The sequence below is a fragment of the Steroidobacter cummioxidans genome, assembly GCF_003104955.1.
The window spans coordinates 57,055-172,397 of record NZ_LSRW01000005.1; the positions used below are offsets into that span (position 1 = coordinate 57,055).

A 115,343-nucleotide genomic window follows, 5' to 3' on the forward strand; every position below is an offset into this window, starting at 1 on the left:
CCCCGCCAGCGAGGCCCGGGTCTCCACATAACGCCCCATCAGCTGCCGCCAGTGATCGCGCATTTTCTCGGGCACTTTGGCGTATCCGTAGCCCGGCAGGTCGGCGAGCCGCTGCTGCTCGTTCAGGGCAAAGAAATTGATCAGCTGCGTGCGCCCCGGCGTCTTACTGGTCCGCGCGAGATCCTTGCGGCCGGTGATGGCGTTCAAGGCGCTGGACTTACCGGCATTGGAACGGCCGGCAAACGCGACTTCCGCGCCCTGGTCGGCGGGGAACTGGCGCGGTTGCCAGGAGCTGGTGAGGAACTCGACGGGCGGGAATTGGGGCATGGTTGGACTGTATACGCGCGAATGGTGTGTAGGTTGGCTGGCAAGCCATACCGCTAGTGTACAATTCCGCGCCTTTTGGCCAGCCGCCGCTACGGAGTTACGAATAATGAAGTTTCAGTCGATGGTCCTGCTCACCGTTCTGTGCGGCCTGCAGGCGGGCGTTAGCTTCGCTGCCGAGCCCGTCGCAGGCTCGGCCGAGAAAGGCCAGGCGAAAGCCGCGCCGTGCGTCGCCTGTCACGGAGTCAATGGCAACAGCGTGAATCCCGAATGGCCGAACCTCGCCGGCCAGCACGAGACCTACATCAAGCGCCAGCTGGCCGCGTTCAAGAACGATCAGCGCCAGAACGTGCTGATGACGCCGATGGCCAAGCCGCTCTCGGACGAGGACATGGCCGATATCGGTGCATTCTTCGCCTCGCAGAAGTCCACCGGCACGCTCGAAGCCGAGCCGTCGAAGGTGGCGCTGGGGCAGAAGCTGTTCCGCGGCGGCGACCCGGCCAAGGGCATCGCGGCCTGCGCGGCCTGCCACGGTCCGGATGGCTCGGGTAACCCGGCCGCCGGCTATGCGGAGATCAAGGGCCAGCACGCCACCTACACGATCAATCAGTTGAAAGCGTACCGTTCGGGAACACGCCAGACTGATCCGAATCAAATGATGCGCAACGTGGCCGCCCAGCTGAGCGACGAACAAATCGACGCCGTGGCCTCTTACATCCAGGGCCTGCGCTGATCGAACTAACAGTCGAAAGCGCGCCTGAAGTCTCACTTGCTCGGAACGACGCATGAACAAACTCGCTGCCCTGCTCTCGACCCTGGTTCTGCTCGCCGCCTGCGGTAAGCAGGAGTCCGCGCCCAGCACACCGGCGCCTGCTGCGGCTCCCGCAGCCGAGCAACCCGCGGCCGCCCCGGCAGCTACGGAAGGTGGAGCAGCGCCGACGGAACAGGCCGCGACCGATCAGGCAATCGCGGCGCCGGCCGAAACCGTCAGCGAGATGGACGACACGCCGACGCCGAACGAGCCGCAGACGGCTTCGACGACTCAGCCCTCGCTGAAGCTCGGCGGCTCGGCCGGCGGGTCGCCGACGTCCTCGAAGTTCAAGGAAGGCCAGAACTATCAGAAGATCGTGCCGGCGCAGCCCACCAATGTCGCGCCCGGCAAGGTCGAAGTGACCGAGGTGTTCTGGTACGGCTGCGGTCACTGCTTCTCGCTGGATCCGGCGATCGAATCCTGGCGCAACAAGGGCAAGGCGGCGTACGTCGAGTTCGATCGTGTGCCGGCCATGTGGAATGAAGGCACCCGCCTGCACGCCCGGATCTTTTACACCGCCGAAGTGCTGGGCAAGCTCGACGAGCTGCACTCGCTGATCTTCCGCGAGCTGCACGTCAACGGCAATCAGCTCAACACCGTCGACAAGATTGCCGCGTTCTTCCAGCAGCATGGCGTGAGCAAGGACAAGTTCACCGAGACGTTCTCGTCGTTCGCAGTGGAATCCAAGCTGCAGCGCGCGGACTTCCTCAACAAGCGTTATCGCATCCAGTCCGTCCCCACCGTGATCGTCAACGGCAAGTACAGCACCGACATCGGCACGGCCGGCGGCGAAAGCCAGCTGTTCGGTCTGATCAACGAGCTGGCGGCTCACGAGCACGGCGGCTGATGCTGAAGCGGCGCCCCCGGCTGCAGTCATGCTGAACATCTTCGTCCCGACAGCGCAGGGCTTGACCAAGGTCGAGCTCGGCACGGGCGACGACGGGCCGCCGATTCCGACGCAGGCGGTGTGGATCGATCTGCTCGACCCCACCGTCGAGGAAGAAAAGCTGGTCGAGGCCTCGTTCGGCGTCGAAGTGCCGACGCGCGAGGAAATGAAGGAGATCGAGACCTCCAACCGGCTGTACGAGGACAACGGCGCGCTCTACATGACCACGACGGTGGCGGCGCAGCTCGACACCGATCGGCCGATCAGCACGGCGGTGACCTTCATCCTCGCCGGCAATCGGCTGATCACCAACCGCTTTCTCGACACCAAGCCGTTTCAGCAGTTCATCAATTACGCGGGCAAGCATCCCGCGGCCTGCTCCAATGCCGTCACCGTGCTCGCGGGCCTGATGGAAGCATTCATCGAGCGCATCGCCGACGTGCTCGAGCGGATCGGCGCCGATCTGGACGGTGTTTCCAGCAACATCTTTGCCCGCAACGGCAATAGCCAACCGACCAGCCGCGACCTGCGCGCGATGATCGAGCGCATCGGCTTCAACGGCGAGCTGAACTCCAAGGGCCGCGAAAGCCTGGTCAGCCTCGGGCGCCTGCTGATGTTCGTGCAGCAGTCGGTGCCCGGCATCAGCACCGAGCAGCGCGACCGGTTTCATTCCATCAGTCGCGACGTGCTGTCGTTGTCCGATCACGCCTCGTTCCTGGGCTCGAAGGTTTCGTTCCTGCTGGAAGCGACGCTCGGCCTGATCAATGTCGAGCAGAACAACATCATCAAGATCTTCTCGGTCGCGGCCGTGCTGTTCCTGCCGCCGACTCTGATTGCCAGCATCTACGGCATGAACTTCGCCCTGCTGCCGGACCTGCCGGGCAAGTACAGTAATTTTTCCTTTTCCATCGGCCTGATGGTGGCCTCGATGGGCGTCACTTTCTGGCTGTTCAAACGCAAAGGTTGGTTGTAGATGGTCGCCCACAGCATCACCAGCATGGCGCTGTTCTGCGATTTCGAGAACATCGCGCTTGGCGTGCGCGATGCGCAGTACGCCAAGTTCGACATCGACCGCGTGCTCGAGCGGCTGCTGCTCAAGGGCAGCATCGTGGTGAAGAAGGCGTACTGCGACTGGGACCGCTACAAGGATTTCAAGAAGCCCATGCACGAGGCGTCGTTCGAGCTGATCGAGATCCCGCACGTGAAGATCTCGGGCAAGAACTCCGCCGATATCCGCCTGGTGGTCGACGCGCTCGACCTTTGCTACACCAAGGCGCACGTCGACACCTTCGTCATCATCAGCGGCGACTCGGATTTCTCGCCGCTGGTCAGCAAGCTGCGCGAGAACAACAAGACCGTGATCGGAGTCGGCGTGAAGAGCTCGACCTCGGACCTGCTGATCGCCAATTGCGACGAGTTCATTTATTACGACGATCTGGTGCGGCAGGAAGAAAAGAAACGTCATCAACGCGCGCGCCGCAAGCAGCCCGCAGCCGCGAAGCCGGCAGCGGTCACCGCTGGAACGGAAGCCCCGAAGGCGGCGAGACCCGAAGCGACCGAGGAAGATCGCAAGCAACAAGCCTTCGATCTGGTGGTCGACACCATCGATGCGCTGGCCGAGGAGCGCGAGGACGAGAAGATCTGGGGCTCCATGGTCAAACAGACCTTGAAGCGCCGCAATCCCGGCTTCAACGAAAGTTATTTCGGCTTCCGCACCTTCAGCGATCTGCTCGAAGAGGCGCAGCAGCGCAAGCTGCTGACGCTAGAGCCGGATCAGAAGTCCGGCGGTTACATCATCCATCGAGCGCCGCGCCCGGAATAACGATTCGACGATCAGGGGCGTTGTAACGACACGTCGGCCACGACGGGCAGGTGGTCCGAGCCGAGCGCCGGCCCGACGCTCGTGGCCATGCTGCGCCAGTGCCGCGACAGCAAACAATGATCGATCCGTATGCCGACCGGCGCGAACTGCGATGGCCAGCTGCGCGCCAGCCCGAAGCCCAGCGCGGCGTCATGCAGCCCCGACTGCTCCAGCGCGTCGCTGAAATATTCCGACCAGGGCGTGAGATTGAAATCGCCAGCGACCAGCAGCGGTCCGCGCTGCGCCTTGCTGAAAGCGACCAGTGCATCCAGCTCCTGATTGCGAAACTGTGAGTTGCGCGGACCGAGTGGCCAGTTCAGGTGCACCCCGAGCACACTCACCGGCGTGCCATGCCAATCCAGCATCATCCGCGCGGCAATCGCACCACCCTGCGCCAGCGCCCGNGGCACCGACTCTGCCGAGATGACCGGCCACTTGGTGAACACCGCGGCGCCCATGCGGCTGGTGTCCATGTGATAGTGAGGATACGTGGGCAACAGCGGCAACAGCGCCTCCGCCTGGGGCGCGGTGAGCTCGAGCAACACGACCGCGTCCGCTCGTGACTTTTCGATGTAATCCGCCACCTGCATCATGTCGGGATTGCGGAACCAGACATTGAAAGACACGAGGCGGAATGTTTGTTCGCGCGCGGCCGCGACTGCCGCAGGCACGGAGTCGCCGGCGATGTAGGGAAGCAACGGCACCACGCTGACGCCGAACCCCGCCGCCGCGACGACGGCAATCCAGAAACGTCGCAACAACATCAGTACGCAGGCAAACAGAAAAAACAGTGCCGCGTACTGCACGCGAAAGTGAGCAAACAAATCCAAAGGCCACGCGAATTGACCGAGCAGTCCGGCCAGCACACACAGCCAGACGCCAACTGTGCCAAGGATCGCGAGCTTGCCAGTGATTCGTAGGAATGCTTGCCGGAACAATTCGATGAACCCGAGACTCGCTGCCAGGCCCGCATTAAAAACAGCGAGCGCGGCGATATCAACGTTTACATCAGAATTTTGGCTGACGCGCGCGGCGCGGCGGCGCGGCCAGTGGCGGTGGCGTAGAACAGATCCATGGTGCGAATGCCTTTGACACGCCGTGTGGAGCGCCGGACTTCACGCAACAGCTTCAACAGCAACTGCTCGTTCGCGCGCCGGCCGCCGCTCGCGAACTCAGAGGTGATACCGATGTGGACGACAGTGACATGTTCGATATCTTGTCGGGCATACACGGCGACGCCGACGGGCCGGCCCGTTTCCGTATCGATGGCGAACAGCGACTGCACTTCCGGCAGACCTTTCATATGAATCCGCAGTCGGTCGCGATCGGCGACGATCTCCGGCGCACCGAATTTTTCGATGGCGTCGGCAATGCAGGCACTGACCCGCTCCTGGCAGGCATTGAAGAACAACAGCGCTTCCAGCGCCGCTTTTTGCGCAACGGGCACGTGCGATTTGAATTCTATTTTGCTCATGACCCTACGACGTTCCTTGAGGCAAGTCGGCGCGCGGCCAACTGAACGGGGGGCGTTGATCCATCGCGAGAGCGCATCATGAGCGGCGGCCACGGGCTTGTCGAGCATCCCAGATTACGTATCGCGGTGCGTAACTGCTTGCAACAGCGTCGAAAACACCTGCTTGTCGCATAAACGCGCCATTGACTTGACCCCACCCCCGCAGGCAAAACTGTCTGCTGCAGCGCCTTCGACAATGTATCGGGGGCGCGCTGTTGCAGTCCTGTCACAGCAACGAAGCAGGCCCTCCTCCGCACGTGAGCGCGGGGGCTAAGACGGGCCCGGCAGCGGGTTTCAGCCTTTCCGGTAACGAGACAAGCGGGTTTCGCGCACCCGACTGCGCGAAACTTTGAACTGGCGCATGTTTTCGCGTTTAAAAAACGGGAACTCAGTCGAGCGACAGTCAAAGTGCTTATTGTCAGATTAGATACTTGTTCATCAGGGAGCGAGCAGCCGCAGTCTGGGAAGACATGGGCGGGCGGTTCGCATATTCCGGCTCGAGGGTAGGTCTGCGTGGCCTGCGGCGCGCGCGATCAAGGGGAAGAGACATGGGAATTCTTGATCTAGGTCGGTACAAAGGAATCGTGTTCGCGATCACCGGCTTTCTGGTGTTCATCGCCATCATCCTGGCGCTGAACCACGGCAAGGCCGGCCAGTTCTCGGACAACGTCGCGGGGGTGCGCTTCCTCGAAAACCAGGCGCAGCAGCCGCACGCGGTGTATGACGCCAGCGTCCAGCTGGTGCAACGCCTGCGAAACGGCGAAAAAATCGACGAGGCGCTGGAAAGCCTGCGTAAGGCGGCCACCACCTTCGATCGTTCCCTGAACAGCCTCGCCAACGGCGGCATGATCACGGACAGCGCCGGCGAGATCATCGTGCTGCCCGCCATGACCGAGCCCGCCGCGGTCGAGCAGCTCAAGAACGGCAGCAAGCTGTGGGACGGCTACAAGGCCAAGCTCGACCCGATCTTGCGCTTCTCCGGCTCTCCCTATGTGACGACGCAGCCAGCCCCCGCTCCAGCTCCGGCCCCAGCTGCGAACGGCAAGAATGCCGCTCCCGTCGTTGCCGCCCCGCCCGCAGCGCCGACGATTCAGCTCAGCCCACGCGGCCGCCGCCTACAGACAGCCCTGGAAGAGCTCACGGCCTACGGCAACACCGCCCATGGCCAGCTTTCCAAGGTGATGGTCACCCTGTCGACTCAGGTCGAAGCGCACAGCCGTAAACAGACCGACACGCTGCGTTACATCCAGATCGGCGGCATGGTCGCGGCCCTGCTGCTGCTCGGCGCGATCTTCCTGTTCTTCGCCCGCAACCTGCGCAAGGAAGAGGCCTCCTCGAACCGGCAGCGCAAGGAAACGCAGGACATTCTGCGCACCGTGAACGAAGGCCTGTTCCTGTTGGACAAGGACCTGAAGCTCGGCAGCGAGCGCTCCATGGCGCTCAACAACATCTTCCGCCGCGAAGAATTCCTGGACCTGACCTTCGACAAGCTGCTCAAGGACATCGTCCCGGAGAAGACCCTCAGGACCGCGATGGACTACGTTGCACTGCTGTGGGGCGAGCGGGTCAACGAGAAGCTGGTGAAGACCATCAACCCGCTGAACGAGGTCGAGGTGCACTTCGACAACCCGGCCGGCGGCTTCGATACCCACTTCCTGGAATTCGACTTCAACCGCGTGAAATCAGAAGGCTCGCTGTCCCACCTGCTGGTGACGGTGAACGATGTGACCAAGCGCGTGATGCTGTCTCGCGAGCTGCAGGAGTCGCAGGAAAAGGCTCAGGCCCAGCTCGACCTGCTGCTGCGCATCCTGCACGTGGAGCCGGACAGCCTGACCAGCTTCCTCACCGACGCCGACGTGTCGCTGAAGATGGTGAACTCCATCCTCAAGGAGCCGGCGCGCGAAGAATCGGCGTTCCGCGCCAAGATCGACGGCATCTACCGTCAGGTACACGCGGTCAAGGGCGAAGCGGCGGCGCTGGGCCTCAAGACCGTCGAGCAGCGCGCCCACGCGTTCGAAGAATCCCTGAACGACCTGAAGGGCCGGCAGTCGCTGTCGGGTAGCGACTTCCTGCCGCTGGTCGTGAAGCTGGACGATCTGTTCAACCACCTCGCCCAGGTGCGCGAGATGTTGAGCCGACTGGTCGATCTGCATCACGCCATTGCCAGCCGCCGCACCGCCGGTGGCGAAGTGCAGGCCGAGAAGGTCGATCAGTGGCTGGCCGGTCAGGATCAGACGCAGATCACCAAAACGCTCACCGCCCCGCCGGATCTGGGCGAGACCACCAGTGCCATTGGCGGCCTGGAGCGCACGCTCGAGGATCTCGCCGCCCGCGTCGCCAGCAGCCAGTCCAAGCAGGTCAATCTGCGTTGCGCCGGCCTGGACGCCGTGCCCGAGACTTATCGTCGCGCGGTCAAGGACATCACCATTCAGTTGGTTCGCAACGCAGTCGTGCACGGCATCGAAGAGCCGGGCGAGCGCACCAAGGCCAATAAGGCTGCGACTGGCGCCCTGGCCGTGGAATTCACGCCGCGCGGCACGGATGGTTTCGAGCTGATCGTGCAGGACGACGGCCGTGGCTTGCAGCTGGAGCGGATCAAGGAAGTCGCCGTGGAACGCGGCCTGATCACTCCGGCCCAGGCGGCACTGCTCGATCCGCGTCAGACCATGGCGCTGATCTTCCGCCCCGGCTTCTCGACGGCGGACCGCGTCACCACCGACGCCGGTCGCGGCGCCGGCATGGATCTGGTGCGCATTCTGGTCGCCGAGCTGGGCGGCCGCGTCGGCCTGGCCTCGGCCGGCGGCAAATTCTCCAAGTTCAAGATCTGGTTGCCCGCGACCCAAAGCGCGGTGGCCGCCTGATCGCCTCTATGTGACGGACCGAATACTTCGCCCTGGAAATACTGAAGACTAAGAGGGACTGTAATGGCGAGTGCCAATGCCAAGGCTGCACCGTTGACGAACGGGAAGCTCAAGCTCATGATTTGTGACGATTCGAACATAATTCGCCGCAAAATCGAGCGGGAACTGCAGATCGAGCGTCTGCAAGTGATCGCCACCGCGGCGAATGGCAAACAGGCCGTCGAGGCCTTCCGCAAGGAGCCGGCGGACGTCGTCACCATGGACATCACGATGCCCGAGATGGACGGCATCGAGTGCGTCGAGAACCTGGTGAAGATCAAGCCGGACGTTCTCATCCTGGTGATTTCGGCGCTCTCCGACAAAGCCACCGCCATCGAAGCTTTGAAAAAGGGCGCCAATGGCTTCCTATGCAAACCATTCACAGATCGCCAGCTTACGGAAGCGCTGGAAGAGCTGTTGAGGGGCGCCGGCAATGATGACTAAAGTTGAATTGGAAACGTTCGTCGAAGGAACGACGCACTACTTCGCGACCGCGGCCAACCAGCCCGCTTCGGTCGGCTCGCCCTATATCGTGCAGGAAGGCAAACCCACGATTCAGGAATTCACCGGCATGATTTCCATCGCCGGCAAACGTCGTGGCATCGTTTATTTCACCGCGTCGCGCCCGATGCTCACGGTGATGCTGATGCGCATGGGCGAAACCGAGCTGACCCAGGAAAACATGTGCGACCTGGTGGGCGAAGTCGCCAATACGATCTCCGGCAACGCACGTCGCGATTTCGGCAAGGACTTCATGATCTCGGTGCCGACCGTGGTAGCCGGCGAGCCCGAGAAAATCGTCACTCCCGACAACATCCGCTCCTTCGTCATTCCGATCAACTGGCGCAGTCATTCGGCGCAACTGGTCGTTTGTCTCGAGTAGGCCCTGTCGATAACGGCCGGCGAAAGGCGTGACTTTCGCCGGACCTGCGAGGATGAAGTGCCCAGTACGCGGCCCGATGACTTTCTCAATACGGTCCGCACCACGGCGGCGCGGCCGGGTCAGGTCATTGATGTCGTCGTACTGACTTCCGATGCTGGCTTGCTCGCGGCCCTGCAGTCCTCTGCAGGGTCCGAGCACGCTCTGTGGGATGTTCCTTCCGCCGATGCCGCCGTCGACCATCTGGTCGGCGGCCGCTGCGACGTGCTCATTGTCGATCTGGGCTCGCTGCGTGGCGATGTGACCACGCTGCTGGGACGGCTGCAGGCACAATTCCCCGACCTGATCTTCATGGCCACCGGCCGGCGTGAACAGGAAGGCGCGATCGCGTCGTTGCTCAGCACCGGTCGAATCTATCGTTTCCTGCACAAGCCCATCTCGCCGGGTCGTGCATTCCAGTTCCTCAACGCGGCGACCCGTCGCTATAACGAGCTGCGTGATGTGCAGCCCATTGCTTTGCAGACGGTGCGCATCATTGCTCGCAAACGTCCGTATCTCGGCAAAGCGATCGCGGCCGGAAGCGGCGTGCTCGCGGCGGTAGTGGCATTCGGCCTCTGGTGGCATTCACGCGACCAGGGCTTGCCCGCGACATTGCAGACCACGCACGTCGGCGACACGCCGATCGAAGATCAAGTGAAATCCAAGCTGGGCAGCGCGCAGATCGCTTATCTGAGCGGTCGTCTCATCGATCCGCGCGGCGACAATGCCCTGCAGTACTATCGAGACGTGTTGACGCTCGACGCGAACAACGCCGATGCCAAGGCGGGCGTACAGAAAGTCGTCGACACGCTCGAACAACGTGTCATCCAAGCATTGAACGATCGAAATGCGCCTCGCGTCGTGACCACGTGGACAGCGCTGCAACGAGCCGCTCCGAATCATCCACGTCTGGATGCTCTGCGTACGCAGTTGTTGGCTCTGTCTCGTACGACGCCAAAGGCGCCGGCGAGCGTTGCGAACAATCCTCGGCCGCCCACCGGTACGAGCACGGCAGCCCCCACGTCGGCTGGATCAGATGATTCCCCCGCCATTCGCGATACAACTGTTGTGTCCGCCGGGAATTCTGAAGCCGAGCGCCTCGCAGCGGCTGCCGCTGAGCGCGAGTTAGCGGAAGCGATAGCTCGCGAACTTGCTGAGCAGGAAGCCGCGGCGGAAAAAGTCGCAGACGAGAACGATGCGGAGACCGCACTCGCCGAAGCTCAAGGGCCGTCGCTGGCCGAGCAGGTCGCTGCTGTTACCAGTCTTCGCGAACGCGGCGCGCTCATCGCGCCCGCTGGAAACAACGCGTTCGACAACGTAATGTCATTACGCGAGCGTTATCCGGATGCTGAAGAAGTGCGCAGCGAACAGCAGCGCCTGGCATTCGTTCTGCTGGATCGCGCGCGCACCGCACTGGCCGCCGAGAACATTGACGAAGCGGCGACATTGATCGATCGCGCCAATACTCTGATTCCCGGCATGCAGGCAGTTCGCACGCTGCAGGAACAACTGTCGGCCGCCCAGGAACAACGCGACTTCGCCAAGAACGTCGCACTCGCCGCCTCGTTGAAACGCGTTCGAGAAGTCCCGCCGGTTTATCCAAGAGATGCCCAGCGCGCCGGTACCGAAGGCTGGGTGCAAGTCGAATTCACTATTGCGCCGGACGGCAGCACTCGCGACTTGCACGTTCGCGACTCCGCGCCCAAGCAAGTATTCGACAAGGCCGCACTGGACTCCGTGAGCAAATGGCGTTTCGAGCCCATTCGCAAAAACGGCGCGCCGGTGGCCCAGCGCGCCGTGTTGCAAGTCAGATTCGTGCTGAATAACTAGCCGGTAACGCGCCGATCATCCGACTGATTGAGCCGCGTCGCCGCGGGTTGCGAGGCGTTGCCCTGCAGCTTCTCTTTATCCTCGAAGCTGCGCCCCAACCAGTAACCCAGTATCGCCCACAGCGCCGCGACCGCCGCTCCGAGCCAGGCCACCGCGGCGATGCCAAAGCCGGCACCGGCAACCCAATTGTTCAACTGAGCGGACAACGCATCGGACCCGCGATACACCGGCACGTCGACGGTGTTCTTGGCCTTGTACTTCGTTTCTTTGTCCAGCGGGCTCCACAACATCTCTCGACCCGGCCGCACGAACGCATACTCCATCGCGCGACGCGCGATCACGACCACCATCAGCACCTGGAAGGCGCCCGACATGGCCAATCCCGCAAACGCGAAAATCATGATCACCGGCACGAAGGTGATCAGCGCCTTGACGCCGAACTTCTCGGCGATGCGTCCGGTCAGGAAGATCTGCGACAGCACCGTCAGTCCCTGCACGATCCAGTCGAAGCGCGCGAAGATCTGCGTGCGATTCTCCAGGCCGGGGAAATGCTCTTCGACCATACGCAGCTGTTCGAAATACAGCAGGGTATTCACGCACGAGATGCCCACGACGAACAGGGCAATACCCAGCACGTAAGGCGAACGAAGGATGATGGTGATGCCCGCAAATGGATTGCCGCCGATGGGCCGGTCCTCCGCCCGATTGGAAACATCGGTGCGCTCCGACCACACACCGAGCAGCACGCGCTGACAGAAGATCGCAGCAACGAACAGCGACGCACCAAAGAACAACACGCCGCTGTTGCCAATGTACGGCACGGCGATATCCGATATGAACGGCCCCATCAGCGCGCCCGCGCTACCGCCCGCGGCGATCACGCCAAACAGGCGCTTGGTCTGCTGACGATCGAACAGCTCCAGCAGGAAGCTCCAGAACACCGACAGCAGGAACAGGTTCACCACGCTGATGAACACGTAGAAGAACTTGCCCGCGGCCAGATTGATCTCTTTGCCGTGCAACGACAGGCCGGTGAACACCAGCACGACCGCGACGATGCCGTACATCCAGGGCAGGAACCGACTGCGGCGAAAGCGCGCCACCACCACGCCATACAACGGAATGATCAGCACCGACACGATGGAGGTGATGATCCAGATATCGGCCAGCTTGTCGCGACCGATGATGGTGCCGATGGTCTCGCGCACCGGCCGCACCGAGAAGTAACCGCTCCACATGAAAAAGAACAGGAAGAACGCGGCCACCACCGCCCCGATCTCCGCGGGTTGGATCGGCGCGAGGCGTGACAACAACCGTGCAAAAGGCGATGGCGGAGCGTGCGTTGGCGTATTCATGTGTTGTTCTTGCTGAGTGTGTTACATCGGAGTCGCCGACTCGACTGTCCCGTACTTTTCCAGGATTTTGCTGACCTGCGCGGCATCGCCGACTGCGATGATCTGCAGCCGGTCGCGGGCGTAATATTTCTTCGCGACGCGCTGGATATCGGCGGGCGTGATGGCTTCCACACGCTGCGGGTAGGTGTCCCAGTAATCCGCCGGCAACTTGTAGATTTTCTGAGTCGCGAGATTTCCCATGAGCGACAGCGGCGAGTCCAGCGATAGCGCGAAGCGGCCGATCAACGCGCGCCGCGCATTTGTCAGCTCCCGTTCCGATACAGGCTCATTGGCAATGCGTTGCAGCTCCACATCGAGCTCTTGCATCGCGCCCTCGGTCACCGCGGTGCGCACGTCAGTGCTCGCAACCACGACGCCCGGGAAGGTCGTGCCGGTGAATGAACTGTAGACCCCGTACGTATAGCCCTTGTCCTCCCTGAGATTCATGAACAATCGGGACGCCGGGCCGCCACCGAGAATGTGATTCATGACCAGCATGGCGAAGTAGTCCTTGCTGTCTCTTTCGATGCCGAGCGAGCCGACCCACAGCGAGGTCTGCACCGACCCCGGCCGATCGACCAGCAGTACCCGCGCCTTCTGCGGCTCCTTGGGCGGCGGCAACGACACTTTGGTGACATCTGCCTTGGCCCAGTTGCCGAAGTGCTGCTCGAGTTTGGCAACCAGATCTTTCAAGCCGATGTCGCCGTGCGCGATCAGGAACGCATTGTTGGGGCGATAGCGGGCGGCGTGGAAGCTCGCGAGATCGGCGCTGGTCAGTCCTTTGATAACTGCTTCACTCGGCACCACCAGCGCGCCGGGATGCTCGCCATAGATGACGCGCATGAATTGCTCCTGGGCCTGAAAGCCAGGATTGCCTCGCTGGATCTGCAGCTGAGCCAGAAAGCGCGCCCGAAACTTATCCAGCTCCGACGCCGGGAACGTGGGATTGCGCATCACATCGGCCGCAATCGCCAGGGTTGCATCGATGTTGTCGCTCAGGCCGGTCACGGAGACGACGCTCTCGCCCGAGGACGGCCCGGAGCTCGAGGACAAGCTGGCTCCGAGTGTCGCGAGTTGCTCGGCGATGTCGCGACTCGATCGTTGCTTGGTTCCTTCGCGCAGCAGACTCGCCGTCACCATCGCGACACCGCGTTTGTCCGCCGGATCGGCCAGGCCACCGCCATTGAAGTACAGCTGCATCGAGAACGTCGGCAGCTTGTGATCTTCCAGTAGCGACACACGCAGGCCGTTCGACAACACGGCTTCCTGCGGCTTCGGCAACTGTACCCGCAGCGTCTGCGGATTGACCGGCACTTTGCCCTTCAACTCGACGCCTTTGGTCGACGCGCCGGCAGGCGCGGGCGGCGTAGGCGCAGGCGCCTGTGCGGATGCTTGCATGATCACCAGCGATGAGAGCAGCGCGAGCACGGAGTTCTTATGAATGACTTTGTTCATGGCGTGCTCGCTTACGGGCCAGGGGTAGCTGGCGCGGGAGCCGGCGCGGCGATCGGCGCAGGCAACGTCGTCAACACGGTGCGGCCGGTCGGAATCAGATATTTCTTGGCGACTCGCTGCACGTCGGCGCGCGTCACCGCATCGATCTTCTGCAGACGCGTGTTGATCAGGTGCGGATCCTTGTACAGGATGGTGTAGCGGCCCAGAATGTTGGCGCGGTTCTGCGCGCTGCGGATACCCTGCAGATAACCGAGGCGAGTCGCATTGCGTGCCTTCTGCAGCTCCCAATCGGCGATGGGCTCTTCGGTGATGCGTGCGATCTCTTCATAGATCGAGGCTTCGACCACTTCCGGCTTCTGATCCGGCCGCACGGTGGCGATGACATAGAAACCGCCGGTGCCGATGCGCTCTTCGACGTAGCCGCCGATGCTGCTGACCAGCTCTTTCTCCTTGCTGATGCTTTGATACAGCCGCGAGCTGTCGCCGCCCTGCAGGACCGATGACAGCACCTGCAACGCGGCCTGATCCGCATCGTTGCCGACGCCGATCTTGTAGCCGATGAGAATCTGCGGCGCGCGCGCCAGAGCGTCGGTCAGCGTCTCGCGCCGTTCGGCGGTCTGCGGAGCCTCGACCAGATCGACCGCCGGGGGCGCGGGCTGACGAGGAATGTCCTCGAAGTACTTCCGGATCATGGCCAGCGTCTGCTCGCGCTTGAAGTCACCGACGACAGTCAGCACCGCGTTATTGGGCGCGTAGTAGATGCGGAAGAACTCCGCCACGTCGTGCACGCTGGCTGCGTTGAGATCTTCCATCGAGCCGATGGTGGAATGCTGGTAGCCGAACTTGTCGTAGAACACTTCATCGAAGCGCTCGTACGAGCGGCCATAAGGCTGGTTGTCGATCCGCATGCGGCGCTCTTCCTGCACCGCCTGGCGCTGGTTGTCGAGCTTGGCCTGGGTGATGTCCAGCGAGCGCATCCGATCGGACTCGAGAAACAGCGCCATTTCCAGCTGATTCGCCGGCAGCGCCTCGAAGTACAGCGTGATGTCGGAGCTGGTGGTGCCGTTCATGGAGCCGCCGTTGGTCAGCACTTGATAGAAGTGCTCGCCGTCGCCGACGTTCTTCGACCCCTTGAACATCATGTGCTCGAACAGGTGGGCGAAGCCGGTGAGCCCGGGACGCTCGTTGCGGGAACCCACGTCGTACGCGACATTCACGGCGATCACGGGCGTAGTGTGATCTTCGACCAACTGCACCCGCAGGCCGTTCTTCAGCGTGTGCTCGGAAAAATCTACACGAACCGCGGCAGGTGTCGCAGCAATTGCTGGCATGGTGGGCAGCAGGGCGAAAGCGAGAGACAGACAGACGCCGTATCGACGGGGTCTCATGGTGACCACTCCGTTATCGCGGCGCGCGCCGCTTTGGGATTGCAGATCCGGCCGAGAATACATCATTAATTCGACCCATCGATCATCCTGACAGACTCGTCAGATCGGGCCGACGACAAGAAAAAGGCCCGCGCGAAGCGGGCCTTGGAAGGATTCTGCGTGCTCGGTACGGTCGCTTACGGGATGGTCTTCGAGCCCGAGTTGGAGACGTCGCTTTCACCGCCACCGCTGTTGTACGCCTTCACGCGGAAGTACCACGTGCCCGACGTGAGCCCGGTGATCGTGTAACTCGCCGTGCCGGCATTTGCGACCTGGACAGTCTGATCGAGGCTGGTCGCGGTGCGTCCATACACGATCCGATAGCCGGCCAGGTTGGTCAGCGACGAGCCGTCGGTGTTCTGGGTCGGCGGTGTCCACGACAACGTCGCGCTGCCGGTCGACGCTTGCACCACAGTGATCGCAAACGACGGCAGCGAGGCGCTGAGTGTTCCGTCACTCACCGAGATCACGATGTTCGAGTAAGTGCCCGCGTTCGAGGCCGTCGGCGTGCCGGACAAACGTCCCGTCGACGTGTTGAACGACGCCCACGATGGGCGGTTCGCGATGCTGTAGGTCAGCGTGTTGCCATCGGGGTCGTTGCCCGTCGGCTGGAAGTTATAGGCGGCACCCGAGGACACGGTCGTCGCCGGCGTGCCACTGATCGTCGGAGCACGATTGCTCGCGCCGGTGACGTTGATGGAGAACGCGGGCAACGTCGCAGTCAGGTTGCCATCGGTCACGCTGATGCGAATGTTCGAGAACGTGCCGGCCGCAGTGGGCGTGCCGTTCAAGCGGCCCGTCGCCGTGCTGAACTGCGCCCAGCTCGGTGCGTTCTGAATGGAGAAGCTGATGGTGTTGCCATCCGGATCGCTGGCGGTCGGCGTGAACGAATACGCCGCCCCGACGCTCGCGCTCGTCGATGGCGAGCCGGAAATCGTCGGCGCGCGATTGGGCGCGGCCGAGACCACGATCGAGAACGCAGGCAGCGACGTCGAAACGCGGCCATCGCTCACGCTGACGATCAGGTTCGAGTAAGTGCCGATGTCGGTCGTCGACGGTGTGCCGGTCAAAACGCCGGTCGCAGCGCTGAACGTCGCCCAGCGCGGCTGATTGCTGATGCGATAGACCAGCGTGTCGCCATCCGCATCGCTGGCTTGCGGGGTAAAGGTGTACGTCTGCATCGCCTGCACGCTAGTGGTCGGCGTGCCGCTGATGGTAGGCGCGCGATTGTCGAGGCCGCGCACCTGGATGGAGAACGCCGGCAGCGTGACGGTGCTCGTGCCGTCGTTGACGCTGATGCGGATGTTCGAATACGTACCGACGTTCGCTGCGCCCGGCGTACCGCTCAACACGCCACTCTGGGTGCTGAAGGTCGCCCACGACGGACGATTGGACACCGTGAAGCGCAGACGATCGTTCTCAGGATCGGAATACGTGGGTTGGAACAGATAGCGCTGATCCACGATCACCGACGTCGCCGGCGTGCCGGAAATGGTCGGCGGATTATTGGGCGGCGGTGGCGGCTGCGTCCGGCCATTCACCTTGATCGTGAAGGGACCGATGGAGCGCGTGTCGCGGCCATCGGTGACACTGATCGTGATTTCCTGGGAGTCGCCCACGTGGGCGTCTTGCGGCGTGCCGCTCAGGATGCCGGTTTCGGAGTCGAAGCTGGCCCACGCCGGCTGATTGGTGATGAAGAACTCGAGGAAGTCGTCGTCCGCATCGATCGCGCTGGGCTCGAACCGATACGGCTGCCCCGCAGTCGCGGTGGCCGCAGGAATGCCATCCACTTCGGGCGGCTGATTCGCCGGCACCGGCAGCGCCGGATCGTCGGCAGTACCGCCTGCCGGCGGCGACTGCTCGCTGACTGGTCCCGTTACAGCGCCATCGTCACTAGAGTCGCCGCATGCTCCCAATGACGCGGCAATCAACGCCAGCAGGGCCCGCTGCAGGAAGGTTTTCCCGAAAATAGTTGGAATCATTGCTCGTACCTTGGCTTCGCGCACGACAACGACGGTCCGAGGACCGGCGCTGAATCGCGCTGCTGTGTTCCGGAAAAAAGGCAGTCGCCGCAACGCATGCGCGGCGCTCGAAGCGCAAAGAAAGATTGGCGCGCACGGGGGCGTGCGCTATCGGCAGCTTGTTGTCGTTGTTCTTCACACGATCGCGCGTGCACGCGCTCGCAAGGGGCCTTGCGAACGTCGCGACGGTGGCGTCGGTGGCAACCCCGCTGTCGTAGGAGCGCTGCGCATCACACGCAGTGTTCCAGTAGACCGGAGGCTTTGCGTCCCCGCCTTTCGACGGGTTTGCCGATATCACTTTCTGCTGCTCCCAGACTTTATTATCTGGTCGAAAGCGACCGAGGTCCCTTTCGACTTAACTGTGGTCAGTCGACCCCAGGGCCGCAAGGCCTGGTCGAACAGCAGCAAAAGAATAGGAAGGATGACGGCAAGCTCGGTGACGCTGAAGAGCTGGCCGGCAACCCCGCTATCCCCAGCATCGCTGTAGGACCGGAGGCTTTGCGTCGCCGTCTTTCGACGGTTATGCCCTGGTGAAGCGTTGTTCGTTCGGTTCGCGTCCCTCACCCACTCTCGCCGCCGTGAAGGCCGCGTCCAGTAGAGCCGGTGCGATTCGACGAAATCGATTGAACAAAACTTCGTGGTCGGAGCGGAGTTAATCGTAGGGATTTTGTTTTTGCAATTGTCGGTAGTGACCGACAGCGCGGCGGTGGAAATGTCACCGCTAATTCACATAACCGCGCCAGAATTCAGACGCGAGTGCAACGTGCTGCGCGCACTGCTGCTGTGCATGCGCGCAAACATTTAACAATGCCGAAAAACAAAGCGGCGGCTGGATCGCTCCAGCCGCCGCTGCACTATCGAGCCAGCAGTGCTTGTTACCGCACGACCTTCGACGAGACGTTCGAGTTCGCGCTCTCCGAGCCGTTGCTGGTGTAAGCACGCACCGAGAAGTAGTAGGTGCCCGGCGAGAGATTGCTGATGGTGTAGCGCGTGATGCCCGCGTTCGCCACCTGGATCGTCTGCGTCATCGCACTGGCGCTGGTGCCGTACGAAATGCGGTAACCGGCCAGGTTGCCCAGCGAGCTGCCGTCGGTGTTGGTGGTCGGCGGAGTCCAGCTCAGCGTCGCGCCGCCATTCGACACATCGACCACGCTGATCGAGAAGGCCGCCAACGAAGTGGTCGCACGACCGTCGCTCACGCTGATCGTGATGTTGTTGTACGTGCCGACCTGCGAGGCGCTCGGCGTGCCGGACAGCTGACCGGTGCTGGTGTTGAACGTGGCCCAGCTCGGACGATTCGCGATCGAGTAGGTCAGCGTGTTGCCATCCGGATCGCTCGCGGTCGGACGGAAGCTATAGGCGCTGCCCGCGTTGACCGAGCGAGCCGGCGTGCCGCTGATGACCGGCGCGCGATTCGTGCTGTTCGTGACGTTGATCGAGAACGCCGGCAGCGAAGTCGTTGCCGTGCCATCGCTCACACGAATCTGGATGTTGCTGAAGGTACCGGTTGCGGTCGGTGTGCCGCTGAGACGACCGGTCGAAGTGTTGAAGGTCGCCCAGCTCGGACGATTGGTGATGGTGTAGCCGAGCGTGTTGCCGTCGGGATCGTTGGCAGAGGGCTGGAAACTATAGGCAGTACCGACCGTCGCGGTCGTCGCCGGCGTGCCGCTGATCGTCGGCGCGCGATTGGCAATCGTGCCGGTGGTGTTCACCGTCACCGAGAAGGCCGGCAGCGATACCGTGTTCACGCCGTCGGTGACGCGCAGGATGATATTGTTATAGACGCCGGGCGACTTCGGGTAACCCATGAGCCGGCCGCTGTTCGGTGCCAGCACCATCCAGCCCGGCTTGTTCACGAGCGTGAACTTCAGCGGGCGGCCTTCCGGATCGGCTGCGCTCGGCAGAAAGTTGTACGAGGTGTTGGCCTTGATGACCGCCGGCGGCGTGCCGCTGATGGTCGGTGGCCGATTGACAGTCTGGGCGGATGCGAGACCCGCAAACGAAGCCAACGCCGCGATCGCGGCGAAAGACGAAGAAACGCGCATGAGCAGCTCCCAGCAAAGCACTGTGTTCCGATGCCAGCTCGCGCCCACGACACGGATTGATAGCGTGTCGTGCACGAGCACCTGTGTCTGGCAAGGGAAGCTGGCTTTGCTGGGCCGGCGCTAAAGTGCGCGGGCGGCAGGCCGAAAAACTTCACGAGACAACCTGATCAGGTCGGGTTGTAACGGCAACCCCGCTATCTTTGGCGCGACTGCTGGAACAGTGGCACCAGAGGACCGGAGGCTTTGCGTCACCGTCTTTCGAACGGCTTTGCCCTTACAGACGGCCCATATTGTGCTGGAAACGGCCAATGTGACATATCGGGGCCCAACCCCCCCAAAAACGCGTTTCAGGAAAAACCTGCAAGCGGCAGCCAGGCACTTTCAGCGACTCTTAATGGCGACGCTTAGTGAAGGCGCATCCAAAACCTGATGCGCAGGCCGCAGCAAACTCTATTTTTTTCGAGATATTTGTTATTCCGGCAGCGTGAAGCCGTGCTGTCGTACCAGCCGCGTGCAGGCGGCCACCAGGTGCTCATCGTAAAGTTTTCCGGCACTCCGGTTGATCTCTTCGATCGCGGCATCCATGCCCGCAGCCGGCCGGTACGGACGCGGCGAGCACATCGCTTCCACCGTATCGGCGATCGCGAGGATGCGGGCTTCGAGCATGATCTCCTCGCCCTTCACGCCGCGCGGATAACCGCTGCCGTCGTACCGCTCGTGCGACTGATAAATGATGTCGGCGACGGGCGCGCCCAGATCGATATCCGCAAGCAGCTGGCAACCTTCTTCGACGTGAGTGCGCATCAGCGCGAGCTCGGCCTCAGTCAGCGGTGCGGGCTTGCTGAGAATGGACGCCGGCACGGCGATGTTGCCGACGTCGTGTAACAGAGCGGCAACTCGCAAGCCGTGCTGGCGCTCGCCATCGAGACCCGCTTCGCGACCGATCGCGACCGCTAACGCAGCCAGGCGACGCGACGAACCCGCGGTGTACGGATCGTGCCGCTCGCTCATGCGCACGAATGAATCGATCATGCCTTGAAGCGCCACATCGGTGCGTTGAAGCGCACTCAGCGTCACCGCATGCGCTCGCTTCGAGTGCAAAACGCGCCAGACGCCATCAGCCAACGCCGCGAGCGCGCGCTGCTCTTCGTCGCCGTAGTTCGTATCCCGATTGCCAACGCCGAGCACCGCGACGACTTCGTCACCGGACAGCATGGGCACGGCCAGAAAGCGCGTGAGGTCCGGCAGGCCATCGCTCTGCGGCTTGCGGGCGATATCGTTGGTCCAGGTCGCATGCTTACCTCGCACGCATTCACTGAGCATCATCGCGCGGCCAATCGGCTGCGGCTCCGCATCGGACATCACCACCTGCGGCCGGCTGGCATCGCGCCAGGCAGCCAGTGTCATGGTCTTCTGCGCGTTATCGACGAAATACAAATAGCCCAGCGGGCTGCGGGCCACTTCCAGTGCCTGCTCGATCACCCGTCGCACGATGGCGGACTCATCGAACGAGTCGGCCTGTTTGAACAGCTCGACCAGGAACTCGGACTGACGCTGCGCCAGGCGGTTCGCGATGAGCTCGCGACGACGCTGCGCGATATCGCGGATCAGCACGATGCTGTCGCCGCGCGTGTTCTCCAGCAGACCGACGCTCACCTCGACGTCGAACAACGTGCCGTCCTTGCGACGATGCTTGGTCTCGTAACGACCACCACCACGGACTCGACCCAGCTGCAGTCGCATCGTGGTCTCGCCGGACGTGGGATCCTCGATGTCGGCGGCATTCATACGCAACAGCTCTTCCTTGCTGTAGCCCGACATGCGGCAGTAGGTCGCGTTGACGTCCTGGATCTGACCGTCGCTCCCCAACAGCCACGAGCCGTCGGCCGCGGCATCGAGTAGCACGTTGCCGGCCTTCGCTTGTTCCTGCAGCGTTCGTTCGTTCTCCACTCGCTGCGTGAGATCGAACGCGGCGACCAGATCGGCATTGCGACCGTCGAACTCGATCTGCTGCGAGGAGATAGATAAGGAGAGCGCGCCGCCATTCTTGCGCTGGTGCGCGCTGATCAGCGGGTCGCGCACATCAGCGCCCGGCATCGTCAAAGCCGACGCTTTCAAGGCCAGGAATTCGGCGCGCGAATAGCCGTACATCGCCAACGCCGCGTCGTTGACGGCGATGAAGCCGCCGGTCGCGTGATCGGCAATCCACAGCGGCTGCGGATTGTTTTCGAACACGCGGCGGAAACGCGCTTCGCCAGCGGCCAGCCGCTGATTGCTCGCTTCGAGCTCACTGATCTGCGAGCGTAACCGCGAATGAGTTTGCACCGCGCGCTCCATGGCCTCGGCCTGAGCCTGCGCTTGTTGTGCATTGTATTGGGCTTCAGCTTGCAAACGCTCGGCGCGTTCGACTGCTTCGGCTTGCGCGCGTTGCGCCTTCTCCAGGGCGTCAGTTTGCGCGGCCTGTGCGCGTTGAGCACGCTCCAGCGCTTCAGCTTGCGCAGTCTGCACGCGTTGCGCCTTCTCGAGCGCTTCCGCTTGAGCGGCTTGCTGACGTTGCGCGGCCTGCGCTTTTTCGAGCGCCTCGGCTTGATTCTTTTCGAGCACGGCGAAGCGCTGCATGGCCGCCGTGTCGAGCATGTTCATCGGACGGGTGTTGCCGCTCGTGCCGTTGCCATGCGCTGCGTTGCCATTACCGTTGGCGCGCGCGCCGTTCGCATGGCCGGGCGGCAGCAACTCATCGAGCGCGGTGAGCAGTTTCTCCGGCGCCGTCGAGCGCGCCAGAAAGCGCTCGGCGCCCAGCTCCAAGGCAAAGCGCTCGTACTTCGGATCGTCGTGGCGACGCGTGTAGAACAGGAACGGGATGCTCTGCAGGCGCTCGTCCTGCTTCCATTTGCGGCATAGAGCGAAGCCGTCCATGCGTGGCAGGACGATGTCGGAAACGATGGCCTGCGGCGGCTCGCGCCGCGCAGCGTCCAGCGCCGCGAGTCCGTTCGAGGATTTCAGAACCCGATGACCGCGACCCGACAGCAATGTCTCGAGCGCGCTTTGCTCTGACTCGCGCTCGAATGCGATCAGGATGACACCCATGCCGAAGTCTCCCGGCGCGAGCGCGCCACCCTAAATAACAGTCCCTGCGGAGCCACCGAAGTATGCCAAGCGCCGGCGGCGCTTGGCACGATTAGGGGGAACTCTGAATAACAAAGGGAGACGCAGAGCACATTCTGCGTCTGCTCGATCCGGTTCAGGGGCCAGCGCGGTTGATGCGCGTCCAGTACTGGCCGAGCAGCGAGACCTGATCGGTGAATTGCTTGAAGTCCACCGGCTTCACGATGTAGCTGTTGGCATGCGCCTTGTAGCTGCGCGCCATGTCCGATTCCTGGTCCGAGGACGACATGATCACGACGGGCGTCGAGCGCGTCTTGGGATCGGCCTTGATCTGTGCCAGCACATCCAGACCGTCGATCTTCGGCATGTGCAGGTCGAGCAGCATCAGTTTTGGATTGCCCGAGGCACGCTGCGCGTACACGCCCTGCCGGAATACATAATGAAGGGCCGCCTCGCCGTCCTGCACCCACACCACCTGTTGGGAGACGCCGCCGATCTCCAGCGCGCGGATCGTCAGCTCCGCATCCGTGGGATTGTCATCCGCGAGCAGAATGTACCCGGTGTGACTCACGACATCTCCCCAATGCTCGCACCTTCAGCCAGTGCGATCACGAATCCGTACTCTCGCGCCACTTCGCGCATGTGCTCATATCTCCCCGACTTGCCGCCGTGGCCAGCCTCCAGATTAACGTGTAACAACAACGGGCGAGCGCCCGTATTGTGCCGTCGCAGCTTGGCGACCCATTTGGCGGGCTCGTAGTACTGCACCTGACTATCCCATAGTCCGGTGGTGACCAGCATGGCTGGATACGGCTGGTGGCGGATGTTGTCGTAAGGCGAATAAGAAAGCATATAGGCGTAGGCAGCGGCTTCGTTCGGATTGCCCCACTCGTCGTATTCGAGCGTGGTCAAGGGAATGCTGGTGTCGAGCATGGTGGTGACGATGTCGACGAACGGCACGTGCGCGACCAGCGCGGCGTAACGATCGGCGGCTACGTTGGCGATCACGCCCATCAGCAGACCGCCGGCACTGCCGCCGGCTGCGAAAACTTTATCGCGAGCACAGTAACCTCGCGCCACCAGATGATCGGTGACATCGACAAAATCGTTGAAGGTGTTCCACTTCTGTTCCAGACGACCGGCGTCGTACCAGCGCCGGCCCAGCTCCTGGCCGCCGCGGATATGCGCCATCGCATAGACAAAGCCGCGATCCAGCAATGATAGCCGCGACGAGCTGAACGCCGGCTCCATGCTCAGTCCGTACGAGCCGTAGCCGTATTGATACAACGGCGCGGTGCCGTTCAGCGGCGTGCCTTTGCGATACACGATCGAGACTGGAATGCGCTCGCCATCGCGCGCGGGCGCCCAGACGAACTCGCTGACGTAGTTGGCTGGATCGAAATCGCCGAGCACCGGCTCACGTTTCAACACGGCGCGCGAGCCGTCGGCAAGATCGTATTCATACGTGGTGCCGGGTGTGGTGAGCGACGTATAAACGTAACGCAGCCGCGTGGTGTCGAGCTCGGGATTGGAGCTGAGCGCCATGGTGTAAGCGGGATCGTCCGCGGTCAGATGAAACGGCGCGTCGCCCCAGCGCTGCACACGAATGTTCATCAAGCCGCGCGAGCGCTCGCTGACCGCGACGAACGTGCGGAACAACTCGAAGTCCTGAATGAATACTTCCGGATCGTGCGCGATCACATCGCGCCACTGCTCGCGATCCTCCGCCTGTGCGACCGGGACCTCGACGATGCGGAAATTCAGCGCGTGCCAGTTGGTACGAATCAGGAAGCGCTCTTCCAGATGATCGAGCTGATATTCGTGATCCTCCTCGCGCGGCACGACCACTTGGAAATCGAAGCTCAGATCGTCGACGCGCGTGTAGCGCCACTCCGATGAAGTGGTGCTCTCCGAAGCGATCAGCAGATAGCGCTCCGACTTGCTGCGCTCGACAGTGAGATCGAAGCTTTCGTCGGGCTCTTCGTAGACGAGCGCGTCCTCGCCGGTGTCGCCGAGACGATGCCGGCGAATGCGCCGGCCGAGCAGCGTCACTGGATCTTTTTCCACATATAACAACGTGCGATTGTCCTCGGCCCAGGCGACGCCGGCGTCGACGTTCTCGATCACGTCCGGCAATAACGTGCCGGTCACCAGATCTTTGACCCGCAGCCGGTACTGCCGGCGCCCGATCGTGTCCTCGGTGTAGGCCAGCAGCCGGTTGTCCGGGCTGATCTCATAACCGCCCAATTGAAAGAACGACTGTCCCGAGGCGAGCGCATTGCCATCGAGCAATACCACCTCTTCTGCGGGCGGTGCGCTCTTGGGCGTGTCGGCCCAACGCACCACGATGGGATATTCCTGACCGGTCGCATAACGGATCGCGTACCAGTAACCGTGATAACGCACCGGCACGGTCGAATCATCCTGTTTCAGGCGAGCGACGATTTCAGCGTAGAGCTGAGCGATGAGCGGCTGCGCCGGGGCCAGCATGGCCTCGGTGTATTGATTCTCCGCCTGCAGATAGCTCAGCACGTCCGGGTCGCTGCGCGTGTCGTCGCGAAGCCAGTAATAAACGTCGTCGCGCGCGCCATTGGGAGAGGCGACGCGATGTGATCGCATCGATGCTAACGGCGGTTTGGACACGAGTGCTGGTACGAAAAAATGGCTGAACAAAAACTCGGTTAACTGAACGGATCGTGCAGCGCCGGAGGCGGCGTGGCAACTGTGGTCCTCATCCAATCCTCATCCAATCCCCTATTCGCGCCCCAACGAGCGCCGCGTAGCCACTTGCCAACAACTTTACCGGTGGCATGCGGCTGACAAAGGGGTAGGATCACGCCCGCCACCCGACCGGCCGGATCAGCGGGCATCGTATCGACATCAAACGGCTGGCGGGCGTCTACAGAGGGCAGGCAGGAGAGGAATTCACGCAGGGACATTTCCTGAACGGCGCGTGCCAATTTTGCGCGGCAGTTCACGCGAGCCAGCCAGAAAAGCCAGATACAGTTCTCAGCTGTTCCATCTTGCATAAGTAGTATTACGCGATAAGCAAAACCCCCGGAGGGGTCTATGGCCAACGCGCAACACGGTCGTTCCTCAGGACACGGAAATACTCAGGACGAGGTCAACTTGGAGATCGACGATTCACAAGCCCTGCGGCAGCTGGAAGAAGGCGCGTCGCCGCCCATTCTGGTCCTGAGCCGTGACGCCAACCTGGTAGAAACGGTCAAAAAGGCCGCGCCCCGCGGCGTTTCCGTCGCGTTTGCGCCGGACCTGGACCATGTTGCGGAGAAACTTTCCAACCTGAAGCCGGGCGTGCTGGTCGCGGATACCGCGAGCACCGCCGACGTGGCCTCCATGGTTGCGCAGTTGACTCAGCATTTCCCTGAGCTGGTCGTGGTGGTTGCGGGCAAGCGCGAGGACAGCTCATCGCTGATGCAGCTTACCGCCGCCGGCCGGATCTTCCGATTCCTGCTCACCCCGTTGTCACATGGCCAGACGCGCCTCGCGCTGGAAGCGGCGGTCAAACAGCATCTGGACCTGTCGGCCGCTGGCCAGCGCCTGAGCACCGGCGGTGCCGCAGGCGAAGGTGGCAGCAAAAATTACGTGATGACCTATGGCGCGCTCGCCGCAGGCCTGCTGGTCGTCATCGGCGGTATCTGGTTCGGTGTCAGCCGCTTTACCGGTGACCCCGAGGTCCCTCCCGCCGTGAAAGCCCCCGCCGCGCCCGGCGCGCAGGAGCCGGGTGGCGTGCCGGAACGCCCGGATCCGGTCAAAGCCGAGCTGGCGCTCGCCAGGGACGCGTTCAATCAGAACAAGTTCATCGAGCCGCAGGGCGAAAGCGCGCTGGATCTGTATCGAAGCGCACTGGCGCTGGATCCGAACAGCCAGGAAGCCAAGGCCGGTATTCGCTCGGTCGTCGACAAGATCCTGGAACGCGCCGAGGCCTCGCTGCTGGCCGAACGTTTGGAAGAAGCCATCCGCACGATCGAAACCGCGCGTGACATCGATTCGACCCATCCGCGTCTGGCGTTCCTGGATACACAGGTCGCGCGCGAGCGCGAACGTTTGAAACTGACGCTGGCTCAGGAAGTCGGCAATCGCGTGCGCTCGCTGCTCAACACAGCGAACGATCGCATGGCCAACGGCCGTTTGCTGACGCCGACCAATGCCAGTGCGAAAGATGCATTGCTCGAAGCGCGCCGACTGGATCCGACCGATCCGACGGTGGTAGCCACGATTCGTGAATTCAGCGCGCAGCTGACTGAAGAGGCTCGCAAGTCACTCTCGGGCGGTAACATCGAAGCGGCCACTACATTTGTGCAAGCCGCGCGTCAGATGGGTTCGGCGGGCAGCGCGCTCGCCGCCGTCGAACGTTCGCTCGCTGAAGCGACTCGCACCGCTGCTACGGGCGCTGCTCCGAACACGGCGACGGGTACTCCGGCGCAAGCGGCTGGTGCTCGCCGCCCGGCAACCAACGCACCGGGTGCCGCAGCGGGCGCAGGCCCGAACGTCGACGCGATGATCGCCGACGTTCGTCAGCGCATCAGCGAAGGCAGGCTGATCGATCCGCCGGGCGACAGCGCTCGCGATCTGCTGGCCGGCCTGCGCACTGCCGCGCCGAATCGTCCGGAAGTGGACGAGCTGTCGCGCACGCTCTCGACCCGTCTGCTCGACTCCGGTCGTCAGGCGATGAATGCGAAAGCGTTCGAGCGCTCGTCACAGCTGATCGCCGCAGCGAAGGACGTTGGTCAGCGCTTCAACGGCCCGGCCATCGCGCAGGCTGAAGCGGATCTCACCTCGGCTCGCGATGCGAACCAGCAGCAGACCAACATCGTGTCCGCCGCTTCGTTGAAGCGCGTGCGCATGGTGTCGCCTTCGTATCCGGATTCGGCTCGCAAGCGCGGTATCGAAGGTTGGGTGGAATTGGCCTTCACGGTGCAGACCAACGGCTCGGTCGATCAGGTCGAAGTGCGCAACGCCAGCCCCGCCGATGTATTCGACGACGCCGCGATCCGCGCCGTGCGTCAGTGGCGCTTCGAGCCGGTCGAGCGCAACGGCACGCGAGTCGAGCAGCGCGCCATGGTGCGCCTGAAGTTCTCGCAGCAGGCTCAGAACTAACGCTGCACGCAACGTAGACGCAACCAAGGCGGCCCGCTCGGGCCGCCTTTTTTATTGGCCGGCCAGACGCTACGCTGCGCGTCCTCTTTTCTGCCGGCCATGGACACTGCCCTCCCCAAACCGACCGCTCCGATGACGTCCTTGCCCGCGCAACGGCTGGACGCGTCGGGTCGTGCACATGTGGATGTGCGGGCCATCATCGCGCTCGCCGTGCCGTTCGCGGCGAATAGCGCCATTCAAGCGATTCTGAATCTCACGGACACGTGGTTCGTCGGACGCATCTCCACCAGCGCGCTCGCCGCCATCGCCGCGATTCACTGGCCGGTGATTGCCTGTATCGCATTGTTTGGTGGCGTCGGGCTCGCCGGACAAACATTGGTGGCACAAGCCTTCGGCGGGCGACGGTTCAAGCGCGCCTCGCAAGCGGGCTGGATTTCGATGTGGGCGGCGCTGCTGGTCACGCCTTTGTTCTGGCTCATCGCGGTGAATGGCAATTCCCTGCTCGATCCGTTCGGCCTGCCGCCCGACGTGCAAGCATTGGCTGTGCAGTTCTGGCAGCCGCGCATGTTTGGCGCGCCATTGGGCGTGGCACTGTGGGGCATCCTCGGGTTCTTCAACGGCATCGGTCGGCCGAAGATCTCTTTCATGGTCGACGCGCTGGTCTGCATCAGCAACGCCTGCTTTGCGCAGTTGTTTATTTTCCAGCTCGGCTGGGGCATCGCCGGCGCGGCCTGGGCCACGAACTGCGCGCAGGCGCTGGGCTTGCTGGTGGGCTTGAGCATTTTCATCGGCCCGCGCATGCACCGCGTGTTTCATTCGCGACTGCTGTGGCGGCCGCGCGTCGATAAGATCGCCTCGCAGTGGAAGCTCGGCCTGCCGATGGGAATGTTGATCGCGGCCGACGTGCTCGGCTTCGCGATGTTTCAGCTCATGCAAGTGCATCTGGGCACGGTGGACGGCGCCGCGACTCAGGTCGTCATGATGCTCACCTCGATTTCATTCATGCCGGCGATCGGCATCGCGATGGCGGGCACCACGCTGGTGGGTCAATCCATCGGCATGGGCGACCGCGGCTGGGCTCGCCGCATCGGCAACAGCATCGTCGTGATGTGCATGACCTATATGGGCACCGTCGGCCTGTTGCTCGGACTCACCGCGCCCTGGCTGATTCCGACGTTCGTCGCCCACAACGATCCGCAGGCGCTGGCGGTGATCCAGCTCGGCACCACATTGATGTGGGTGGCAGCGGCCTATCAGCTGTTCGATGGCCTGAACTTCGCCTGCTCGTTCAGCCTGCGCGGCGCGGGTGACGCGACGGTGCCGGCGCTCTGCGTGCTGGTGCTGTCCTGGCTGGTGTTCGTGCCCCTGGCGCACATGCTGTCGTTCAATCCGGGTGGCGGCTGGATCGATGGCTTGCCGCAGTTCGGCCTGGGCGCGCTCGGCGGCTGGCTGGCGGCGCTCATCTACATCATTCTGATCTCCACGACGCTGCTGGTCCGCTGGCGCTCGAGCGCGTGGGAAAAAATCCGTCTTCGCTGACAGCGCGGTCAGCTGACGGTCACTTAACCCCGCAGAATTTCATGCGATGCTATGGTGCATCCGATCGGGAGCTCTTTGGGTATACGCGGTGAACGAGATTTCCAACGACACAGCCATTCGCGTCTGGGACTGGCCGGTGCGGCTGACGCACTGGTTGTTTGTTTTCTGTATCACCTTGTCGTGGTGGACCGCAGAAAAGAACATGATGGATTGGCATCTCTACAGCGGCTACGCGCTGCTGGGCCTGCTGGTGTTTCGTATCTATTGGGGCTTCGCAGGCAGCTCGAGCGCGCGCTTCTCACACTTCCTGCGCGGCCCGAGTGGCATCATTGCCTACATGCGTGAGTCACGCGAAGCACATCGCGATGCCGGCCACAATCCACTCGGCGGCTGGAGCGTCGCCGTGATGCTCGCGTTGATGCTCACGCAGGTGGCGATCGGTTTGTTTGTAAGCGACGTGGACGGCATCGAATCCGGCCCGCTGTCGCACCTGGTGAGCTTCGCCACCAGCCGCACGCTGTCCGACATTCACGAGGTGGTGTTCAACGTGATCCTCACCTTCGTCGGGCTGCACATCGCCGCCATTTTGTTTTATCTGCTGGTGAAGAAGGACAACCTGATCGTTGCCATGCTCACCGGTCATCGCCGCAACGTGCGCGTGCGCCCGATGCAGCCGGTCCCGGCCTGGCGCATTCTGCCCGGCATCGCGCTGGCTAGCGGCGTGGTGTGGTGGGTCGTCAACTGATTCAGCTGGTGGTTGCAGTTGAATACGGTCGCCGTCACGTCCGTGACGGCTCCTAACATACAAATAATAAGGGCGATCGACTTCCGTCGATCGCCCTTCTGTCCCTGATCTGCGGGTTTTGGTTTTTACTTCACCAGCCGCAGCGCCGGTCTCTCGGTCTTCCCCTGCAGGCGGTCGCGATGGAACCCCGTTTCGGGCCGGTATTGCAACGCATCGATACGGCGCTGCAACTCGGCGGCACGCTCTGGATCGGGGGTCACTCGCGGACGCATCGGCAATGAATCGGGCTTGGTCATTCTAAACATCACATATCCTCCCAGACGGTGTGATCCCTCGCGGGCGGTGTAACGCACCACACGACGAAATGGATCCACCGACAACAGCAAACTTTTCATCCCCTAATACGGATTGACCCGTCGCTGGCCTTATTTCCACTGGTTCGCGGTGTTCGCGAAGTTCTTGTTCTGTGGCCGGACTATACAGAATCGCTGGCCTGTAGGTGCTTCCATGACGAGCCAAGTATGCACCTTCTGGATGCGCTTGGCGCCGAGCGCCTCCAGCCGTTTGGCTTCCGCCTCGATGTCATCGGTCTCGATATCCAGGTGCAGGCGACTGTCGTGCTGCACCGCCTGGAACCTCGACGTGCAAGCCGAGCTCATCGGTGAGCATGCAACGGTACAGGGGACTGGACTCTTCGTGTTTGGGCCGCAGCTCATAGCCGAGCGCGGCGGACCAGAATTGCGCGGCTTGTTCGAGATCGTCGGTCTTGCAATCGATGATGAACCCAGCGAGTCGGCTGCGATGCATGTAGCTCCCCTCAACGGCGCGCACGATAGCAGAACGGGGATGCGACTCAGGCGTTCGGGTTCACACCTTTGCGAGCCGAATCCATCGCCGCGAGAATATCTTGAGTCTCGTGGCTGGAGAATATGTCAGTTAGTGACGCGGTCACCTTGCGTTGCCAGTTGGCATGCTCGGTATCGGTGCCCGGCACGTTGACCGGATCGGTCATGCCGATCAGATCCTCGATCTGCAGCAGCGCAATATTGGAACTGGACAAACCGATGAACGCATGCACTGCTCGCGACAACGCTGCCGAGTAGGTTGGCAGCGGCTCGCCGTCGTGCCAGTGCCACAAGTCCGCCGCAACCAACGCTCTTAGTAAGCAGACACGATCTCGTACGCGCGCATCCTGTGCTTGCTGACGCAGCTCATCCGTCGGATACAAGTCGAGCTGCGCGCGTAAAGTCACATCGCTGCCTTCCCACCAACCTCGCAGCGTCGGCAGATCGTGCGTCGTGACGACTGCCATCGCGTGCGGCACATATTCCTCCGGTCGTTTGAAAGTGCCGTCGAGCGCCTGTTCGAACATCAACACCTTGTAGTGATAGGTGCGGTAATGCTCCATCGCCTCGGTCATCGCTTCCGGCACCGTGCCCAGATCCTCGCCAATCACGATGCAGTGATTGCGCTGGCTTTCCAGCGCCAGAATGGCGATCAGATCGGCCAGCGGATAGTGGACATAGGTCCCGTCCTTCGACAGCAGACCGCGCGGCACCCACCACAAACGATACAGCGTCATCACGTGATCGAAGCGCAGCGCTGCCACGTAACGCATCATGTTGCGGACCAGGCCGATGAACGGCTGGTACTGTTGAGCGCGCAGCTCGATCGGATCCTGCGGCGGAATGCCCCAGTCCTGGCCTTTCAACGCCAGCGCATCCGGAGGCGCGCCGACCGAAGCGCCCTGCAGATACAAATGACGGTTGGACCACGTCTCCGATCCTGCTGGATTGGCACCGACAGCGACGTCGCCGTAGATGCCAATGGCCATGCCACACTCACGAGCAGTGCTCTGTGCGGCGGCCAATTGTTCGGCCGCGAGCCATTGCAGATATTGAAAGTATTCCACTTCCTCGGCGCGCTCCTGAGCGAACCGCTGCACGGCCGATGAGGTTGGATCGCGATATTCCTCGGGCCAGCTCGGCCAGCCCCAGTACTGCGGTCCTTGCAGGCGGAAGTGGCCATCGAGCGCGTCGTAGATCGCATGCAAGCGCAGTGGATCGCCCTGAATCTCCTGGAATCGGCGGAAGGTGTGACCGCGCGCCGTGTTCTCGCCGAGATGCCGCGCTCGAAAGCTCGCGTACAACAAGGCAAGAATCTCGAACTTGGCCGCCGCGACTCTGACGTAATCGACGTTCCTGGTGGCGCGCAGCTCCTGCAGCGCCGCCTGAAACTTCTGGTCCGCGACACGTTTGCGCGCCGGCTCGCATTCGGCGAAGTCGGGCACGTCCTCGACGCTGACATACAGCACATTGAGGAACTGACGATTCGACGGACTGTATGGACTGATGTGCGACGGGTTCGCCGGCATCAGCGCGTGTAGCGGATTCAGGCCGATGATGCCGCAGCCCAGCGGCGCCGACAGACGGATCAGGTTGCGCAGGTCGCGAAAGTCACCGACACCCCAGTTGTCGTCAGCACGCACGGAATACAGCTGCACGGCGATGCCCCAGAGTTTCTTACCCTCGGCGATCGCATGCGCTTCGAAACACTGCTCGGGCGTCACGACGACTCGCAGCGCCCCTTGCAGGCCGGTATCCAGAACGAACGATGCCGAGTGATAGCCGAGCGGCAACTCGGGCAGCTGCACGGACAAGCGTCGATAGGAACGATTGTCGACGTTCGCTTCCTCGACCACTGGCAGCTTCGACAGCAGAGCATGGCCGGTGCGCGACTCGCCGCTCTCCAGCGTCACACTCCACTCAACCTTCTTCGCGGCCAGATCGACCGGCACGGCGATCGGCACTGTAACCGGCTGTCCTTCGTGAGCGACGACGACCGGCGGCACGAATCCCGTCCAGCGACGCGCCTGGAACTCATGAATGGATTTCTCGGCCGCATTCGCGTCGGCCGCGTCCACATGCAGCGCCGCCAGAATGGCGGCTTGCGATTCGACCGAGACTTGCTTGGGCTGGCCGCGAAAATCGAGATAGGAATCCGCGATTCCGTACAGCTGGGCAAGTTCGCGGATCGGGTTGGCCATTTACGTTTTCAGTGCAAAGCCACTACGAACGGTTACCGGTGCCGCGCCATCGGCGAGCAATACACAGGAATGCGGCGCGACCACGCAATTCTGCCCGGCGCCGAGCCGGTCGCCGAGATCGTTGGCACGCCAGCGCGCCGTGTCGAACACGATTTGCCACACCACCCCGGTGGTCGGGGCGGGCAACAGGAAATCGCAAGGTTGGTCGCCGGCATTGCAGAGAAACAGCAGATGTCCGTTCGGTGTTCCATAGGGATCGGTGAAAGCATGACCGATCAGCACGCCGATGGCACGCGCGTTCGCGTCATGCCAGTCGCCGGCGTTCAGCTCATGACCGAGCGGATGTCGCCAGCTGATGTCCTTGTGCTCGCGATCGACCTGGCGCGCACCTTTGAGGAAGGTATCGCGTCTCAAGCCGGCCGCATACCGTCGCAACGTGAGCAGTTGCCGTACGAACGCAGTCAACCAGCTGCGGCGCTCCGCCAGCGACCAATCCACCCAGCTCAGCTCGTTGTCCTGGCAGTAGGCATTGTTGTTACCTCGTTGCGAACGCCCGAACTCATCGCCGGCCAGCAGCATCGGTACGCCCTGCGACAGCAGCAAGGTCGCGAGCAGATTGCGAATCTGTCGTTCGCGCAGCTCGACCACCGCAGGATCGTCGGTCGGCCCTTCGACGCCGCAGTTCCAGCTCAGGTTGTGATTGTGGCCGTCGCGATTGTCTTCGAGATTGGCTTCATTGTGCTTCTGTTCGTACGCCGTAGCGTCGTAAGCGGTGAAGCCATCGTGACAGGCAATGTAATTGATGCTCGCGGTCGGCCGACGGCCGCTGGCGCGAAACAAATCGCTGGAGCCGGCGAAGCGCTCGGCGAGGTTGCCGAGAATGCCGGGATTGCCTCGCCAGAAGCCGCGCACGGTGTCGCGATACAGATCGTTCCATTCCGACCAGCCGGCCGGGAAGTGGCTGAGCTGATAGCCGTCCGGGCCCACATCCCACGGCTCGGCGATCAGCTTCACATAGCGCAACGACGGCTCGGCCGCGACCGCTTTGAAAAAGGCGGCGTCGGTACGGAATGGCGCGTTGTCACGCCCCAGCACGGCGGCCAGATCGAAGCGGAAGCCGTCGACGTGCATCTCCTCCACCCAGTAACGCATGCAATCGATAATCAGCTTGCGGGCAGCGGCATTGCCGACGGCGATCGTATTGCCGGTGCCGGAACGATCGACGTAGCGGCTGAGATTGGTGCTGTCGAGCCTGTAGTAAGCGGCATTGTCCAAGCCGCGCCAGCTGAGCGTCGGCCCGTGCTCGTTGCCTTCGACGGTGTGATTGAACACCACATCGAGAATCACCTCGATGCCGGCGGCATGCAATGCCTTCACCATGGTGCGGAATTCAGCGACCGGATCGTCGACGCCGTAATCCGGATGCGGCGCGAACCAGGCCAGCGGGCTGTAACCCCAATAATTCACCATGCCGCGTTTAGCGACGAACTCCTCGGGAACGAACGCTTGCACCGGTAGCAGCTCGACCGCGGTGATGCCCAGCTGCTTGAGATAGTTGATGACTGCTGGTTGAGCGAGACCCAGGAACTTGCCGCGCTCGCGCTCGGGCACGGCCGGATGCAGTTTCGTGAATCCCTTGACGTGCAACTCATAAATGACGCTATCCCGCCACGGCACCGCCGGCGGACAATCCTCGCTCCAGGCGAATTCGGATTGCACGACGCGCGCCTTGTACATGTACGGCGCACTGTCCGCGGTGTTTATTTGATCGGTCGGGTGGTCGGGCAGATGACCGAACAGCGCGGCATTCCATTCGAACTTGCCCGCCAGCGCGCGTGCATACGGATCGAGCAGCAGCTTGTTCGGGTTGTGTCGCAGGCCATACGAAGGATCGTACGGACCATGCACGCGATAGCCATATACGACGCCCGGCACACCATGCGGCGCGGGCAGAAAACCGTGCCAAACATTTTCAGTGCGCTCGGGCAGTGCGAGACGGACCAGCTCGCGCTCGCCGCTGTCATCGAACAGACATAGCTCGACGCGTGCGGCGCCGCTGGCATGGACGGCGAAATTCACACCATTGCCGGTCCAGGTGGCGCCCAGGGGCCCCGGGGATCCGGTTTGCAGGCTGGCGTGAGAGAAATCAGCGGGTACGGCGTTCATCAGCGGAATGGTGACCGATACGGGGGCCGCATGAAAAGTAGCGATTCGCGAAGATGCCTGATTGACTTCGCAGTTTCAGGAGATGCCGCACCTCAAGCGCGCGCCCAGATCACCACGCTCAACGGCGGCAGATTCAGTGTGATGCGCGCCGGGAAGTCGCGCCAGGGTTCGTCATACGCCTGGATGTCAGTCTGTGGTGCATAGCCTGAACCGCCGAAGGCAGCGTCGTCGCTGTCGAGCAGCTTGCGATAGCGACCGCCGGCCGGCGCACCAAAAGTGTAATTGTCCCGCGGCACGGGCGTGGCGTTGAACGCGATCAACAACTGCGTGCCGCCCTCGCCCGGCAGACGCTGGCGCAGGAACGCGAACACGCTTTCGTTGGCATTGTCCACTTCCAGCCAGCGAAACCCTTCCCAGCTGTTGTCGCTGCCATGAAGCTCGGGATAGTCGCGATACAAACGATTCAGCGCGCGACACCAGGCCTGCAGCTGTCGATGATGCGGATGCTGAAGCGCGGCCCATGCCAGATCTTCATAGTCGCGCCATTCGTGCCATTGCCCGAACTCGCCGCCCATGAACAGCAGCTTCTTGCCCGGGTGCATCATCATGTAGCCCAGCAGGAAGCGATGATTGGCGAGCTTGCGCCACTCGTCGCCCGGCATCTTGTCCAGCAGCGAGCGCTTGCCGTGCACGACTTCGTCGTGGGACAGCGGCAGGATGAAATGCTCCGAGAACGCGTACACGAACGAGAAGGTAATCAGATTGTGATTGTGCCCGCGGTACAGCGGGTCTAGCGCCATGTAACGCAGCGTGTCGTTCATCCAGCCCATGTTCCATTTGAAATGGAAGCCGAGCCCGCCCAGGTGCACCGGCCGCGTGACGCCCGCGAACGAAGTGGACTCTTCGGCCATGGTGACGACGCCGGGGAAGTAATGCCCGACCGTCCAGTTCAGCTGCTTCAGGAAGTCGATCGCCTCGAGATTCTCGCGGCCGCCATATTGATTCGGCGTCCACTCGCCGGCCTTGCGCGCGTAGTCCAGATAGATCATGGACGCGACCGCATCCACGCGCAGTCCGTCGATGTGATATTGCTCGATCCAGAACAGCGCGTTCGCAATCAGAAAATTGCGCACCTCGTGGCGGCCGTAATTGAAGATCTTCGTGCCCCACTCCATGTGCTCGCCACGGCGTGGATCCGAATGTTCGTACAGCGCCGTGCCGTCGAAATCCGCCAGGCCATGGCCGTCGCGCGGAAAGTGCGCAGGCACCCAATCCATGAACACGCCAATGCCGGCCTGATGCAGGCGATCGACGAAGCGCATGAAATCCTGCGGCGTGCCGTGCCGCGCGGTCGGCGCGAAGTGGCCTAGAACCTGATAGCCCCACGAGCCATCGAACGGATGCTCGGCGACGCCGACCAGCTCGACGTGCGTGTAGCCCATGTCGACCACATATGGAATCAGCTGATCGGCGAGCTCATCCCAGGTCAGAAAGGCGGGCTTGCGATGCCAGGAGCGGCGCCACGAGCCCGGATGCAGCTCATAGATAGAGATCGGCGCACGCAGCGGGTCCCAGTTGCGCCGCTGGGCCAGCCATTGGTCATCGCCCCACTGGTAGCCGTCGATATCGGCGATGATCGAAGCGCTCTGCGGGCGCAACTGCATCTGGAATGCATACGGATCGGATTTCATCAGGTGCTGACCGTGCGCACCGATGATTTCGAATTTGTAACACGCGCCTACGCCGGCGCCGGGAACGAATAGCTCCCAAACGCCCGACTGGCCGCGACGCTGCAGGACATTGCGATTGCCATCCCAGTCGTTGAAGTCACCGACCACGCTGACCCGCTGCGCATTCGGCGCCCACACCGCAAAGCGAGTGCCGGCGACGCCGTCGTGCACTTCCGGATGCGCCCCCAGCTTCTGCTGGATGTGGTGATGATTGCCCTCACCGAACAGGTGCAGATCGAGATCGGAGAGCCCGGACGTCATAAGTGTGGAATGAGTTCTCGCCTGAAGCTGTCCTTTCACAACACCGCCCGGTCGCCCGGGTTCCCGATCACAGCACTGGCTTGATGGACCAGATGTTGTCCGCGTACTCGCGGATGCTGCGATCGCTGGAGAACGGCCCCATGCTCAGCGCGTTGATCACCGACTTGCGTGTCCATTCTTCCGTGTTCCTGAACAGTTCGTCGACGCGCGCTTGCGCGGCCATGTATTCGTGGAAGTCCGCCAGCACCAGGAAATGCTCGCCGTGACTGAGCAGACGATCGCTGACCACCTTCGAGTCGAAGATGTTGTCCGGAGTGAAATAACCGGAGTCGATCAGCTCGATGGCGCGCTTCAGCACTGGATTCCTGGCCACTTCGTCCGCCGGCGAATAGCCCTGCGCGCGGCGGGCAATCACTTCCTCGGTGGTCATGCCGAAGATGAAAATATTCTCGTCGCCCACCGCGTCCTTGATTTCGATATTGGCGCCGTCGAGCGTGCCGATGGTGAGCGCGCCATTCAACGACAGCTTCATGTTGCCGGTGCCCGACGCTTCCATGCCGGCCGTGGAAATCTGCTCCGACAGGTCGGCCGCCGGCATGATGTCCTGCGCCAACGAGACGTCGTAGTCCGGCAGGAAACAGACCTTCAGCTTGTCGCCGATGCGCGCATCGTTGTTGATGACGTGCGCGACGTTATTGATCAGCTTGATGATGGCTTTCGCCATGTGATACCCGGGCGCCGCCTTGCCGGCGAACATCACGACGCGCGCCGGCGTCGAATCGTTCGGGTTGTCCAGCAAGTGCTGATAGCGCGCCACGACGTGCAGCAGATTCAACAGCTGCCGCTTGTATTCGTGAATGCGCTTGACCTGGACGTCGAACATGGCATCGACGCTGATCGTCACGCCGAGCAGTTGGTGAATGGTCTTGGCCAGCCGCTCCTTGTTCGCACGCTTGATGTCGCGGAAACGATTGCGGAAGTCGGCATCGTCCGCAGCCCACTTCAGTCGCTCCAGATCTTCGAGATCGTTCTCCCACGCCGAGCCGAGCTTCTCGGTCAGCAGCGCGGACAACAGCGGGTTGGCCTGCTTCAACCAGCGCCGCACGGCAATGCCGTTGGTAACGTTGGTGAAGCGCTCCGGCCAGAGCTGGGCGAAGTCGGCGAATATGGTTTCGCGCATCAGCCGCGAATGCAGCTTCGCGACCCCATTCACTCGATGGCTGCCGACCACGGACAGATAGGCCATGCGCACGCGGCGATCGCCGTCCTCGTTGATGAGCGACATGCGACGCCGACGATCCAGGTCATGCGGGAACTTCGTGCTGACCTCTTCCAGGAAATCGCGATTGATCTGATACACGATCTGCAAGTGACGCGGCAGCAGTCGCTCGAAGAACGCCACCGGCCAGGTTTCCAGCGCTTCCGGCAGCAGCGTATGGTTCGTGTAGCCGCACACTTCACGCGTGAGCTTCCACGCCGGCGCCCACTCCATGTCATAAGTGTCGACCAGCAAGCGCATCAGCTCGACGACCGTCAGTGCCGGATGCGTGTCATTGAGCTGGACGGCGATGGCACTGGATAGATCTTTCAGCGGCCGGCGCTCGGCCAGATGCTGTCCGAGCAAATCCTGCAAAGAGGCGCTGACGAAGAAATACTGCTGCTTGAAACGCAGCTCCTTGCCTTGCGGTGTCGAATCGTCGGGATACAGCACGCGCGTAAGATTCTTCGCGTCGATCTGTTCGGCGACCGCGGCTGCGTAGTTGCCATGATTGAAGGCTTCGATACGAAACGGAGTGATCGCGCGCCCCGACCACAGCCGCAGATGATTCACCGTGGGACTGCGATTGCCCGGAATCAGCAAGTCATAACCGACTGCCCAGACATCCTGGGTATCGACCCACTCGTAGCGCACGCGACCGTTTTCGTCGCGAGTGGCACGACACTGACCGCCGAAGCGCACGCGGTGACGCACGGCGCCCTGCCCGCTCTCCCAAAAGTTGTGAAAGCCGAGCCAGGAGCTGGCGACTTCGCGCTGCGCGCCGTCCTTCTCGATGACCTGCGTAAAAATGCCGTAGTCATAGCGAATGCCATAACCGGTGGCTGCGTAACCGAGCGTGGCGAGCGAATCCAGAAAACAAGCGGCGAGACGACCGAGGCCGCCGTTGCCGAGACCGGGATCTTCTTCCTCGGCGGCAATGTGTTCGAGATCGTGGCCGAGCGACTCGACGGTCTCGCGCACTTCGGTGAGCAACTCGTCCTCGAACGAGGACAGCGCATTGATCAGACTGCGACCGAGCAGGAACTCCATCGACAGATAACAGATCCGCTTCACGCGGGCGCGCGCTACCCGCCGGCCGGTGGCAATCCAGCGTTCGGTAAGTTCTTCACGGACGGCGATCGATAGCGCGTCGTAGATGTCGCGGCGGGTCGCATTGTCGGGCGACTTGCCGAGTACACGTTCCAAGCGATCGACGATCGCTTCACGGACGGCACCGAGGCGCAACGGCACCGCCACACGAATCGCAGAACTCTGCGCCATGAAAAGCCTCTCTTATTTAACCTCGGCCACCTGCTCGGCGACGATGCGCCAAGACGCGCCTTCGCGCACCAGGGTCAACTCCTTACGCAACGAGTTGGTGCCGAACTTCTGCACGAAACGCACGATGCGCCGATCGGCGCCATCGGGCTCGACTCGCATACCCTCGACGACTGAATCGGGCACCGGACCAGTGGCCACCTGCTCCCGACGCTGCTCCAGCCAGGCTGCGCTACCGGCCGAATCCGTCGGCGCGGTGAAGCTCGCAGAATAAAGCGCAACAACCGCATCCGCTTCGCGGTTTGCCCAAGCTTGTGCCCAGCTCGCGACCACCTCTTCGGGCGAGCGCGCCGTTGTGCCGGTAGAGCGGAAGTACGACGGCGGCTCATCCAGGCAGCCAGAGCCGGTATGCCGACCGGCGGTGGGCTCTGGGATCGCCAGCGCCTCCGCACGGTTCGGCTGAGTCATGCCGTCCGGCACTTTTAGCATCGGATTGTTACGCGAAGCCAGATAAGGCTCGTTCTTCTCCTTGCATACGGCCTCAGTGCCGCCGCCACAGGCAGCCAGCAACGGCAGCAGCAGGGCACAGCCGACGATCAGCCGCCAGGCAGGCAAAAGCGCGCGAATCTTGTTCATGCAGACGGAACCCAGGAATGTTCTATGGTCGATGGCCAGGGCCGCTCGACAGGCGAGCGGCGAATGCTACGCGGCGGACGGATTTACGCAACCGGCTCGCAGCGCACGTCAGTTTTGACCGACGAAGCGATGAAACATTCATCGTGCGCCCGATGATGCAGCTGATTCAGCTGCTCGGCGCTGGGCTGCTGCCCGGAAAACACCGCTTTGGGCCGCAGGGTCACGACCGTCATGGCCATCTTGCCGGCCTCGTTCCGGGCAATGACGCCGATCGCCGGATCCTCGTAGGTGTCCACTACCAAGCCCGCCTGCGCCGCGAATGACAGGAAAAACAGCATGTGGCAGCTGGATAACGAAGCAACGAACGCTTCCTCGGGATCGACCGCACTCGGGTCGGACAGCGGCACACGAACCACGTGAGGCGAACTCGAGCCCGGGACGGTGACCCCGCCATCGAAGCGCCACTCGTGCGCCCGCGAATACTTGTTGTCGGTGAATACAGCGCCCAGGCGCTGCCAGTAGATCGTCGCGGTGTACTCGCTCATCGACTTCTATCCCTGGTTGGTAGCCGGCCGAAGCCGACGGGGCGGCATTGTCCCGCGCCCGCCACGGCTTTGCCACATTTGCGTCTGCATTCGGGCAGAATCGCCGCCCAACATGCCGGCTAACGCCGCGATCTGGCCGATTTGGGTACGGAAGCGCCAGTGGGTCGACTCCGCTGACGCCACAAGTTGGCCGCTGCCGGAGGATGCTTCGGCGCGCGAACTGCAGTGGGCAGGCGTGTAACTGACCGAAAGAATTTGCAGATGACTGGGGTTGCTCAATGGAACGGTTTCGGGCCGCTTTACGGACGATCTTCGGTGAACTGAACTGGCAGCCGCCGGGTTGGTTCACCGCCTGCACCGGCGCGGTTCGCCAGGGCGCGGGCCACCTCAACACATCCGCACGCGCCAACCCCCGAGGCGCTGCGCTGGTGATGGTGGGCATCGTCGTCTCGATGGCGGCGGCTTGGTTCGCGTGGCACTGGTACAAAAATCGCCCGCAACCCGTGCTGACCGCGTTTGCGGTCAATGCGCCCGGCCTCACCTGCTATGCCTGCCTTCCGCCCGGCTCGCCCAATCCGCTCGTCGTGACCTTCTCGGCGTCGACCGCGACGCTGGAACGCGCTGGCCAGCCCATCGACCCGAAGCAAGGCGGCATCATTATCAGCCCGGCGGTGGCGGGCCAGTGGTTCTGGGATGACGACCGCACGCTGCGCTTTCAGCCGGCTGCCGACTGGCCCATCGGCCAGCGCTACAAAGTCGAGCTGTCGCGTAACGACTTTGCGGCTGCGCACGTCACGCTCAAAGATTACAGCTTCGAATTCCAGACGCCGGCCTTCGCCGCCACGCTGACCAACACCGAGTTTCATCAGGATCCGGTGGTCGCCGGCAACAAGAAAGTCATCGCGAGCATCAACTTCACGCACCCGGTCGATCCGGCGAGCTTCGAGAAGCGTGTGAAGTTGAAGATGTTCAACCGGGTCGCGGACACCATCGAAAAGGAACTGACCGCGCCGGCCTTCACCGTCATCTATGACAAGCTGAAGTTGAACGCTTTCGTGCATTCGGCGCAGCTGGAAGTGCCACCCAAGGCCGGCCGCCTGCAAATCGTCATCGAGCCCGGCACGCGCGCCGCGCGCGGGGGCAATGAATCCAAAGACACGCTGACCGCCAACGTCGAGGTCCCCGGCCTCAACAGCTTGAAGGTTGCCAACCTCGCGCTCGACATCGTGCGCAATGAGCGCAACGAGCCCGATCAGGTGCTGCTGATCAACACTTCGTTCTCGGTGCCCGAGAAGGATCTGCCGCCGAAGGTGCATGTGTGGCTGCTGCCGGAGAGACATCCGGATCCGAAGCTCCAGGAGCAGTTCAGAGGCCGCACCGATCGACCTTATCCGTGGACCGACGCGACGTTTCGTCCCGAAGTGCTGACGCCGCAGAACGAGCTCAAGCTCGACCAGATTCCCGGCGAACAGGAGCACTCGCAGCTGCACAGCCTGCGCTATCAAGCCAAGCCGGGGCGGTATCTCTATATCAAGATCGATGCGGGCCTGAAGTCTTTCGGCGGCTACGTGCTCGGCGAGAGCGTCGAACGCATCATGCAAGTGCCTGAGTTCCCGCGCGAGCTGAGCATCCTGCATCAAGGCTCGTTGCTGTCGCTGTCCGGAGAGAAGACGGTGAGCTTGTTTGCTCGCAACCTGCCTGCCATTCGCGTCGAGATCGGCCGGTTGTTGCCGCGTCAGTTGCAACACCTCGTGACGCAGACCACCGGCACCTTTGGCACGCCGCAATTCAACAATTGGGCGTTCGAATCGGCCAACATCACCGAGCGCTTCTATGAAGTCATTCGCCTGGAATCGGGCGATCCGGGCAAAGCGCAGTACGAGTCGGTCGACCTCGGCAAATATCTGGACGACAACGCCGGCGACCGCCGCGGCGTCTTCCTGTTCCGCGTACAAGCGTGGAATCCGGACAGCAATCAGCCCTTGAACTACGCCCCCGAGGCTTGGAATCAAACCATCGGCGCGCAACTTGCGGACGCACGCGTCATCGTCGTGACCGATCTCGGCCTCGTGGTGAAACGCTCGGTCGACGGCTCGCAGGATGTGTTCGTGCAATCCATCGCGAGCGGCGCGCCGGTGGCCGGTGCGTCCGTGGAAATCATCGGACGCAACGGTTTGCCCGTGCTCACCGAGACCACCGATGGCGACGGTCACGTTCGCTTCCCCGACCTGCGGAGTTTCCAGCGCGAGAAGGCGCCAGTGCTGTATCTCGCGCGCCGTGGCGGCGACAGCTCGTACCTCCCGCTCGATCAGTACGGCCGCTCGCTCGATCTGTCGCGCTTCGAAGTCGGCGGCGTCCAGAGCGCCGCCGAGCGCGCGGCGCTGTCGGCTTATATATTCTCGGACCGCGGCATTTACCGACCGGGCGAAGAGATTCACGCCGGCGCGTTGGTGCGCAACCAGGAATGGACCGGCCGCATGTCCGACGTGCCGCTGCGCCTCGAAGTTACCGACCCGCAGGGCATGGTCATCCGCCGCGAGACCTTCAAGCCTGGCCCCGCCGGCTTCGGCGAAATCCGGCAAGCGACCAAAGAAACATCGCCAACTGGCACGTACACCTTGTCGCTGTCCATCGTGCGCGATCAATACCGCGCCGACCTCATCGGCTCAACGACGGTGCAAGTGCGCGACTTCCAACCGGATCGCCTGCGCATGAAGGCGACGTTCTCCGCCACGTCCGCGGACGGCTGGGTGTCGCCGGACAATCTGGAAGCTCACATTCAACTGGAGAATCTGTTCGGTACGCCGGCAGAGAATCGGCGCATCGCGTCGAATCTGACGCTCACTCCGAGCATTCCGTCGTTCCGCGCCTATCCGGATTATCAGTTCCATGACCCGCAATACGCGCGCGAAGGTTTCGGCGAGCAGCTCGCAGATGCGACGACCGATGCGCAAGGCAAAGCGACGCTCTCGCTGAATCTGCAGCGTTTTGCGAAGGCGACGTATCGAGTGCATCTGGTGTCGCAAGGCTTCGAAGCCGACGGTGGTCGTGGCGTCACGGCTGAGGCGGCGCAGCTGGTCTCAAACATGCCGTATCTGGTCGGCTACAAGCCGGACGGCGAGCTGGGCTATCTGTCGCGTAACAGTGAGCGCACCGTGAATCTCATCGCCATCGATCCGAAGGCGCAGCGCACGGAAGTCGGTGGACTGGTGCTGACACGGCTGGAAACGCGCTTCGTCTCGGTGCTGATGCGCCAGGCGAACGGCACTTATAAATATGAGTCACGCCGCAAAGAAACCTCGCTCGGCGACACGCCGCTGACGCTTCCCGCGGCCGGCTATTCGCTGAAGCTGGTCACTGACGCCCCGGGCAACTTCGCGTACGTGGTGAAAGATGCGTCGGGCCAGCAGCTCGCCCGCTTCGACTATCAGGTCGCCGGCGAAGGCAACGTGACACGCACGCTGGAAAAGAACGCCGAGCTCCAGCTGACCCTGTCGAAGCGCGACTACGCGCCCGGCGAGGAAGTAGAGATCTCGATTCGCGCTCCGTACGAGGGCGCTGGCTTGATAACCATTGAGCGCGAGCGCGTGTATGCGTGGAAATGGTTCAAGACTTCGACGACCAGCTCAGTGCAGCGGATCTCGTTGCCCGAAGGGCTGGAAGGCAACGCATATGTCTCGGTCACGTTCGTGCGCGATACGGGCTCGTCCGAGATCTACACCAGCCCGATGTCCTACGGCGTGCAGCCGTTCTCCATCGCCGTGGATGCGCGCCGCAATCCCCTCACCGTTGAAGCACCATCGCTTGTGAAGCCGGGCCAGGATGTGACTTTCCGTTATCGCACCGAGCGGCCGTCGCGGCTGGTGTTGTTCGCGGTGGATGAAGGCATTCTGCAAGTCGCCGCGTACAAGACGCCCAATCCGCTCGGCTATTTCTTCCAGAAGCGCGCGCTCGAAGTGTCGACGACGCAGATCCTCGATCTGATCCTGCCCGAGTTCCGACAGCTCGGCCTGGCAGCGGCGCCCGGTGGCGATGCGGAGGGCTTGCTGGGCAAGCATCTCAATCCGTTCCGTCGCAAAGGCGAGAAGCCGGTGGCGTACTGGTCGGGCATCGTCGATGCGGATTCGACGACGCGCGAGCTGAAGTACACGGTGCCGGATTACTTCAATGGCACCTTGCGCGTGATGGCGATCGCAGTGACGGATGATCGCGTTGGCGTGCACGAGAGTCGGACGCTGATTCGCGGCGACTTCGTGCTGTCGCCGAATGCGCCGACGACGGTGTCGCCGGGCGACGAGTTCGATGTGAGTGTCGGCGTGTCCAATAACGTCGAAGGCTCAGGTGCGAGCGCCACGATCGCTGTGTCGTTGGAAACGGATGCCGGTCTGGAAGTCGTGGGCGCGGCAAAACAGGACGTTGGTATCGCCGAAGGACGCGAAGGCTCGGTGCGCTTCCGCTTGCGAGCGAAGGATGTGCCGGGTCCGGCGAACATGAGCTTCATCGCGCGCACAGGCAACGCGAGCGGCAAGCGAAAGATCGATCTCAGTGTGCGTCCTGCAACGCCGTTCATGACGCAGCTGAGTGCGGGCGTACTGGAGAAAGGTGACCGAGAGATCCGCATTGAGCGGCAGATGTATCCGCATCACCGCACGCTGGAAACCGGCGCGTCGATGCTGCCACTGCAGTTCGCGCATGGCTTCGTCGCGTATCTCTCGAATTATCCGTACGCATGCACCGAGCAGATCGTCAGCATGTCCATGCCGGCGGTGCTGCTGACCTCGCGGCCAGAGTTTGGGTACGTAAAGACACGCGATGGCGCCGATATTTCATCGCTCATCGGCGAACTGCGCTCGCGTCAGACGGAGACGGGCGCGTACAAGCTGTGGCCGGGCGGCAATGACGTGGTTGAGTTCGTCTCGTTGTATGCCCAGCAGCTGCTGCTCGAAGCGGGTGAGCGCGGACAGGCCATCCCGGGCGACTTGGTCGCGAATGGCAACAGCTATCTGCGACAGGTCGCGCAACGCGATGGCAACAATCTGACCGATGAACGGCAGAGCGCGTACGCGATTTATCTGCTGACGAGACAGGGTCAACGCATGGCGGCGGAGATCACTGCGGCCCGCAAGCGATTGGCGGAGCGCTATCGAGGGCAGTGGGAGAAGGATCTGACAGCTGCGTGGTTGGCTGCAGCGCTGGATTTGATGCGTCAGGAGCGGGATGCGGAGAGCTTGATCTCCGGCACTCGCTTCGACGCACCGGTCGATGAGCTGTACAACGATCCGATGACGCGCGACGCGTTGCTGCTCTTCATCATCTCGCGGCACTTCCCGGAGCGGCTGAAGGCGGTGCCGGGCGAGGTATTCACGACGATGGCGAAGCGAGTGACTGACGGTTACTACCATTCGCTGTCGGCGGGCACCACGTTGCTCGCGCTGGATGCGTACGCCGCGGCGACGGAAGGTGCGGCGCGTAATCTGGCGATTGCAGAGGTGCTCAAGAACAAGAGTGTTCAGGCGCTGACATTGCCGCAGGGCTTGTTCCCGACGGTGAAGTTCAGCGATCAGGCGGCTGCACTGAAGTTCACGAACAACACCAACCTGAATGCGTACTACTTGATCGAACAGTCCGGCTTCGACGGCAAGCCGCCGACGCAGGCGATCAAGCAGGGGCTGGAAGTGTTGCGCGAGTACACGGACAGCAGCGGCAAGCCGATCACGCAGGTGAAGATGGGCGATCAGATCGACGTGCACCTGAAGTTCCGAGGCTTGAAGCCGGGCGAATATTCCAACCTCGCGCTGGTCGATCTGCTGCCGGGCGGCTTTGAGTTGGTCGTTCCGACTGAAGCAGCACAGACGCCGTTTGTCGAGGCCGTGGAAGGCGAGGAAGACGGCGAATACGAGCAAGCGTACGGCGGCTGGCAGTGTCAGATTTGCGTAGGCAACTTGAAAGCATCACTGCACTACGCGGACATGCGTGAGGATCGAGTGGTGTTTTATGCGAACGCGAATAACGAGGTTTCGGAGATCGTCTATCGGATCAAGGCGACGAACGTTGGCTCGTATGTGACGCCACCTGCGTATGGCGAGGCGATGTATGACCGCAGCGTTGTCGGTCGCTCGGCGTCTGGCCGTATCGAGGTGTCGCGGCCGTGAGGAAAAGAGGCCTCAGTGACTCGCAGCGGGAACGGCGCGCGCTCGCGAAAGCTGGCCTTTTCTTCCCCGTGCAAAACCTTCTTAGATCTTCGTCGAATCCGGGGCTTGAGTGACATGCGTTGGCGGCGAGCAATCAGCGTTGCTATAGCAGTCGTGGTTGTAGCGGCGACGCTCGTCACGATTCGCCTGTGGCCGCGCGAGCCGCTGGCCGCGCGGATTGCATCGTCCACCGCCATCTTTGATCGACAAGGTCGACTATTGCGACTGACCTTGGCGAGCGATCATCAGTACCGGCTTTGGACGTCGCTCGACGACATCTCGCCGGAGCTGGTTGAGGCGCTGCTCCTTCACGAGGACCAGCATTTCTACCGGCACCCCGGCTTCAACACCGCCTCGCTAATTCGCGCCGCGGTATCGAGCTACTCCGGCGGACCGCGGGTCGGCGGGTCGACGATCACGATGCAGCTCGCCCGCCTCATGTACGGCCTGAACACTCGTACGATCAGCGGCAAGCTCGAACAAATCGTGCGGGCGGTCCAATTGGAGCTGTGCTATTCGAAGCGGGATCTGCTCGAAGCGCATCTCAACCTGATGCCCTATGGAGGAAACATTCAGGGCGTCGGCGCTGCGAGCCTGATCTACTTCGATAAGTCCGCGAAGCGACTCGGACTCTCCGAGGCGCTGACGCTGGTGCTCATCCCACAGTCACCGGCACGCCGCGCCCCCACACTTGACGAACCCGCCGACCTCCGCGCCGCGCGCTTGCGCCTCTTCGCTCGTTGGGTGGAACAGCATCCCGATGCCGCCAACTCCACGGAGTACGTCGCCACGCCGCTGCGTTACGCATCAATGCGCGACCTGCCCTTCGCCGCGCCCCACTTCACGAACGCAATTCTGCAACGGGCACGCCCCGCGTCGCTTCATTCAGTCAACACGACGCTCGATCTTCGCGCGCAACGAACACTCGAACGTGTCATCACGACCTACGTTCGCGAGCACAGCAATATCGGTATCCACAACGCCGCCGCGATGCTGGTGGACTATCGGGATCTTTCCGTCCGCGCCATGATCGGCTCGGCCGATTTCTTTGCCGCCGATATCGAAGGTCAGGTCAACGGCACGTTCGCCAAACGCTCGCCAGGCTCGGCGCTGAAACCGTTCATCTACGCGCTCGCCATCGACCAGGGCGTGATCCATCCGCAAACCGTGCTGAAGGACACGCCGACCGCGTTCGGCCCCTTCAACCCGGAGAATTTCGACGGCCGTTTCGTCGGGCCGATCACTGCGCGTGAAGCATTGATCCGTTCTCGCAATGTGCCGGCACTGACGCTCGCATCCCAACTGTCGACACCGTCGTTCTATCAATTTCTGCGTGGCGCCGGCATCACCGGAATGGCGAGCGAAAAACACTACGGCCTGGCACTGACGTTGGGCGGTGGCGAAGTCACGCTGGAAGAGACCGCCACGTTGTATGCCATGCTGGCAAATCGCGGCCGCCTCGCTCCGCTGCGTTATCTCACCGAAGAGCCACGGACCGACGGTGTTCGCATGCTGTCGGAAGAAGCGAGTTTCATGACGCTGGATATGCTGCGCTCAGCACCGCGGCCCGAGGATTCATTTGCGCGTCGTCGCAGCGGCGTGCAAGCCGCGTGGAAAACCGGCACTTCGTGGGGATTCCGCGATGCCTGGACTGCTGGCACCTTCGGTCCCTACGTACTGGTCGTGTGGGTCGGCAACTTCGACGGCCGCGGCAATCCGGCATTCGTCGGCGTGCAGGCAGCGGCACCGTTGTTCTTCCGCCTGCTCGATGCACTCGCATCTCAGGAAAAACCAGTCGAGCCCATTTATCGGCAGCCACCGCGCATGGAGCGAGTCGAAGTCTGCAGCGCCTCGGGTGATCTGCCGAATGCAGAGTGCCCGCAGGTGGTGAGCACTTGGTACATCCCCGGCGTGTCACCGATTCGCGTGAGTCAGATTCATCGTCGCGTCTGGATCGATACCAGAACCGGCGAGCAGGCCTGCCCGCCGTACGATTCGGCATATATACGTAGCGAGGTTTATGAATTCTGGCCTACGGATCTGTTGCAATTGTTCGCTCAGGCGGGCATGCCGCGTCGGCGACCTCCGCCGCCGGCAGATTGCCAACGAGATGTTCCCAGTGGCACCGCGCCGCAAATCACATCGCCTGTCATCGCTGTGACTTACACCGTACGCAGTGGCCGCGTCGGCAGCGAGGCGATTCCATTGGCCGCCAACGCGGACAGCGAAGTGCGACGCTTGCACTGGTTCGTCAACGAAAGTTACGTCGGGACCGGCACGCCCGGCGTGGCGATCGGCTGGCATCCGTCACGTGCCGGTCACTATATGGTGCGCACGGTGGACGATCGCGGCCGCGCCGACAGCCGGGAGCTGGTCGTCGAGCTGGTTCGTTAATCAGGTCTCACGCCGAACCCATCGACGATTCGAGCGGAGCGGTTACTATTGAGAGCCTCGCGGGTGCCGCTGCGTCCGCGCCAGTCGACCACAGGTAACCGCTAGCGCATGCACCATCAATCCGACCTGATTGCCCTGATCGCCGTGGGCTTCGTGCTGGCCCTGGGATTTGGCTTTCTCGCCTCCCGGCTGCGCATGCCGCCGCTGGTGGGTTATCTGGTCGCCGGAATTGCAATCGGCCCGTTCACGCCGGGCTTCGTCGCCGACGCGGGACTGGCGGGGCAGCTGGCGGAAATCGGCGTGATCCTGCTGATGTTCGGTGTCGGACTGCACTTCTCGATCGGCACCTTGCTCAAGGTGCGCAGGATCGCGTTGCCCGGCGCAGTCGTGCAGATCGCGGTGGCAACGATCATTGGCTGGGGGCTGGCGCGGTTGTGGGGCTGGAGCACGGCGGCGGGTGTCGTTTTCGGGCTGGCGCTGTCGGTCGCCAGTACCGTCGTGTTGTTACGAGCGCTCGAGCAACGCAACGAGCTGGATACTGAACAGGGCCGCATCGCGGTTGGCTGGCTGATCGTCGAAGACCTGGCGATGGTGCTCGCGTTGGTGTTCTTGCCCGCGCTCGCACATACGGGCGGTGAGGTCGGGCAATCCAGTCTGCTCACAAGCCTGGGGCTGACGACGTTGAAAGTCGCGATCTTCGTGGCGCTGATGATGGTCGGTGGCCGACGCATCGTGCCTTGGTTGTTGGCACAGGTCGCGCGCACCGGCTCTCGTGAGTTGTTCACACTGGCGGTGCTGGCCATTGCGCTCGGCATCGCTTACGGATCGGCAATGCTGTTCGATGTGTCTTTCGCGCTCGGTGCGTTCTTTGCCGGCGTGATGTTGGCCGAGTCGGATCTCAGCCATCAGGCGGCGGAGAACTCGCTGCCCTTGCAAGATGCTTTTGCGGTGATGTTCTTCGTGTCCGTGGGCATGTTGTTCGACCCCGCGGTGATCCTGCGTCAGCCGCTGGATTTGCTCGGCGTGCTGTTCGTCATCATGGTGGGCAAGTCGCTGGCGGCGTTTGCGATCGTGATGGCGTTCGGTTACGCGGTGCGCACGGCACTGACGATCTCGGCGAGCCTGGCGCAGATCGGCGAGTTCTCTTTCATTCTTGCCGGCCTGGGCGTGGGACTCGGTTTGCTGCCGGCCGAAGGTCGCGACTTGATCCTCGCGGGCGCGCTGCTATCGATCACTCTGAACCCGTTCGCCTTCGCGACCATCGAGCCGATCGCACGCTGGGTGAACGAGCGGCCCAGGCTGCTCGCGTTCTTTACCCCCAAAGACGGCAAGCTCAAAGCACTGCCGCGCGATCAGAAAGTTTCCAATCTGCGCAATCACGCGGTGATCGTCGGTTACGGCCGCGTCGGCAGCGTGGTCGGTTATGGCTTGCAGGCACAGGGTCTCGAGTACGTCGTCGTCGAGATGAGCCGCCGCGTGGTCGATCAACTGCGCGAGGACAAGATCCCAGCGGTGTACGGCGATGCCACCGCTCATGGTGTGCTCGACCTCGCGCAGATCGCACACGCACGCTTGCTGGTGATCGCATCACCCGACGGCTTCCACGCCCGACGCATCCTCGAGCTCGCCCGCGTCAAGAATCCCAATATCGCCATCATCGTGCGCACTCACAGCTCTTCCGAGCTGAAATATCTCATCCGCCAGGGCGTCGACCGTGCCGTCATGGGCGAACTCGAACTCGCACTCGAGATGACGGACTACGCGCTGCGCAGCCTCGGCGTCTCCGAAGAGCGCTGCAAGGTCCTCACTCAGTGGTTGAGAACCGAAGGGATTGCAGGGTCGCCGAAGGATCCGGGGGCGTAAGCGACGTTTCTATTTCCGATTAATATGGCGTCCGCCACCTAATCGGCAGGCGAAGTCCCACTCGCAATCTGTTCTTCGAGCAACTGCGACAGCAATGTGTGCAAGGGCTTCATATCTAACACCCCTGCTTTGAGCGACTCGTCAACTGCTTGCAAGGCGACCACGTAAGCATCGCGCTCCCTTCGAATCAGTTCAGGCAGGATAGTGGTGCCTGGCAGCCACTGCCCCAACTTTACGCATAAAACGAAGTAGCAGGCGGCTCGGGCTGTTCGACCATTGCCGTTGATGAACGGGTGTATGTGGTTCATGCGCCAGAGCACAAACGCCGCCAAGGCCACCGGATCGGCAGCCTCCCAGCGTCGATTGACCCAGTTGACGAAATCCTCCATGAGCGCATCGACACGGAAGTGCTCTGGGGGCCGATACTCGCCAACGATGACCGGGCAGGGGCGGTACTCGCCGGAATTGGTATGAAGGCAAGTAATGGCCTGGAAGTTCAGCGCCTTGACGATGTGCGCTGACAGGAACGGCCGGCCCATTGCGAGGGCGGCAGCAACGATCGATCTTAGAAAGTCATACTGCCGATTGCCGTTGGCGATCTCGAGCTCTTGATAGGTCGGATGCTGTTCGGTTTGAGTTATTTCAAAGAGAATCACAAGCGCACTCCATGGCGCCCCCCTCTCGCTCCACGATCACTCGCTTGACTTGCTCGCGCGTAACTCCGCTTGCGGCGGAAATGGATCCATAAACGAAAGACACGCGCTGTTCGAGCATTTCGTGTGGCGTAAGCTTCTTGGACGCACTCTTTGTGAGGGCAGACAATAGGTGTTCGCTGGTCTTAATCTCGAGCATATTGTTGTTCATGGCGTTCTCGGTCTCCGCTTACGACTCATGGATAACCGGTTCCGTCGCTTCACTATATATAGCGACATAGCCGACTCGCCTTGGGTTATGGGCCGGCCTGTTGTTTATGGCGCGGTGCGCAATGCGACGAAGTCGTCGAACCATGCATGATCTCGTTTCACTGAGGTATCGATGCCTTCAAGCATCCCGCGCGCTTTGCGCATTGGCCGCAGCGGGATGAGTTCGATTCGATCCTGGTATTGCAACGCCTGGATCCGCTGGCCGGGCTTAATGCCGAGGGCATCGCGGATGACCTGCGGAATGACCACCTGGAACCTGGGCGAAACGGTCACTGTCGTCACGTTGCTTCCTCGATTCGGTGAGCGCTTTGCAGACATGGTGGAAGCCTCTCGTTTGGATGTCCAGCGATTCTGAGTGCGACGCTCCGCGGCAAATGCTCGCGTTTCGCCACGGACACATTACGACGACTGGCGGGGAGCGCAAGAGAAGGAATTCGCGCAATCCCCTGCAGAGCAACTCACCGCAGCAGCGCGTGCAGGATGACCGTGGGAAACAGCGTGAACAGGCCCGAGAGCGCAATCGAGACCATCACCAACAAATAAGTCGCAACGCTCATCAGCGCGACGACGACCACGCCGGCGGCGGCAATGACCATTTGAAGCCACAATGGTGTGCGACGAGGCGGCGATAGCACGACGGTAGCGCCCATGCGCGCGAGAGCCTTGAGGCGTTTGTCATGCGCCGGATACATGGGCACGCTCGAACCACTGAGCAATCCGCCGCGATGGGCGCCGCCGGCGATGAGCATGTGAGAGCACCAGGCGGGAAAGCTACTGCCGTTACCGAGTTCGCCGAGGGCGTGGCTGAGGGCTTGGGGATCGCGAGTGAGTTGCACGGCGATAGCGTCGGCCAGATATTTGCGACGGCGCCAGATCAAGGCGAGCAGCGGCTCCAGAAAGAAATTGCTGACCATGCCGCCAAAGAATCCGCTGATGACGAGCGGGCCATAGAGCGGCATGCGAATCCACTCACGCCAGGTGAGTTTGTTCGACGTGTCCCCACCTGACGGCCGGGCCTTGGTCTGACCGAATGGATTGATTAGCTCGAGGATCAAGCGAGAGTCCGCACTCGATGCGCCCTGCTGCAAAGCTTCACGCAGCGTTTGCCACAGTCGTGTCCAGGCAGGTGGATCGACGATGCCGTCGCTGAGCCGGGCGACGAAACCAAACAAGCTCAGTGTCTGAGCAACGCGCATCCCTTGCACCACATCGCCGTTGGCGATGAGTCCGATGAGATGGCCGGCGACCGCCTGCATCTGCTCGCGATTCAGCTTTTCCAACAGACCTGTGGAAACCAGCACCGTGACCGATTCGTCATCAGGCCCGAATACAGCGGCGTTGACGCTGGGCGTGTCGATGATCGCGACCTTCGGCATCTTGATGTTGGCGGCGATGGCCATTTCAGCGACCACGTTCGCGAGTCGCTGTTCCGTAAGCACGCTCGGGCTCGGTGCTCGGAGCGCCAGTTCCTGCACACCGCTCGCCTCGGCTTCGCGCACGATACGTCGCAACGTCAGCAAGACAACCACCACGGCAACCAGTCCAGGCAATGCTGCGACAATCGCGAGATACAACCAACGACTCGCGGGCAGGGTCTCCATGTGGTCGCTGACGTCGCCCAACGTCTCCAGCATCGCCCCCAGCAGATCGGGCATGGGCACGAATAGATTGATTACGTCGAGCAGCAATCCGATCAGCGCATAGAACAGCGGTGCCGTCAGCGTCGCGACGACGAACGCAAGGATTGCAATACAAACACCAGCGACCGCACTCACCTGCCATGCCGCGCGACGATGCCGCGCAATGGCGGCAAAGAAGCTTTCGCGCTCTGCCGCAGTCCACAGAGGAAGCTCGGCCGCCGACATGTCACTCCACCCAGTTGAACGAGCGCGTCACCGCTTTTTGCCAGGACGAATACAAGTGCCCGCGATCTTCCTTGCTCATGCGGGGCTGCCAGGTGTGTGAAACAGCCCAATTGCGGCGTAGATCCTCGGTGCTCTTCCAATAGCCAGTCGCGAGGCCCGCGGCATACGCCGCGCCCAAGGCGGTCGTCTCGGTTACTTTGGGCCGCACCACACTCACATCCAGAATGTCCGATTGAAACTGCATCAACAGCTCGTTCACGACCATGCCGCCATCCACACGCAGCTCCTGCAATTGAATGCGGGAGTCCTGCTCCATCGCGGCGACCACGTCGCGCGTTTGATATGCCGTCGCCTCCAGCGCGGCGCGAGCGATGTGCCCGCGATTCGCGTAACGCGTCAGCCCTGTAATCACTCCGCGCGCGTGATCCTTCCAATAGGGCGCGTACAGCCCGGAGAACGCCGGCACGATGTAAACGTCGCCGTTGTCCTGCACGCTGGCTGCGAGCGCCTCGATCTCACTGCTATTGCGAATCAGGCCTAAGTTGTCGCGCAGCCATTGCACCAGTGCGCCGGAAATCGCTATCGAACCTTCTAACGCAAAGCATGCGGGATTCCTGCCAAACTGATATGCGACGGTGGTCACGAGACCGGCAGCCGACGACACCGGTTTGTGTCCGGTGTTCATGAGCAGGAAGCAGCCGGTGCCATAGGTGTTCTTGGCCTCGCCAGGCTGAAAGCAGGTTTGACCGACCAGCGCCGCCTGCTGATCGCCCAGAATGCCGGCGATGGGCACGCCTTTGAGCGGACCGTCGGCGACTTCGCCGTAGACCTCACTGGACGACGCAATTTCTGGCAACACACTGCGCGGGATCGAAAACGTTTGCAGCAGCTCATCTTCCCATTGCAGGGAGTTCAGCCCCATCAACTGCGTGCGGCTCGCATTCGTTACGTCGGTGAGATGCAGGCCGCCCTGCACACCACCGGTCAAATTCCATAACACCCAGGTGTCCATCGTGCCGAACATGAGATGTCCGGCATCGGCGAGCTCCCGGGCGTTGGGCACATTCTGCAGCAGCCACTTCAGCTTGAGCCCGCTGAAATAGCTCGCCAGTGGCAAACCGGTGAGTGCGCGAAAGCGGTCTTTGCCGCCCTGTCCCGAGAAGTACGCGACCAGCGGATCGACGCGAGTGTCTTGCCACACCAGCGCGTTGTACAAAGGTTCGCCGGTGCGACGATCCCAGATCAGGGTCGTCTCGCGCTGATTGGTGATGCCAATTGCAACGAGATCCTTGGCCGTGAGTGTCGCGGAGCGCAAGGCTTCGGCAATCACCGCATCGGTGTTGCGAGCGATGTCGGTCGGCGAGTGCTCGACCCAGCCGGGCTGCGGGAAGATCTGCGGATGTTCCTGTTGAGCACAGGCAACGACGTTGCCAGCCTGATCGAATACGATGAAGCGCGTGCTGGTCGTGCCTTGATCGAGGGCGCCAACGAAGGAACTCATGGCGCGCCCCTCTCAGTAGCCGGCAACATGAACACACGGCGTGCTTCGGGGGAATCGAGCTGGGCTTGGCTGTAACACCGCGAGATCGGGCCGTTGCGGTGATCGAGCAAATCCGGGCGCCGCTGAATCATTGCCTCGAACGATTCACCCGCCGGCGATCGCAGGCACAGCTCCTCGTTCAGCAGCACCAAGTAGGCCCAGGTGATGGTCTCATGATACTTGCTCTGCGCGCCGACCTTGGCAACGTAGTTCTGCAAGTGCCGGCGGAACTGCAGCGCGCCGTCGGGAAACCCATCGCGCTGCAGGTAACCCCATGCGAGCGACAAGTGCATCCGATGGCTGAACTGCGCCGGGTCGAGCGAGCCATTCTCGAAGGCAACCGTGACTGGGTCTGCGATGATGGAACGCGTCGGTAGGACACTCATGAGCTATTCACCCCGCTGCGACGTTGGCCGGTTGAATAGCACGAAACCAGACTGAAAGGGGACAGATCTATTTTCGGTAGCGACGCCGGCCGCGCCCGCGGCAGCGCACGGAAAATAGATCTGTCCCCTTTTAGTAGATCAGGAATTCGCGCATGAATTCGTCGCCGGGCAACGGGCGGCCGAAGTAGAAGCCTTGCAGCTCGTCGCAGTGATTGGCGCGCAGAAATTCGATCTGCTGCTCGGTCTCGACGCCTTCGGCGACGACCTTCAGGCCGAGGTTGTGGCCAAGCGCAATGATGGCGCGAACGATGGTCGCGTCGTCCTGATCGTGGTCGATGTCCTGCACGAACGAGCGATCCACTTTGAGGCGATCGACGGGGAACCGCTTCAGATAGCTGAGGCTGGAATAGCCGGTGCCGAAATCGTCCAGCGCGATCTGCACGCCGAGGTCGTTGAGCTGGCCAAGCATGGCGATGAACTGATCGGCGTCGTGCATGACGGCGCTCTCGGTCAGCTCCACTTCGAGATAGCGTGCCTCGAGGCCAGTCTCGCGCAACACCTCGGCGATGGTTTGTACCAGGTTGTCCTGTCGAAACTGTCGCACTGACACGTTCACTGAAACGACGAACGGGGGCAGCCCCGCATCTTGCCAGGCCTTGTTCTGAGCGCAGGCAGCACGCAGCACCCACTTGCCGATGGGCACGATCAAACCGATCTCTTCCGCAATGGGAATGAATCGGGACGGCGGCGTGGTCTCTTCATTCGACACGTGCCAACGGATCAACGCCTCCGCGCCGGTGATTCGCCGCGTCCGCATATCCACGCGCGGCTGATAGTGCAGCGAGAACTGCTGACGCTCCAACGCACGACGCAATTTGTTCTCCAGCTCCAGCCGTTCCGTGATCAGCGCGTTCAGCTCGGCGGTAAAGAACTGGAAGTTGTTCCGGCCTTTTTCCTTGGCACGGTACATCGCCTGGTCGGCATGCTTGAGCAAGGTTTCCGCATTCAGGCCATCGTTCGGGTACAAGGCAACGCCCATGCTGCAGGTGACATTGAAATCCCCCTGCGGACTGGTCCAGGGCTGTGAGATCGCCTGAAGCATGCGCTCGAGCACCACCGCGACCGCATCCGGCCCGCGCTGGCCGTTGATGAGCAGCACGAACTCATCGCCGCCCAATCGCGCCACGGTGTCACCTTCACGCACGCTCGATCGCAGCCGCTCAGCCATCGCGCGCAGCAGCTCATCGCCGACGTGATGCCCTAGCCCGTCATTGATGAACTTGAAACGATCCAGGTCGACGAACACCACGGCCAGTCGAGTGCCATAAGCGGCGGCGGAGCGAATGCCTTGCTGCAATCGATCGTGGAGCAGCGAGCGATTGGCGAGACCGGTCAGGGTGTCGAAATTCGCTTGCTGCTCGATGCGAGCCTGATAGAGCTTGCGCTCGGTGATGTCTTCAACCGTGCCCTCGTAACAAACGACGTGGCCGGCTTCGTCGAACACGGCGCGCGCATTCTCGGAAATCCAGATGACTTCGCCGGTCTTGCGATACACCTGCGACTCGAAGCCGCTGACCGAGCCACGCGCCTTCGCCAACGCCATGAACTCTTCGCGGCGCGACGGCTCGACGTACAGCTGGTTACGAATATCTTTGAGCTGAGCGATCAGCTCGATGGGGCTGTCGAAACCGTAGATACGAGCCAGCGCCGGATTGGCATCCAGATACTGGCCATCGATAGTGGTGCGGAAAATGCCTTCGATGGCGTTCTCGAACAAGTTGTAATAGCGCCGCTCGGCCTCGCGCAGCGCCTGGCTGGATTGCTTGCGTACCGTGATGTCCTGGATCAGCCCTTCGATGGCCTGCAGCTTGCCGTGCATGTCATAGATGCCGGTGCCCCGCTCCCACACCCAGCGAATCTCGCCGGTCGCATGGACGATGCGGTACTCGCAGTCGAAACGGCCGTGCGTGCGCAGACCAGCATCCATCTCGGTGCGAATCCGCTCTCGATCATCTGGATAGGTAATTTGCTGGTAGGAAATGCGCTTGTTGAACAACAGATCGGAAGCATCGTAACCGGTCAGCCGGCGCACGCCTTCGCTGACGAACTCCATGGTCGAGTCGGCATCGTCACGGCAGCGATACACCATACCGTCGAGGTTGCCGATCAACGTACGGAGCATGCGTGCGGTTTCGGTGCTCCCTGCGGTGTCGTAACTGACAGTCGGTTCGTGCGGGATCAATGTGGCGGTGGGCTGCATGCCTTTTAATTATCGTGACCAGAACCACTGAATAGCAGCTGCGAGAGCGCAATCGCGCGGGGCTTTGTCACAGAAATGATGGGCGGCGTCAATGGCTTCGCCGCCTGCACCCGCGAAGTGCAGCGGCTCGCCCCAAAAGCGAGCCGTGCTGGGCAGGAAGCCCGAATGCAGCGGGCGCATGGACGCGCAGGAGCTGCCCGCAGAAAGTTACCAGGCGATGCCGTAGTCCTCGCCGTGATACGCCGCCGCGCCCCAGAACGTGCCATGTTTCATATCGATCTGAATGGCCGTGATGGGCCCGGAATTGTTTGCCGAAAATTCCAATTTGTAACCTTTCTTGATGAGCTCGTTGCGCACCCAAGGCGGCACCGATTCAGCCAGCGTCAGGCGGCCGGGAATCGATTCGTGTGCCCCAAACGAATCGCGCAGTTGATACGTGGTGATGTTGGCGCCTTCGGCCGCTTCCTGCGGCGTCATGCCGAACTCGACCACGTTCAAGAAGAACTGCAGCAGGTTTTGTTCCTGCGTATCGCCGCCTTGTACGGCAAAAGCGAGATACGGCTTGCCGTCCTTCAACGCCATCGACGGCGTCAGGGTCGCGCGGGGGCGCTTGCCCGGCGCGACGACGTTGAAGGGATTGTCGTTGGGATCGAGCACGAAACTTTGCATGCGCTGGCTCATGCCGATGCCGGTCTTGCCTGCAATGGTGGCCGGCAACCAGCCGCCGCTCGGCGTCACGGAAACGACCCATCCTTCCTTATCGACCGTCTCGACACTGGTGGTGCCGAGCCGGAACGTGCGATCGAATTCGGCCAGCGCCGTCGGGCTCCATTGATTCGGCTTCGGCTTGTCCTTGCCGGGCTTGACCGTACGCCACGCCTCGAGCTGGGTCTTGAACGGATTGGTCGCGCCCTGGAAGGGATACGGATCGCCGGGACGAATGTCGGGATCGTTGCGATCTTCCTGGACCAGCTTGGCGCGCTCGCGGGCATATTCCTTGGAGAGCAGGCCTTTGATGGGCACTTCAGGTGGAAAGCGCGGATCGCCGTAATAGAAATCCCGATCGGCGAACGCCAGGCTCATGGTTTGATACATCGTGTGGATGTAACGCGTGCTGTTGTAACCCATCGACTTCAGATCGAAGTTTTCAAGGATGTTCAGAGCCTGCAACATCGACGGGCCCTGCACCCAGGTCGTGAGCTTGTAAACGTCGATGCCCTTGTAATTGGTGCTGACGGGCTCTTCCAGATAGACCTGCCAGTTGGCGAGATCTTCGGCCGTGTGCAGGCCGCCGAGCTCTTGCGAGCCGCGCGCGAATTCTTTGGCGATGTCGCCTTTATAGAAGCGATCGTAAGCAGCCATGATGGCCTGCTTGCGATTCTTGCCGGCCTTGCGTGCCTTCGCCTCCGTATCGACGAGCTTGCGCAATGTCACCGCGAGCTCGGGTTGACGGAAGATCTCCCCGGCTTCCGGGCCGACGCGGGAGTACCCGGGCAAAGGCTTGCCGTCCTTGCCTTCGTGGACCAGGAACGTGCGGCGTGACTCGGGCCACTTGCGCAGCTCATCCTTCCATTTCTCGATCAGGTCGGCGGTCTGCGCTTCGATGGGATAGCCGTCGGCCATTTCGATTGCAGGCGCGAGCACCTCAGCGAGGCTGAGTTTTCCGTACTCGGCGAGCATCACCATGATCCCGCCCGGTGTGCCCGGAGTGACCGCGGCGAGCGGACCAAACTCGGGCGGATATTCGTAACCTTTGGAGTGATAGAACTCGGGCGTGGCGCCGGTGGGCGCGACGCCGAGCGCATTCACGCCGATGACTTTGCGAGTGTTCGGGTTGTAGATCAGCGCCTGCGTCTCGCCGCCCCAGCTCAACACGTCCCACATGGTGGAAGTGGCAGCGATCATCGCGCACGCCGCGTCGACCGCATTTCCACCCTGCATGAAAATGCGCGCGCCAGCAGTGGCAGCGAGCGGTTTGCCAGTGACGGCGACCCAGTGCTGACCGTGCAGCGGCGGTTTGACTGTTTTGGCTTGTACCGGCGCGGCGACGGTCGCGATGAACGCGGCCAGCGCGACGGCCAATCGGGCGCTCACTCGTTTGGAATGAAATGGCATTGACCCTACCTGTCTCGTGGCGGCCGCCGGGCGGCGGCGCGAAGGGCAGGATCTTAGCGCGATGAGATCGAAGAAGGAGCGGCGCACGAACCGCGCCGCTCCTTCAAGGGCTGTTACATCCGCCAGCGCACGCCGAGCGCGAACGAGCGACTGAGCAGGAGATTGGCGAAGTTGGTCGTTGTCGGGCTGCCGGCCGAACCGAAGCGGTAGTACGCCTGCTGCATCTCTTCGGTGAGATTGACCGCGTCGAACGAGATGGCGAGCTTGTCGTTCACGTCATAAGAGACCTGCAGATCCAGGCTCGCCTCCGACTTGCGCCAAACGCCGATCGGGTTGGCGAAGATGCGTGCTTCGTTGTTATTCAAGAAGTCGTCGCGCCACACGTAGGACAGTCGCGCGCCGACGCCAGCGCGGTCGTACGCCAAGGTGATGTTGTACGAGGTATCGGACACACCGAAGAACTCGGATTTCTCCGTGCCGACGATCTGGCCCGCGGAATTGCTGAGCGGAATGGTCTGCTCGGAGTCGAGCTTGGTGAAGCTGCCAGTGACACCGAGGCCCTTCAATACACCGGGCAGATAGTCCGGAAAGTATACAAAGCCCAGCTCGAGACCCTCGAGCTTGCCGTCGGAGGCGTTCACGGGCTGCGTGACCATGAATGATTCGGTATTCAAGCCGGTGTCCGGGATCGTGATTTGACGGGTCAGCGGCACCACCAGACCATCGATGTCGCGACGGAACAGCGTTGCATACACCGCGCTGTCCGTGGCGAAGTACCACTCGGCGGTCAGATCGTAGTTCTTGGCCTTGGCCGCTTCGAGGTCCGGATTGCCGCCCGTACCCGTACCGTAGGTGACCTGGGTCAGGTCGCCAACGAGCGCAAAGTTCGAGTTCAGATCCGAGAAGGCCGGTCGACGCAGCGTCTCGCCGTAGTTGAAACGAACATTGATGTCATCCGTCAGCGCATAACGCAATGTCATCGACGGCAGCAGGTCGCTGTCACTCTTCTTCGTCGATGAGCGCGCGTCCGTGATGACATCGGTGAACTGCATCGGCGTGTCGATCGTGACGTAGCGCAGGCCGAACTGGCCCTGCAGCTTGCCGATCGCGATGTCGGTCTGGATATAGGCGGCAGCGGTGCGCTCCTTCACTTCGAAAGCACGCTTCAACACCGGGCCACCGGCGGCCGCGCCATACAGCGCCCGCACTTCGTCGGCGTGGTCGAGCAGGTAATAACCATTCACGACGGCCCACGCGGTCGGGATGTCGCCGTGGCCATCGAAGAAGCCGCGGTTGGCGTAAATCATCCCGGAGGGCAGCGTCGACATGTTGCGGCCGAGGAACGGCTCGGGCGTGGGGCGCGGGCTATGCGACTCAGCCGAGCGATCGTCGTAGCGCACGCCAAAGCTCAGCAGGCGGAACAGGCCATCGCCCAGGTCGTAGTGGCCGTCGATCTGCAACGTCTCGGCGCCGCCTTTCTGACGACCGCGGTTCTGGAACAACGCGCCGACGTTCCACGAGTTTGGATCGAGCAGTTCCGCGTCGTCATTGAAGTGCCACGACGGAATGCCGTTGCCCGCGTTGAAATCCAGAGTGATCGAATCGGGCACGCGCTCGGTGCGCACGGCGATGAAGCGGGTGTTGAACTCGCTGTTCTGCACGGACAGATCGGCCGACAGCGAGAAGCGGTCGCTCAGCTGCCATTTGCCGTTCAATGCGTACACGAACGTATCGGTGTCCTGCTTGGTAGCGTCGCCGCTATTGAAGCCGAACGGTGCGCCGACGGTGCGCGTCTTCATGATGTTCGTGCCTGGATACAGCGTGTAGGTCGAGCCCGGATTCGGGCCCAGCGTGCCCCACCAATCCGCAAACGTGAAATGCAGATTGTTGAACATCTCCTCGCGATAACCCTGATAGAAGGCTTCGAAGGTGTATTCGGAGGTGTCATTGGGCGCCCACTGCACCGCCACGGCCGCGGCCGGACGCTCGCGGTCGCCTTGGAAATCGCTGGCAAACAGCGCGTCGCGCGCCAGCAGATATTCGTACGGCGTACCGTCCATGGTGATGGTGGAGCCCGGTGTGGTCGACAAACCGGCGTCGGTACCCGGCTGCCAGAACTGCGGCGCCTCGCCGCCCGGACGAGTCAGACGGCAATCGCCGTTGAAGATGCGCTCCAGCGGCACCCAGTTCGGGTTGTAAGGACGCGTGTGATCGCAATTATCGCCGGCGCCGAAGCCATTCGGCTGCGCGTTCTCGGTCAGAAACGGCACCATCGCACCGGCGGTCACGCTTTGATCCCGATAGCGCACACGCGAGTAGCTGGCGTTCGCCATGACGCCGAAGCGCCCTTGGCCGACTTCCCAGGTGTTGGCGATCAGCAAGCTGGCGTTCGGGTCGATCTCATCGCGCTGTTCCTGCGTAGTCGCGCGAGCGTTCAAGGAGATTTCCAGATCGTCGAAGTCGAATGGCCGGCGCGTGCTCACATCGATCTGGCCGGCCAGGCCGGTTTCGAGCTGATCAGCCGAGCGGGTCTTGTACACATCGATCCTGCCGATCAGGTTCGAGGGAATGTCTTGCAGCGCCAATGCGCGGGACGAGGCGGTGAACACGTTGCGGCCGTTCCAGGTCGTGGTCACGTCGTTCAGACCGCGAATCACGATGCCTTCGGCTTCGCCGCCGCCGCGATCGGTGATCTGCACGCCGGTGATACGTTGCAGAGCTTCGACGACGTTGTTGTCGGGCAGCTTGCCGATGTCCTGGGCCACGATGGACTCGACGACCTGCGTTGAATTGCGCTTGTTTTCCAGGCCCTGCACCAAGCTGCCGCGCACGCCGCTGACGATGACCTCTTCGAGCTCGGTCGTCTGCGTCGTTTGTTGCGCGAGTGCGCTCACCGACAAGGAAAGCGCTGCCATAGCAGACGCCGAACGAATCCTGATTAGCTTCGCCACGATGCTATCCCCCAGAGCTGCCGTTAGGCTTGAATTGATTTCTCAGACAAATGCTAGCTGCAAAATGTCGGACAAATCAAGATTGGGATCGGGGCGAGCTGCCAGTGGGGCCCGGCACGAGTCGGCTTTTTGTTAAAAAACTCCAGTAGGAATAATAGGTTACAATATTTGTAAGCCGCAGGGTACCCACCTCCTGCGCGATCACTTGTGATCCCTGCCGCGCCCCCGGACAATCACAACGGTCGCATGCGCGACCTCCAGAAGGCGCCGATGTCCGTTACCAAGTCGAGCAAAGTTGCCGCCGCGGGCGAGCCGAAAAATCGCAAAGAGCTGCGTCTGCACAGCTCCATCGCGCGCGATCTGGGGCTGCGCATCGTGTCGGGCCGCTATCGTCCCGGCCATGTGCTGGCTGGCGAGATCGAAGCGAGCGGACAGCTGAAAGTGTCGCGCTCCGCCTATCGCGAAGCCGTGCGCATGCTGGCGGCGAAAGGACTGGTGCAAAGCCGGACTCGCACAGGCACGCGCGTAAGCGCGGTCGAGCAATGGCATTTGTTAGATCCGGATGTGCTCGCCTGGGTGTTTGCTGGCGAGCCCGAGTTGGAAGTGCTGCAAGGTTTGTTTGAATTGCGCACCATCATCGAGCCCGAAGCCGCGGCGATCGCAGCCGCGCGGCGCAGTGACAAAAATCTCGAAGTGATGCGCAACGCGCTGCAGAGGATGAGCCTGCATACCGTGAACGTCGAGGCAGGCCGCATCGCCGATAAGGAATTTCATTCCGAATTGCTGCGGGCCACCAGAAATCCTTTTATCATTTCACTGACAAATGGCGTGGCCGCGGCAGTGCATGCACTCACGGAATACAAACAACGCGAGCAGGCACTGAAGCGCGACCCGCTGCCCGAACACTGGCGCGTGCTCGAGGCCATCGAAGCAAAAAACACGGAACAAGCGCGCGCATCGATGGCGGAGCTGATCCGACTGGCCATCACCGACATGCCGGTGAAGCGCTGGCCCGACAACTGGACCGACAGCCGGCTGGTGCGCGATTCAGGCTGAAAAACACAGGGGCTCGTCGACGTTGTCATCGACGAGCCCCTGATGCAAACCATCGGCCGATGTTTTATTCGACCTTGGTGGTGAGCTGTTCCTGCGAGGCCTTGCGTGCCGCTTCGAACTCATCGCCCGGCAGCCACTTCGGCAGATCTGCCTCCGCAGCGTTGGCCACGTTGTTACCAACGTAGAACAGCAGCTGCGCGTCTTCGATCATGCCGTCGTAGTTCCAGCTGTCCGAAATCTGGTCCGACTGCTGGTGATAGTGCTTCTCTTCGTACTCCGCGTGCTGTTCCTTGCCCCAGCCCGCCGGCTTGCCGATGAAGTCCGTGCCAGTGTCCAAATACAACGCGGGCACGCCGATCTTCGCAAAATTGAACTGGTCGGAGCGGTAGAAGAAACCGCGATCCGGGAATTGATCGGGCGTCACGACGCGGCCTTGCATCGTGGCGATGGCATTCACGTAATCGTCGATGGTGGACTTGCCCTTGCCGACGAACACGATGTCCTTGGCGCGACCGAAGATGTTGCCGCCATCGATGTTGATGTTTGCGGCAATCTTGCCGGGCGCGACGGTCGGATGCTGAGCGTAATACTGCGAGCCCAGCAGGCCCTGCTCTTCCGCGGCGACCAGCAACAGCATTATCGAGCGCTTCGGCGGCTGCGGCAGCGCCTTGAAGGCCTTGCCGATCGCGAGCACCTGAGCCACGCCAGACGCGTTGTCCATCGCGCCGTTGAAGATCTTGTCGCCGTTCGCGTCGGGCTCGCCGACACCGAGGTGATCGTGATGCGCGGTGTAGATCACATACTCGTTGCTGAGCTGCGGATCGCTACCCTTGAGCACGCCGTATACATTCGCGGTGCTGGAACGGTTCAGTTTGTTCTTGAAATCGAACGAGGTTGTGACGCCGAGCGAAACCGGCTTGAAATCCTTGGATTTCGCCGACTGCATCAGTTGATCCAGATCCTGTCCGGCGAGCGTGGCGAGCTCGCGTGATGCGTCCTCGGTGAGCCAGCCTTTGACTTGAATGCGCGGCTCGCCAGTTGCCGGCAGTTCCACTTGTTCGCCCGACCACGAGCTCTGCACGACCTGGAACGGATAACCCGCCGACGGCGTCGTGTGAATGATGATCGCGCCGGCCGCACCCTGGCGCGCGGCGCTTTCGTACTTGTAGCTCCAGCGACCGTAGTACAGGCGCGTGTCGCCGCCGAACAACTGCGCATCCCAGTCGGGATCGTTGTTCAACATCAGCAGCACTTTGCCCTTCAGATCCTGGCCTTTGAAATCGTCCCAGCCGAACTCGGGCGCCTGAATGCCGTAGCCGACGAACACCACTTCGGCGTTCTTGACCGAGCCCTTCTCGGACTGCACGCCGCTGCCCGCGATGTACTGATCCCACCACTTGAACGACACGGTCTTGCCGCCCTTCTTGAAGGACCATTGCTTGGGCATCTGGGCGGTGATGCCGACCACGTCGAACGCTTGCTGATAGCTGCCATCGCTGCCGCCCGGCGCGAACCCGATCTGTTGCAGCTGGTCCGCGATGTACTGACGCGCCTTCACGTCGCCAGGAGTCGCAGGCGCGCGGCCCTCGAACTCATCCGATGAAATCTTTGTTATCTGCTCGCGTAGATAATCGGCGGCGATCTGCTCGGCAGCGCTCTTCGCTTCGGCATTGACCGGGCTGGCAGCTTCGGGCGCCGGCACTGGCTTCGGCTCCTTGGGCTTGCAGCCTGCCAGCGCGGCAAGCATGGCGGCTGAAATAATCAGCGCTGATAGCGACCGGACGGGTCGCGAAACGGTATACATTCGGAACTCCCGTGCAACGAGTTACGGTGACAGAGAACTGTAACAGATGTCGTCCGCAATGCCGTCCGCAACTCACCTTCATCTACTGTTGATCTACGCGGGCCACGCTGGTGGCCGCACGCACCTCATGGTCGAAGCCGTGAAGCAAGGAGTGGCCGATGCAGGTGAAGATGTCGAGCTGCGTGCTCTGCCGGCGCTCGAGGCAGGCACCGACGATCTGCTCTGGGCGCATGGCTTGTTGATCGGCACGCCCGAGCACTTCGGCTACATGGCCGGCGCCATCAAGGACTTTTTCGATCGCACGTTCTATCCGGCGCAGGGTCGAGTCGATGCCCTGCCCTATGCGATCTTCGTCAGCGCCGGCAACGACGGCACTGGCGCTGTCACATCCATCGAGCGCATCGCGCTGGGTTACCGGTGGAAACGATGCGCCGAGCCGTTGATCGTCATCGGCGAGCCCAGTGACACAGATCGTCAACGATGCGCCGAGTTGGGTCAGACCGTGGCCGCGGGTCTGGCGCTCGGTGTGCTTTGAGCGCCCTGGCGGTGTGACGCTGCCGAATATTCATTAACAAAAGATCGAAATTCACATCACAGAGTGATTTTGGTCACAGCCTGAGCCACCCCGCGCCTCTATGTTTCAGCGCACAAAAAGGTGACTCGCGAAGGATCAGCGGGGCCGCTCGCTGCTTTTTTCTCGAGGACCTATGGGTGTCGCTGAGCCCACGCCTGCGCGGCGTGGATATTCATGGATTGCGTATGGACTGGCGTTCGGCAACGCCGGTGGTGCGCGACTATGAGCACGCGACAGTCATCGGCACCCGGCTCGGGCCCCGAGCGACGTATCGCACTCATCAAACCGGCGGCGAGCGAAGAGCAAGCCGGTCATGCCGTGCAGCTGTTCGATTCGGTGCTGTGGGTATTCAAAGGCGCCACTCGCTCGACCTGGGTGACCACGCCGGCCGCGGCGGCCGACATCATCGTCGTTCATCACTCCGAGCCAGCGAACAATCTGGCGCGTTGGCGCAACGAAGGTAAGCACGTCGTCGTGCTCAGCACCGACGAACAGCATCATCCGGCCGGCCCTCGCACCCTCGTTTATCCGTTTCCCGCCGTAAAAGTGCTCAGCATGCTGGAGCACGTGGAAGCAGAGATGGAGAGCACCGCGACTGCTCCTCCACAAATCGCCGTGGAAACGGCGCCCACCCAGGAGCGAGTCGCCAGATCGGGTGCCGATCCCTGGTCATTCGTCGAAGCACTGCGCACCTTGCGCACCGTCAACAACAGCACGATGTGGCTGATGTGCAAAGGATCGCAAGCGCCGTTCCTTTGGATACGCGGCGACGCTGCTTGTTATCACTGCGACGGCGCGACTACCGGTTCCATTCGTGCGGGCGCGCTCGATTTCAGCGGTCTGTCATTGCAGAAAGGCGCGCCGCCGCCGGGCAATGTTCCGGCGCGACCGGGCGACGAATTGTTCTGGTTCGCGACGTATCACGCCAGCACTCAGCTGGCGCCCTGGTTGAACGACAAAACGATTTACCGGCTGATAAGTTGGCCCGATCTCGGCCGATTGCGAGCAAACGATGCGGCCGAGCGAACCGCACAGATCCGTGTCATCGCCGCGCTCGCCGCTGGACCGGCAACGCTCCGCAAGCTTGCAGCGCGCGGACAAACAACCATCGACGCCGCGGCACGCACACTCAACGCACTCGCAAGCTGTGCACTGATTGAAGTCGCTCAGTCAGTTCCGGCCACGCCGAAAGCGACGCGCGTCGAGAGCAGCACGCCTACGCCCGTGGGCGGCCTGAAACAATTCCTGCGCAACATGCGCAAGCATCTGCGACTGGGAGGTCTCTCATGAGCGTCGCATCCGAGCTCAAGATCGTGTTCACCGGCCCGATGGGCGCCGGCAAGACCACGGCGATCACTGCCGTCAGCGACTTCCCGCCGGTTTCCACGGAGATGAGCAACAACGACCAGGGAAGTTTCGCGAAGGAAACCACTACGGTGGCGCTCGACCTCGGTCAGATCGGCCTCGGCGACGGCACCGTCGTGCGGCTCTATGGCACGCCCGGCCAGGAACGTTTCTCCTTCATGTGGGAAATCATTGGCCGGGGCGCCATGGGCGTGATCCTGCTGCTCGATGGCACGAGCCCGAGCGTGCTCGCGGACCTGCAGACTTACACCGAAGTATTCCGTCGCATCGCGCCGGAGCAACCGTTCGTGGTCGGCGTGGGCCGCACGCGCCCGGATGACTACACCCAAGTCGAAGCCTGCATGCGTCTGCTCGAGACGCTGCAGTTTTCCGCTCCCATTTTCAGTGTCGACGTGCGCAAGCGCGAAGACGTGTTGCTGCTGATCGAGACCCTGCTGGCCACGCTCGAAGTGAGTCAGCCCGAGTTTGAACATGAGCCTGCCTAACCAACGTTTCGATGCCGACCTGGTGCGCCTCGGCGCGCATCACCTGGAAGCGTTCGCGTCGGCGAATGCCGATGTGCTGCTCGCCGTGCTCACGTCCGGAGACGGCTTCGAGGTCGCGTCGTATCCGCCGAATCAAGCGATGACGCCGAAGATCGCCGCGATGAGCAGCTCCATGCAGGCGCTGTCCGAAGCGCTGACGCGCGAGGCGGGCCTGGCGAAGAACCGCAATCTGATCATCGAGACCGACAGCGGCACAGTCTTGATCCTCGGTCTCTCCGGCTCGCAGCGCCTGTCGCTGGCCATCGTCGCGAAGAGCGGCGAGCTGCTCGGCAAGCTGCTGTGGGCTTCGCGCAATCTCGGCAAGAAGCTGGAGACGAGCCTGCAGAAATGAGTTTGGCGCGGCCTGCGCGGGACGCGCTGCCGATACTGGTGTGAACGTTTCTATTCAAACGATAGTTGAAGGAGAACGACGATGGCTTCAGTTTCTGAATCTTTGAACGCTCTGCTGCGAACCGACGGCGCGCTGTGCTCGGCGCTGGTGGACGCGAACAGCGGCATGATGCTGGGCAGCGCCGGCACTGGCCTGGACCTCGAGCTGGCCGCCGCCGGCAACACTGAAGTGGTGCGCGCCAAGATGCGCACGATGAAGAGCCTCGGCCTGAACGACGCCATCGAGGACATCCTGATCACCCTGAGCAAGCAGTACCACATCATCCGTCCGGTCGCCGCCAAGCCCGGCATCTTCATGTACCTGGTGCTCGACAAGAGCCGCGCGAACCTCGCCATGGCACGCCGTGCCTGCCAGGACGCGGAAAGCTCGCTGACTTTCTAATCGACCACCTGCGGCGGCAGGCTTTGTCTGCCGCCCGATTCACGGCCGATACAACTTTCGGAGCAGCGTCGCCGTATGGCGGTGATCGATCCCAACGACGACTGCGTGGTCATTCGCGTCGTCTACGACGGCGCGCCGATGGCCGGCAAGACGACCAGCGTCAGAACGCTCGGTCGCGGATTCGGCGCGGGCGTGTATTCGCCGGCGGATCTGAACGGTCGCACGCTCTACTTCGACTGGCTCGATTACACCGGCGGGCTGTTCGAAGGCCGCCGCATTCGCTGCCAGATCATCAGCGTGCCGGGCCAGGCAACGCTGGCCCCGAGGCGTCGACGCCTGCTGGAAAGTGCCGATGTCGTCGTTTTCGTCGGCGACAGCTCGCCCAAGGGTTTCGCAGCCGATCGTCGCTATCTGGTCGGACTGCGCGGCGTGCTGAACAAGATCGAAGGGCCGCCCATCGGCATCGTTCTGCAAGCGAACAAACGCGACCTTGCCGATGCCGTGTCGCTCCAGCAAGTGCGCGGCATGCTCGACGATCTCGAGTTACGCAGCGCCATCATCGAATCGATCGCGACGGAAGGCTCAGGCATTCGCGAGACCTTCGTGTTCGCTGTGCGCCTGGCTTTGGATCGAGTGCGTGAACTCATGCACACCGGCGCTCTCATCACTGCTCAACCCAAGATCAACAGCGCCGAAGATTTGCTCAAGGAATTAAAGCGTGCGGAAAGCAGCGCACTCGACATGGCTGTCGAGTCCGGCAAACCCACGCGGACCCGAATGGGCGACGCACAGTCGGCGTCGCTGGCATCGCAGGCGCTTCAGGAGGTGATGCAAGCCAACATCGATGCGCCCGCAAGCAAGCCCGTCATACACGAGCCGCGCGTTGCAGCGACGGGCACCGAAGAACGCACTCCCGCTCCGCCGGATGAAAAAGTTGCCAGCGGCATGGTCTGGCCGCCGGTCGACGGGCGCTTGATCCTGCACGAAACCAGCTCCGGCCAGGCCCATCTGCAGCGTGACAGCCAGGACGGCTGGACCGGTTCGATCGCCAATCGCTGGTCGCTGCACTCCGCCGCCGACGCCGTGTTCGACAACATTGACGCTGGCCGGGCGGAACTGGTGCAGTGGGCTCGCCAGCACGTGGCCGGCGGCGAACTGCTGTCCAAGCAGCGCTGCATCGTGCTCGCCCCCGATGGACAAGGTCGCTACCGGCTTTGGCAAATCGTCCGTATCGAATCGTCCTTGCGGACCCAGATGGAGCAGGCGTTGCTCGGCGACGCGGGCGTCATCGCCAGTTCGCTGCTGACGGTGGCACGCTCCTTCATGACCATGGCCGAGCGCATGTCGGCCGCAATGTGTGAGCTGCAACTCACGCTCGACCATGTCGGCGCCGCCGGCTCGGCCTATCTCGGCTTCATTCCGCTGCCCTCGCAGATGCGGCCGGCGCGCTCGTGGTCCGCTTCGCAAGCAAGCGAGCTGCTGTTGTCGGAGCTTGCCTTCGCAAGGCCGACACTGCGCGCACGGCGTGGCGATCTGCTCGCCGAGCTTTGGAAGCTCTCGGGTCAGGGCGAAGGCCAGCCAGCGAAGGAATGGCGGTTGTTACAACGTCTCGCTGCGCTCGCCAAAGAGTAGCAATTGCGTTGCAGGCTGTGACGCAGTTGCTCGCTTTTGCGTCGCTTGGTCCGGACACTCTGACGACATATTGAGTCGCAGGGCGATTGTCAGGACCTCCAACCCGGTCACATCAGTCGCCAGCGCGACCTGCCGATAACAAGGACAAGGACGCTCCTTTAGCGCCCGCGATGTGAAATGGAATACGTGTTTCAACAGCTATGGCTCGTGATTGGCCTGACGGCCTTCATCGTCGGTGCACTGTACTGGCGACGCCAGCACATGCCCGCGACGGCCACGCGCACGCCTGCACGTACCCCGGCGCCCATCGTTTATCGCGACTCCCCTACTGTTCGCGTCGCTGACGCGCAGCGCGTAGATCGTACACGCAAGGTGGTTCGACTCCGCGCCGGCGAATCGGTCGACGTGTTGCCCAGTGTCGTCGGCCTGCCACCGCGCTTCCGCATCACTTGTAAGAACATTGTCGAGGGCAGCGATCTCGAAGCGGCTCATATCGTGGTCGAATTCAGCGGTGCACAGCTGAGCTGCGGCCCGCTCGTCCACGAGACTGCCTTCAACGAATTCGTCGTTCCCCGCGCCAGCCGCGATCAGCATCGCAGCTCGGTGTTCTACTATCACGAGCGCGGCGAATCGCTGGAATTCATGCGTATCAAGCTCAAATCGGCCGACCCGGCCAGCGGCCAGGTCGAGCTCGAAGTCATGCAGCTGCACGGCCACTGGCCGGTCCGGTCCGGCGCAGACGAGTAACTCAGCCCTCTTCCACCATCGCGCGCAAACGGTCGATCGCTGCGTCCCATCGCAACGTCAGCAGCTCGATACACTGCTGCGCCTCCTCCAGCTGCGACGATTCGATCTGCCACACGCTGTCGCGGCCTTGATAGACGCTGCTGACCAACCCGGCCTCCTTCATCACCCGTAAATGCTTCGCGACTGCCTGGCGCGTCACGTCGACGTTCGCAGTCAATGTCGCGGTCGATGATGGGCCGGCAGCGGACAGGAAGATCACCAGTCGTAACCGGGTCTCGTCGCCGAGCGCCGCGAACAGCGGCGCCGACGCTTTGAGCCTGAGCTCAGGACGCTTGGCTGACATAGCGCTCCAGATTTTTGACTTGCTCGTCCCAGCCTCGATTGTTCTGCCCGAACACTTTCGCACGCCGCGCGAGTGAAATGTCATCAAAGCCGGATTCGGTGATCGTCAGCAAGGTGCCGCCTTCGACCTCCGCCAGTTTGAAGGCAACCAGTGTCGTTGGCTCTTTGCTGTAGTCCAGCGACGGATCGTGTGCGCCTGGATGCCAGCGCCAGCTAAACAAATGCTCCGGCTGCATCTCCTGCACGAAGATGTCGAAATTGCCGCCCTGCTCCTCGCTGGCACTCACATGCACTTTCGCCCCGGGGGCGAACACACCATCGATCGAATCGCCGCAGAACCATTGGCAGAACTTGCTCACATCGGTGAGCGCATTCCAGACGCGGCTGCGCGGCGCGCGCAGTAAAACCTTTCGTTCGATGCTTTGCACTGATCTCTCCACTGACAACCAATGGGTTGCAATATAACTCCGACCCATCCCACATGCAACCAATTGGTTGTCAGTCGACGAGCTCAGCGAGGGCTCTCCTTATAATGTCGGGATGCCCAAACTCAGCCGCGACTTCTACGCCCGAGAGACCTTGCTGGTCGCCCGCGATCTGCTCGGCATGCATTTGGTACACGCGGGACCCGAAGGCGAGCAGGTCGGGCGCATCGTGGAGACTGAGGCGTACAAAGGACCGCACGACCTGGCTGCGCACTCTTCGCGAGGCCGGACCAAGCGAACCGAGGTGATGTTCGGGCCGCCGGGGCATGCCTATGTGTACTTGATTTACGGGTTCTGGAACTGCCTGAACGTGGTGACAGCCGCGGACGGGACGCCACACGCGGTGCTGCTACGAGGCCTGGAGCCGGTGCAGGGGATCACCTCGACGACCCATGGGCCGGGGCTGTTATGTCGTGCGCTACATATAGATCGCGGCCTGAATGGCACCGACTTGCTGGGCGGCACCTTGTGGCTGGAGAAGCCGACCCGATATCGGCCGCCGAAGGTGGGCCGCGCGACCCGAATCGGCGTGGATTACGCCGGCGACTGGGCCAACAGGCCCTGGCGGTTCTTCGATAAGGATTCGCCCTACGTTTCCACGGTCAGTGCCGCCGTCCGTAAGCGGGCGCTGGCGCCGGATCAGGGAGGTATCCGGGCGAGATTGGCGCGCAAATAGCGTAAGATTCGGCCCCTTTTCCGCAGGCTCATGCGTTCTCGCCGCGGAAGCCGTGATTCGACTGTTTCTCAAATGCAGCCAGCACCCCGCGAACTCTTCTCCTATCGCAAGCACTGGGCGTCCCGCTTCGGGACCGCTCCGTTCCTGCCCATGTCGAAGGAGGAAATGGATGCGCTCGGCTGGGACAGTTGCGACATCATCGTCGTCACCGGCGACGCTTATGTAGATCACCCCAGCTTCGGCATGGCCATCATCGGTCGCGTGTTGGAAGCGCAGGGGTTCCGCGTCGGCCTCATTGCCCAGCCCGACTGGCGCTCGGCGGAGGATTTCGCCCGCCTCGGCAAGCCGAATCTGTTCTTCGGCATCACCGCCGGGAACATGGACTCGATGGTCAATCGCTACACGTCGGACCGACGCATTCGTAGCGACGACGCGTACACGCCGGCCGGCGAGGGCGGCAAGCGCCCGGATCGCTCGGTGATCGTTTATTCCCAGCGCGTGCGTGAAGCGTTCAACGATGTGCCGATCGTGATCGGCGGTATCGAGGCCAGCCTGCGGCGCATTGCGCACTTCGACTATTGGTCGGAGAAGGTGCGGCGCTCGGTGCTGCTGGATTCGAAGGCGGACCTGCTCGTGTACGGCAACGGCGAGCGGCAGATCGTGGAGATCGCGCATCGCCTCGCAAAGGGACAACCGATCGAGCAGATCGACGATCTGCGCGGCACGGCGTTCGTCAGGCATGCGACGCCGGACGGGTGGACAGAGATCGACTCGACGTCGATCGATGAGCCGGGACCGCTGAATCCGCCGATCGATCCGTACGCGGCGAATGACGCGAAATCCAAGGCGGCCATGCAGGCGGCAGCGCATAACGCAGCAGCTGTAGACGTTTCGTCGGATGGCGCCGTGCCCGGAGCAGCGGACGCGCCAGCGGGCGAAGGCGCCAGTGCGCCCGCCTGTGCGACGGCTGCGAAGCAGCCCGTCGCGAAGGTCGTGAAGTTTCATCGGCATGTGCCGACATCCGACCGTTCGCAGTCCGTCATTCGCATGCCTTCGTTCGAGGCGGTACGTGACGACGCTGTGCTCTACGCGCATGCCTCGCGCATCCTTCATCTCGAATCGAATCCGGGCAACGCGCGTTCGCTCGTGCAGCGGCACGGCGACGTCGATGTGTGGCTGAATCCGCCGCCGCTGCCACTGTCGATGAAAGAGATGGACGCGATTTACGAGCTGCCTTACCAGCGCGTGCCGCATCCCTTCTATGGCGAGCAGAAGGGCACGAACAAGATTCCCGCGTACGAGATGATTCGCTTCTCGATCGCGATCCAGCGCGGCTGCTTTGGCGGCTGCACGTTCTGCTCGATCACCGAGCATGAAGGCCGCATCATTCAGAACCGCTCGGAGAACTCGATCATCAAGGAGATCGAGACCATCCGCGACTCGGTGCCCGGCTTCACCGGCGTCATTTCGGATCTGGGCGGCCCGACCGCGAACATGTATCGGCTGGCGTGCAAGTCACGCGAGATCGAGACGGCGTGTCGCCGACCGTCGTGCGTCTTTCCGGGCATCTGCCCGAACCTCAATACCAACCACGCGCCGCTGATCAGTTTGTATCGGCGCGCGCGGGCCTTGCCGGGCATCAAGAAGATCCTGATCGGCTCGGGGGTGCGCTACGACCTGGCGGTCGAGTCGCCGGAATACGTGCGGGAGCTGGTTCAGCATCACGTCGGCGGCTATCTGAAGATCGCGCCCGAGGCGATCGGCGAAGGGCCGCTGTCGAAGATGATGAAGCCCGGCGTCGGCACGTATTACCGCTTCAAGGAGCTGTTCGAGAAGTTTTCCAGGGAAGCGGGCAAGGAGCAGTACCTCATTCCGTACTTCATCGCCGCGCATCCGGGCACGACCGATGAGGACATGCTCGAGCTGGCGCTGTGGTTGAAGCAGAACGGTTATCGCGCGGATCAGGTGCAGGCGTTCCTGCCATCGCCGATGGCGACGGCCACGGCGATGTGGCACTCGGGCAAGAATCCGCTGCGCAAAGTGACGCATTCGAGTGAAGGCGTGCACATTCCGAAAGGCTTGAAGGTGCGCCGCTTGCACAAGGCGTTCTTGCGGTGGCACGACGCGAACAATTGGCCGATCCTCAGGGATGCGCTGCGTCGCATGGGACGCGCGGATCTCATTGGCCCTGGCAAACAGCATTTGATTCCAGCCTGGCAGCCGCTCGGCACGGGTGATGCGCACGAAGGTCGCCGCTCGAAACAATCGCCGCACGCGAGTAAGGCGAGCGCGCCCGCACAGGGCAAGCGAACACCCAACGCGCCGCAGGCAGCGCAGAGCAAAGGCCAGGGTGGCAAGCCGATGAAGTTCCGCACCCAGCACACCGGCCTGAAGGGCGTGCGTCTGCCTCGCTCCAAATAAAAAAAGGCCCACCAGAGGTGGGCCGACTGCAGGGTTGGGGGATCGAGGGAACGGAAACTTAGAAAGCGTGCGTCAGCTGAACCGCGCCCCACAGGGCATCGCGGGAAGCGGGACCATTGCGTAGTTCGGCGGTCTGATAGTGCAGGGCGTAGCTGAGCTGGGTCTGGTCCAGGATCTGCGTAACCACGCCAATCCACGCCTCGGCAAGCAGTGGCTGCACCTCGCCCGAGGTGTAGCGGACCTCGCTATCGCGAAACTGGCCCTGCAGGAACGCGTTGTAAGCACGAGCTTTCACGCGGGCACCGAGAAACACATACAGCTCACGGTCGCCGCGATAGCTCACGGTCGGGACCGGCGCTGCCATGTAGTCAGTCAGCTCCGGCGCGAAGCTCCACCAGGGCGAGTTGAACCGACCGGCACGCAGCGAGATCGAGGCACTGGTCTCGGTGAGGAAGCCGACGCTGCCCTGCACGGTGGTCTTCACATCGACACGACCGCTCGGATCCGCGACCCAGAGGTGCTGGCGGGCGAGGGTGTAGCGCGCCGTCGGCTCGCCGCCCGCGGAGATCTGATGATCATACCCAAGCGGTCTTTCAGACCCGACCAGGTCGTGGACCGCACCGTGCAGACGCTCCGACAGCGACAGGCCCAACACGCCAATTGTCAGGCTGCTGGTCCAGGCGCCGCGATCGTCGGCGTCCACCGTCACCCGGCCGTTCGAAACGAACAGCAGGCTGGCGTACGGACGGTCTTCCGGTTGCACTTCACGGACCAGTGTGTCCTTGGGCGTGAACGCCAACAGGCCGATCTGCCTCGCGTAATGAACGCTCGTGCCCCGACCACGTACCAGCCACTGATCCAAATGACGCAATAAGGGATCGAGTGACAACAAGCCGTCGCGGGCACGCTCGCCGGAAATGGTGATGCTCATGCCGCCGGTGTAGTCGCGATCCTGGTTGTCGCCGGCGAACAGGTCGTTGTCGATCTGCACTCGCACTGCATCAAGGCCAGCGAGCCAACCGATGCGCTGATCGGACACCACGACCTCGGCGATTGCATCCTCGATATCGCTGACCGACGCGATTACGTTCGCATCATCGACCGCCATCACCGGCGTGATTTCGAGTGCAGACAGATCCTGCGCGCGCGCTTCATTGCCAGTAACTACCAATGCAGCGGTGCCTAACGCAGCGAGAGTTACCCACCGCAGCTGTGCTGCCCATCCAATCCTGTTCGTCGTCGCCATAACCTGAGCCTTCCCATTCGCGCTGCGCTGACTGTCACGCTGCCGCTACCTGTTGCTGTTATTCCGTGGGCGTACTGTCGCCAATGCGGCAGCGCCGATAAACGCGGCGAAGGGAATGACATTCATGAATCCCTGGTCATGAATCACACCGCACCGCTGGATTCGCACTACTCATGCGGCAACCCCACCGTCGCTTCGTTATTGCAATCACACTGCTGCAAGTGCACTAATTAACTCGGGCTGCACAGAAATTAGCGGGATGGCGTGAGCACGCTGTTGGCCCAGCCGTGATGACGCCGTGAGATGTCCAACCCACTGATGGGTGCCGGGGGCGAATGGGATTTCGCTTTGCTTAAGGAGCAATGCCTGCTGGGCAATGGAATCTTTCCTGGGGGGAAAGAAAGATGGATAAGTTCACCTGCATGGTGGCGTTGGCGAGAGTGGTCGAATTGGGCAGCTTCGCCGAGGCGGCGCGCCGGATGGGTGTCTCTGCACCGATGGTGACCAAGTACATCGGGCACCTCGAGCATGAGCTGGGCTCGCGCCTGCTGAATCGATCGACTCATTCGCTGAGCCTCACCGACGTCGGACAGCTTTATCACCAGCGTTGCGTTCAGATTCTGGAAGATATCGAGGAGGCGGAAGCGGTGGCCGGCGCCAACAGCGCAGTGCCCCGTGGCTCGCTGAAGATCTGCGTTTCGGGAGCCTTCGATCTATCGCATGTCGGACCGGTGCTGCTGGAATACTCAGCACGCCACAGCGATGTGCGACTGGAAATCACGGTCAGCAATCATTTCGTGGATCTGGTGGAAGAGGGCTTCGATCTGGCGGTGCGCGCCAGTAGCCATCTGCGCACCAATCTCACGACCCGCAAGCTCGCCACATCGCGCCTGGTGGCATGCGCGTCGCCGGCTTATCTGAAAAAGAATCCGCAGCCAGACATCCCGGAAAACCTGCTCCATCACAACTGCCTCGCATTCACCGATACCGCGCCCACGTCACAGCAATGGCGCTTCGAGCGCGAGGGACGCAATTCGGTGGTGCAGGCGTTGGGTACATTGCGCGCGACCAGCAATGAGCTGCTCAAGCAGGCCGCGCTGCGGGGTCAGGGCGTGATCCTGCAACCGACCTTCAATGTTTATCAGGAGCTGCAGGCCGGCACCCTGGTTCAGGTGCTGGCCGACTACGATGCCGGATCGCTGGGCATCTATTTGATCTATCCGCAGCGTCGGTATCTCGCGACCAAGGTGCGCAGCTTCATTGAGCTGCTCGACGGGCGCTGGGGTACGGACCCGGAGGCGGATCCATTCTGGAACGGCAGCGGCGGCGCTTAGCCGCTGCGCTCCAGCTCCCACTGTCCCCACGGCACGCCTGCGCGCACATGGACACCGAAGCCGGCGTGCTCGAAGTGTCGCGTCAGACGCGAGCGATACCAGCTCGCGTCACGCAACGTGATGTTGCTGTCGCTGTTGTTGCGATCGGCGTTGTCGCGCCAGTCTTCTTTCGTCGGGGCATGAAAGTACAAAGCGCCGCGTGACATGCGCGCAAGATTCGCCATTGCCTGCCCGCATTCACGGTCAGACAAGTACTGCATCACGTCATAACAAATGATCAGATCGAAGCGGCCGCGCGGCCGATAGTCGGCCAGCGATTCGTTCACCCAGCCATGCTCCTGGCAGAGGTGCTCGCTGACCTCCAGCCCGGTGTACGTAGCCTCGGGAAAGGCTTCGAGCAGCGGCGCGCGCAACCACCCAAGTCCGCAGCCCGCATCGAGAATTCGCTTCACCGGCAGCTCCAGCTGCTTGACCAGCGCAGCCACCATGCCGGCGCGCCGGGCCATCTCCTCGCGGCTTGTAACCCGCGTACGCGGATTCATATAGAAGCGCTTGTAGAACTGTACGTCGAAACGGTTGGACATCGTGGGCGAACGGATCCGACTCGGGATCCGGAGAGTTTACTTCCCCTATGGGGTGTTCTTGATAGTCCGACGCCCGACCCCACCTAGTTCTGCATGCCTTACCTGGAAATCAACCATGGCCATTCGTAACCCGCCGTCCTGGATGTGGGCCGAGGCCTGCGAAATGCTGGAACGGGCGCAACTACTGCAGCGCCAGTTCTTTCGTTTCGGCAGAGCCTCTGCCGCTCAGCCACTCTGGGAACCGCCCATCGACATTCTCGCTTATGGCAACGAGGTTCATGTCGCCGTGGCGTTGCCGGGTGTTGCCGCTGACCACATCGAGGTCCGCACCGATAGCGGGCTGTTGATCGTCAATGCCACACGCGCATTGCCGGTGACCAGTCGTGCCACTGCGGTCCATCGGCTGGAAATTCCATACGGACGATTCGAGCGACGCATCGCATTGCCCGACGGACGTTATCAATTGCTGGAGCAGGCCTACACCAACGGTTGCCTGTTCCTGCGCCTGGCACAACGCTAAAGGCGGGGTAAGACGTGAAGCCTGGCACCGAAATTTTCATCTACCCCGCGCGTGAAGCAGCCACTGGCCGCAAGACCATGTTTGTTGAACCTCTGCGCCTCCAAAGCCCTGCACGGGCGGGTGGGACAATTCAATGACTACTGACGCAAATCGCAAGAACTCTCAGCAGCCACAAACCAGCGACACCGATTCGCACACCATCAGCGATGACATGCTGGTCATCATTCCGGTGCGCAATCTGGTGCTGTTCCCTGGCACTGTCGTGCCAGTGGCCATCAATCGCGATCGCTCGCTGGCGGCCGCGCAGGAAGCCGTGCGCAACAATCGCAAGGTCGGCTTCCTGTTACAGCATGATCCGGATCTGCAGGCGCCCACCGGCGGCGATCTATATTCGACCGGTACGGTCGCGAATATCGTGCGCTATGTGACAGGCGCCGACGGCACGCATCACCTGGTCGTCCAGGGCGAGCGTCGCTTCCGCGTGCTCGACTGGCAGAACGGTCTGCCTTACATGGTCGCGCGCGTCGAGTACCTGCCGGATCCGACCAACGTCGGCAGCGACGTTGAAGCTCGCGCGCTCAACTTAAAGCGGCTTGCCGCCGAGGCCATCAGCTTGTTGCCGCAGGCTCCGGCGGAGCTCTCCAACGCCATTCAGTCGGTCGAGTCCGCCTCGACGCTGGCCGATCTGGTTGCGAGCTTCATGGATGTGAAGCCGGCCGAGAAGCAGGAGCTGCTCGAAACCTTGGATCTGAAGCTGCGGCTGGAGCGGGTCAGCGGCTTGTTACAGAAGCGCATCGAAGTGTTGCGTCTGCAGCGTCAGCTGGAAGAGAAGACGCGCGACGCAATCGATGAGCGTCACAAGGAAGTCCTGCTCCGCGAACAGTTGCGCCAGATCCGTAAGGAGCTCGGCGAAGAGGGTGAGGCCGGCGAAGAGATCGCCGAGCTGCGCGAAGCCATTGAAAAGGCTGGCATGCCCGATGAGGCCAAGGAACAGGCCGAGAAGGAGCTGAAGCGGCTGGAGCGCATGTCCGACGCCAGCGCCGAGTACTCGATGCTGCGGACCTGGCTGGACTGGATGATCCAGTTGCCCTGGTCCAAGCTGGATAAGGAGTCGATCGAGATCGAGCATGCCCGCAAGGTGCTCGATGAAGATCACTTCGGCCTGGACAAGATCAAGCGACGCATCGTCGAGTATCTGGCCGTGCGCAAGCTCAATCCGCAGGGTCGCAGCCCGATCCTGTGCTTCGTCGGCCCGCCGGGTGTGGGTAAGACATCGCTGGGTCAGAGCATCGCGCGCTCGCTGGGCGTGAAGTTTGCGCGGGTCAGCTTGGGTGGCGTGCATGACGAAGCCGAGATCCGCGGCCACCGTCGCACGTACATCGGCGCGCTTCCGGGCAACATCATTCAGGCGATCCGCAAGGCGGGCACGCGCAACTCGGTGCTGATGCTGGACGAGATCGACAAGCTCGGCGCCGGCATCCAGGGCGATCCGTCGGCGGCGTTGCTGGAAGTGCTCGATCCGGAGCAGAACAACACGTTCCGCGACAATTACCTGGGTGTGCCGTTCGATCTGTCGAAAGTGGTGTTCATTGCCACGGCGAACATGCTCGACACCATCCCCGGCCCGCTGCGCGATCGTATGGAAGTGATCGAGCTCACCGGCTACACCGAGGACGAGAAGGTGGAGATTGCCAAGCGCTACCTGGTGCGGCGTCAGCTGGAAGCGAACGGCTTGAAGCCGGAGCAGGCATCGATCACGGACGAGGCGATTCGCCACATCGCGCGGGATCACACTCGCGAGGCTGGCGTGCGCAATCTCGAACGGATGATCGGCGCGGTGCTGCGTAATGTGGCGGTAAAAATCGCGGAAGGCTCGATCACGCAACAGACGGTTGATGTCGACGACCTCATGGGCATTCTCGGCGCTCCGCGCTTCGAGAACGAAGTGGCGATGCGCGTCAGCGTGCCTGGTGTGGCGACGGGCCTGGCGTGGACGCCGGTGGGTGGCGACATCCTGTTCATCGAGTCGACGCGCATCCCTGGCAACGGCAAGCTCATTCTGACCGGCCAGCTCGGCGACGTGATGAAGGAGAGCGCGCAGGCAGCGTTGTCACTGCTGAAGTCGCAAGCAGCGCGACTCGGCATCGATACGACGGTGTTCGACAAGAGCGACGTGCACATTCACGTGCCCGCCGGCGCGATTCCGAAGGATGGCCCGAGTGCGGGCGTATCGATGTTCACGTCTCTGGTCTCGCTGTTCACCAACAAGACGGTGCGCAGTGACCTGGCGATGACCGGCGAGATCAGCTTGCGAGGCCTGGTGTTGCCGATCGGCGGCGTCAAGGAGAAGACGGTGGCTGCGCATCGCGCGGGTATCCGCAAAGTGCTGCTGCCGGCGCGCAATCGCAAGGATCTGGAGGACGTGCCGAAGAGCGTGCGCGATGAAGTCGAGTTCGTGTTCTGCGAACGCGTCGATGACGTGATCCGCGAGGCCCTCGACATCAAGTTGAACGTGACACAGGTCAACGCGGCGGCCTGATAGCGCCCCTGAAAAGTGCGGCGGGTGAGCGTCACCCGCCGCGCTGAACCCGTCCTTAACTCTCGCGCCCCAACGCTCCGTAAGGGGCTGGCACGCGTAATGCACCCAATCAGCATGAATCGCATTGCAAGATTGGCGCGAAGGGAGTAATCAGTGAGTCATGTTCCGCACTCAACCGAGTGAGATGCGCAACTCAAGCGCGTTCCAGCGTCGCATTCCGCGAGCTGCGCGGCTCTTCATTATTCCTTCTTTATTACCGCTGCCGACCTTTGTGGTTCGGCGTCGTGCGCGGACGCACCTGCTTGGCGCACATGGTTACGGAACATGTTCGGGTATGGATCAGTCTTTGAGTGTGGGTTGTCGGCAATTGCCAGAGGCAATGACGAGTGAAACCCTCAGCATCTCGCGTTGGTCTACGGAGTATGCTGGTTACGAATTAGACAGTGTGAACTGCCTTCGAGAGCGCACTGTCGTAACAGGTATATAGAACCCGCAGGTTGCGGGACAGATTTCGCATCTGGCCTATCACCTGCTGATTGGAGGGCGGTTCGATGACGTCAGACAGCCCCAGAGGAAGCTCGCAACGCGGCGAGAGCTTCGTCGAGGCCTTGAGCGCCTACAGCCGATTCCACCGTGCCCAGCACTGGTCGGGCACGTTCGGCGAATTCCTTCGCACCGTCGTTCCAGGCAACGCGCGGCAACTGGCGCGGAGCAGCCACGAATATCTGTGGGACATGCTCAACTGGTTCGGCAAAAACTCCCCGGGTGTCAATGGCAACGCCACTGGCAACGGGACCGGCAATGGCACTGGCGAGGGTGCAGGCTCCAAGGAGTTGTTCAAACGCGAGCTGTTCGGCATCGATGAGCCGCTCGGCCGCATCGTCGATTATTTCAAGGCTGCTGCCGCGGGCTCCGATGTCGGCAGACGCTTGTTACTGCTGCTAGGCCCGCCGTCGGGTGGCAAGTCCACCATGGCCATCCTGCTCAAGCGCGGTCTCGAGGAATACAGCCACACCGATGAAGGGGCCATGTATGCCTTGCAGGGCTCGCCAATGCACGAGTCGCCACTCAATCTCATCCCTGCAAGCCTGCGCGCGGAGTTCCGCGACACCTATGGCGTGGAGATCAAAGGAGAGCTGAGCCCGTGGGCGCGCGATCGCCTGGAGCGCGAATTCGAAGGCGACTTCCTGCGCATGCCCGTCGAGCGCGTCTTCCTTTCAGAAGCAGCGCGAGTGGGCGTGGGTACCTATGCACCACACGACCCCACTACAGCAGATCTCGCGGACCTGGTCGGTTCCGTTGATCTGTCCAAGGTGGCGCAATTTGGTGACGAAGGCGATCCACGCGCCTGGTCGTGGTCAGGCGCGGTGTACGCCGCCAGCCGCGGCGTGCTGGAGATGATCGAAATCCTGAAGGTGAAGCGTGAGTTCCTGTATCTGCTGCTGACGCTGACGCAGGAAAAGAACGTAAAGGTGTCGCGCTTCCCGCTGATCTATCTGGATGAGACCATTCTGGCGCACACCAACCTGGCGGAATTCCATAAGTTCCTGCAGGAGAAGGAGAACGAGGCGCTGCTCGACCGTATGGTCATCGTCAAGGTGCCTTACACACTGTCCTACTTCGAGGAATCGCGGATCTACAACAAGCTGGTATCTGCAGCGCCGGCGTTTCGCGACGTACATCTGGATCCGCATGCACTGAAGCTGGCCGCAGTGTTCGCCGTGTTGACTCGTCTGTACAAGCCGGAACGCGAAGGCTTGGACATGTCGAAGAAGCTGCGCCTGTACGCAGGCGAGAGCGTGGAAGGCTTCCCGGAGACAGAGATCACACGCTTGCGCGCCGAAGCGCCCGAGGAAGGTCTGACAGGTGTCAGTCCCCGCTTTATCGTGAATTCGATTTCCAACGCGATCACGCGCACCGACAAGAAGAGCCTGACCAGCATGGAAGTGCTGCTCGCGCTCAAGGACTCGATCGAAACCGATGCGCGCATGGATGCGAAGGCCAAGAAGTTGTGGATCGATTATCTGGTACTGGCACGCAAGGACTTCTACAACCGCTGGGTGAAGGAAGACGTGCACCGCGCGCTGTTCGCTTCGTTCGAAGACGAAGCCCAGCAGTTGCTCGATAAGTACCTGGATGAAGTGGAGGCCTCGCTGGATCACCGCGAAGTCACCGATCCAATCACCGGCGAGTCGCGTCCGGCCGACGAGCGCTTCCTGCGCTCGGTGGAGGACAAGATCAAGGTATCGGAATCGGGCAAGCTGACATTCCGTCAGGAAGTGGTGCGCAAGGCCATGGTGGCGTACAAGGCTGGTGAGAAATTCACCCTCAACAGCCATTCGCGCATGCGCGAGGCCATTGAACAGTACCTGTTCGAGGAGCGGCGCGACGTGCTGCGCCTGGTGACATCCGCGGCGCGGCCAGACGACGAAGCCCGTAAGAAAATTTCCGCGGTTCAGGATCGCCTGACCTCGGAGTACGGTTATGACGAGCACAGCGCCAAGGAAGCGCTGAGTTACGTGACGACTTTGCTGGCTCAGGAATGAACCGGAGCGCGCTTTGAGGAGTAGTCTGTCTAAAGATGGACGCTGGGCAGGATGCCCGAATGCAGTGGGCACATGGATGTGCAGGAGCTGCGCCACAACGCACTCACCAGGAGTACTGTAGTAGCAAGGTCGAATGAGACGGGGGTTGCGAGCGACATGAGCGACAACGCAACAGGCACCGGAAGTAGCGACTCCGGCAATCGCAGCCCGGGCGAGGCCGGTTGGTACGATCTCTTCTCGCGCGGCGCGAGAGACTGGCTGCGTCACAATGACAAGGTGCGCGATGCCGTGCGCCAGCATCTGCCACAAATCGTGGCAGGCGCCGACGTGCTCACCGGTGGTGCAAGCACGGTGCGCGTGCCGGTGAAAATGCTCGAGCATTATCGTTTCCGGCTGCGCAATTCCAACGAGCAACAAGGCGTCGGGCAGGGCCAGGCCAAGCCCGGCGATCGCATCGGCCGGCCACAGCAGGACAGCGAGAATCAACGCGGTCAGGGCGGCAATGAGGACGGCGGCGTGCAATACACGCTGGAGTTCCGCATCGACGACATCGTCGATTGGCTGTGGGAAGAAATGCAGTTGCCGAATCTGGAAGCCAAGGCCGGCCGCGCCAAGGAAGACGACTGGACACGCGAAGGTTGGGATCGGCGCGGCGCGCGCTCTCGACTCGATCGGCGGCGCTCCATGAAGGAATCCATCAAGCGTCGTGGCGTGCAAGCGGCCAGTGGTGGTGCCGAGCCACCTTCGTTCACGGATGAGGATCTACGATATCGCCAGCTCGCCAAGCGTGAACAACCGGCGATGCAGGCCGTGGTCATCCTGTTGCTGGACGTCTCCGGCAGCATGGGCGAGCGCGAGCGGCAGATCTCCAAGACCTTTTTCTTCTGGGCCATTCAAGGCTTGCGGCGCCAGTACCGTCATCTGGAACTGGTGTTCGTCGCGCACACCTCCGAGGCCTGGGAGTTCGAAGAGGATGAATTCTTCAAAGTCACAGGCACCGGCGGCACGGTCGCATCGGCGGGCTTGAAGAAAGTGCGTCAGATCATCGACGAGCGTTACAGCCCGAGCCAGTACAACGTTTATTTGTTCTACGCCTCCGATGGCGAGAACTTCCCGTCCGATCAACCGCAGGCGCAGGTCGCGCTGGAAGAGGTGTGCGGCGACTGCAATTACTCCGGCTTCCTGGAAGTCGCGCCGCTGGCCGGCTCGGCGCCGGATAGCGAGATCGGCAGACTGTTCGTCGACCTGTCGCGGGATGACGATAGCGTCGGCGCGTACCGCGTCAGCGGTACCGATGACATCTGGAATGCCGTGCGGCATTTCTTCACCCACGCCTCGCAAGGTTCCTAAAGACCCCATGCCCGAACCGATGCACACAGAAGATTGGCAATCCCACATCTCGCGCATCGAACAGCTGGCTCGTGCGCAGGGATTGAAGTACCACCCGGTCGAGTTCGAGGTGGTGCCGGAAAGCTTCATGACCGAGATCGCCATCTACGGTCTGCCGGTCCGCATGCCGCACTGGTCGTTCGGCGTTCGTTACATCTATCAGTTGATCCAGCATCGCATGGGCCTGTCGCGGCTGTTCGAAGTCGTGTTCCCCGGCAATCCGGGCCGTGCCTATCTGGCCAAGAGCAATAGCGCTGCCGAGAACGTGCTGGTGACGGCACACGTGCTCGGTCATGCCGATTTTTCCGCGAACAACATGCTGTTCCGTCGCAGCCAGGAGCAAGTCGGCGAGCACATCGTCGAACAGGCCGCCGCCCATGCGCGCCAGATTGCGATGGCCATCGAAGAACACGGCTTGGAACGTGTGGAGCTGGTGCTCGACGCGGCGCTGTCACTGGAGCAGCACATCGACATCGACCAGGGCCTGCGCCGGCCGCGCTATCCTGAAACGATTGCGGAGCGCGCCGCGCCAGCGAACGATGAGTTCGCCAAACGTTTCGCCTCGCTCGGACCGGATACCGCGCGTCCCGTGCACAGTGGCCCTGCGAGGAAAGCGCCGATTCCGCCGCATCCCGAGTCCGACCTGCTGTGGTTCATCGCTCAGTACGCACCCGACATGGAACCGTGGGAGCGGGACATCTTCCTGGCGGTTCGCGAAGAGTCGTTTTATTTCTATCCCGTCTTCGCCTGCCAGATCATGAACGAAGGCTGGGCTTCGTACTGGCATGCACGGCTGTTGCGAGAAGCGGATTTTCTGCCGGCGGCCTCTTATGTGGACGCGATCAAATGTCACTCGGATGTCGTACGGCCGACCGCGAGTGGCGACAACGTGGCACTCGCGACCAATCCGTACCACCTGGGCTTCTCGATCTGGGAAAAAATCGTGGAGTCGCAGGGCCTGGAAGCCGCTCGCCGGATCATGGCGGAAGACGATGACTTCTCGTTCGTGCGCAACCATCTCACTCATGAGCTGGCCACGGAGTTGAAGCTGTTCCGATTCAAGGGCCCGGCTACCGGCACGCTGACCGTGCAGGATATGGATCTGCCCATGCTTCACGAGGCGCTGCTACATCCGAAGTACGGCTTTGGCGCGCCGAGAGTGAGCGCCGCTCGGATTCATGTGGATGGCAAGCTCGAGCTGGTGCACGACCATGTCACCGATGGCCGCGGGCTCGATCCGGAACGGGCCAGGAAGGTATTGGAGTATGTCGCCAGAGTGTGGCGCCGTCCGGTGAGTCTGGCCACCGTCGACAACGATCAACGCAGCGTCGAGATTTCCGTCTCGCCCGGCCTGACGCCGAGCTTCACGCGCTAGCAGCGACTGACTTTAGCGGGCAACTCAGGCCGCAGACGCTGACAGGAACCGCGCCTTGTAATCCTGCACGAACGCTTCGAGCGAGCGCGGCGGACGGCCGGTCACGTCCTGAACGACGGTATTGGGCGGCACGTTGAGCATGTTCGAAGCACATGCGTCCCAGTACTCCAGCTTCGCTTCAATCATCACCGGCGACAGGCCTTTACCCTGCAACCAACCCCGAGCTTCGTTGGCGGTGATGTCGTGGTAGCGAACCGGCTTGCCGAGAATATGACTGAGCCTGTCAGCGATTTGCGGAAAGCTAAGCGACTCCGAGCCGGTCACCGTGTAGATGCGCCCCGCATGCGAAGGATCTTTCAAAGCCGCGACCGCCACGGCAGCCACGTCCCGGGCGTCGACCCAGCTCCAGGCATTGGAGCGGAACGGGCCGGCAATCAGGCCCTGCTGGGCAATCGTGGGCGCGAATTCGAACAGCAGCTGGAGCATGTAAGCCGGACGCAATCGAGTCACGGCCACGTCCCGACAAGCGGTCACGCCGCTTTCGGCCTGCCCCAGCCAACGCAGCATGCGGGCACAACACATCTGTGGATTGGCACCGACGCCCGACAGCTGGACGAAGCGTTTGACGCCGGCCGCCTTGGCGGCATTGGCCATCTTCAAATGGTTTTCGGCGATGTGTGGGGAATATCCCGAGGCCAGAAACGCCGCCTCGACACCTTCGAAGGCGCGTTGCAGACTGCTAGGGTCCTCCGGATCGGGGCGCACTGCCTCGATATTGGACGCCTTGATCGGCAAATCCACGGGTTCCTGCAATAGCGCACGGACGGCCACGGGCTGATTGGCTAGCTCGGCGAGCACTGCTCGGCCTACATGGCCCGTTACGTCCGTCACCAGAAACATCGTTCAATCCCCCAGTAGCAGGTCTTGATCAAGGGTTGCGAAATTGGGCGATACATTAAGCAAGCTTCACACTACGGTAAACCACCGCGGCAGCAAAAACTTCGTGCGTTACGGTCATCAATGGAGGGCCTACAATGCACCCACGCCACGGGTTCCGTGACTGCAGGGAAAGAATTCTTTGAATGAACAATTTCAGTGACATCGTAGCCTTCGTGCGTGTCGTTGAAGCCCACAGCTTCGTCGCCGCCGCACAGACGCTAGGTATGTCCCCTTCGGCGATAAGCAAGGCGGTCAGCCGCCTGGAGGAACGCCTGGGGGCGCGCCTGCTCAATCGTACTACCCGCTCGCTGAGTTTGACCGACTTGGGCACGGGCTTCTACGAGCGCTGTCGTGAAGCGCTCGGTCAGCTCGACCAGGCGGAAAACGAGGTGTCGGAATCTCGGGGCGTTCCGCGAGGCAAACTCCGCGTGGACGTGCCCATCTCCCTGGGCCGCAAGATCATCGTGCCCGCCTTGCCGCGATTCATTGAACAGAATCCCGAGCTGACGGTGCAGATGAGCATGAACGATCGCGTGATCGATCTGGTGCAGGAGGGCATCGACGCGGCCTTGCGTGTCGGCAATCTCAGCGACTCCAGCCTGATCGCACGACGCGTCGGCAATCTACGCGGCGTCACGTGCGCGTCGCCTGAATACATCGAGCGCATGGGCGGAGCCCCGCAGACCCCGGAAGACCTCAAGCCCGAGCAGTGCATCGCCATGTTCCGGCCCGGCAGCAACCAGATTCGTGACTGGATGTTCCGCAAGAACGGCGTCGATCACAGCATCATTCCGGCCGCGCCGCTGTCGTTCAGCGATCCCGAATCCGCGGTCGCCGCGGCCGTCAGCGGCGCCGGCTTTGTGCGCACGCTGGATTTCACGGCCGAAGCGCAGATTGCCTCAGGATTGTTACAACCGGTGCTGGAAGACTGGAACGACGGCGCCTGGTGGCCGGTCTCGGTGGTCTATCCCCAGCATCGCCAACCGACGGCCAAGATCCGCGCCTTCATCGAATTCGTGAGCGGCTTGTTCCCACAGGTCACGCCCGATCGAATGGCGGCCAACGGTGCGGGCACCGATGCGGCTGCGGCACGTACGACGCGCATGGCGGCGGCTGCGCCGCCTTGATTCGACCAAGCCCGGATAACGATAACTCATGAAGCAATGGGCAGCGGTCCTGTGCCTCCTGTCATCGGTGGCGCTGGCTGAAGATTTGAAGGCGCCGGCTGAGTGCGCATTCACGAATTTCACGGCTCCGACGGATCTACGCATTTACGCGGCGGGCGGCTATTCCGGCCGGCGATTGGGCTATGCAATCGATGAAAGCGGACACGAGGCGACCAGCTTCGACATCACCGTGCACAGCCCTTCGCAGCATGTCGCCCTCCTGCTCGGCGCCTACGAGCCGAGTGTCTGGAATATCCGATGGAGCAAAGGCACGCAGATCGTGGCAGTGATGATCTCCGGTTACCACCATCAGGCGATCGCCGGACTGGAAGAGTCGGTGCCGGTTTTGAAGAGCAGCTATGACGATCCAGGCCCCTGCGGATATTTCTATGTGAGCGGCACGCAGAGCGCTTCGGTGAACCCCATTGCCCGCAAGCTGTTCCAACAGCCGGTCGATCAGATGTTCCCCGGCTATGGCGACGGCGAGATATTGGTCGGCGATTCGTTGTCGGCAGGCTTGGAGTTGTTAACGGGCACTAGCCCGCCAGAATCGCCTCGCGATCGCTATGCAGTGTTGTCGGGGCAAGCGGCTATCGATAGCGCCGTCGCAAAAGGGTTGCTTCGCCCAGCGACGCCCGCCGATGCGGACGCCTGGGTGGTACTCGGGAGGGCAAACACGCCGAAGCCCGCGTTGTACAAGGCGTATGTCGTGCTCGCGCCATTCAGCTATCCAAGCGGCCTCGTCGGTGAAGATTCGGTGAGCTTCTTCGTTCTGCGCGGCGGTCCTCGGCCCTCGGGCAACCCGGGCCAATCGATCGTTTACGATTTCAACTCGATGACGTGCAGTGGACCGAGGTGTGGGCGCTGACACTCACGGCTTCGGGAACATCTGATCAATTGGCATTCCTCGCCATCATCAGCTTCGATCAGCGAAGCATTTCAATCAGTTGCAGCCTCGCCGAAGTCAGGGAAGTCGATAAATCAGAGCTTCCTTAGGCCCGAAGTCATATCGCCCGCCGCGCTCCAGCGCCTTTCGATACGCAGGGCGCGAGTGAATCTTCTGTAGAAAGTCATAGAGCCGCGGCCGGCTCTGATCCAAACCGCCGCGCATGGCGGCCGCCTCCAGCGGAAAGCTCAGTTGAATATCCGCGGCGCTGAATTCGTTACCGACGAACCATTCGCTGCGTCCCAGCTCGGCTTCCAGATAATCCAGGTGCAGCTGTAACTGCGGCGTAATGAAACTCTGCTTTACCTGCCGAGCGATCGCCCGAGCCACCGGACGGATGAAGAATGGCATCGGCCCGTCCTCGATCCGATCAAAGACTAACTTTAGTAAGAGCGGCGGCATGGCCGAGCCTTCGGCGTAGTGCATCCAGTAGCGGAAACGTAATCGATCCTCGGAGCCGGCCGGCGGCGCCAATTTCCCGTCGCCGTAGCGCTCCACCAGATATTCGATAATCAATCCCGACTCGGCGACGGTGCGCCCGCCGTCGGTAATCACCGGCGATTTGCCCAGCGGATGCACCTGCTTCAGCTCCGGCGGCGCCAACATGGTGCGGGTATCACGCTGGTAACGCTGAATCTCATAAGGCACGCCCAGCTCTTCCAACAACCACAACACTCGCTGCGAGCGCGAGTTGTTCAGGTGATGCACCACGATCATTCGGCGTTGCTCCATTACCTGTGACGTTATTGCCGCTGTGCCTGCATTGTCGCAATTCTTCAACCGCTGGATGCACTTAACGCGTATCTGACCGGGTCGTATCGATTACGGCATATCGAAATAACTGTTCAAACCGATCGCGATTCCTGATCCGACTTCATCAATGTCGTGCGCTCAACCCGATTTCTCCGCTTGCGTCCGGTGCCTAAAGTTGCGCCCCAGTCAGGCAGTGCCGCTGCCATGGGCCTGCTCTAGAAAAATTTGGGTCTTGAAAGATTTGAGGGAGTCTCGAATGAACGATGCAACTCGTGACAACCAGCCCGCCGGTCGTTTTGTGACCGTTGTGTTGCCAGCACTCGCCGCCGCCGTGCTGACACTGTTGCTGCAGGGCTGCCGCAGTGAAGCGCAGACGCAAGAGGCAGCGCCGGCGCCGCAAGTTTCGGTCGCCGCCGCGCTCGAGCGTGACGTGCAGGAGTGGGATGAATTCACCGGTCGTCTGGAAGCCGTGGAATCGGTCGAAATCCGGCCGCGCGTCACTGGATATATCGAGAGCGTGAACTTCACCCAAGGCAGCATCGTGCGCAAAGGCGATCTGCTGTTCGTGATCGATCCGCGTCCGTATCGCGCCGACCTGTCGAAGGCCGAGGCCGAACTGGCGCGCGCCATCGCTCGCGCAGAATTGAGCAATACCGATGTGGAGCGCAGTGAAAAGCTGCTCGGCGCAAAGGCCGTCTCTCGCGAAGAGTATGACCAGCGCCTCAACGCGCAGCGTGAATCACACGCCAACGTCGAAGCTGCTCGCGCCGCCGTGACAGCAGCGAAGTTGAATCTCGAATTCACTCGCATCACTGCGCCGATCTCCGGCCGCGTCAGCCGCGCTGTCGTTACTGCCGGCAATCTGGTGACGGGCGGCACGACGCAGGCGACGCTGCTGACCACGCTGGTGTCGATCGATCCGATCTATGTGACGTTCGATGGCGACGAGCAGGTGTATCTGAAGTACACCGAGCTGGCCCGTCGCGGCGATCGTCCGAGCTCGCGCGACGCCGCCAACCCAGTGCTGATGGCGCTGGCGAACGAGCAGGGCTTTCCGCACCAGGGCACGATGACGTTCGTCGACAACCAGGTCGATCCGCGCACCGGCACGATTCGCGCCCGCGCTTCGTTCGACAACAAGGACGGCTATCTCACGCCGGGCTTGTTTGCCCGAGTGAAACTGCTGGGCCACAGCTCGCACAAGATGGTGCTGGTCGATGATCGCGCGGTCGGTACGGATCAGAGCCAGAAGTTCGTTTACGTGGTCGATGGCGACAACAAGGTCTCCTATCGCAGCGTGAAGGTCGGCCGGCTCACCGACGGTCTGCGCATCGTGCAAGACGGTTTGCAGCCCGGCGAGAACGTGATCGTCAATGGCCTGCAGCGTGTGCACCCGGGCGTGACCGTCGCTCCTGAGAAAGTGGCGATGGATGCGCGCCTGAATGACAGCGCGATGCTCGCATCGAGCAAGCCTTAAGTAACAGATCGGTGCGCCCGCACGGCTAGCGGGCGCACCTCCAGTAGAGATCGAGCCTGACCTGTTTGGCCGCGGCCCTCGAGCCGCGGCTGTAGGGGACGCTTTCGCCCCCGTTTTGTGGGGAATCATTTATGAAATTTGCTCGCTTCTTCATCGACCGGCCGATATTTGCCGCGGTCGTGTCGATCGTCATCTTCCTGGTCGGTGCGATTGCCATGTGGCAGCTGCCGATCAGCCAGTATCCGGAAGTCGTGCCGCCGACCGTCGTGGTCAACGCACAGTATCCGGGCGCCAATCCCAAAGTGATCGCGGAAACGGTCGCAGCGCCGCTCGAGCAGGAAATCAATGGCGTCGAGAACATGCTCTATATGTCCTCGCAAGCCATGAGCGACGGTCAGATGACGCTGACTGTCACGTTCCGTCTCGGCACCAACATCGATACAGCGCAGGTGCAAGTCCAGAACCGCGTGGCGCAGGCGTTGCCGCGTCTGCCTGAAGACGTGCGACGCGTCGGTGTCACGACGTTGAAAGCTTCGCCCGACCTGTTGATGGTCGTCCATCTCACCTCGCCCGAGGGCCGGTACGACACTGTCTATCTGCGCAACTACGCGACGCTGCAGATTCGTGACGTGCTCGCGCGTCTGCCCGGCATGGGCGACGTGCGTTTGTTTGGATCCGGCGATTACTCCATGCGTGTGTGGCTCGATCCGGAGCGCATCGCGAGCCGCGGCTTGACGGCGGGCGACGTGATCGACGCGATTCGCGAGCAGAACGTGCAGGTCGCCGCCGGTGTCATCGGCGCGGATCCCGCGCCCGCCAATGTCGACTATCAGTTGAATGTCACGACCTCGGGACGCTTGATTACCGAAGAGCAGTTCGGCGACATCATCGTCAAGACATTACCGGACGGTTCCGTCACGACGCTGAAAGATGTAGCGCGTATCGAGCTCGGCGCTGGTCAATACTCACTGCGCAGTCTGTTGAACAACAACTCGGCGGTCGCGATTCCAGTGTCGCAGGCTCCGGGCGCCAATGCGCTCGAACTGTCGGACGCCGTGCGGTCGACCATGAAGGAGCTGAGCAAGAACTTCCCCGAAGGCATCAGCTACGAGATCGTTTACGACCCGACGGTGTTCGTGCGCGACTCGATCAAAGCGGTGATCCAAACCTTGCTGGAAGCGCTGGCGCTGGTCGTCATCGTGGTCATCGTGTTCCTGCAGACCTGGCGCGCGTCCATCATTCCGTTGCTGGCCGTGCCCGTGTCCATCATCGGTACTTTCGCACTGATGCTCGCGTTCGGCTTCTCCATCAACGCGCTATCGCTATTCGGCCTGGTGCTGGCAATCGGCATCGTGGTCGACGACGCGATCGTCGTGGTCGAGAACGTCGAGCGCAACATCGAGGACGGACTGTCGCCGTTGGAGGCGACTTACAAGGCAATGGATGAAGTCAGTGGCCCCATCATCGCAATTGCCCTGGTGCTGGTCGCGGTGTTCGTGCCGATCGCGTTCATCACCGGCCTGACCGGCGAGTTCTACAAGCAGTTCGCGCTGACCATCGCCATCTCGACGGTGATTTCGGCGATCAACTCGCTGACGCTCAGCCCGGCGCTGGCCTCGCTGCTGTTGAAGCCGCACGGTGCAAAGCCGGACGCGCTCACTCGCGGCATGGACAAAGTGTTTGGCGGCTTCTTCCGCGCATTCAACAATTTCTTCCATCGCTCAGGCGACAGGTACGTCGGTGGCGTGCGCGGCGTGCTCCGTCACAAGAGCATGACGATGGGCGTGTTCGCGCTGCTGCTGGTCGCAACCTGGGCCTTGTTCCAGGCGACGCCGAAGGGATTCATTCCAGTGCAGGACAAGGCGTACCTCATCACGCTGATTCAGTTGCCGAATGCGGCTTCGTTGAATCGCACCGACGAGATCGTGCGTCAGGTGGGCGAGATCGGCATGAAGGTGCCGGGAGTGCGCGCTGCCGTGCAGTTCCCCGGCCTGTCGGTCGCCGGCTTCACCAACAGCCCGAACTCGGCCATCGTGTTCTTCGGCCTGGATGACTTCGAGAAGCGTAAATCACCCGAGCTGTCGGGTTTCGCGATCGCCCAGCAGTTGAACGGCGCGCTGAGCTCGATCAAGGAAGCACAGATCGTGACGTTCCCGCCGCCGCCCGTAAACGGCCTCGGCACGCTCGGCGGCTTCAAGCTGCAGCTCGAAGACCGCGCCGACTTGGGCTACGACGAGTTGTACAAGGCGACGCAGACCATCCTGGCCAAAGCGCGCCAGCAGCCCGAGCTCACCGGTGTATTCTCGAACTACGAAGTGAACGTGCCGCAGATTCTCGCCGACGTGAATCGCGTCAAGGCGAAAGAGCACGGCGTGCCGCTCAGCAACGTGTTCGAAGCGCTGCAGGTCTATCTCGCGTCTCAGTACGTGAACGACTTCAACCGCTTCGGCCGCACCTACAAGGTCATCGCGCAGGCGGACTACGACTATCGCGCCAAGGCGGAGGACATTCTGCGACTGCAGACGCGCAACGAAGCGGGTGAGATGCTGCCGCTCGGCTCGATCGTGCAGGTGTCGCAGACCTACGGCCCGGATCGTGTGTTCCGTTACAACGGTTATCTCACTGCCGACGTCAATGGCGGCCCTGCGCCCGGCTATTCGACTGGCCAGGCAAAGGCGGTGATGGAGCGCATCCTCGCCGAGAACCTGCCGAACGGCGTGAAGTATGAGTGGACCGATCTCACCTATCAGGAAATCCTGGTGGGCAACAGCTCGGTGTTCGTCTTCCCCTTGTGCGTGCTGCTGGTCGTGCTGGTGCTCGCCGCGCTGTATGAAAGCTGGACGTTGCCGCTGGCCATCGTCGCGATCGTACCGATGGCGCTGCTGTCCGCGATCTTCGGTGTGTGGATCACCGGGGGCGACAACAACATCTTCACGCAGATCGCACTGTTCGTGCTCGTGGGCCTGGCGAGTAAGAACGCGATTCTGATCGTCGAGTTTGCCAAGGACCGAGAGAAGGTCGGCGTCGATCCATTCAACGCCGCGCTGGAAGCTGCACGCCTGCGATTGCGCCCCATCCTGATGACTTCGATCGCTTTCATCATGGGTGTGGTGCCGCTGGTACTCGCGTCGGGTGCCGGTGCGGAGATGCGTCATGCCATCGGCATCGCCGTGTTCTCCGGCATGCTCGGAGTGACCTTCTTCGGCCTGTTCCTGACACCTGTGTTCTACGTGCTGTTGCGCGCGGCCGTGATCAATAAATTCCGTGCGCGTAAACAATCAGAGGCCATCAAAGGAGCGGCCCATGCGTAACCTGAAACAAACGACCTTGAGTCTGACGAAGAAGCTGTCCGTGCTCGCGGTGAGTGCCATCCTCGCCGCCTGCGCGGTCGGGCCGGACTATAAGCAGCCCGAGATGCAGTCGCCGGATGAGTTCGTGAGCACTGATCCAGCACAGTTCGCGACAGCGGATGTCGAGCGCGATTTCTGGAAGGCGTTCGGCGATGAAGAGTTGAACTCGCTCATCGAGGAAGCGCTGGCCGCGAATCATGACATTCGCATCGCGACCTCGCGGTTGCGGGAAGCGCGAGCGATTCGTGGCGAGGCACAGTTGGATTTCGCGCCGACTGTGACTGCTTCTGGCGGTCACACCGAAGCGCGACTCAGTCAGCGTCAGTCGTTCGGATTCGCGCGCAACCAGGACTATTACGATGCAGGCTTCGACGCGTTCTGGGAGCTGGACTTCTTCGGCCGCGTCCGCCGCAACGTCGAGGCAAACTCAGCGTTGGTGCAGGCCGCAGAGGCCGGCGTGTACAGCACGCAGGTGAGCGTCACTGCTGAAGTCGCTCGCAACTACTTCGAATTGCGTGGCTCGCAGCAGCGGCTCGAGGTGGCTCGGCGCAATGCCGAGAACCAGCGTGAGACGCTGCGGATCACGACCGCTCGACTCGATGCGGGCCGTGGCACGCAACTCGACACGTCACGTGCGCAAGCTCAGCTGTCCGCAACGCTCGCGACGATTCCGGACTTCGAGTCGGATATCACTCGAAGCATCCTGCGACTGGGCGTGCTGATCGGCAAGTCGCCCGAGGCACTGATGCCGCAACTCTCTGCGGTGCAGAAGCTGCCCACGCTACCGAAGACACAGAACATCGGTACGCCGGAGCTGCTGCTGCGGCGTCGTCCCGACATCATGGTCGCCGAGCGCCAATTGGCTTCGGCCACGGCACAAATCGGCGTCGCGGTCGGTGACCTGTTCCCGCGCATTACTTTCGTTGGCAGCTGGGGTTTCGACGCGTTTGACAGCAGCGACCTGGGTAAGGGCAGCAGCGAAGTCTATGCGTTCGGCCCGAGCATTCAGTGGGCCGCGTTCGACCTCGGTCGCGTTCGTCAGCGGATCAAACAGCGCGAAGCCGCTACCGATCGTGCGTTAGCCGTGTACCAGCAGACAGTGCTGCAGGCACTGGAAGAAACTGATGCGAGCATGACTGCTTACGTGAAGGCGAAGGTGAAGCAAGCTCATCTGCAAGACAGCACCACCGCCTCGCTAGAAGCCGTGACGCTGGCGCGCGCCCGCTACGAAAGCGGCGTCGCCGACTTCCTCACCGTCCTCGACGCCGAACGCAGCTCGCTGACGGCGGAAGACCAGCTGGCGTTGAGCGAAACGCAAACAGCGACGGCGCTGCTGGCAACGTACAAGGCACTCGGCGGCGGCTTCCGGCCGCTGGATGCGAGAGCTGCTCGGTAATGTAGACACGAACTGGCAAGGATGGACTGCAGGATGCGGTCCATCCCCAGACCCGCTCTTGAACTTACGTCATCGCTCGCAACGTCTGGGGTATGCTCGGCGCTACCCCGATGAGTCACACCCCCTATTTTCACCCGGCCGTCGACGCCTGGTTCAGCAGTCGATTTCATGCGCCCACGCCTGCGCAGGCGGATGCGTGGCCGGCGATTCAGTCGGGAAAACATGTACTGATCGCAGCGCCGACCGGTTCAGGTAAGACGCTCGCGGCGTTTCTTGCGGCCATCGATGAGCTGGTGCGCGAAGGCGAGCAGTTCGGGCTGCCGGATGAGACGCGGATTGTCTATGTCTCGCCGTTGAAGGCGCTGTCGAACGACATCAATCGCAATCTCGAAGCGCCGCTTGCCGGCATTCGCGACAAATTGCTCGAGCAGGGCTTGCGCGATGTGGACATCCGCACCTGGGTTCGCACCGGCGACACGCCGCAATCCGAGCGCAATCAGATGCGGCGCAAGCCGCCGCACATCGTCGTAACGACGCCCGAGTCGCTGTACATCCTGCTCGGCTCGGAATCGGGTCGTGAGATGTTGAGCACGACGCGCACGGTCATCGTCGACGAAATCCACGCCGTCGCGGGCAGCAAGCGTGGCTCCCATTTGTCGCTTTCGCTGGAACGTCTGGAAGCGCTGGTCGGCCGCCGGCTCACTCGGGTCGGTTTGTCGGCGACTCAGCAGCCCATCGAAGAAGTCGCGCGTTTTCTGGTCGGTGGACGTTATTTGCTGCCGGATGGCGCGGCCGATTGCGCCATCGTCGACAGTGGCCACATCCGCAAACGCGACCTGGCCATCGAGTTGCCGGACGAGCCGCTGGAAGCGGTGATGTCGAATGAAACCTGGGGACAGGTTTACGACCGTCTCGTGCAGCTCATCAACGAACATCGCACGACGCTGATCTTCGTGAACACGCGCCGCACGGCGGAGCGGATCTGTCGTCAGCTCACCGAGCGTCTGGACAAAGACAAGCCGAAGGATGCGCCGCCTTCAGTCACTGCGCATCATGGCAGCCTGGCCAAAGAGCTGCGCTTCGACGCCGAGCAGCGGCTGAAATACGGTCAGCTCAAGGCGCTGGTCGCCACCTCCTCGTTGGAGCTGGGCATCGACATCGGTGACGTCGATCTGGTCTGTCAGATCGCTTCGCCACGCACGATCAACGCGTTCCTGCAGCGCGTGGGCCGCTCCGGTCACGCGGTCGGCGCCACACCGAAAGGTCGTTTGTTTCCTCAGTCGCGCGACGACCTGGTGGAATGCACGGCGCTGCTCGACAGCGTGCGTCGAGGTGAGCTGGATCGGCTGAAAATTCCAGTGGCGCCGATCGATGTGCTGTCTCAACAAATCGTTGCTGAAGCAGCGGCTCGTGAGTGCACGGAGCAGGAACTGTTCGACCTGATCCGACAGGCGCACCCGTTCAAGACGGTCACGCGCGAATCGTTCAACGAAATCGTGCACATGCTCGCCGAAGGATTCACGACCCGCCGCGGTCGGCACGGCGCGCTGCTGTATCACGACGCGGTCAATCACCTCATCAAAGGCCGCAAAGGCGCCCGCCTGACCGCGATCACTTCGGGCGGCGCGATTCCGGACACGGCCGACTATCAAGTGATGCTGGAGCCGGAAGGCGTCATGGTCGGCACGCTCAACGAGGACTTCGCGGTCGAGAGCATGTCGGGCGACATCTTCCAGCTCGGCAACTCGTCGTATCGCATCCTGCGCGTGGAGCGCAACACGGTGCGCGTGGAAGACGCGAAGGGCGAGCCGCCCAGCATTCCATTCTGGTTTGGCGAGGCGCCGGGCCGAACCGACGAGCTTTCGATCTCGGTCTCGCGCCTGCGTGAAGAGATCGAGAGTCGCTTCGACGACCACTCCTTCAATGGCGACACCGCCAGGTCGAGTGCCTACACGTGGTTGACTGAAGAGGTGGGCATCGGCGCAATCGCCGCCGGCCAGCTGGTGGCCTATCTGGCCTCGGCACAGGCCGCGCTTGGCGCGCTGCCGACGCAGAAGAAAGTGATCTTCGAGCGCTTCTTCGATGAGTCCGGCGGCATGCAGCTGGTGATTCATTCGCCTTTCGGCAGCCGTATCAATCGCGCCTGGGGCCTGGCGTTACGCAAGCGTTTCTGTCGCTCGTTCAACTTCGAGCTGCAGGCCGCGGCCACCGAAGACACAATCATTCTGTCGCTCACCGGCTCGCACAGTTTCGAGCTGTTGGATGTGGCGAAGTATCTGCATCCGAACACTGCGCGCGACATTCTCATTCAAGCGATGCTCGACGCGCCGATGTTCAATACGCGTTGGCGGTGGGGCGCCTCGATCGCGCTGGCCTTGCCGCGATTCCGTGGCGGCAAGAAGGTGCCGCCGCAGATCGCGCGCATGAACGCGGAAGATCTACTCGCATCCGTGTTCCCAGATCAGGTCGCGTGCGGCGAGAACATCGTCGGCGACATCATCGTGCCCGATCATCCTTTGGTTCAGCAGACGGTGCGTGACTGCCTGGAAGAAGCCATGGACATCGAGGGCTTCGAGCGAATGTTGCGTGCGCTGACCGGCCAAGGGATCGAAGTCGAAGCGCGCGACCTCACCGAACCCTCGCCGCTGGCGCTGGAAGTGTTGAGTGCGCGGCCTTACGCATATCTCGACGACGCGCCATTGGAAGAGCGACGGACACAGGCGGTGATGAGTCGTCGCTGGATGGATCCGCAATCCGCAGCCGACATTGGCAAACTCGACCCCGCCGCGATTGCTCGCGTTCGTGAAGAGGCCTGGCCGGACGCCGGCAACGCAGATCAGCTGCACGACGCTTTGCTCTGGCTGACCTTCATGACCCTCGAGGAGGTCGAAAGCCAGCCGAACTGGCCGGCGCTGTGTCACGAGCTCATGACGCAGCGGCGAGTGACCAAGCTCAACGGCGGCGGCGCGAGCCTCTTCGTCGCCACCGAGCGCGTGCCTTACTTCGAAGCGTTGTTTCCGAATATTTCCATGGATCCGCCCATCGTCGTGCCCGCCGCGTATGCGGCCAAGCGCGAGCGTGACGAAGCGGCACGAGAGATCGTGCGCGGAAGACTGGAGGGACTCGGCCCGACGACCGCTGCACGACTCGCTGCGTCGTTCGGTGGAAACGTCGGAGACGTCGATGGCGCGCTATTGGCCCTCGAAGCAGAGGGCACTGCCATGCGCGGCACGTTCGATCCCGATGAAGCGGCGGGCGCGGTGCAGTGGTGCGATCGTCGCTTGTTGGCTCGCATCCATCGTTACACCGTAAAACGGCTGCGCGCCGAGATCGAGCCGGTACAAGCCCGCGATTTCCTGCGTTTTCTGTTCGACTGGCAACGCGTTACGCCGAACCATCGCATGCAGGGACCGGACTCGGTGCCCGCAGTGCTTGCGCAATTGGAAGGTTTCGATGCGCCAGCAGGCGCCTGGGAAACAGAAATATTGCCGGCGCGCATCGCCGAGTACGAGCCAGCCTGGCTGGATGAGCAATGTCTCGCCGGTCGCATCGTCTGGACGCGGTTGGCCACTCGCAATGGCGACTCGGAGCGCGGTGCCGCGCCGGTGCGTTCAACGCCGATCGCGTTGTTGCCCCGACGGAATGTGAAACAGTGGTCGCAGTTCTCCAGCAGTATCGAGCGCTCACAACTCACGGACAAAGCGCGCCGAGTCGCCGAATACATCGATGAGAACGGCGCGTCGTTCTACGACGAGATCGTGGATCACGTCGGCTTGCTTCCCGTGCAGGTGGAGGAGGCGCTCGGCGAGCTGGTCGCACTCGGCCTCGTAAACTCCGACAGCTTCGGCGGTCTGCGCGCCTTGTTGATGCCGGCGGATCGACGCCGCAGCAGCGTGCGCGATCGTCGCCGACAACGCCGCATCGCCATTTTCGGCATGCAGGATGCGGGTCGATGGGCGTTGGTCAGAAGGAAAGAAACCAAGCTCGACGATGCCAGGCCCGTGCCCCCGCGCAACGACGAAGCAGTCGAGCACATCTGTCGCACGCTGCTGAGACGCTGGGGCGTGGTGTTCTGGAAATTGCTGGAGCGAGAAGCCGACTGGCTGCCGCCGTGGCGCGATCTGGTGATGTGCCTGCGTCGCCTGGAAGCACGCGGCGAGATTCGCGGCGGACGCTTTGTTGCTGGGTTTTCTGGCGAGCAGTTCGCGTTGCCGGAGGCGATCGGTCAGCTGCGCGAAGTGCGCCGGCGCGAAAGCGATTTGCAGCTCGTTTCCTTGTCAGCCGCCGATCCGCTGAATCTGGTCGGCATCCTGACGCCGGGCGGTCGTCTGCCCGCGCTGACGGGCAATCGCGTGTTGTATCGAGACGGTGTGCCGACGGCGCTGTACGTCGGCAGCGAAGTGAAGTTCATCGAGCAGCTCGATCCTGCCGAGCAGTGGCAAGTTCGCGGCGCCTTGTTGAGACGGCAGGTACCGGCGCCGCTGGCCGATCTCGCGTAATCAGATGACGACGATGCGGCCGCCCTTGTGATCCACCGGTTCGCGCTTCGGATCCTCGCGTTCCACCTGCGATGAATCCGGCTCGGCCGGTGGCGCTTGCGTTTCGGACTTGGGGTGGCTGCTGGAGCTCTCGTTCGAATCCTGCCGGGCGATCGTGCCCAAGCCATTCATCCGCGTATTCACCCTGTGCGGCGAGCCCGTGTAGAAGATTGCGCCGATACCGTTCATCGTCGCGTCGAGCGATTCGCGCGGGTTCACGATCACGCTGCCGACGCCATCGACCGTAACTTTCGCGTCGGCCACCGCCAGCTTGCTCAGATCGGCATGGCCGGCGCCCGCCAGCCGCACGGTGAGCTCATCCAGCTCGCCATTCGCAACGATATTGGCCGCGCCGGCGGCTTTGATGGTCGTATCGCCGCCATGCAGGCCGGCCAGGCTCACATCGTTGCCGCCTTCCAGTTCCAGGGATTCGAGCTTGGGCAGGGTGATGTGTATGGTGAGGCGCGAGTTGTTGCGAATCACCCAGTCGCGCGGCTTGTTCTTGATGTGCAGGGTGCCGCCGCTGACGTTTGTTTCCACCCGGCTCACCGAGGTCTGGTTGCCGCTGACCAGCACCGCAAGCGGCTCGCCTATCTTGATCTCCAGCTTGGCCGCACCCTCCAGACTGACGGAATCGAAGGACTCGACATCGCGACGCTCGCTCACCGCGGGGCCGTGGTCACCGTCGTCGTGGCTGCCACAGCCACTGAGCAGCAGCACCATCGCCGCCAGCGCGCCGAGCATGGGAAGGTTGTTCATCACGCGACCTCGCGGAATTTTACATAGCCCCTATATTCATGATGGGCCGGACGGACGGTCCGGCGGAAGGGGATGCCGGCGAATCGCGGCCCGGCGCCGGTGAGCTCGCGGGTAAAGCACGATTGCTTCATGGTCGCCGCTGCAGGGGTGTGCGAAGGTGCGCGCACCGCCGGGCAGCCTGTCCAACTGCCCGCAAATGTGACCTGAGTCACAACTTTCCCATTCAAAACCGCTGTTCTGCCGCTTTGCGACGCATGCTGTGAGGGTGCCGCGCGCAACGTGATTTTCGTCCGCGTCCTGAGGGCACGTACAGGGTTAACCTACTTCCGTGCACATGAAGCCCCCGTCCCGAACCAAGCACCGCAATTTGCTACGCGAGCGCTTCGCGAAGCTGTTGCCGCCGCTTTCCTTTGCCGAGCCGCTCGAGAGTCAGTATCGCAACTGGCATACCGATCATGTGCGCGAGCGGGTGAAGTACACCATGCTGCCGGCGATGGGACTGCTGCTGATCGTGTCGATGGCTGGCGGTCCGTTCCGCGCGCTGCGAGAGACTTTGTTCGCGCCGGATCAGATGGTCATCGTCGATCTGCTGCGCTTTGGCGTACTGCTGCCGACCGGCACGGCGATGCTGCTCGTGACCTATACCAAGCTGTATTCGCGCTGGCTGACGGTTGCAGCGCCGGCCGTGGCGCTATTGCAGAGCCTGTGCATCGTCGCTTGCGACCTGCTCATGCATCGGCAGGGTTATTCGCTCAGCTCGGTGCTGCCCATGCTGGTGCTCTCGGCGTACATGCTGTTCGGCATGATGCAGACTCAGGCGACCATCACCGCAACCGCGATCGTCGTTGCGTACGGCCTGACCGGCTGGGTGGCCGGCTTGAATACCGGCCAGCGCCTGTTCGATCTGGCCATGACCAGCTGTGCACTGGTGCTGGGATTTTTCTTTCATTACAGCTTCTCGCGCACGCAGCGCCTGAACTGGTTCCGGAACATGATGCTGACCGACTCGGTGCATCGTGACGCGCTGACCAATATCGGTAACCGTCGGATGTTCGATGCGCACGTCGATCGCTTGTGGAATCAGGCGATCCGCACGCGCGCGCCGGTCGCGCTGCTGCTGGTGGATCTCGATCATTTCAAAGCGTTCAACGATCATGCCGGTCACCAGGCCGGCGATCATTGTCTGGCGCGCGTCGCTGGCGCCATCGCTCAGTCGGCGCGGCGCCCGCTGGACGTCGCGGCCCGCTACGGCGGCGAGGAGTTCGTCGTGCTGTTGTTCGACGTGCAGCGCGATCGCGTCGAAGAGTTGTGCCGCGAGTTGCACGCCAACCTGGCGGCGCTGCAGATTCCCCATCCGGCATCGTCGGTGGGTCAGTTTGTCACCGTGAGCATCGGTGCCGCCTGCGTCGAGCCGCAAGCCGGCCGGAATCACGATGGCTTGATCCAGCTCGCCGACGAAGCGCTGTATGCGGCAAAGGAAGGCGGCCGCAATCGTACCGTCGTCATGGATCGCGAATACGCGACGCTCAGTACTGGTGCGTTTCGCGTGCCTCGCAAACGCGCGCGCACCGAAGCCGCCTGACTCCATACAGCGACGCTGCAACCGTCACAACCTATTTAATATCCGTGGACAGCGTTATCAGGCGACGCTGTTCCACGGAACATTGTTTCGTGATGATACATTCCGACTGACGCCGCGGATCCCAGCGATCCGTCGATGCCCCAACGCACCTGAAGTCAGAGTCCACCGCCGCATGTCCGCCATGATCGATACGCCCGTCGACGCGCCCGCCCGCTCCAACGAGATCGTCACGCTCCAGGCTCACATCCTGCAGCAGCAGAGCCGTTATCCCGAGGCCAGCGGCCAGTTTTCCTGGATCCTGTCGGCGCTGGCGATCTCGGCGAAAATGATCGCGTCGCATGTGCGCCGCGCGCGGCTCGACGACGTGCTGGGCGCTGTGGGCAATCAAAACGTCCAGGGCGAGCAACAGCAGAAGCTGGACGTCATCGCCAACGACATCCTGTTACGCACGCTGGGTGGCCGTGAAGGCGTCGCCATCGTCGCCTCCGAAGAAAACGAGGAACCGGTGATCCTGCGCACCGACGATGCGGCCGAGCGCAAGTACTGCGTGCTGTTCGATCCGTTGGACGGCTCGTCGAATCTCGATGTCTGCGGCGCCGTCGGCACCATCTTTTCCATCCTGCGCAAGGATCGTCGCTCGGCTGAGCCGCAAGCTTCGCTGCTGCAGTGTGGTGCCGAGCAGGTTGCGGCCGGCTATGTGCTGTATGGCTCCTCGACCGTGTTCGTGCTGACCATCGGCCTGGGCGTGGATATGTTCGTGCTGGATCCCGCCTACGGCGCGTTCATCCGAGTGGCACGGGGCATGCAGATTCCGAAGACCAACAAGTGCTACTCGGTCAATGAAGGCAATCGGCTCAGCTTCCCCGAGGGCTACCAGAAGTATTTGTCGTGGGCGCAGGAGCGCGGCTATTCCAGCCGCTATGCCGGCGCGATGGTGGCGGATGTTCACCGCATTCTGTTGCAAGGCGGCGTGTTCATGTATCCGCCGACCCGCAAGGCGCCCAAGGGCAAGCTGCGGCTGATGTACGAAGCCAATCCCATGGCCATGATCGTCGAACAGGCCGGCGGCAAGGCGCTGAGCGCCCCGGGCGAGCGCATCCTCGACGTGCGCCCCACCGATATTCATCAGCGCGTGCCGGTCATCATCGGCAGCAGCGAGGAAGTGGATCAGGTCGCAGCACATTTGTGAGAAGCGCTTAGGGTCCGCGCTCCAGATCCTGCCGATCCAGACTCAATTCAGCCGCGCCGGGGTATCCGCAGACCCCGGTAATCGACTGTGGAAGTCCGCGCGTTGCAGCAACCTGTGGCGCTGAAGTGTATTCTTCCCATCCTGGTATTCGAGTTCTGGGAAGCCTGTGCTCACGGCCGATAAAGTTCTAGTCACGGTAGGAACGCCCTGCTCGATTTCGGCAGTGGGCAGCACTGAGACCTATCGCGCGCGCGTCATCGACGCGCCGGAATTCATCGCGTTTGCGGCGTTCGACGCCGGGCTGATCGATATCGATCCCCAGCTCGACGGCTCGCTGAAGCTGCGCTGGGTCAATGGCGAGAGCACCAGCCTCGAGGAAATCGAGCGCACGCACGGCAAGCAGCTGCGGGCCTCGCTCGGCATCCGTTATATCGATGAGCTGACGGCGCTGGGCAATGCCGTGGTCACGGATGTTGCCGCTTGCCTGCCGCATGACTTCGATCGCGGCGGCCTGCGCAAGCTCGCCGGTCTCACCTATCGCGATGTCCGCGATTCGGCGCTCAAGGACATGTATGGCTTGTTCGACGACGATCCGCGCCTCGGCCCGTCGTTGCAGTCCCAGTTATTTGCCTACAGCGGCTTGGGCGCGCTGGCGGCGTTGCCCGTGGCGCTGGCCGAGCTGATCCCGAATCCCTATGAGTTCCGCGTCGCCGGCGCGACCGCGTTCCCGGGTCTGGATGCGCAGGGCCAGTTGCGACCGGCTGGCTCGGTCACGCCGGAGAACGACAAGCTGCGCGACAAATTCGCCATGCGCCTGGCCAACTCGCTGTCGTCGCACGGCCCGGCACTGCTGTCGACGATGCTGGCGCCGTCGTACTCGCTCAGCAAGTCGCTGAAACATCCCGAACTGCTGGATTCATTGCGCTCGGCCAGTGGCTTCATGCGCGTGCCGCAAACGCCGCTGAACGCGGTCGGCGCATGCGCGTCCAGCTCCATCGTGTTCTCCGAGTTCGCGCCGCAGATGGTGCTCGACTACCCGGGCTATCAGCGTCCGCAGCTGGTGTTGTGGACCGCGGCCGACGCGGCCACCCGCCCGAACTGGCAGATTCTCGATGCCTTCGGCCCGGGCGCGCTGATGACCCGCGGCAAGCTGGAAACGCTCAACGCCGGCCGCGGCCCGGCCGAGCGACGCTCGGTCGCGGACAGCCTGGCGCCGTTCGACATCGACGCGAACGGCACAGTGGTGGGCGAGGGCGGCTCGGGCCTGATCGTGACGACGCTCGACTTCGCGCTGCGTAACTTCCTCGATATCACATCCATCATCGTCGGCTGGGGCCAGAGCGGCGAGGCGGGCGGCAAAGCGCACTTCGCTGGCGTGGGCTTCGGCGGCGAGAACGCGTTGATGCACGCACTCGAGCTCGCATACCGCGGCCACGGTTATCGTGCGTCCGACTTCCAATATCTCGTCGCGCACGCCACCGGCACGCGCACGAACTCGAAGACCGACCTCACGACGGCCGCAAACGCACGTTCAGCGGCCGCAGAAAGACAGGGCATCAAAGGCTCATTGCCGACCGTGGCCGTGGGCACGCCGAAGGCCGTCGGCGATGGTCACACCATGGGCGAGACGGGATTGAAGGCAGTGTCGCAGGCCTTGCAGTTCCTGCTCGGCAAACCTGCGGTGGGCGTGCCGACGTTGCGGCATCTGGATCCGGATCTGGGCGCCGTGGCCGAGTCGTTCAAGCTGCAAGCAGCGCCGGTGATCGGCACTGGCGATGGCGGCGCGCTGTGCGCAACTCAGGGTTTCGGCGGTTACAACGGCGCTATGGCCCTGCGCGCAGCGCATGCCGAAGCGTTTGCTCGCTACTCGCCGGATCGCAAGGTGCTCGCGGCGTATCTCGAGCGCTGGCCCGAGCTACGCCGTGAACGTGAACAGCGCGAGCGCCACTGGCGCCTGCGCCGTCGCAGCGCCATTGAGCTGGCGCAGTTGCATTGCTGGAAGGGCTTGGACTAGCCAGCAACGAGTCAGCCGGCTTTCTTGCCGGTAAATGTGCCGTCGCCCAACTCGCCCAGCTTCACCGTGCCTTTCATGGTCGCGCCGTCGACGGTGCCGGTGTAGCTCACCGCCAGATCCGTGCCCTGCGCATTGACTTGAAAGCTGATCGAGATGTCGTTGCCCGCCACCGTGCCGGTGACCGGCGACTCTCCCAGCATGCCTTTGTAAGTGCCCGTGATCTTGTTGCCGTCCTGCTTCAGGCTGAAATGCGGATTGCCGGTGCCGGCCTGAGTCTCGACGGTCAGGTCCCACTCGCCGGCCACGTTGGCATCGGCTGCGAAAACGGCTGAGGTCAGCATCACGGTGGCGGCGGAGGCGGCCAGGAGCATTCTGCGCAGGCTGTTCATGTCGATTCCCTGATGGTGTTTATTGAGGTCCATGTGAATTGTGGGTGCGCGCCGCGAGCACCGGCAACTTCATTGACGTTTCATGACTTTGACGACTGTCGGGTGGCGTAATGGTGACGCGTTTTGCCCTGCGGTCGCGCCTTGTATGCAACAATGGCCGCGAGGGAATGGACCTTCAGGCACTAAGGACAGCCGCGCCGAGAGTGTTTAAATAACGAGCTGATGTTTCGCGCCTTCCGCAAAATCTCGCCACGCATTTTCTGGCTGGTCACGCTCGCCGCGCTGGCCGTGCTGTTGACCGTGGTGGCGGTGCCTCAATGGCTGTCCAAGCAGGCGCGCCTCGAAGTCTTGCGCTTGCACGTCGCCGAGATCGCGCAGATCGCGGCCAGCGTCGTCGATGGCGATCTGCACCGGCAGCTGCTCGATCCTGCGAATTACACGCCCGAGCTGTATGAACGCGTGGTCGCGCCGCTGGTGCGCTTCCATTCCGCCGATCCCGAAATTTTCTATGTCTACACGATGGTGGAGCGCGGCGGTAAGAGCCACTTCGTCGTCGACACTGCCGCATCGAACAAGCTGAAGACCTCGCGCAAGCTGCGGCCGTCGGCGTACATGGAACCGTTCGAAAGTATCGATGCCGAGCCGGACCCGGATTATCTGCAGCGGCTCGCGAACGGCGAGACCTACGTCTATCCCACTTTTCAGCGCGACGTTTACGGCACGTTCCTGTCGGGCCACACGCCCATCTACGACAGTCAGGGCCGTTACAGCGGTTTCGTCGGCGTCGATTTCGACCTGAAGTATTACCTGGCGCTGGAATCGAGCTTCCTCGCGATCTTCTATGGCTCGGTGGCAGGTGCGGTATTGATCGCGCTGATGATCGGCTATCTGGCCGCGCGCTATCACTATCACGTGCACGACCGCCTCGATGAGCAGTATCGCATCTCGATCCGCGACGAGCTGACGCAGCTGCTGAACCGCCGCGGCGCGCTGAAATTCTCACGCGAGGCACTGATCGCCCGCGCCTCCAGCTACGCCGTGATCCTGGTCGATATCGACGATCTGAAAGGCATCAACGATCTGTATGGTCATTCGGCCGGCGACGACTTCATCATCAAGGTCGCCGAGACTATTCGTAACAGCGTCCGCGAGAAGGACATTTGCGCGCGCATGGGCGGCGATGAGTTCCTGATTTTCGCCACTGGCTGCGACCTGGACGCGGCCACGGAAATCGCCCGCCGCATCCTGGGCAAGGTGTATTCACACGACGAGAACTCGAGCCGCTCGCACTTCGGCGTGTCGATCGGAATCTGCGTGGCGCCGGGCGCCGATGCGAGTTTCGAATTGTTATATCGACAGGCGGACGAGGCGCTGTACAAGGCCAAGCAGGCGGGCCGCAATCGGTTCGTTATTTTCGACCCGATGGTGGCGGCTTAAGAAGCGCCCTGCGTCCGACTCTGCAGCATCAGGCGATGCAACACGTCGCCCAGCTCTTCCACGGTATTTGGCTTCAGCAACAGATCGCGCACGCCGGTCTGCATCACCGATTCCCGGTCCTTGGCGCGCACGTAACCCGATGTCATCACCACCGGCACTTCCGGCCGCAAGCTCAACACATGCGCGGCGAACTCGATGCCCGACATGCTCGGCATCGACAGGTCGGTGACCACCGCCTGATACGCCGCCGGATCGGAACGAAACGCGGCCAGCGCCTCGTTCGCGTCGGTGAAGCCCGCCACCCGATAGCCCAGCCGCTGCAACACCCGGGTTATGAGATATACAAGCGATTCTTCGTCGTCGACGTAGAGAACGCTCTGACCTTCGCCGCGCGGCACTTGCGAGGCGAGCGACGGATGCTTGGCCGCCGCATCGTGGAATAACACAACGTCTTTCGAGGTTTCTTCGTCATTGCCGCTGAACGCCAGGATTTGATTGATGATGCCGGTCGCACGAGCGCCGGCCCGCTGCACTTCGGCTAGCGACAGCTGCGCCGGGTGATCGGCTGCCAGATCTTCCGAGGCGAGCCGAGCATTGCCACAGATCGCCAGCAGGATGTTGTTGAAGTCATGCGCAATACCGCCGGCCATGGCCGCCAGCGCCCGGCTCTTTTCCAGCAGCTCGCGATCCCGCTCGGCCTGCAGGCGAGCGGTCACGTCGCTGGCGAAAGCGATCACGCCCTCGTCGACGGTGCCACGATCCACCAGCGCCAGATGCCAGTGACATTGCATGTAACTGCCGTCCTTGCGCCGGGTCTCGAGCGTCATGCCCTCGGGATACTCGATGCCGGCGAGCAGCTTGGGACAGACCTCGTCGATGACGGACATGCTGAGGGATGTCGCGACCAGCTCATGAATGTGCCGGCCAATGGCTTCCGCTTCGCTGTATCCAAACGTGGCGGTCGCCGCGGGATTCCATGCGCGAACGATATGGTCGGTATCCCAAACAATACAGGCGAGCGGCGCGCGATCGAGATACAGCTGCAATCGTTTGTTGATTGCCTGCAGCTGCTGCACGCCGCCGTCCGCATCCAGATTGGCACGCCTCGCAGGCCGGCGACGTTTCCGCCACCACCGCGTGAACCCGAACATAACGCCCCGCTGAAGTAGGTTGCTTATCGCGTCTGCGCTGGACGCGGCTCATTCTTCTCCCCCGCCGGCAACGTATCACAGCGGACGCGTCCGACGCGCTGAGCAACTCTACCGGCTCTGAGTTAGGCGAATGGAGTAAGCACCCCGGGCCGGGGGCGGTGAGCTATCAGGCCGGGTTTGCAAATATTCCAGTGAATCGACGTTCAGATATTCCAGCGCTCGCGGCACAGCGCCAGGAAGCGGGCCCCGGCTTGCGACAATGGCTGATGACGAAGGTGATAGACACCCACCTGTCGCTCGATACTGGAGAACGGCAGGCCTTCGATATGCTCCAGCTCCGGTGGCAACTCGGTCACCAGGTTGGAGACATAAGTCACGGCCTTGCCCTCGGCGACCAGCGCCAGTCGCAACTCCATGTGGCTGACTTCCCATACCGACGCGAAGGCATTGCGCAGTCGGTCGCCGCTGGGGCGACGGGCCGCTTCATCGAGATAAGAAGTCACTAGAGGCAGGGTGCGCAGCGTCGCCTGGGGATCGCGCTTGAGCGCCTCGCGGCTGGGGTGATCGCGCGCGATCATCAAACGACGCGTCTCGGCGAAGCACGAGTAGACGGTGAAGTAATCCGGCATGGTGTGCTGCAAAGGTCCGAAGCCAACTTCCCAACGGCCGTCGGACACGCCATGCACGATCTCGCGACTGGGCGCGACCGTCACCTTGAATCGAGTCAGCGGATTGCGCTCGGAGAACTCGCGCAGCAGCGCGATGCCGAAACGCGCGTTGGTCGCCGGCGAGAGCGCGAGCGACAAAGTGGACAACGCGCCGGTCTTGATCTGCGCGATGTCCGCCAATGTCTCGCGTTCCTCGTTCAGCACCGTCTCCGCATAACGCAGCAACCGGATGCCGGCCTCGGTCAATTGCGGCGGATTGCCACGACGTAACAGCACCGCGCCGAGCCGATGCTCGAGGTTGGCGATCGCCTGGCTCACTGCCGATTGCGATAAGTTCAGTCGTTCAGCGGCGCGACTGAACCCGCCAGCCTCCACCACGGCGTGAAAACAACGGATTTCATTGCGCTCGATCTGCATGTGGTCAATTTTCGCGCAGCAGTCGCGACTACTGCAAATTACACGTCGAAAAGCGCTGCCTTTCAGCGCGGGCGATAAGGGTATCGGATGCGCCGATGCGATCACAGTCACTGATCGGCGCATCGTTGCCGCGGCGTCGTGCAGTGACGCGCTCAGGCGTAGCTTGAGCAGTCATCGGGCGCCGCGGAGATGAGTCATGAGCGAGTCATTGCAACACGTTCACAAAGGTCTGGAAGGCGTGATCGCTGACACCACCTCGGTATCGCTCGTCGATGGCGAAGCCGGACGACTGTATTACCGTGGCTATGCGATCGAAGAGCTGGCGCGCAAACGGTTTGCAGAAGTGATGCACCTGATCGTGTTCGGCACGCTGCCCGATGCCGCGCGCCTTCAGGAAGTGGAAGACTACTTGTGGGTCGCAGGTCGCTTGCCACCCGAGCTCGCCGCGTCTCTACGTCAGATCGCGCGGCATGGCGAGCATCCCATGGCGACATTGCAAGCGATCACGACCTTGCTCGCATTGGAGCCGCCGGCGATCAGCCTCGGTCGGTCACAACAGGAAGAAGAAGCGCTCATCGTCGCGGCTCGCATTCCAGCTGCCATCGCCACGATTCACGCAGCGCTGCAGGATCATCCAGAGCATCCCTATCCAGCGTCGCGCCGCTACGGTGAACGCTATCTGCAGCTGTTGCACGGCCGTCGGCCCTCGCCGATCGAGGTCTCCGTGTTTGAAAGTGCGCAGATCTTGCAACTCGACCATGGGTTCAATGCCAGCACATTCACCGCGCGCGTGGTCACTTCGACACTGGCCCCGGCAACTTCGGCCCTCTCGGCCGCCATGGGGGCACTATATGGACCGCTGCACGGCGCGGCCGATCAGCAGGCACTGGAGATGGCGCTGGAAGTCGCCGAGCCTGAACGCGCACGCGACTTCGTGGCGCAGTGCCTTGCAACCGGCCGCAAGGTGATGGGCATGGGTCATCGCGAGTATCGCGTGGTCGATCCTCGCTCACGAATGATCCGGGCATTGGCTCAGCAGGTCGCGCAGCGGCCCGAGCAGGTGAAGCTGCTGGATGTGTTGAGCGCCGTCGACGAAGCCTTCATCGAGCAAACTCGTGAGAAACGACGTACGTTGCGCGCCAACCTGGAGTTCTACAAAGGGGTCGTTTATCTGGCGCTGGGCATCCCCAAGGAGTTTTTCACCGCCAGCTTTGCGGCCGCGCGCGTGTTTGGCTGGATCGCCCATGTGATGGAACAGCGACAGGACAATCGCATCATTCGCCCCGCCGCGCATTATGTTGGGCCTGCGCCGCGCACGATGACGCAATAAATGAAGCTCGTGCACGTCGGCACACTTGTCAGGTTATGCGCAGGGTGGCTATAGTGGTGTCACGTGACTTAAGTGACTAACCCGCACGTGTCCCACACTTCCTCCCCCATCGCCGTGATCAACGTCGTAGTACCGGTCGTAGCCATCAGTTACGCGCCGTAGGGGAATTATTAAATTACGAATCAACGACCCCCGTCGGTGCAAAGCCGGCGGGGGTTTTTCGTTTTAGTGCGCCGGTTTTGTCGATGGGGTTCCTGACAAGGAGCCTTGATGATCGCGTTACAACCGGCCAGTGCACAGAATCGCACCGGTGCCGACCTCATCATTCACCTGCTGGAGCGGCAGGGTGTCGACATCGTCGCGGGCATTCCCGGTGGCGCACTGTTGCCGTTGTATGAGGCGCTGGGCCGCTCGACCCGCATTCGCCACATCCTGGCGCGACACGAGCAGGCAGCGGGTTTCATCGCGCAAGGCATGTCGCGCATCACCCGCAAGGCCGGTGTCTGCTTTGCGACGTCGGGCCCGGGCGTGACCAACGTGGTGACCGCGCTCGCCGATGCAAAGCTCGATTCGATTCCTTTGGTATGCATTGCCGGGCAGGTGCCGCAAGCGCTGATTGGCACCGATGCGTTTCAGGAAGTGCCGACCGTCGACATGGTCCGCCCCATCACCAAGGCGAGTTTCTTCGTGCGGAATGCGCGTGAGCTATGGCATGTGATTCCCGAAGCCTTCCGCATCGCCGAGGGCGGACGACCGGGCCCGGTGCTGATCGATGTGCCCAAGGATGTTCAGCTCCAGCTCGCGGACCCCGAGCCTTTGAGCGAAGCGCCGCGCGAGCACGCCTCCATCTGCGCGCTGGATACGCGACAGCACTTCGATCTTGCGGCTCAGATGATTCACGCAGCCCAACGCCCGGTGCTCTATGTGGGCGGCGGCATCGTCAAAGCGCATGCGCATGCGGACATTCGCGCTCTGGCTGAACGCGCTGGCCTGCCGGTGACGTCGACACTGATGGCGTTAGGCGCGTTGCCCGCCGGCCACAGCTTGGATATCGGTATGTTGGGCATGCATGGCGCGCGTTTCACCAATCTCATCATCGATGAGTGCGACCTGTTGATCGCCATCGGCGCGCGCTTCGACGATCGCGCCACCGGCGATCCGAAGGGCTTCGCGCCGCACGCTCACATCGTTCATATCGACATCGACCCGCGCGAATTCGGCAAGATCAAAGCAGTCGACGTGTCGATCTGCGCCGACGCCGGGTTTTTTCGCAAACGCGCGAAACTTGCTTGAAAGCGCGTTGCAGCCCCAACTTCNAAACGAGCGCTTGTGGCTTGTTCCCGAGTGAATCAACTGAAGCAGGGTCATCCGCTGCGGACACCTGGCAGCGGCGACTTGTGCTCACCGTACGGCATCGTGCAAGCGGTCGGCGCGCTCGCACCCGATGACGTGATCGTGACGACGGACGTGGGCCAGCATCAGATGTGGGTCGCGCAACGCTTCCCGTTCATGCGGCCGGACCGTTGGCTCACTTCGGGCGGTTTGGGCACGATGGGCTTCGGCTTGCCTGCCGCCATCGGCGCGGCACTCGTCGAACCTGCGGCGACCACCTTGTGCTTTACCGGGGACGGCAGCCTGCTCATGAACGTGCAGGAGCTGGCAACGCTGGCCGAGCTGGATTTGAATGTGAAAATCGTGCTGCTCGATAATGCCGCACTCGGTCTGGTCCGGCAGCAGCAGGAATTGTTCTATCGGCAGCGCTTCGTCGCCTCGCTGTTTTCTCAGCCGAGCCGCTTCGTCGCGATCGCGCGGGCTTTTGGCATTCCCGCCTTGGACCTGGGTGACGCGGCCGATCCGCACGATGCATTGTCCCGCGCGATCCATGCTCGCGGCCCCGTGTTGATCCGCGTGCCGATCGCCGCCACTCATCACGTGCTGCCGATGGTGGCGCCGGGCGCGGCCAACACCGAAGCGCTCGATCATGCTTGCGAAGTCGTAGAGGAACTGTGATGACTCAACCCCCACTGGCACCGCCCATCGATTGGACCGACTTCGAAAAGGTCGAGCTGCGCGCCGGCACCATTCTGGAAGTCATGGAGTTTCCCGAGGCCCGCCGCCCCGCCTGGAAGCTGCGCATCGATTTCGGCCCGCAGATCGGCGAGCGGGTGTCGAGCGCACAGATCACCGCGCTCTACAGCAAGGAAGATCTGGTCGGACAGCAAGTGATGGCGGTGGTGAACTTTCCGCCCAAACAGATCGGCCCCTTCCGCTCTGAAGTACTGGTGACCGGCTTTCACGATGAGGCCGGGCGCGTCGTGCTGGTCCGTCCGGAAAGACGAGTGCCGAACGGCGCAAAGCTGCTTTAATGTCTGCCCGGCCCCAGCTGGACCTCATCAATGCAGTTTTCCGAGATTCTCGATTCGATTAGTGCGACGGGCGAGGAATGCCAGGTCACGGTCAGCGATGATTGGCTGCAAGGACGCGCCACGTTTGGTGGACTCGTGGCCGCGGTAGGAAACGAAGCGATGCGCAAGCTCGTGCCGCGCGATCGGCCGCTGCGCTCGTTGCAAACGACGTTTGTTGGTC

The 115,343-nt window shown here is 62.2% G+C and carries 80 protein-coding genes, 2 pseudogenes and 3 riboswitches (2 of these 85 only partly in view); of the genes and pseudogenes, 44 read left to right on the plus strand and 38 right to left on the minus strand.

All coding sequences use genetic code 11. The features are described from left to right. Window positions 1–327, minus strand: partial view of a ribosome biogenesis GTP-binding protein YihA/YsxC gene (gene yihA, locus D0550_RS04005; RefSeq protein WP_116807820.1) — the 5' portion only. The gene continues 267 nt to the left of window position 1, outside the view; the window shows 327 of its 594 coding nt (coding positions 1–327); the start codon lies at window positions 325–327; the stop codon falls past the left edge of the window. 121 nt (window positions 328–448) lie between these two features. Here yihA and D0550_RS04010 point away from each other — a divergent pair, with 121 nt between their 5' ends. Genes D0550_RS04010 through D0550_RS04025 form a run of 4 tightly spaced genes read left to right on the plus strand, consistent with a single transcriptional unit; the run spans window position 449 to window position 3,843 of the window. Beyond that, complete coding sequence (locus D0550_RS04010) at window positions 449–1,057, plus strand: c-type cytochrome (RefSeq protein WP_116807901.1); 609 nt, start codon at window positions 449–451, stop codon at window positions 1,055–1,057. Window positions 1,058–1,109: 52 nt separating this feature from the next. Next, window positions 1,110–1,982: a thiol:disulfide interchange protein DsbA/DsbL gene (locus D0550_RS04015; RefSeq protein ID WP_116807821.1), complete on the plus strand. Its 873-nt coding sequence runs from the start codon at window positions 1,110–1,112 to the stop codon at window positions 1,980–1,982. A gap of 28 nt (window positions 1,983–2,010) precedes the next feature. Continuing rightward, complete coding sequence (locus D0550_RS04020; protein ID WP_116807822.1) at window positions 2,011–2,994, plus strand: magnesium transporter CorA family protein; 984 nt, start codon at window positions 2,011–2,013, stop codon at window positions 2,992–2,994. Then, complete coding sequence (locus D0550_RS04025) at window positions 2,995–3,843, plus strand: NYN domain-containing protein (RefSeq protein WP_116807823.1); 849 nt, start codon at window positions 2,995–2,997, stop codon at window positions 3,841–3,843. Between the two features lie 11 nt (window positions 3,844–3,854). Here D0550_RS04025 and D0550_RS04030 read toward each other — a convergent pair whose 3' ends face one another. Both D0550_RS04030 and D0550_RS04035 read right to left on the minus strand, forming a co-directional pair. Further along, complete coding sequence (locus D0550_RS04030) at window positions 3,855–4,646, minus strand: endonuclease/exonuclease/phosphatase family protein (RefSeq protein ID WP_422664255.1); 792 nt, start codon at window positions 4,644–4,646, stop codon at window positions 3,855–3,857. Window positions 4,647–4,885: 239 nt separating this feature from the next. Continuing rightward, entirely contained in the window at window positions 4,886–5,356 is a 471-nt protein-coding gene (locus tag D0550_RS04035) for a hypothetical protein (protein ID WP_153067024.1), read from the minus strand. Between the two features lie 587 nt (window positions 5,357–5,943). On the opposite strand from D0550_RS04035, the gene D0550_RS04040 reads away from it, so the two are divergent. From D0550_RS04040 to D0550_RS04055, 4 genes are all read left to right on the plus strand, one after another. Further along, on the plus strand, window positions 5,944–8,256 hold the full coding sequence (locus D0550_RS04040; protein ID WP_153067025.1) for an ATP-binding protein: 2,313 nt from the start codon (window positions 5,944–5,946) through the stop codon (window positions 8,254–8,256). Window positions 8,257–8,319: 63 nt separating this feature from the next. Further along, a complete protein-coding gene (locus D0550_RS04045) occupies window positions 8,320–8,739 on the plus strand; it encodes a response regulator transcription factor (protein ID WP_206606077.1) in 420 nt (139 codons plus the stop codon). Next, the gene (locus D0550_RS04050; protein ID WP_116807827.1) at window positions 8,729–9,178 is read left to right on the plus strand and encodes a chemotaxis protein CheX; all 450 of its coding nucleotides are present in this window, start codon (window positions 8,729–8,731) and stop codon (window positions 9,176–9,178) included. Before D0550_RS04045 ends, D0550_RS04050 begins: the two co-directional genes overlap by 11 nt. Window positions 9,179–9,235: 57 nt before the next feature. Further along, entirely contained in the window at window positions 9,236–11,044 is a 1,809-nt protein-coding gene (locus D0550_RS04055) for a TonB family protein (RefSeq protein ID WP_116807828.1), read from the plus strand. Here D0550_RS04055 and D0550_RS04060 read toward each other — a convergent pair. From D0550_RS04060 to D0550_RS04095, 8 genes are all read right to left on the minus strand, one after another. Next, window positions 11,041–12,399: an NTP/NDP exchange transporter gene (locus D0550_RS04060; protein WP_116807829.1), complete on the minus strand. Its 1,359-nt coding sequence runs from the start codon at window positions 12,397–12,399 to the stop codon at window positions 11,041–11,043. The genes D0550_RS04055 and D0550_RS04060 overlap by 4 nt on opposite strands. 21 nt (window positions 12,400–12,420) lie before the next feature. Further along, the gene (locus D0550_RS04065; protein ID WP_116807830.1) at window positions 12,421–13,893 is read right to left on the minus strand and encodes a M16 family metallopeptidase; all 1,473 of its coding nucleotides are present in this window, start codon (window positions 13,891–13,893) and stop codon (window positions 12,421–12,423) included. Between the two features lie 11 nt (window positions 13,894–13,904). Next, a complete protein-coding gene (locus tag D0550_RS04070; RefSeq protein WP_161965628.1) occupies window positions 13,905–15,281 on the minus strand; it encodes a M16 family metallopeptidase in 1,377 nt (458 codons plus the stop codon). A gap of 176 nt (window positions 15,282–15,457) precedes the next feature. Beyond that, complete coding sequence (locus D0550_RS04075; RefSeq protein ID WP_153067026.1) at window positions 15,458–17,302, minus strand: putative Ig domain-containing protein; 1,845 nt, start codon at window positions 17,300–17,302, stop codon at window positions 15,458–15,460. A 235-nt stretch (window positions 17,303–17,537) separates the two neighbouring features. After that, window positions 17,538–17,641, minus strand: a riboswitch (cyclic di-GMP riboswitch). 153 nt (window positions 17,642–17,794) lie between these two features. Beyond that, window positions 17,795–17,878: riboswitch (cyclic di-GMP riboswitch) on the minus strand. Between the two features lie 338 nt (window positions 17,879–18,216). Then, entirely contained in the window at window positions 18,217–19,386 is a 1,170-nt protein-coding gene (locus D0550_RS04080; RefSeq protein WP_116807833.1) for a fibronectin type III domain-containing protein, read from the minus strand. 181 nt (window positions 19,387–19,567) lie between these two features. Continuing rightward, window positions 19,568–19,669: riboswitch (cyclic di-GMP riboswitch) on the minus strand. 188 nt (window positions 19,670–19,857) lie between these two features. Then, complete coding sequence (locus tag D0550_RS04085) at window positions 19,858–22,473, minus strand: HD domain-containing phosphohydrolase (RefSeq protein WP_116807834.1); 2,616 nt, start codon at window positions 22,471–22,473, stop codon at window positions 19,858–19,860. 154 nt (window positions 22,474–22,627) lie between these two features. Beyond that, a complete protein-coding gene (locus tag D0550_RS04090) occupies window positions 22,628–23,062 on the minus strand; it encodes a response regulator (protein ID WP_116807835.1) in 435 nt (144 codons plus the stop codon). Continuing rightward, window positions 23,059–25,110, minus strand: a complete 2,052-nt coding sequence (locus tag D0550_RS04095; RefSeq protein ID WP_116807836.1) for a S9 family peptidase — start codon at window positions 25,108–25,110, stop codon at window positions 23,059–23,061. Before D0550_RS04095 ends, D0550_RS04090 begins: the two co-directional genes overlap by 4 nt. A gap of 450 nt (window positions 25,111–25,560) precedes the next feature. Here D0550_RS04095 and D0550_RS04105 point away from each other — a divergent pair, with 450 nt between their 5' ends. The 3 genes from D0550_RS04105 (at window position 25,561) to D0550_RS04115 (ending at window position 29,896) form a co-directional block, all read left to right on the plus strand. After that, entirely contained in the window at window positions 25,561–27,612 is a 2,052-nt protein-coding gene (locus D0550_RS04105) for an energy transducer TonB (RefSeq protein WP_116807838.1), read from the plus strand. A gap of 132 nt (window positions 27,613–27,744) precedes the next feature. Next, complete coding sequence (locus D0550_RS04110; RefSeq protein WP_206606078.1) at window positions 27,745–29,151, plus strand: MATE family efflux transporter; 1,407 nt, start codon at window positions 27,745–27,747, stop codon at window positions 29,149–29,151. Between the two features lie 88 nt (window positions 29,152–29,239). Further along, complete coding sequence (locus D0550_RS04115; RefSeq protein WP_206606079.1) at window positions 29,240–29,896, plus strand: cytochrome b/b6 domain-containing protein; 657 nt, start codon at window positions 29,240–29,242, stop codon at window positions 29,894–29,896. A gap of 125 nt (window positions 29,897–30,021) precedes the next feature. Here the strand turns inward: D0550_RS04115 and D0550_RS34580 are convergent, their stop codons facing one another. The 8 genes and pseudogenes from D0550_RS34580 to D0550_RS04150 form a co-directional block, all read right to left on the minus strand. Beyond that, window positions 30,022–30,291, minus strand: a complete 270-nt coding sequence (locus D0550_RS34580) for a hypothetical protein (RefSeq protein ID WP_153067027.1) — start codon at window positions 30,289–30,291, stop codon at window positions 30,022–30,024. A 30-nt stretch (window positions 30,292–30,321) separates the two neighbouring features. Next, window positions 30,322–30,703 (minus strand): annotated as a pseudogene (locus D0550_RS36760) (VOC family protein). Between the two features lie 46 nt (window positions 30,704–30,749). Then, the gene (gene malQ / locus D0550_RS04125) at window positions 30,750–32,942 is read right to left on the minus strand and encodes a 4-alpha-glucanotransferase (RefSeq protein ID WP_116807841.1); all 2,193 of its coding nucleotides are present in this window, start codon (window positions 32,940–32,942) and stop codon (window positions 30,750–30,752) included. Then, window positions 32,943–35,108: a glycogen debranching protein GlgX gene (gene glgX / locus D0550_RS04130; protein WP_116807842.1), complete on the minus strand. Its 2,166-nt coding sequence runs from the start codon at window positions 35,106–35,108 to the stop codon at window positions 32,943–32,945. A gap of 92 nt (window positions 35,109–35,200) precedes the next feature. Next, on the minus strand, window positions 35,201–37,099 hold the full coding sequence (gene glgB / locus D0550_RS04135) for a 1,4-alpha-glucan branching protein GlgB (RefSeq protein ID WP_116807843.1): 1,899 nt from the start codon (window positions 37,097–37,099) through the stop codon (window positions 35,201–35,203). Window positions 37,100–37,166: 67 nt separating this feature from the next. Next, window positions 37,167–39,638 (minus strand): glycogen/starch/alpha-glucan phosphorylase, encoded by a 2,472-nt coding sequence (locus tag D0550_RS04140; RefSeq protein WP_116807844.1) that lies wholly within the window; start codon window positions 39,636–39,638, stop codon window positions 37,167–37,169. A gap of 12 nt (window positions 39,639–39,650) precedes the next feature. Then, a complete protein-coding gene (locus D0550_RS04145; RefSeq protein ID WP_116807845.1) occupies window positions 39,651–40,271 on the minus strand; it encodes a Cif family virulence factor in 621 nt (206 codons plus the stop codon). Window positions 40,272–40,354: 83 nt separating this feature from the next. After that, entirely contained in the window at window positions 40,355–40,816 is a 462-nt protein-coding gene (locus D0550_RS04150) for an OsmC family protein (protein ID WP_116807846.1), read from the minus strand. A 278-nt stretch (window positions 40,817–41,094) separates the two neighbouring features. Here D0550_RS04150 and D0550_RS04155 point away from each other — a divergent pair, with 278 nt between their 5' ends. From D0550_RS04155 to D0550_RS04165, 3 genes are all read left to right on the plus strand, one after another. Next, window positions 41,095–46,968 (plus strand): alpha-2-macroglobulin, encoded by a 5,874-nt coding sequence (locus D0550_RS04155; protein WP_116807847.1) that lies wholly within the window; start codon window positions 41,095–41,097, stop codon window positions 46,966–46,968. Window positions 46,969–47,082: 114 nt separating this feature from the next. Continuing rightward, window positions 47,083–49,401 (plus strand): penicillin-binding protein 1C, encoded by a 2,319-nt coding sequence (gene pbpC, locus D0550_RS04160; RefSeq protein ID WP_116807848.1) that lies wholly within the window; start codon window positions 47,083–47,085, stop codon window positions 49,399–49,401. Window positions 49,402–49,509: 108 nt separating this feature from the next. Continuing rightward, window positions 49,510–51,264, plus strand: coding sequence for a monovalent cation:proton antiporter-2 (CPA2) family protein (locus D0550_RS04165; RefSeq protein WP_116807849.1), 1,755 nt, complete (start codon window positions 49,510–49,512; stop codon window positions 51,262–51,264). A 38-nt stretch (window positions 51,265–51,302) separates the two neighbouring features. On the opposite strand, the gene D0550_RS04170 is transcribed toward D0550_RS04165, so the two are convergent. The 8 genes from D0550_RS04170 to D0550_RS04210 form a co-directional block, all read right to left on the minus strand. Then, window positions 51,303–51,920, minus strand: coding sequence for a Fic family protein (locus D0550_RS04170; protein ID WP_116807850.1), 618 nt, complete (start codon window positions 51,918–51,920; stop codon window positions 51,303–51,305). Window positions 51,921–52,232: 312 nt separating this feature from the next. Continuing rightward, on the minus strand, window positions 52,233–52,469 hold the full coding sequence (locus D0550_RS04180; RefSeq protein WP_116807903.1) for an AbrB/MazE/SpoVT family DNA-binding domain-containing protein: 237 nt from the start codon (window positions 52,467–52,469) through the stop codon (window positions 52,233–52,235). 176 nt (window positions 52,470–52,645) lie between these two features. Then, the gene (locus tag D0550_RS04185; protein ID WP_116807852.1) at window positions 52,646–54,052 is read right to left on the minus strand and encodes a M48 family metalloprotease; all 1,407 of its coding nucleotides are present in this window, start codon (window positions 54,050–54,052) and stop codon (window positions 52,646–52,648) included. Window position 54,053: 1 nt separating this feature from the next. Continuing rightward, on the minus strand, window positions 54,054–55,553 hold the full coding sequence (gene glpK, locus D0550_RS04190; RefSeq protein ID WP_116807853.1) for a glycerol kinase GlpK: 1,500 nt from the start codon (window positions 55,551–55,553) through the stop codon (window positions 54,054–54,056). After that, a complete protein-coding gene (locus tag D0550_RS04195; protein WP_116807854.1) occupies window positions 55,550–55,978 on the minus strand; it encodes a hypothetical protein in 429 nt (142 codons plus the stop codon). Before D0550_RS04195 ends, glpK begins: the two co-directional genes overlap by 4 nt. A 130-nt stretch (window positions 55,979–56,108) precedes the next feature. Further along, on the minus strand, window positions 56,109–58,238 hold the full coding sequence (locus D0550_RS04200) for a putative bifunctional diguanylate cyclase/phosphodiesterase (RefSeq protein ID WP_116807855.1): 2,130 nt from the start codon (window positions 58,236–58,238) through the stop codon (window positions 56,109–56,111). 207 nt (window positions 58,239–58,445) lie between these two features. Then, complete coding sequence (locus D0550_RS04205) at window positions 58,446–60,353, minus strand: gamma-glutamyltransferase family protein (protein ID WP_116807856.1); 1,908 nt, start codon at window positions 60,351–60,353, stop codon at window positions 58,446–58,448. A gap of 113 nt (window positions 60,354–60,466) precedes the next feature. Then, the gene (locus D0550_RS04210; RefSeq protein ID WP_206606081.1) at window positions 60,467–63,268 is read right to left on the minus strand and encodes a TonB-dependent receptor; all 2,802 of its coding nucleotides are present in this window, start codon (window positions 63,266–63,268) and stop codon (window positions 60,467–60,469) included. Window positions 63,269–63,574: 306 nt separating this feature from the next. Here D0550_RS04210 and D0550_RS04215 point away from each other — a divergent pair, with 306 nt between their 5' ends. Continuing rightward, window positions 63,575–64,360, plus strand: coding sequence for a FadR/GntR family transcriptional regulator (locus tag D0550_RS04215; RefSeq protein ID WP_116807904.1), 786 nt, complete (start codon window positions 63,575–63,577; stop codon window positions 64,358–64,360). Window positions 64,361–64,424: 64 nt separating this feature from the next. On the opposite strand, the gene D0550_RS04220 is transcribed toward D0550_RS04215, so the two are convergent. Continuing rightward, window positions 64,425–66,164 carry a M28 family peptidase gene (locus D0550_RS04220; RefSeq protein ID WP_116807858.1) on the minus strand — a complete coding sequence of 580 codons (1,740 nt, stop codon included), beginning with the start codon at window positions 66,162–66,164 and terminating at the stop codon, window positions 64,425–64,427. A 58-nt stretch (window positions 66,165–66,222) separates the two neighbouring features. Here D0550_RS04220 and D0550_RS04225 point away from each other — a divergent pair, with 58 nt between their 5' ends. From D0550_RS04225 to D0550_RS04255, 7 genes are all read left to right on the plus strand, one after another. Then, window positions 66,223–66,699: a flavodoxin family protein gene (locus tag D0550_RS04225; RefSeq protein WP_170134665.1), complete on the plus strand. Its 477-nt coding sequence runs from the start codon at window positions 66,223–66,225 to the stop codon at window positions 66,697–66,699. A 261-nt stretch (window positions 66,700–66,960) separates the two neighbouring features. Next, window positions 66,961–68,028, plus strand: coding sequence for a hypothetical protein (locus D0550_RS04230; RefSeq protein ID WP_116807860.1), 1,068 nt, complete (start codon window positions 66,961–66,963; stop codon window positions 68,026–68,028). Further along, window positions 68,025–68,588 carry a GTP-binding protein gene (locus D0550_RS04235; RefSeq protein ID WP_116807861.1) on the plus strand — a complete coding sequence of 188 codons (564 nt, stop codon included), beginning with the start codon at window positions 68,025–68,027 and terminating at the stop codon, window positions 68,586–68,588. Before D0550_RS04230 ends, D0550_RS04235 begins: the two co-directional genes overlap by 4 nt. Further along, window positions 68,575–68,979 (plus strand): roadblock/LC7 domain-containing protein, encoded by a 405-nt coding sequence (locus tag D0550_RS04240; RefSeq protein WP_116807862.1) that lies wholly within the window; start codon window positions 68,575–68,577, stop codon window positions 68,977–68,979. The genes D0550_RS04235 and D0550_RS04240 overlap by 14 nt, the downstream gene beginning before the upstream one ends. 81 nt (window positions 68,980–69,060) lie before the next feature. Beyond that, on the plus strand, window positions 69,061–69,420 hold the full coding sequence (locus D0550_RS04245) for a hypothetical protein (protein ID WP_116807863.1): 360 nt from the start codon (window positions 69,061–69,063) through the stop codon (window positions 69,418–69,420). Between the two features lie 75 nt (window positions 69,421–69,495). Further along, a complete protein-coding gene (locus D0550_RS04250) occupies window positions 69,496–71,052 on the plus strand; it encodes a GTP-binding protein (RefSeq protein WP_116807864.1) in 1,557 nt (518 codons plus the stop codon). Window positions 71,053–71,229: 177 nt separating this feature from the next. After that, complete coding sequence (locus D0550_RS04255; RefSeq protein ID WP_116807865.1) at window positions 71,230–71,799, plus strand: hypothetical protein; 570 nt, start codon at window positions 71,230–71,232, stop codon at window positions 71,797–71,799. A gap of 1 nt (window position 71,800) precedes the next feature. Here the strand turns inward: D0550_RS04255 and D0550_RS04260 are convergent, their stop codons facing one another. After that, window positions 71,801–72,142: an ArsR/SmtB family transcription factor gene (locus D0550_RS04260; protein ID WP_116807866.1), complete on the minus strand. Its 342-nt coding sequence runs from the start codon at window positions 72,140–72,142 to the stop codon at window positions 71,801–71,803. Then, window positions 72,123–72,569: an SRPBCC family protein gene (locus D0550_RS04265; RefSeq protein WP_206606082.1), complete on the minus strand. Its 447-nt coding sequence runs from the start codon at window positions 72,567–72,569 to the stop codon at window positions 72,123–72,125. Before D0550_RS04265 ends, D0550_RS04260 begins: the two co-directional genes overlap by 20 nt. 112 nt (window positions 72,570–72,681) lie before the next feature. Here D0550_RS04265 and D0550_RS04270 point away from each other — a divergent pair, with 112 nt between their 5' ends. Together D0550_RS04270 and D0550_RS04275 are read left to right on the plus strand one after the other, a co-directional pair. Next, complete coding sequence (locus D0550_RS04270) at window positions 72,682–73,302, plus strand: DNA-3-methyladenine glycosylase (protein WP_116807868.1); 621 nt, start codon at window positions 72,682–72,684, stop codon at window positions 73,300–73,302. Between the two features lie 72 nt (window positions 73,303–73,374). Continuing rightward, entirely contained in the window at window positions 73,375–75,723 is a 2,349-nt protein-coding gene (locus D0550_RS04275) for a YgiQ family radical SAM protein (RefSeq protein ID WP_116807869.1), read from the plus strand. A 58-nt stretch (window positions 75,724–75,781) separates the two neighbouring features. Here the strand turns inward: D0550_RS04275 and D0550_RS04280 are convergent, their stop codons facing one another. Beyond that, entirely contained in the window at window positions 75,782–76,969 is a 1,188-nt protein-coding gene (locus tag D0550_RS04280) for a lipid A deacylase LpxR family protein (RefSeq protein WP_116807870.1), read from the minus strand. 404 nt (window positions 76,970–77,373) lie between these two features. Between D0550_RS04280 and D0550_RS04285 the strand changes: the two genes are divergently transcribed. Continuing rightward, window positions 77,374–78,303: a LysR family transcriptional regulator gene (locus D0550_RS04285; protein ID WP_161965629.1), complete on the plus strand. Its 930-nt coding sequence runs from the start codon at window positions 77,374–77,376 to the stop codon at window positions 78,301–78,303. Here the strand turns inward: D0550_RS04285 and D0550_RS04290 are convergent. Next, on the minus strand, window positions 78,300–78,887 hold the full coding sequence (locus tag D0550_RS04290; RefSeq protein ID WP_116807872.1) for a class I SAM-dependent methyltransferase: 588 nt from the start codon (window positions 78,885–78,887) through the stop codon (window positions 78,300–78,302). The genes D0550_RS04285 and D0550_RS04290 overlap by 4 nt on opposite strands. A gap of 115 nt (window positions 78,888–79,002) precedes the next feature. Here D0550_RS04290 and D0550_RS04295 point away from each other — a divergent pair, with 115 nt between their 5' ends. The 5 genes from D0550_RS04295 (at window position 79,003) to D0550_RS04315 (ending at window position 87,256) form a co-directional block, all read left to right on the plus strand. Further along, window positions 79,003–79,407: an Hsp20/alpha crystallin family protein gene (locus D0550_RS04295; protein ID WP_241520716.1), complete on the plus strand. Its 405-nt coding sequence runs from the start codon at window positions 79,003–79,005 to the stop codon at window positions 79,405–79,407. A gap of 133 nt (window positions 79,408–79,540) precedes the next feature. Further along, a complete protein-coding gene (gene lon / locus D0550_RS04300; protein ID WP_116807874.1) occupies window positions 79,541–81,946 on the plus strand; it encodes an endopeptidase La in 2,406 nt (801 codons plus the stop codon). Window positions 81,947–82,497: 551 nt separating this feature from the next. Then, window positions 82,498–84,492, plus strand: a complete 1,995-nt coding sequence (locus D0550_RS04305; RefSeq protein WP_116807905.1) for a PrkA family serine protein kinase — start codon at window positions 82,498–82,500, stop codon at window positions 84,490–84,492. Window positions 84,493–84,648: 156 nt separating this feature from the next. Further along, complete coding sequence (locus D0550_RS04310) at window positions 84,649–85,842, plus strand: DUF444 family protein (protein WP_116807875.1); 1,194 nt, start codon at window positions 84,649–84,651, stop codon at window positions 85,840–85,842. 7 nt (window positions 85,843–85,849) lie between these two features. Continuing rightward, window positions 85,850–87,256 (plus strand): SpoVR family protein, encoded by a 1,407-nt coding sequence (locus D0550_RS04315; RefSeq protein ID WP_206606083.1) that lies wholly within the window; start codon window positions 85,850–85,852, stop codon window positions 87,254–87,256. Between the two features lie 24 nt (window positions 87,257–87,280). Here D0550_RS04315 and D0550_RS04320 read toward each other — a convergent pair whose 3' ends face one another. Continuing rightward, the gene (locus D0550_RS04320; protein ID WP_116807876.1) at window positions 87,281–88,156 is read right to left on the minus strand and encodes an NmrA family NAD(P)-binding protein; all 876 of its coding nucleotides are present in this window, start codon (window positions 88,154–88,156) and stop codon (window positions 87,281–87,283) included. 182 nt (window positions 88,157–88,338) lie between these two features. Between D0550_RS04320 and D0550_RS04325 the strand changes: the two genes are divergently transcribed. After that, window positions 88,339–89,322 carry a LysR family transcriptional regulator gene (locus tag D0550_RS04325; protein ID WP_116807877.1) on the plus strand — a complete coding sequence of 328 codons (984 nt, stop codon included), beginning with the start codon at window positions 88,339–88,341 and terminating at the stop codon, window positions 89,320–89,322. Between the two features lie 28 nt (window positions 89,323–89,350). Continuing rightward, window positions 89,351–90,229: a hypothetical protein gene (locus D0550_RS04330; protein ID WP_116807878.1), complete on the plus strand. Its 879-nt coding sequence runs from the start codon at window positions 89,351–89,353 to the stop codon at window positions 90,227–90,229. 96 nt (window positions 90,230–90,325) lie between these two features. Here D0550_RS04330 and D0550_RS04335 read toward each other — a convergent pair whose 3' ends face one another. Next, window positions 90,326–91,024 carry a glutathione S-transferase gene (locus D0550_RS04335; RefSeq protein ID WP_116807907.1) on the minus strand — a complete coding sequence of 233 codons (699 nt, stop codon included), beginning with the start codon at window positions 91,022–91,024 and terminating at the stop codon, window positions 90,326–90,328. Between the two features lie 292 nt (window positions 91,025–91,316). Here D0550_RS04335 and D0550_RS04340 point away from each other — a divergent pair, with 292 nt between their 5' ends. The 4 genes from D0550_RS04340 to D0550_RS04355 all read left to right on the plus strand — a co-directional run bounded on the left by D0550_RS04340 (window position 91,317) and on the right by D0550_RS04355 (window position 101,782). Next, the gene (locus D0550_RS04340; protein WP_116807879.1) at window positions 91,317–92,537 is read left to right on the plus strand and encodes an efflux RND transporter periplasmic adaptor subunit; all 1,221 of its coding nucleotides are present in this window, start codon (window positions 91,317–91,319) and stop codon (window positions 92,535–92,537) included. A 131-nt stretch (window positions 92,538–92,668) separates the two neighbouring features. Then, a complete protein-coding gene (locus D0550_RS04345; RefSeq protein ID WP_116807880.1) occupies window positions 92,669–95,848 on the plus strand; it encodes an efflux RND transporter permease subunit in 3,180 nt (1,059 codons plus the stop codon). Further along, on the plus strand, window positions 95,841–97,283 hold the full coding sequence (locus D0550_RS04350; protein ID WP_116807881.1) for an efflux transporter outer membrane subunit: 1,443 nt from the start codon (window positions 95,841–95,843) through the stop codon (window positions 97,281–97,283). The genes D0550_RS04345 and D0550_RS04350 overlap by 8 nt, the downstream gene beginning before the upstream one ends. A gap of 110 nt (window positions 97,284–97,393) precedes the next feature. Beyond that, window positions 97,394–101,782 (plus strand): DEAD/DEAH box helicase, encoded by a 4,389-nt coding sequence (locus D0550_RS04355; RefSeq protein WP_116807882.1) that lies wholly within the window; start codon window positions 97,394–97,396, stop codon window positions 101,780–101,782. Here the strand turns inward: D0550_RS04355 and D0550_RS04360 are convergent, their stop codons facing one another. After that, window positions 101,783–102,580: a head GIN domain-containing protein gene (locus D0550_RS04360; protein ID WP_116807883.1), complete on the minus strand. Its 798-nt coding sequence runs from the start codon at window positions 102,578–102,580 to the stop codon at window positions 101,783–101,785. A 334-nt stretch (window positions 102,581–102,914) separates the two neighbouring features. On the opposite strand from D0550_RS04360, the gene D0550_RS04370 reads away from it, so the two are divergent. The 3 genes from D0550_RS04370 to D0550_RS04380 all read left to right on the plus strand — a co-directional run bounded on the left by D0550_RS04370 (window position 102,915) and on the right by D0550_RS04380 (window position 107,365). Beyond that, complete coding sequence (locus D0550_RS04370; protein ID WP_116807885.1) at window positions 102,915–104,162, plus strand: diguanylate cyclase; 1,248 nt, start codon at window positions 102,915–102,917, stop codon at window positions 104,160–104,162. A gap of 181 nt (window positions 104,163–104,343) precedes the next feature. After that, on the plus strand, window positions 104,344–105,351 hold the full coding sequence (gene fbp / locus D0550_RS04375; RefSeq protein WP_116807908.1) for a class 1 fructose-bisphosphatase: 1,008 nt from the start codon (window positions 104,344–104,346) through the stop codon (window positions 105,349–105,351). Between the two features lie 223 nt (window positions 105,352–105,574). Then, complete coding sequence (locus D0550_RS04380) at window positions 105,575–107,365, plus strand: beta-ketoacyl-[acyl-carrier-protein] synthase family protein (RefSeq protein WP_116807886.1); 1,791 nt, start codon at window positions 105,575–105,577, stop codon at window positions 107,363–107,365. An 11-nt stretch (window positions 107,366–107,376) separates the two neighbouring features. On the opposite strand, the gene D0550_RS04385 is transcribed toward D0550_RS04380, so the two are convergent. Then, window positions 107,377–107,754 (minus strand): hypothetical protein, encoded by a 378-nt coding sequence (locus D0550_RS04385; protein WP_153067028.1) that lies wholly within the window; start codon window positions 107,752–107,754, stop codon window positions 107,377–107,379. 222 nt (window positions 107,755–107,976) lie between these two features. On the opposite strand from D0550_RS04385, the gene D0550_RS04390 reads away from it, so the two are divergent. Continuing rightward, on the plus strand, window positions 107,977–109,191 hold the full coding sequence (locus D0550_RS04390) for a GGDEF domain-containing protein (RefSeq protein WP_116807888.1): 1,215 nt from the start codon (window positions 107,977–107,979) through the stop codon (window positions 109,189–109,191). Here D0550_RS04390 and D0550_RS04395 read toward each other — a convergent pair. Then, window positions 109,188–110,342: an ATP-binding response regulator gene (locus D0550_RS04395; protein ID WP_116807889.1), complete on the minus strand. Its 1,155-nt coding sequence runs from the start codon at window positions 110,340–110,342 to the stop codon at window positions 109,188–109,190. The two genes, D0550_RS04390 and D0550_RS04395, sit on opposite strands and share 4 nt — an antisense overlap. A 203-nt stretch (window positions 110,343–110,545) precedes the next feature. Further along, the gene (locus D0550_RS04400; RefSeq protein ID WP_161810149.1) at window positions 110,546–111,427 is read right to left on the minus strand and encodes a LysR family transcriptional regulator; all 882 of its coding nucleotides are present in this window, start codon (window positions 111,425–111,427) and stop codon (window positions 110,546–110,548) included. A 196-nt stretch (window positions 111,428–111,623) separates the two neighbouring features. Here D0550_RS04400 and D0550_RS04405 point away from each other — a divergent pair, with 196 nt between their 5' ends. The 4 genes and pseudogenes from D0550_RS04405 to D0550_RS04420 all read left to right on the plus strand — a co-directional run. After that, a complete protein-coding gene (locus tag D0550_RS04405) occupies window positions 111,624–112,757 on the plus strand; it encodes a citrate/2-methylcitrate synthase (protein ID WP_116807891.1) in 1,134 nt (377 codons plus the stop codon). A 270-nt stretch (window positions 112,758–113,027) separates the two neighbouring features. Then, window positions 113,028–114,767: pseudogene (gene ilvB / locus D0550_RS36765) on the plus strand (biosynthetic-type acetolactate synthase large subunit). Continuing rightward, window positions 114,767–115,123: a tRNA-binding protein gene (locus D0550_RS04415; protein WP_116807892.1), complete on the plus strand. Its 357-nt coding sequence runs from the start codon at window positions 114,767–114,769 to the stop codon at window positions 115,121–115,123. The pseudogene ilvB and the gene D0550_RS04415 overlap by 1 nt, the downstream one beginning before the upstream one ends. A 30-nt stretch (window positions 115,124–115,153) precedes the next feature. Beyond that, window positions 115,154–115,343: the 5' portion of an acyl-CoA thioesterase gene (locus D0550_RS04420; RefSeq protein ID WP_116807893.1), read on the plus strand. It continues 599 nt past the right edge of the window; the window shows 190 of its 789 coding nt (coding positions 1–190); it begins with the start codon at window positions 115,154–115,156; its stop codon lies off the right edge, out of view.

Excerpts from the sequence above, each read along its gene's own strand:
- D0550_RS04010 (WP_116807901.1), top strand. The coding sequence starts at position 449 with ATGGTCCTGCTCACCGTTCTGTGCGGCCTGCAGGCGGGCGTTAGCTTC.
- D0550_RS04015 (WP_116807821.1), top strand. The coding sequence starts at position 1,110 with ATGAACAAACTCGCTGCCCTGCTCTCGACCCTGGTTCTGCTCGCCGCC.
- D0550_RS04020 (WP_116807822.1), top strand. The coding sequence starts at position 2,011 with ATGCTGAACATCTTCGTCCCGACAGCGCAGGGCTTGACCAAGGTCGAG.
- D0550_RS04025 (WP_116807823.1), top strand. The coding sequence starts at position 2,995 with ATGGTCGCCCACAGCATCACCAGCATGGCGCTGTTCTGCGATTTCGAG.
- D0550_RS04035 (WP_153067024.1), bottom strand. The coding sequence starts at position 5,356 with ATGAGCAAAATAGAATTCAAATCGCACGTGCCCGTTGCGCAAAAAGCG.
- D0550_RS04040 (WP_153067025.1), top strand. The coding sequence starts at position 5,944 with ATGGGAATTCTTGATCTAGGTCGGTACAAAGGAATCGTGTTCGCGATC.
- D0550_RS04045 (WP_206606077.1), top strand. The coding sequence starts at position 8,320 with ATGGCGAGTGCCAATGCCAAGGCTGCACCGTTGACGAACGGGAAGCTC.
- D0550_RS04050 (WP_116807827.1), top strand. The coding sequence starts at position 8,729 with ATGATGACTAAAGTTGAATTGGAAACGTTCGTCGAAGGAACGACGCAC.
- D0550_RS04060 (WP_116807829.1), bottom strand. The coding sequence starts at position 12,399 with ATGAATACGCCAACGCACGCTCCGCCATCGCCTTTTGCACGGTTGTTG.
- D0550_RS04065 (WP_116807830.1), bottom strand. The coding sequence starts at position 13,893 with ATGAACAAAGTCATTCATAAGAACTCCGTGCTCGCGCTGCTCTCATCG.
- D0550_RS04070 (WP_161965628.1), bottom strand. The coding sequence starts at position 15,281 with ATGAGACCCCGTCGATACGGCGTCTGTCTGTCTCTCGCTTTCGCCCTG.
- D0550_RS04075 (WP_153067026.1), bottom strand. The coding sequence starts at position 17,302 with ATGATTCCAACTATTTTCGGGAAAACCTTCCTGCAGCGGGCCCTGCTG.
- D0550_RS04080 (WP_116807833.1), bottom strand. The coding sequence starts at position 19,386 with ATGCGCGTTTCTTCGTCTTTCGCCGCGATCGCGGCGTTGGCTTCGTTT.
- D0550_RS04085 (WP_116807834.1), bottom strand. The coding sequence starts at position 22,473 with ATGGGTGTCATCCTGATCGCATTCGAGCGCGAGTCAGAGCAAAGCGCG.
- D0550_RS04095 (WP_116807836.1), bottom strand. The coding sequence starts at position 25,110 with ATGCGATCACATCGCGTCGCCTCTCCCAATGGCGCGCGCGACGACGTT.
- D0550_RS04105 (WP_116807838.1), top strand. The coding sequence starts at position 25,561 with ATGGCCAACGCGCAACACGGTCGTTCCTCAGGACACGGAAATACTCAG.
- D0550_RS04110 (WP_206606078.1), top strand. The coding sequence starts at position 27,745 with ATGACGTCCTTGCCCGCGCAACGGCTGGACGCGTCGGGTCGTGCACAT.
- D0550_RS34580 (WP_153067027.1), bottom strand. The coding sequence starts at position 30,291 with ATGAAAAGTTTGCTGTTGTCGGTGGATCCATTTCGTCGTGTGGTGCGT.
- malQ (WP_116807841.1), bottom strand. The coding sequence starts at position 32,942 with ATGGCCAACCCGATCCGCGAACTTGCCCAGCTGTACGGAATCGCGGAT.
- glgX (WP_116807842.1), bottom strand. The coding sequence starts at position 35,108 with ATGAACGCCGTACCCGCTGATTTCTCTCACGCCAGCCTGCAAACCGGA.
- glgB (WP_116807843.1), bottom strand. The coding sequence starts at position 37,099 with ATGACGTCCGGGCTCTCCGATCTCGATCTGCACCTGTTCGGTGAGGGC.
- D0550_RS04140 (WP_116807844.1), bottom strand. The coding sequence starts at position 39,638 with ATGGCGCAGAGTTCTGCGATTCGTGTGGCGGTGCCGTTGCGCCTCGGT.
- D0550_RS04145 (WP_116807845.1), bottom strand. The coding sequence starts at position 40,271 with ATGAACAAGATTCGCGCGCTTTTGCCTGCCTGGCGGCTGATCGTCGGC.
- D0550_RS04150 (WP_116807846.1), bottom strand. The coding sequence starts at position 40,816 with ATGAGCGAGTACACCGCGACGATCTACTGGCAGCGCCTGGGCGCTGTA.
- D0550_RS04155 (WP_116807847.1), top strand. The coding sequence starts at position 41,095 with ATGGAACGGTTTCGGGCCGCTTTACGGACGATCTTCGGTGAACTGAAC.
- pbpC (WP_116807848.1), top strand. The coding sequence starts at position 47,083 with ATGCGTTGGCGGCGAGCAATCAGCGTTGCTATAGCAGTCGTGGTTGTA.
- D0550_RS04165 (WP_116807849.1), top strand. The coding sequence starts at position 49,510 with ATGCACCATCAATCCGACCTGATTGCCCTGATCGCCGTGGGCTTCGTG.
- D0550_RS04185 (WP_116807852.1), bottom strand. The coding sequence starts at position 54,052 with ATGTCGGCGGCCGAGCTTCCTCTGTGGACTGCGGCAGAGCGCGAAAGC.
- glpK (WP_116807853.1), bottom strand. The coding sequence starts at position 55,553 with ATGAGTTCCTTCGTTGGCGCCCTCGATCAAGGCACGACCAGCACGCGC.
- D0550_RS04195 (WP_116807854.1), bottom strand. The coding sequence starts at position 55,978 with ATGAGTGTCCTACCGACGCGTTCCATCATCGCAGACCCAGTCACGGTT.
- D0550_RS04200 (WP_116807855.1), bottom strand. The coding sequence starts at position 58,238 with ATGCAGCCCACCGCCACATTGATCCCGCACGAACCGACTGTCAGTTAC.
- D0550_RS04205 (WP_116807856.1), bottom strand. The coding sequence starts at position 60,353 with ATGCCATTTCATTCCAAACGAGTGAGCGCCCGATTGGCCGTCGCGCTG.
- D0550_RS04210 (WP_206606081.1), bottom strand. The coding sequence starts at position 63,268 with ATGGCAGCGCTTTCCTTGTCGGTGAGCGCACTCGCGCAACAAACGACG.
- D0550_RS04215 (WP_116807904.1), top strand. The coding sequence starts at position 63,575 with ATGTCCGTTACCAAGTCGAGCAAAGTTGCCGCCGCGGGCGAGCCGAAA.
- D0550_RS04220 (WP_116807858.1), bottom strand. The coding sequence starts at position 66,164 with ATGTATACCGTTTCGCGACCCGTCCGGTCGCTATCAGCGCTGATTATT.
- D0550_RS04225 (WP_170134665.1), top strand. The coding sequence starts at position 66,223 with ATGCCGTCCGCAACTCACCTTCATCTACTGTTGATCTACGCGGGCCAC.
- D0550_RS04230 (WP_116807860.1), top strand. The coding sequence starts at position 66,961 with ATGAGCACGCGACAGTCATCGGCACCCGGCTCGGGCCCCGAGCGACGT.
- D0550_RS04235 (WP_116807861.1), top strand. The coding sequence starts at position 68,025 with ATGAGCGTCGCATCCGAGCTCAAGATCGTGTTCACCGGCCCGATGGGC.
- D0550_RS04240 (WP_116807862.1), top strand. The coding sequence starts at position 68,575 with ATGAGCCTGCCTAACCAACGTTTCGATGCCGACCTGGTGCGCCTCGGC.
- D0550_RS04245 (WP_116807863.1), top strand. The coding sequence starts at position 69,061 with ATGGCTTCAGTTTCTGAATCTTTGAACGCTCTGCTGCGAACCGACGGC.
- D0550_RS04250 (WP_116807864.1), top strand. The coding sequence starts at position 69,496 with ATGGCGGTGATCGATCCCAACGACGACTGCGTGGTCATTCGCGTCGTC.
- D0550_RS04255 (WP_116807865.1), top strand. The coding sequence starts at position 71,230 with ATGGAATACGTGTTTCAACAGCTATGGCTCGTGATTGGCCTGACGGCC.
- D0550_RS04260 (WP_116807866.1), bottom strand. The coding sequence starts at position 72,142 with ATGTCAGCCAAGCGTCCTGAGCTCAGGCTCAAAGCGTCGGCGCCGCTG.
- D0550_RS04270 (WP_116807868.1), top strand. The coding sequence starts at position 72,682 with ATGCCCAAACTCAGCCGCGACTTCTACGCCCGAGAGACCTTGCTGGTC.
- D0550_RS04275 (WP_116807869.1), top strand. The coding sequence starts at position 73,375 with ATGCAGCCAGCACCCCGCGAACTCTTCTCCTATCGCAAGCACTGGGCG.
- D0550_RS04280 (WP_116807870.1), bottom strand. The coding sequence starts at position 76,969 with ATGGCGACGACGAACAGGATTGGATGGGCAGCACAGCTGCGGTGGGTA.
- D0550_RS04285 (WP_161965629.1), top strand. The coding sequence starts at position 77,374 with ATGGATAAGTTCACCTGCATGGTGGCGTTGGCGAGAGTGGTCGAATTG.
- D0550_RS04290 (WP_116807872.1), bottom strand. The coding sequence starts at position 78,887 with ATGTCCAACCGTTTCGACGTACAGTTCTACAAGCGCTTCTATATGAAT.
- D0550_RS04295 (WP_241520716.1), top strand. The coding sequence starts at position 79,003 with ATGGCCATTCGTAACCCGCCGTCCTGGATGTGGGCCGAGGCCTGCGAA.
- lon (WP_116807874.1), top strand. The coding sequence starts at position 79,541 with ATGACTACTGACGCAAATCGCAAGAACTCTCAGCAGCCACAAACCAGC.
- D0550_RS04305 (WP_116807905.1), top strand. The coding sequence starts at position 82,498 with ATGACGTCAGACAGCCCCAGAGGAAGCTCGCAACGCGGCGAGAGCTTC.
- D0550_RS04310 (WP_116807875.1), top strand. The coding sequence starts at position 84,649 with ATGAGCGACAACGCAACAGGCACCGGAAGTAGCGACTCCGGCAATCGC.
- D0550_RS04315 (WP_206606083.1), top strand. The coding sequence starts at position 85,850 with ATGCCCGAACCGATGCACACAGAAGATTGGCAATCCCACATCTCGCGC.
- D0550_RS04320 (WP_116807876.1), bottom strand. The coding sequence starts at position 88,156 with ATGTTTCTGGTGACGGACGTAACGGGCCATGTAGGCCGAGCAGTGCTC.
- D0550_RS04325 (WP_116807877.1), top strand. The coding sequence starts at position 88,339 with ATGAACAATTTCAGTGACATCGTAGCCTTCGTGCGTGTCGTTGAAGCC.
- D0550_RS04330 (WP_116807878.1), top strand. The coding sequence starts at position 89,351 with ATGAAGCAATGGGCAGCGGTCCTGTGCCTCCTGTCATCGGTGGCGCTG.
- D0550_RS04335 (WP_116807907.1), bottom strand. The coding sequence starts at position 91,024 with ATGATCGTGGTGCATCACCTGAACAACTCGCGCTCGCAGCGAGTGTTG.
- D0550_RS04340 (WP_116807879.1), top strand. The coding sequence starts at position 91,317 with ATGAACGATGCAACTCGTGACAACCAGCCCGCCGGTCGTTTTGTGACC.
- D0550_RS04345 (WP_116807880.1), top strand. The coding sequence starts at position 92,669 with ATGAAATTTGCTCGCTTCTTCATCGACCGGCCGATATTTGCCGCGGTC.
- D0550_RS04350 (WP_116807881.1), top strand. The coding sequence starts at position 95,841 with ATGCGTAACCTGAAACAAACGACCTTGAGTCTGACGAAGAAGCTGTCC.
- D0550_RS04355 (WP_116807882.1), top strand. The coding sequence starts at position 97,394 with ATGAGTCACACCCCCTATTTTCACCCGGCCGTCGACGCCTGGTTCAGC.
- D0550_RS04360 (WP_116807883.1), bottom strand. The coding sequence starts at position 102,580 with ATGAACAACCTTCCCATGCTCGGCGCGCTGGCGGCGATGGTGCTGCTG.
- D0550_RS04370 (WP_116807885.1), top strand. The coding sequence starts at position 102,915 with ATGAAGCCCCCGTCCCGAACCAAGCACCGCAATTTGCTACGCGAGCGC.
- fbp (WP_116807908.1), top strand. The coding sequence starts at position 104,344 with ATGATCGATACGCCCGTCGACGCGCCCGCCCGCTCCAACGAGATCGTC.
- D0550_RS04385 (WP_153067028.1), bottom strand. The coding sequence starts at position 107,754 with ATGAACAGCCTGCGCAGAATGCTCCTGGCCGCCTCCGCCGCCACCGTG.
- D0550_RS04390 (WP_116807888.1), top strand. The coding sequence starts at position 107,977 with ATGTTTCGCGCCTTCCGCAAAATCTCGCCACGCATTTTCTGGCTGGTC.
- D0550_RS04395 (WP_116807889.1), bottom strand. The coding sequence starts at position 110,342 with ATGTTCGGGTTCACGCGGTGGTGGCGGAAACGTCGCCGGCCTGCGAGG.
- D0550_RS04400 (WP_161810149.1), bottom strand. The coding sequence starts at position 111,427 with ATGCAGATCGAGCGCAATGAAATCCGTTGTTTTCACGCCGTGGTGGAG.
- D0550_RS04405 (WP_116807891.1), top strand. The coding sequence starts at position 111,624 with ATGAGCGAGTCATTGCAACACGTTCACAAAGGTCTGGAAGGCGTGATC.
- D0550_RS04415 (WP_116807892.1), top strand. The coding sequence starts at position 114,767 with ATGACTCAACCCCCACTGGCACCGCCCATCGATTGGACCGACTTCGAA.